Origin of the sequence: Sphingobium sp. (genome assembly GCA_035196065.1) — a bacterium.
GTDB lineage: Bacteria > Pseudomonadota > Alphaproteobacteria > Sphingomonadales > Sphingomonadaceae > Sphingorhabdus_B > Sphingorhabdus_B rara.
Genome location: CP136575.1, coordinates 1,587,090 through 1,700,331 on the forward strand (window position 1 = coordinate 1,587,090; position 113,242 = coordinate 1,700,331).

Consider the following 113,242-nt stretch of genomic DNA (forward strand, 5'->3'; position numbering starts at 1 on the left):
GACGCGCCCGCAATGCATCAATTGCATCACAATCCGGCCGCCCTCGGCGTGTACGGCGTCTGCCACCTTTGCCCAGCCATCAACCTGCTGCTGCGACCATATGCCGGGTGTGCGCCAATAGCCTTTCCCCTCAGCGGAAGGCTGGACGCCTTCGGTGACGATTAGCCCGGCACTTGCCCGTTGACGGTAATATTCGACCATCAGATCGGTGGGTACATCGTCCGGCCCGGCCCTGTCCCGGGTCATCGGCGCCATGACGATGCGGCTGGACAGTTCGAATGCGCCGAAACGAACGGGGGTGAAAAGGCTTTCATGCATATGGGTTAAACGTCCTTGACCGCGATTTGCGTAACACACTATGTCGATTATTACGCAAATCAAGGAAGGAAACGCGCAATGAACTATGGATTCGATGGAAAAGTGGCGTTGGTTACCGGTGCCGGCAGTGGTATCGGCCGTTCGGCGGCACTAGGCTTTGCCGCATCGGGTGCGCGCGTGGTCGTTTCCGACGTGAATGAAGCCAGCGGAACTGAGACGGTTGACCTGATCGCGGCGGCTGGCGGCACTGCGGTTTTCCAGAAATGCGACGTATCCGACGGCGATGAGGTAAAGGCGCTGATCGCACGCGCGGTTTCCGAATTTGGCGGGCTTGATTTCGCCCACAACAATGCGGGCATCAATTCGATGATGGCCGACGAATATCAGGACGATGTCTGGGCCAAGAGCGTGGGCGTCAACCTGACCGGCGTGATGATGTGCATGCGTGAGGAAGCGGCCGTGATGCTGAAGGCAGGGAAGGGCGCGATCGTCAACACGGCTTCGATCAACGGGCTTGTCGGCAATGGCGCGCAACCGGGTTATGTTGCGACCAAACATGGCGTCGTCGGCCTGACCCGCCATGGCGCACTTCGCTGGGCGCAGGCGGGTATCCGTGTCAATGCTGTCTGCCCGGGGGTTGTCGAAACAGGGATGACGGCGCCGCTCGCCGCCAATCCCGATATGCGCAAGGTGCTGGATGGGATGACCCCAATGGGCCGCATGGGTCGGCCAGAGGAAATTGCCAGTGCGGTTCTCTGGCTATGCTCGGATCAGGCCAGCTTCGTGACCGGCCACGCGATGGTGGTCGATGGCGGTGCAACTGCGGTTTAGGCTGATGCCGCGCCGCGCAACTCTGTCTTGAGCACTTTGCCAGAGGCGTTGCGCGGCAGGTCTTCGACAAAGACGAAACTGCGCGGAACCTTGAAATTGGCCATATTGGCCCTGCTCCATTCGACCAGTTCCGCCTCGCTTGTGGACATGCCCGAACGCAGCACGACATAAGCGCGGCCAATTTCGCCCAGCCGTTCGTCGGCAATGCCGATCACGGCGACCATGGCAATGGCGGGATGTGCGGCGAGCAGTTTCTCGACCTCTGCCGGATAGACGTTGAAGCCGCCCGAAATATAGAGGTCCTTCTTGCGATCGGTAATGCGGACATAGCCTTGTGCATCCATTGTGCCGATGTCGCCGGTGTGGAGCCAGCCTTGCGGGTCAATGGCCTCGGCAGTCGCCGCCGGATCGTCAAGATAGCCGAGCATCACCCCTTGGCCGCGCACCAATATCTCGCCGGTTTCGCCGCGCGGCACTTCGCGCCCGGCATCGTCGGCGATGATCACATCGTTTCCGGGGATCGCCGCGCCGCAACTATGGGCGATCAGTTCGACCGGGTCGCCCGGCCTGCATCCAGTGATGTTGACGCATTCGGTCATGCCATAAGCAGTGATGATATCGCCGAGGCCTAGTTCACTGCGGATTTCCTCGATCAGCACAGGCGGAACGGTTGCGGCCCCGGTGGTGCCGCCGCGCAGCGATGAACTGTCGAACGGATGTTGGCGCTTGTGTGCAATCAGCATCTGGAAAATGGTCGGCGCACCGGGCAAGAAATTGATCTTTTCGCGCTCGATACACTGCGCCGCCTCTGCGACATCGAATTGCGGCATCGGCACCATCACGGCACCGGCCATCAGGCAGGCTACCCAGCCGACCTTCATGCCGAAACTGTGGAAGAAGGGATTGACGATGAGATAGCGTTCGCCCTCATGCAGGCCGGTGTTGCCGATCCACACCTTCACCTGCGGCAATACCCGGGCATAACTCATCATCACGCCCTTGGGGCTGCCGGTGGTGCCGCTGGTAAACAAAATGTCGGAAAGGTGATCGGCGGTGAGGCCAACGAGGACGGCATCAACATCATCTGCCTTTGCCGTCCCTTCCGCGATGAAAGCCGGCCAGTTATCGGCCCCTGCCGCGATGTCGGTCAGCAATAGGGTGCGTTCCAGATCGGGCAGATCTTCACCTGCCAGCAGGGCGGGGTAATCGGTGCCAAGAAAATCATCGACGGTGAACAGGATGCGTGCCTTGGTGCGGCGCAATATGTCGCCCGCCTCGCGGCCCTTATAGCGGGTGTTGAGCGGCACGACGGCGGCACCGGCACCCATTGCGCCAATGGCGGCGAGCACCCACAAGCGGCTGTTTGGGGCCCAGATTGCCACCCGATCGCCCTCGCCAATGCCTTGCGCGAGGCAGGCGGCAATTGCGGCACGTGCCTCCGACCAAAGCTCGGCAAAGGTCCACTGCCGGCCATTTTCGATCAGCGCGGGGGAATCGGGCCATTTGAGCGCCGCAGTTTCGGCAAGATGCGGGATGGTATCGGTACGCATCAACCTGCCTTCATATTCTCCGGCCCCCAATAGGCACGCATTTCGACGATCTTGCCTTCGTCATTCAGGCGGAAGGTATCGATCACCTCGATCACTGATTTCTGGCCCTGCCATTCGAGCCGGACGGCGAAAGGAAAGGCGACATAATCGGCTGCGCAACGCGGTTCGCCCAGCAGTTCCAGTTTCGCGCCGGTGGCCGTCGAACCTTGGTAGAATGCGCGAATTTCGTCATGGCCCTGCTTAATGGGAGTGCCTATCGGGTCTTCTACGGTCGCATCCGCGTCAAAAAGCGCGACGATCGCTTCCGCATCGCCAAGGGCAAAAGCATCGATATAGCCATGGACGGCGGCGAGTTTCTGTTCGGTGGTGGGCATGGTCAATTCTCCGGGAAATAGCGGCTGATGGTATCAACAACGCAGGCGGGCTTGTCGCTGCCTTCTATCTCGACCGTGACGCGCACGACCGACTGGATCGCGCCCTTCACTTCCTCAACGCCGACAATCTCTCCCACGCCGCGGATGCGGCTGCCGACCTTTACGGGACTAAGGAAACGCAGCCGGTCTGCGCCGACATTCACTGCATGGGCAAATCCGCGCACCTCGATCAGTTGCGGCAGGAAATAGTTCACAAGGCTCATCGTAAGATAGCCATGCGCGATCGTGCCGCCAAAGGGGCCATCCTTGGCCCGTTCGACATCGACATGGATCCATTGATGGTCGCCCGTCACCTCGGCAAAGCCGTTGACGCGGTCCTGATCGATGGTGAGCCAGTCGGTCGGACCAAGCTTCGTGCCTTCGGCACCGATCAGCGCGGCTGGTGTCTCAAAAATGCGGGTCATGCAGCCACTCCTATGCCCGTTGACTGGAGACCGAAACAATCTCCCCTGTCATGTAAGAGGAAAGGTCAGACGCTAGGAACAGCATCACATTGGCCACCTCCCACACCTCGGCCGGGCGACCAAAAGCCTCTTTCGCCGACAATTCGGCAAGCAGATCGTCAGTGGTCACCTTTGCAAGAAAGGCGTGCATCGCAATTGATGGCGCGACAGCGTTAATGCGTACCCCATGCTCTGCCGCTTCGACGGCGGAACAGCGGGTAAAGGCCATCACGCCGGCCTTGGCTGCGGCATAATGTGCCTGTCCCTTTTGCGCGCGCCAGCCCAGCACCGAGGCGTTGTTGACGATCACGCCCGATTTCTGGGTATACATGGTCGGCAGGAAGGCGCGGCTCATGCGGAAGACGCTGTTCAGTGTCACGTCAAGGACGCGCGACCATTGGTCATCGGTCATGTCGACGACATCGGCCTCTCCGCCCAATCCGGCATTGTTGATCAGGACATCGATCCGGCCAAGTTCGGCCAGCGCGGCAGCATGGAGCGCGTCAACCTGATCCTGCGCGGTCACGTCGCACACAAAGGTTGCGGGCCGCGGCGTGCCGGTTTCTTCAGCGATCCGGTCTGCGGCTTCGCCGAGCCGGCGTTCGTGAAAATCGCTGATCAGTACGGTGGCACCTTCCTCTGCGGCACGTTTGGCCGCCGAAAAGCCGATGCCGGTGCCGGCGGCGGCGGTGACGACGACAGTCTTGCCCTTCAGCAGGCCGCGCGGTTCGGGATAAGCAGGTATTGTCATACGTCTCCCCTCGGTTCGCGCGGCATGGCGAGGCCCCGTTCTGCGATCAGGTTGCGCTGGATCTGGTTGGTGCCGCCATAGATGGTGTCGGCCCGGCTATAGAGGAACAGATTGGGCAGCATCGACCATTCATAGTCGGGATTGTCGGTGACTTCACCAGCCTGACCGAGAATATCCATTGCCAGCTCGCCGAGGCTGCGCCGCCAGCTTGCCCATTGGATTTTGTAGGTCAGTGCAGCACCATCGACCTTGCTATGGTCGGTGTTGGAAAGCATGCGCAGCGCGCCATAGCGCATCAGCCGCAGCCCGATTTCGGCCTTTGCAAGGCGCTGGCGGATCAGTGGATCGCTGGCCGCGCCATTGGCCTTGGCGGCAGCGATGATCTCGTCCAGTTCGTTGCGGAAGGCCATTTGCTGGCCCAGTGTTGATACGCCGCGTTCAAAAGCGAGCAAGCCCATCGCGATCTTCCAGCCATCGCCGACAGCGCCGATCAGGCTGTCTTCGGGGCAGGTGGCATCGGTGAAGAAGGTCTCGTTGAATTCGGCGTCGCCGTTGATCTGTTTGATCGGGCGGATCTCGATACCCGGTTGGTCGATCTCCATCATAAGGAAAGTCAGGCCCTTCGGTCCCTTTGATCCTTCCTCGGTACGGGTAACGACGAAGATCCAGTCGGAAATATGCGCAAGGCTGGTCCAGATTTTCTGGCCATTGACGATCCATGCGCCGTCTTCCAGCCGGCCCTTGGTGCGCACACTGGCAAGATCCGATCCTGCGCCGGGTTCTGAAAAGCCCTGGCAGAAAATCGTATTGCCCGCCGCGATATCAGGCAGAAAGCGCTTCTTCTGCTCTTCGGTACCAAAGGCGAGCAGTGTCGGCCCGGCAAGTTCGATACCGATATGATTGACGCGGCCGGGAACGCCAGCACGGGCATATTCCTCGGCAAAGATAACCTGCTGCGCAAGGCTGGCCCCACGGCCGCCCCATTCCTTGGGCCAGCCGATACAGCCCCAGCCATGCGCGCCAAGATGCTGTTCCCATTCCTTGCGCCGCTCGGCCTTTTCGGTAAGCGTGGTGATGCCTTTGATGTCGCGGAATTCACCCGCCATCTGGGCGTTGAGCCAGTCGGCGCATTCGGCGCGGAACGCTTCTTCCGCTGGCGAGAAACCGAGTTTCATGCCGCTTCTCCCAAAATCAGCTGTGCCACCTGTTCGCGGTGGAAGTCGCCTTTGCCCAGCATCGTCTGGATCGAACGGGCGCGCTTGAAGTAAAGGTGCGCGTCATGCTCCCATGTAAAGCCGATGCCGCCATGGAGCTGAATCATATTGCCTGCACACATGAAGAAGGTATCGGCGCAGAAGCTTTTCGCCGCATGCAGTGCAATCGGGGCCTCGTCTGACGCCTCATCGACCGCGCAGGCCGCCCAATAAACGGCCGAACGCGCCTGCTCGATTTCGATCATCATGTCGGCCAGCCGGTGCTTATAGGCTTGGAAAGACCCGATTGCCCGGCCGAACTGTACGCGTTCCTTTGCATAGGCAACGGTGCGGTCAAGCGCGGCCTGCGCTCCGCCCAGTGCCTCGGCAGCAAGGCACACCCAACCGCCTGCGTGAAGCGCATCAATCGCCGCCTGCGCGTTGGGAAGCGGGTCGGCATCGGCCGCAGCCAATGTCACCTTGGAAAGCGGACGGGTCTGGTCCATCGAGGTATAGGCTTGCACCGAAACCCCGGGGGCGTCAGCGCGTACGATCCATGCATGGCCCGGAGTGACGAACAGAAACATGTCGGCCGCCGCGCCATGCGGCACCAGATCGAATGTGCCGGTCAGCTTTCCGTCTGCATATTGCGCGGTTGCCGTGCCTTCGGCGGCGGCTATCGCTTCACCGCTGGCGAGTTTCGGCAGCCATTCGGCCTGTTGGGCATCGCTGCCGCCAGCGGAAATGGCACGCGCTGCGGTTGCCAGGCCGAGCAAGGGCAAGGCGGCCACTTGCGCGCCGGCGGCTTCAGCGACCAGCGCAAATTCCACAAGGCCGAGTCCCGCCCCGCCATGCGCTTCAGGCAGTGCTATTCCTGCAAGGCCCAGTTCGGTGCAAAAGGATTGCCACAATGCGCGGTCAATGCCGTCGGCCGACATCGCCCGGCGCGTGCGTTCCGACGTCGCATTTTCGGCGAAAAAGGCTTTCGCGGTCTCGCCAATCATGGCCTGTTCTTCGGTAAAGGCGAATTCCATCAGCCCGTACCCCATACCTTGCGGGGCGCGATGCGCTCCGAAAGCAGTTTGTCGACGGCACCGCCGACATCGGCCGGATCCCAGCATTGCCCCGCATCGACAAATGGCCCTTCGCGCCATCCATCTTCGAGCATGATCTTACCGCCTTCGAGTTCAAAGACGCAGCCGGTGACATGCGCGCTTTCGCCGCTGCCAAGCCACACGACCGTGGGCGCGATATTGGCGGGGTCCATCACGTCGAATGCCTGACCCTCGGTCGCCATTTTGTCGGCAAAGGCCTGTTCGGTCATGCGCGTGCGCGCCGAAGGGGCGAGCGCGTTTGCCGTGATTCCATAGCGTCCCAATTCCGCCGCCTGCACCAGCGTCAGCGAAGCAATGCCGCCCTTGGCAGTCGAATAGGCCGCCTGGGCAATGCTGCCCTGCAAACCCGCGCCCGACGAGGTGTTGATAATCCGCGCATCGGGATTGGCGCCGCCCTTTTGCTTTTCGCGCCAATAATTGACGGCATGACGCGACAGGCAGAAATGGCCGCGCAGATGGACATGCATCGTTGCATCCCATTCCTCGAGCGTCGCGGACACGAACATCCGGTCGCGGACGATGCCCGCATTGTTGACGATGACATGCAGGTCGCCAAAGGCATCCAGTGCTGCATCGACGATCCTCTTCGCGCCATCCCAATCGGTGATGTCTTCATAATTGGCGATCGCCTTGCCGCCCGCCGCCTTGATCTCTTCCACCACCGCATCTGCGGCCGATGTGTCACGGCCTTCGCCCTGAAGCGAAGTGCCGATATCATTTACGACGACATTTGCACCTTCCGCGCCAAAGGCAAGCGCATAGGCCCGGCCCAATCCGCGTGCGGCGCCGGTGATGATCACCGTTCTTCCTTCACAAATACCCATTACAGCCTCTCGATAATCGTCACATTGGCTTGCCCGCCGCCTTCGCACATTGTCTGCAGCCCATAGCGGCCACCGGTGCGTTCCAGCGCGCCCAGCATAGTTGTCATCAACCGTGCACCGGTACCGCCCAACGGATGGCCCAGTGCAATCGCACCGCCCTGCACATTGACCTTCTCATGCGGGATGCCGAGTTCCTTCATCCACGCCATTGGGACTGAAGCAAAGGCTTCGTTGCATTCAAAAAGGTCGATATCCTCGATGCGCATGCCCGCTTTCTGAAGCGCATATTGCGTCGCCGGAATGGGCGCGGTGAGCATCCAGACCGGATCGTCCGCGCGGACCGAGATATGATGAATCCGCGCGCGCGGGTTCAGCCCATGATCCTTCACCGCCTGTTCGGATGCGATCAGCAATGCTGCTGCGCCGTCGCAATTCTGGCTGGCAACACCGGCGGTAATCACGCCGCCTTCCTGAACGGTTTTCAGGCTGGCCAATCCTTCGAGCGTCGTTTGCGGACGAATGGTTTCATCGCGTTCCAGCCCGTTGAGCGGCGACACTTCGCGGTCGAACCAGCCATTGTCCCAAGCGGTCCGCGCCCGCAGGTGCGAGGCGAGGGCGAATTCTTCCATGGCTTCGCGGCTGATGCCCCATTTGCCCGCGATCATTTCCGCCGAATTGATCTGGTTCAACAGGCCGTCGCCATAGCGGGCAACCCAACCGGGCGAGGTGTTGAACGGATTGGAGAAACCATAAGGTTCAGCAGCGAGCATCGCCGCCGAAATCGGAATGGCGTTCATCGCCTGGCTGCCGCCCGCGACAACCAGATCCTGTGTACCGCTCATCACGCCTTGCGCGGCGAAATGCACTGCCTGTTGTGATGATCCGCACTGCCGGTCAATCGTGGTTCCCGGTACATGCTGCGGCAGACCTGCGACCAGCCAGACGGTGCGTCCGATATCGCCCGCCTGTGGGCCAATGGTATCGCAGCAGCCCCAGACAACATCGTCCACCGCGCCCGCATCAATACCCGTGCGCTCGACAAGCGCCTTGATCGGGGCTGCGCCCAGATCGGCTGGATGCAATTCTGCAAGGCTGCCTTTCTTGCGCCCAATAGGGGTGCGGACAGCATCAATGATATAGGCTTCGGCCATGAATTTTCCTTATGCGAAAGTGGCTTGCGGGCCAATTTGAAGAGCGCTTCCCAGCACAGCTTCATCGATCCGCTTCAGATGGAAGGCGCGTGATCCCCATGCCCCGGCCAGCGCCCAGCTGCGTTTCATCCAGAAATGCAGGTCAACTTCATAAGTGTAGCCCATGGCGCCATGTACCTGGATGGCAGTTTCGGCGGTCAGCATTGCTGCGTCGGTCGCGGCGACCTTGGCATGGCTGACATGGACCGGCGCAGAGGCCAGCCCGTCCTGCATTGCGGCGGCGGCGCGCCACACCACGGGCTTGGCAAATTCGATCGCGACGGCACAATTGGCCAATTGGTGTTTGATCGCTTGGAAAGCGCCGACCGGCTGACCGAACTGGGTGCGAATTTTCGCATAGTCGACCGCCTGTTGCAGCATCGCATCGGCAATCCCGACCAGCTGGGCGGCGGTCATCAGCGCGGCAAGATTCAAAAGCTGGGGGTCATCGTCCCCACCGCCCCTGACAAGCAAACGCAACGGATCTACGCTGGTCAGCGCCTCGCCGTCACTGCTATCCGCAACCCAAGGGTTGATCGCATGATGCAGCGGATATTTGACCACGCCTGCCGCAATGGCAGCCAGTTGGCTATATTCGCCCTTGGCCAAAAGCCAGGGCACCGCCACAAAGGCGGTATCGACCAACGGCTCTGTGAGGCAGTATCGTCCGCATTCAGCCGCTATCGGTGCAGCGTCGACAAGGTTGAGACCCAATCCGCCATGTTCTTCGGGAACAAGCAAGCCGGGCAGGCCCATTTCGACAAGCCCCCGCCAGATCGCCGGATCTCGTTTGTCTCCCTGATCGAGGCGGCGCAGCACTTCCTGTCCGTGAATGGCGGCCAGATAGTCGCGCACACTTTCGGTCAGCAGCAGTTGGTCTTCGGTGAAGCGGAAATCCATCTCTCTGTTCCCTTCAGCCATTACCGATACGTGGCAGGCCCAAAAGCCGTTCCGCGGTGATGTTGCGCTGGACTTCGTTCGATCCCGCATAAATCGGACCCGACAGCGAGAACATATAGCCTTCGAGCCACTGGTTGACCGAACCGTCTTCAAAATGCTTGAGTTCGGCATAAGCACCCAGAAGCTGCATCGCGGTGCGGTGCATCGAACGGTCAAGTTCCGACCAGAAAATCTTGTTCAGACTTGCCTCGGCACCGATTTTCCCGCCGGCCATGATTTTCGCGGCAACAGCATAAGTGTTGTAGGCATAGGCCTGTGCCGCCATCCATGCTTGCAGGACTGCTTCGCGCGCCGACGGTGCGGCATCCTCTTCATGCTTGCGATATAGTTCGACCAGCCGTTTCGCTGTTGCCTGGAACCTGCCGGGCGAGCGCAACATCAGGCCGCGTTCAAAGCCGGCCGTTGCCATCGCCACATTCCAGCCTTCGCCTTCGCCGGCGAGGCAATTTTCCACCGGCACGCGTACTTCATCGAAGAACAGTTCGGCAAAACCCGTGTCGCCATGCAGTTGTCGGATCGGGCGGCGGGTGATGCCGGGCGTGTTGAGGTCAAACAGGATGAAGGTCAGCCCTTTGTGGCGCTTGCTCTCCGGATCGGTGCGGAAAATGCCGAAGCCCCAGTCGGCAAAGGCGGCACGGCTGCTCCACGTCTTTTGTCCGGTGATGACATAATGGTCACCATCCCGCACGGCCTTGGATGAAATTGCGGCCATGTCGCTGCCCGCGCCGGGTTCCGACCAGGCCTGCGCCCAGATCACCTCACCCCGCGCCATCGGCGGCAGGAAACGTTGTTTCTGCTCTTCTGTGCCAAATTCCATGATCGTCGGGCCGAGCAGGAATATGCCATTCTGGTTTGCCCGGTTGGGGCCGCCGGCACGGAAATATTCTTCCTCGAAAATCAGCCACTGGATCAGGTCAAGCCCGCGTCCGCCATAGATTTCGGGCCAGGTGACCATGCCCCAATTGCCGCTGGCAAGGGTCCGTTCCCATTCGACATGGCTGTCAAAACCTTCGCGGCACTCCAGGGTAACCAGCGGCTCCTTGGGAACATGCGCCTCCATCCACGCGCGCACTTCGGCGCGGAAGGCTTCCTGTTCGGGGGTATAGTGCAATTGCATCAGAATTCGGCTGCCTTGCCCGTGTCGACGAAAGCGTCGCGTGATTTTTGGCTGTCTTCGTGCATGTACATTTCGAGGGTGAAGCCCTGTTCCCAGCGATAGCCGCGATCAACGTCGCGCGGTTCAAGGCCGTTCAATGCTTCTTTTGCGATGACCAATGCCTTGCGCGATTTGGACGCAATGACGGCGCAGAAGGCGCGTGCTTCGGTTTCCAGTGTTTCGCGCGGCACAATCTTTTCCACCGCGCCAAGGCGATAGGCCTCTTCGGCAGGGATATTGCCGCCGGTGAAAAAGGCAGCGCGCACCTTGTGCAAGGGCAACATGCGCGACAAATGGCTCGCCCCGCCCATTGCACCACGATCCACCTCGGGAAGGCTGAAATAGGCGTCGTCGGCAGCGATGATCGTGTCGCTTGCCCCGCAAATGCCGATACCTCCGCCGATCACGAATTTGTGCACCGCGCTGACCACGGGCACTTCAGCGTCGCGGATCGCCTTGAAGGTCAGATAATTGCCGCGGTTCAAAATGGTGATGCGTTCGGGATGCGCCTGCATCTCCTTGATATCGACGCCGCCACAAAAGCCACGGCCTTCGGCACGGATCAGGATGCAGTTCACGTCGGGATTGCGCCCGGCATTGGTGATGATGTCGGGGATCGCCATCCATGTGTCGCTGTCAAAAGCGTTTACGGGCGGCACGTCGAAGACGATTTCCGCGATTTTGTCCTTGATGGTGCAGGTTATGGGCATGGATTTCCTCTCAGGCCTTCAGGGCAGCAAGCGCCGTCAATCGGGCTTCGGCCTCGGCCATGATGCTATCAATCAATTGCTGGCAGTCGGGCAGGTCGGCGAGCCGACCGGCGACCATTCCGGTGGCCATCAAACCATTATTGGCGTCGCCTGAAACGACGGCGCGCTGGATCATCATGGGTGCTGCGGCGGCCATCATTGCCTGGGCAAGCGGCATTTCGCCATGTGCCGTCATGCTGCGGGCTGTTCGCAGGACATCGGCCCAGCCCATGCCCGTCTGGCGTTTCATTTCGAGGCCCGCCTCAACCGCGCGCAGCCACATCGCCGTCTTTCCTGACGCTTCGATCCGGCGGAGCAGAGGGTTCAATATCATCCGCTGCGGAATGCCATCGACCTTGGTCGATACGACAATGTCGGCGGTGCCGGCTTTGACATAGGCCGTCTTGGGACCGGTCGGCACCGGACTGTCGCTTGTCATCATGAAACGGGTGCCCATGGCAACGCCGACCGCGCCATAGGCCAGCGCCGCTGCCAACCCTCGGCCGTCAGCAAAGCCGCCCGCTGCGACCACCGGTATTTGCACGGCGTCGAGCACCTGCGGCAACAGCACAGTGGTCGGTACCGATCCGGTGTGCCCGCCGCCTTCGCCGCCTTGCACCGTCACCATGTCACAGCCAAGCTCTGCCATTTTCTGTGCATGTTTCACGGCGCCTACGGTCGGGATGCAAAGGATGCCTGCATCCTTGAACCGGCCGATCATTTTCGCATCAGGACCGCGGCCAAAACTGACCGCGCGGACACGATCCTTGTTGGCGATGATGATATCGACAATTTCGGCGGCGCCCGGCTGGAAACTGTGGAAATTGACCCCGAAATCATGCGGTGTCAGATCCCGTAGCCGGGCGATTTCCTCGCCAAGCTCCGCCGGTGACATCACCGCTGCGGCCAAGAAACCAAAGGCGCCGGCATTGCTGGTTGCGGCCACGAGCTGCGACGTCGCGATCCAGCCCATTGCTGTCTGGATAACAGGCACGCGGCAACCCAGCGCATCGGTAAGCGGCGTTTTCAGCAACGGCTATTATCCCGCTTTGTTGGAGGCAGCGGCCGATTTGCCGCTGACGCCGCCGATAGAATCGCCGGTGACAAGGTCATTTTGCGCATGGGCGAAATGGTGCATGTGGAACACGGCATCCATCGCGCTACGCTTTCCGCGCAGTTCCTCAACATGGTTGACCGCCTGTTTCGTCAGCCAGTTGCCCAGCCGCGAATTTTTCGCGAGTTTGGCCGCGATTGCGGCTGCGGTATCGCGCAGTTCCTCGCGCGGAACGACGCGGTTGACCATGCCGAAACGTTCGGCGCGGCTTGCCGGCATCCGTTCGCCTAGCAACAGGAATTCCTTTGCGACACGGGGCGGCAATTCATAGGCGTGCGCGAAATATTCAACGCCGGGAATGCCCATCAGCGGCACAACCGGATCCTGGAAAAAGGCATCCTCGCTGGCAACGATCAGGTCGCAGATCCATGCAAGCATCAATCCGCCGGCGATACAGGCGCCTTGGACCATTGCCACCGTCGGCTTGGGAACATCGCGCCAGCGACGGCACATGCCAAGATACTGCTCCTGTTCGCGGGTGTAGAGCAACTCGGCCGCTGGCTTGTTCGTATGCGGCGCGACCATCAGCCGCTTGTCGAATTCATGATGCAGATCGCGGCCCGGGGTGCCGATGTCATGCCCTGCCGAAAAATGCTTTCCAACGCCGCCCAGAACGATGGCTTTGACCGCATCGTCGTTGACTGCGCGCTGAAAGGCATCATCCAGTGCGTAGGTCATCTGACCGTTTTGCGCATTGTTGAAATCGGGCCGGTTCATCATGATCCACGCGACCCCGTCTGCCACTTCATACAGGATCGGGCTGTCGGTCTCGTAGGTGATGTCGACTTTCTTTGGTTCGACCAGTCTGTCCATCTCAGTCTCTCCTCGCGGGCGGATTGTCTTTTATAACCGATCCACGGAAATTATGCGGATCGAGCCCGTTGATGATATCCATCTGTTCTGCGGTCGGCATGGGCGTTTCGCCAAGATCGCCTTTCAGCAGTTCAAAACCCGTCGCTGCCTGCACCTCGTCAAAGCTGACACCCGGATGCAGCGATATGACGCGGATGGCGTGATCGGGCCCGCCAAAGTCCATCACGCACAAATTGGTGACAATCCGGCGTAATTCGACGCCTGAGAAATTGCCGCCGGCAACGCGCTTGGCCGGATTATAACCGACGCCCGAGACCATATCGACTTCGCCTTCTACGAATATGCGGGTCGAATGGGCAGGGAAGAAGAAGCTGTTCGGGTGGTAAATCCCGTTTCCGGGGAAGCCGCGCACGCCCAGCATCTGCGTCTTGGGCTGGGCATGGGTGCCGCCAAGATAAGACAGGTTGATCTGGCCGAAGCGGTCGATCTGGGTTGGTGTGACCATGGCATGGCGGCGGCCTGTCCACACCGCGCTATCGAAAAAGCGCGAGAAGGGCAGATGGCCTGCGGCCTTGCGGTCGTCATAGCCACGCGGACCAAGCGGCACCGGCTGTTCGACCAGATAGGCCTCGCCATCGGTCATCATCAGTTCTGGGGTATGGGTCAGCTTGGCAAGGCCAGCGCCCAGCCGCGGCACGGGGCCGATGCCGGTTGCGATTACCTCTCCGCTGCCGCGAAAGGCATCGGCGCAGGCGACGATGCAGAGTTCAGCCAGTGTTGCCATCAGTAAATCGCCAGCGGGATGTTCATCACCGCTTCCTTTCCGCCCAGACTATCCAGATAAGCCGCCTCGTTGTCGCCGACAAAACGGTCAGTCACCGCGCCCCAGTCACCCGGGTCGCGCGCTGCATCGGCATAGGCCTTGAACGCCTTCATGTCGGGCCCGTAGAGTGGCGGCATCGAACTGGGATGTGCGCCACATGCGATTTCGGTGACGCCGCTGACAAAACAACGTTCGAAGACATTGGCCCGCGCATCCTGCGGGTAATGGTCTTCCATTCGGTCGACCAGTTCCTCACAGCTGACATAGGTATTGGTCGCCGCCTTGGCGAACCATTCGTCATAATAGGTATCTGCGCCCAGCAGTTGCACATTGCCCCGCCAGTCGCAGCGATTGACGTGAAGCAGCGCCGCATCAAGCTTGAGTGCGGGCATCGCGATCAGCGTTTCGCCATCGGCATAGGGCGACTTTACCGTCTTCAGTCCCCCCAATTCGGCAAGATCGGTGCCCAGGCCCACCCGCGTCGGCAGAAAGGGCAGGCCGAATGCTGCGGCTTTCAGACCCCATTGGAACATGCCTTCGTCCAGTTCGAGCACGTCGATCTGCCCGGCCTCACGAGCTTTGCGAAACCATGGTTCCAACGGGATAGCGTCGAGCGAGACAAAGGCGAATACCAGTTTCTTCACCTTGCCAGCCGCGCACAGCATCCCGACATCCGCACCGCCATAAGCGACAATGGTAAGGTCTTTGAGATCAGACCGGAGGATTTCACGGATCAGCGCCATTGGCTTGCGCCGGGGCCCCCAGCCGCCGATTCCCAATGTCATGCCGTCGCGGAGTTGGCCGACAATGGCGGCCGGTGTCATGCGTTTATCAAGGGTCACTCGGCTGCCTCCGCCTGGGCGTCTTTCATTGCCTTTTGCCAGGCCCATTCATGGCCCCAGATGCTGATGCCTTCATGCCGGGTGACTTCCCACTTGGCTGGGTCGATCACCAGACTGTCACAGCCGATCTCAAGGTCAAAGCCTGATGGCGTCTGGACGTAGAAGCCTACGGTTTCGTCGTTGAAATGCTGCCCGATCGAGGCGGATTCGGCATATCCAAAGGCTTTCATGCGATCATGTGCTTTGCCGACTTCGATCAGGTTTGGATATTCGAGCATGATATGCACCGCGCCTGAGGGCGGCACCGGGCCTTCGCCAAATGCGATGCTGTGGTGGCGGCCATTTTCCGCGTGGAGAAATGCGAAATGCATGGGCGGCGCTTCCGGCCCCATCAGATGGAAGGCGGGCATATCGGTTTGGTGGAAGCCGATAACATTGCAGTGGAAATCGCGCACTTCGGCAAAATTAGGCGCGCTGAAAACCGCATGGCCCATGCCCATGTCGCCGGTGACAAAACCGGGGACGCCGACGGGTGAGGCAAAGGCTTCGTCCGTTGCGCTATCGCCATAGTAGAATTCCAGCCCGTTGCCGGCAGGGTCGGTTGTGCGGAAGCCTCCGGTGACGCAGCGCGATTGCGCTTCGGCATCCGTAAAGGTTTCGACCGGCTGGCCAGCAGCCCTTATCCGGTTAGCGAGATCAGCAAGGTCTGCGGCATCGGCCACTTCATATCCCGCAGCCTTGAACCAGTCGCGATGCGACTTTTCGAGGCGGAAACGAAACGGCCGCTGGTCGATGCGATATTGCGCTGCGCCGTCCAAGGCATTGTGCGTGCGCATCACACCCGCCACCTGAGTTAGGAAATGGTCCCACTTATCAGGCTGCGCGGTTTCAATCACTACATAGCCAAGCGCCTTAACCCCCATCGCTTAGGCTCCTTTCACAAGATCTAGAAAATATGGACGTTCGCCGCCGCCATCGACCTGAATGCGCGCGCCGCTTACCCATTGGGCAAGATCGGAAGCGAGCCACAGAACGGCGCCTGCAATATCATCGCCCGTGCCCATCCGGCCGAGCGGCATCGAGGCCCCTACCTTTGCCTGAGATTCGGCATCCCCATAGGTAGCTTCGGCATTTTCGGTGGTCATCAGGCCAGCAATGATTGCGTTCACGCGGATGCCGTCTTTGCCCCATTCCTGCGCAAGGCTTTGCGTCAGATTGAGGAGGCCGGCCTTGGATGCGCCGTAAAGGGCAGTGCCGGGCGAGGGACGTGCGCCGGAGACGCTGGCGATGTTGATGATGCTTCCTGATCCGGCGCGCGCCATGTGCGCATATGCGGCCTGTGCCATATATAGGGGGGCAAGCATGTTCAGCTTCACCAGCGCATCGACAAAGCGTGGCGATGCAGTTGCGGCATCATGCGAGGGCGATCCGCCGGCATTATTGACCAGAATGTCCAGTCTGCCCTTGCTGGATGCGACGCCGTCGACAAAAGCTTTTGCAGCATCGGGATCGCGAATGTCGCAGGGTATGAAATCGACGCCGTCAGGCAGCGAATCGGGCGCGTTGCGTCCGCAAATTGCTACGCTGCATCCGGCCTGCGCCAGTTGCGCCGCAACGTCGCGACCAAGGCCGCGGGTTCCGCCGGTAACGATAGCGACCTGACCAGAAAGGTCGATCCTCGATTTCATTACATCTGACATGTTATTTTTACTCGTATCGAAAGTGAAAGCGCTTTTCAATTGACGATTTGCGTATTGAATGGCAGAAAAATTTACGAATGTCGCTTCTCAATATGGTTTGAGTCGACAAACTGCGGGAGAAACGCAAATGGCAACGGTTGTCGCCATGCAGGACCGTTCTGTGTCCATTCCTTCGGCCGAAGAGCTTGTTGCTCGTGCAAAGGCCATGATTCCGACATTGAAGTCGCGCGCCAAACAATGTGTCGCGCAGCGCAATGTCTCTGTCGAAACGATCGCTGAAATGCAGGAGGCGGGTTTTTTCCGCATTCTTCAGCCCAAACGCTGGGGTGGTTTCGAAATGCACCCCAATGTGTTTTTCGATGTTCAAAAGGCATTGGCCGAAGGCTGCATGTCCACAGGCTGGATGTATGGCGTGCTTGGTTGCCACCCCTATGAAATGGCGCTTTTCCATGACGAGGCGCAGGTCGAGGTGTGGGGCGAGGATGCCTCCATGCTGGTGGCGTCCACTTATCAGCCGGTCGGCCAGGTAAAGACTGTCGAGGGCGGCTTCCGCCTCTCCGGCCATTGGGGTTTTTCCACCGGTTCGGTGCATTGCGGCTGGGTGTTGCTCGGCGCGCTGGTGTGGCCGGATGACGTTCCGGGTTCGGGCCCGCCCGACATGCGCACCTTCCTGTTGCCGCGCAGCGACTATGCGATTGGTGAAGATGCTTGGCACACTTTCGGGCTGCAGGGCACCGGCAGCCATGACATCATCGTCGACGACGTATTCGTTCCGGAATATCGCACCCATCGTGCGATCGACGGTTTCCTGTGTCAGAATCCCGGGCAGGCGGCCAATGACGGTCCGCTCTACACATTGCCTTGGGCGCAGGTCTTCACCCGTTCGGTCTCGACTGCGGCCTTTGGTGGCGCTCAGGCTGCGATCAATGCGGGTATGGCGATCATGCAGGATCGCGTGTCGACCAACACCGGAAAGGCATCAAAGGCCGATCCCATACTCCATGCTGCACTGGCACGCGCCATTTCAGAGAAAAGCGAAATGGAGACGACGCTGCGCCTGACGTTCGAAGAACTGATGGGCTATGCCGAGCGTGGTGAACCGATCCCAATGCAGAAGCGCGCCTTCTTCACCTATCAGTCGAGCAATGTTGTGCGTCGCCTTGCTGATCTGGTTGACGATATCGTCAAACTGCTTGGTGGCCGGGCAATCTACATGACCAGCGACATCATCCAGCCATGGCTGGATCTGCATGCTGGCCGCGCGCATGTTGCCAATGATCCTTCGAACCGCACGGCTGACGTTATCGGCACGATGCTGGGTGAAGAGCCCGCTTTCACCTTCCTCTGAAACAGGGACCGTTCATGGCCGAACTTGCGCTGAAGGATTATCGGGTTGCTGGCGATTATGACATAAGGATCGCTGAGGCAGGCGAGGGGCCTGTTATTGTCTTTATGCATGGCAGTGGCCCGGGCGCTTCTGGCGCTTCGAATTTCAGAGACAATTGGCCTGCTTTTGTGGCGGCCGGTTATCGTGTGATCCTGCCTGATCTGATTGGCTATGGTGCATCGTCCAAGCCCGAGGGCATCGACTATACGCTGCAGCTGTTCACCGACACGCTTTACGATGCGCTGCGCCAGCATGGCATCGAAAGGGCAAGTCTGGTGGGCAATTCCTTGGGTGGCGGCATCGCTATCCAGATGACGCTGGATCATCCGGAGTTTACCGATCGACTAGTGTTGATGGCGCCGGGCTGCATCGAGGAACAGGCGAGCTATTTCACCATGCCCGGCATAGCCAAGATGGTGAGCGGCTTTGGCAGCCCCGATTTCAATCTAGAGGAACAGAAACGGCTGGTGTCGAACCTGGTCCATCCCAGCTTTGCGCCAAAGATTGCGCAGGCGCTGGTCGAGGAAAGATTTGCCGTCGCCCGCACCCAGCCAAAGGATGTCCTGGCGCGGATGCGTACGCCCAATCTGGGCCCGCGTCTTGGCGAACTTAAACAGCCCATATTGGTGATGTGGGGCCTGCAGGATGAATTCTGCCCCGAAAGCGGCGCACGCCATTTCCTCGACGCCGGTTGCGATGTGCGCACATTGACCTTCAACCATGTCGGCCATTGGGTGCAGGTGGAGCGGGCCAGCGAATTCAATCGTTATTCGCTCGAGTTTTTACGTGATTGATGGCTATCCGCTGATCCCCGAAGAATTGCCCGCGCAGTTCAAGGCGGCGATGCGCCGGCTGGCGGCGTCGGTTTCGATCGTTGTTGCCAAGGGGGATGACGGCCCTGTTGGAATAGCGGCCACATCGATCACGTCATTGACGGTGGACCCGCCAGCGTTGCTGGTTTGCGTCAATCGTACAACCAGCCTGCACGCATTGCTCGTGCCCACCGCGCCCTTATCGATTAATCTGCTTGGGCGTGACCAGAAAATGATTTCTGCCGCATTTGGCGGCGGCACCCCGCGTGAGGAACGGTTTGGCATCGGCGAATGGGTGGAAGGCGATAACGGCCTGCCAAGCCTTTCGGGTGCGCAGGCCAATCTTGAATGTGTGATCGACGCAATGCTTGCTTATGGCACGCACAGCATCGTTATCGCCCGCGTGTTGCGGGCGCGAGTGAGCGACAGTGTTGACCCGCTCATCTATCAGGACGGGGGATATTTGTGAGCGTCCACAGCCAATATGGATCGGCCCTTTATGAAGCGCTGCGCGACCGTAGGACGCTGCCGCCGCTGATCGAGCAAAATGCCGCGCTGACCATGGATGATGCCTATGCGATCAGCCTCGAATTCCTAGCGCTGCGCCGCAAGGATGGCGAACGTGTCGTCGGCAAGAAAATCGGCGTCACCTCCAAGGCGGTACAGGATATGCTGGGCGTGCATCAGCCCGATTTCGGCTTCCTGACCGACTGGATGCACATAGACGGCGACATCGATGTCGACGCCAAGGCCCTGATTGCGCCGCGCGCAGAGGCAGAGATTGCCTTTGTCTTGAAAGAAGGGCTGGCGGGTCCGGGCATCACGGCAGAACAGGTGATCGCCGCTACTGACTATATCGCGCCCTGTTTTGAAATCGTCGACAGCCGGATAAGCGACTGGAAAATTTCGATCGTCGATACCGTCGCCGACAATGCAAGCTGCGGCGTTTTCATTCTGGGCGACGCCAAGGCTGATCCGCGCGATCATGATCTGCCGTCGCTGCATGTGACGGTGACCAAAAATGGTGCGCCGCTGTCTGAAGGATATGGCAATGCGGTGCAGGGCGATCCTGCGCAGGCGGTGGCTTGGTTGGCCAATACATTGGGCACTTATGGCGTCACGCTGGATGCAGGCGATATCATTCTGTCGGGTTCGCTCGTGCCACTGGAGCCGGCGGTCAAGGGCGATGTGTTTGAAATGACGTTGCACGGCGTGGGGACGTGCACCGCCAAATTTATATGAGGGAAACAGCGTGAAGCGCGTCAAGGCGGCAATCATCGGTTCGGGCAATATCGGCACTGACCTGATGATGAAGATGATCAAATATCCGCAGAATATGGAACTGGCGGCAGTGGTCGGTATCGATCCAGAGTCTGAAGGGCTTGCCATGGCACGCGAGCATGGCATTGCCACGACGCATGAAGGGATAGAGGGGCTGAAGAAGCTGCCCTGCTATGCCGAGATCGGCATCGCCTTTGACGCGACCAGCGCCTATGCGCACAAGGATCATGATGCAGCCCTGCGCGCGGACGGTATTCAGGTCGTCGACCTGACGCCCGCCGCCATCGGCCCGTTTACGGTGCCTCCGGTGAATATGGAGGCGCATCTCGACCAGCCTAATGTTAACATGGTGACCTGCGGCGGGCAGGCAACAATCCCGATGGTCGCTGCGGTGGCGCGGGTTTCCGATGCCGTCCATTATGCAGAGATTGTCGCGTCTGTATCTTCGCGCTCTGCTGGGCCGGGGACCCGTGCCAATATTGACGAATTTACCCGCACCACGGCGCGCGCGATCGAGGTTGTTGGTGGCGCGGCCAAGGGCAAGGCGATCATCATTCTCAATCCGGCCGAACCGCCGATGATCATGCGTGATACGGTGTTCACCCTATCCGAAGGCGGCGACGAAGATGCGATCCGCGCATCTGTGAAGGCGATGGTCGCCGAGGTGCAGAAATATGTGCCCGGTTACCGCCTGAAACAGGAAGTGCAGTTCGAACGTTTTGGCGACAACAACCCGTTGAAAATTCCTGGGTTGGGTGAGTTTACCGGCATCAAATCAATGATCATGCTCGAGGTTGAAGGGGCCGGCGATTATCTGCCGCCTTATTCTGGCAATCTCGATATCATGACGGCTGCGGCCAAGGCTACCGGCGAACTGCTTGCCGCGCGCCGCATGGGTCAGGAAGGGGCAGCGGCATGACGGCGCAGTTCAATGTCGAGGCGGGCGACAAGCTTTATATTCAGGACGTAACCCTGCGCGACGGGATGCACGCGATCCGTCATATGTATGGCATCGATCATGTTCGCGATATCGCCAAGGCGTTGGACGAGGCCGGCGTCGACGCGATCGAGGTGGCGCATGGCGATGGCCTGAACGGCCTCAGTTTCAATTATGGCTTTGGCGCCCATACCGACTGGGAATGGCTGGAGGCCGTCGCTGAGGTTTTGACGAAAAGCGTGCTGACCACGCTGATCCTGCCCGGCGTCGGCACGGTTGATGAATTGCGCCGTGCTTATGATCTGGGTGTACGCTCGGTGCGCGTGGCAACGCATTGCACCGAGGCGGATGTATCGAAACAGCATATCGGCATCGCCCGCGACCTTGGCATGGATGTCTCCGGCTTTCTGATGATGAGCCACATGATCGAGCCGGATTTGCTGGCAAGCCAAGCCCTGCTGATGGAAAGCTATGGCGCGCAATGCGTCTATGTGACGGACAGTGGCGGTGCGCTCGATATGGATGGCGTTCGCGCACGTTTCGAAGCCTATGACCGCGTGCTGAAGCCCGAAACACAGCGCGGCATGCACGCACACCATAATCTTTCGCTTGGTGCGGCCAACAGCATCGTGGCAGCGCAATGCGGCGCAGTGCGTATCGACGCCAGCCTTGCCGGTATGGGCGCAGGTGCAGGCAACGCCCCGCTGGAAGTCTTTATCGCCGCCGTCGACCGCAAGGGCTGGAACCATGGCTGCGATGTGATGAAACTGATGGATGCCGCCGAAGAACTGGTGCGTCCTTTGCAGGACCGTCCGGTGCGCGTCGACCGCGAGACATTGAGCCTTGGCTATGCGGGCGTCTATTCCAGCTTCCTGCGCCACGCCGAAAAGGCGGCAAATGATTATGGCCTCGATACGCGCGAAATTCTTGTCGAACTTGGCCGGCGCAAGATGGTCGGCGGGCAGGAGGATATGATCGTCGACGTCGCACTCGATATGCTGAAGGCGAAAAATGGCTGAAATATCGCTACACAAACCTTTCCCTGCAGCCGAGGTCGCAGGCTGGGACTTTGAAACCGACGTTGCGATTATCGGATTTGGCGCGACCGGAGCTTGTGCGGCGATTGAGGCAGCAGATGCCGGGGCGCAGGTGATGTTGTTCGAACGCAATTCGGGCAGCGGCGGCGCATCGGGGCTTTCGGGCGGCGAAATCTATATCGGCGGCGGTGGCGGCACCGATGCGCAGCGCGCGGCGGGTTTTGAAGACAGCACCGAAGATTTCATCGCTTATCTGAAAGCCGCCGGAGGGCCATGCGTAGACGAGGCAAAATGCGAACATTATGGGCGCGAGGCGCTCAACCATTTCGCATGGCTCAAGGCGCAGGGCGTGCCCTATCGCGGCAATTATCTGCCTGGTAAGCATATCGAACCAACCGACGATTCAACATTGATCTGGTCGGGTAGTGAGGCGGCAGCCCCCTTTTGCGACATCGCAAAGCCTGCTCCGCGCGGCCATACCATCCAGCATATGGGCTGGGGCGGCGGACGTCCGCTTGTCGACACGCTTGAAGCAACGGCGCGCGCAAAGGGCGTAGAGGTGGTGGTCGATGCCCGGGTCATGGGGTTGATCGAGGATCAGGGTCGGATCGTCGGTCTGGTGGTGCGGATCGACAACCAGAACCGCTTCGTCCGCGCACGCAAAGGCGTGGTGCTTGCGACCGGCGGCTTTGTGATGAATGAAGAGATGCGGCGCAAATATTGCCCTGAAACCTTCAAAATCACGACACCGATCGGCGACAAGGACGACGGCATGGGCATCATGCTCGGTCTTGGTGCCGGGGGTGAGGCGATCCATATGGAGCAGTTCTTCACGACCTGTCCCTGGACGATGCCTGAGCCCCATGCCTATGGCGTGTTTGTCAATGTCATGGGCCAGCGCTTCATCAATGAGGATTGCTACCATGGCCGGGTCAGCCGCTGTGCGGTCGACCAGCCGGGTGGCAAGGTCTATCTGCTTCTCGACAATGCGCATTTCATCCAGCCGATGGACTTTGCCCAGATGACCATTGCCGGCACTGGCGATAGCTGGGAAGAGGTTGAGGCCGAGCTTGAAATGCCGAAAGGCACGTTGTCGGCGACCATGGCGATCTACAACGCCCATGCGCATGAAGGGCGCGATCCGCTCTTTGACAAAAAGCCGCCAATTCTCACTGCGCTGGATCAGGGGCCGTTCATCGCGCTCGAGCTCAACTTCCAGACGAGCTATTTCAGCTTTTTCACGCTTGGTGGTCTGAAAACATCTGCCCATGCCGAGGTGCTGGATCGCACAGGCGTGCCGATTGCCGGCCTCTTTGCTGCGGGCCGTTGCACATCGGGCCTCCCCGCCTGGGGGCATGGCTATAGTTCAGGGATGAGCCTTGCCGATTGCACCTTTTTCGGGCGACAAGCGGGCATAGGGGCCGCGCGGGGATGAGCGGGGAGCTGGCTGTCAATGCGCTTCTCCAACAGGCGCGAGAGGCAACCGGGCTTTCAGATTTTGGCGACGATTGGTTTCTGCGCCCGTTGACGCGGCTGGTTGACGATGTGAACCGCGAGGCGGGGCTCGTCTCGCCGGAAAGTAGCGCCGGCGCACGTATCCAGGGTGCGCTCGCCGACCGGCTGCAATTGGAGCAATATTTCAAGGACCATCCAGAAGCCGCGCAAGAACCGATTGATCTTGCCTGCGCTATCATCGGTCTGCCGCGCACCGGGTCGACGATGGTCCACCGGCTGCTCGCCGCTTCACCGAAACTGACAGCCTTATGGTGGTGGGAAACCGCCTTTCCGTTCCCGCTGCCCGGTGAGGCGATGGATGATCCCGCGCCCCGGCAGGAGGCAGCAAAGGGCATGGTTGATTGGTTGCTTTCCGAATGGCCCGATTTCGAAAGCATCGATCCGATGGATGCAATGGCGATCAATGAAGAGGTGGTGCTGCTCGACCGCACTTTCCTGTCGACCACTTATGATTCCATGATGCCGATTCATGGCTATGGCCATTGGCAGGCGGAGCAGGACCATGAACCGGCGATCCGCGATCTTTACCGTTTCATGCAGGTGATCCAGCACCAGCGCGTGGCGCGGGGCGAGGAGCGGCGGCCGTGGGTATTCAAGACACCACATTATGTGATGGGTGCGCTGGCCGGGCTGCTGAAGGTCTGGCCTGACGTAAAGCTGGTGATGACGCACCGCGATGTCGGTGACGTGCTGCCTAGCTATTGCAGCATGTGCGCATCGCTCTCGGTCAATTCGTCGACCAGTTACCGCAAGGAAGAGCAAGGCGCGCATTGGACGCGGCGCTTCCGCGATGGCCTGAACCGGCTGGAAGCCATCCGGGCTACATTGTCAGAAGGGCAGGTGATCGATGTCGCCTATCGCGATACGGTGACCGATCCGCAGGGCACGGGCGAAAAGATCCTTGCTGCATTGGGTTATGCGCCGGATGCCGACGACCGGCAGGCGATGCGGCAGGCAATTGCGGCCAATGGGCGCGAGGCGAGACCGAAACACAAATATTCGGCCGCCGATTTTGGGTTGACGCCTGAGGGCATTGCCCAAGATTTTGCCGATTATCACAAAAAATATCTAAGCTGAGGAGAGAGCGATGATCCTGAAGGACAAGGTGGTGATTGTCACCGGGGCAGGGCCGGGAATGGGACAGGCGTTATGCCGAGGTGCGGCCGCCGAAGGTGCGAAGATGGTTGTGTCCGCCCGTTCGGTCGACGCGATCGAGGCGATTGCGGAGGATATCCGTGCAAAGGGCGGCGAGGCAATCGCAGTGCGCTGCGATGTATCTAGCAGCGATGATTGCAATGCGCTGGCCAAGGCTGCGCTCGACAAATGGGGCCGGATCGACGGCGTCGTGCATTCGGCCTATTACCATCCCGACTGGGCCAATCTTGAGGCGCACAGCATCGCGCAACTGACTCAGGTGCTGGACGTTGTCGCCGTCGGCGGATTGCGGATGGCGCAGGCGGTGATCCCGACAATGAAGGCGCAAGGATCGGGTTCCATCGTCAATATTTCTACTCTTGCGACGCGCAAGCCCATGCCGGGCGAGGGCGGCTATGCCATGGCTAAGGCAGCGCTCAACCAGCTCAGCCGGCAATTGGCGGTTGAACTGGGCGGCACGGGGATCCGCGTGAATACCGCGCTGATGGGCTGGATGGATGGCGTTCCCCTGCAGCAGTTTTTTGCCAGCATGGGTGAAGGTGGTGATGCATTCCGCAAGCAGCGCGCATCGGAAGTTCCCGTCGGCCATATTCCTGTCGATGCCGATTGTGCCAAGGCGGTCTATTTCCTGCTTTCCGATTATGCGAGCGAGGTGACCGGCGCGATGTTGGACGTCAATGGCGGGGATTGGGTGGCGGCGTGACCGACCCGGCGCAAAGCTGGCGCGATTTTTGCGCAAAGCTGGCCGAGGCGGGGGACCTGATCCTTGCGCCCGACGTGCCCGAAGATCCGCTGATCCGCGCCGAAGGATTCCGCTATCTGTCGCGGTTGACCAAGCTTGCGCTGGAACAATATGTCGAGGCTTCGGACCCGGACTTCCCTTTTTTCTACAAGCTCAGCCATGAGACTGCGAAGATCGGGGCGGACAATCCGGACAATGTCTATTGGAATGCCTCGATCCGCGGGACGAATGATTACCGGATTACCGGCAAGCGCGGATCGATGTTCTATTTCTCGATTGTCGCCAATGCGATGCGCTACCATATCGATGGCAGCGCGCATGCCACCGGCCAATTGCTCGACAGCGATATCATCTGGGGTCCGGATGGCGAAGTGGAGATCATTGCCAGCTGTAACCCGCAACCCGGCAACTGGCTGCGGCTGGAACCTGATGCCAGCGTGATTGTGCTTCGTCAGTCCGCGCTCGACCGCGCAAATGAACGCGGCGGTGAGTTTCGCATCGAACGGATTGACGGGCCCGCCGTGCCGGAGCCGCTGACGGGTGAGAGACTTGCAGCGGGGCTTGCCACTTCGGCGCAATTTGTGCGCGGGATTGCAAGCACCTTTGCCGACTGGACCCGGCTGTTCCGGCAACATCCCAACAGCTTCCCGTCGATCGATCAGTCGATGTTCCAGAAAGGCGGCGGCGCAAAGGATATCTATTACGCCCATGCCTATTGGCAGATCGCGGAGGACGAGGCGTGGGTGATCGAGGTGACGCCGCCCGAATGCTATTACTGGAATTTCCAGCTCGACAATTGGTGGATGGAAAGCCTCGACTATCGCTTCCGCCAGATCAGCGTGAACAAGCAGAGCGCGAGGCTGGAGCCTGACGGCAGTTTGCGGATCATTTGCGCAGCGCGGGATCTCGGCATCGGCAATTGGATCGACACGTGCGGACATAAAGAAGGGACCGCGCTGCTGCGCTGGGCGGGGGCGCATGAACACCCCCTGCCGCAGGCGCGCATCGTAAAACTGGAGGAATTGTAATGCTCGACTGGATGAAGCAGGCGAAAAGCCATGAGGAAGACCCTGTATTTGGCTTCAACCCCGATGCGGTGACCCGTTCGGAGACGGTCGATATCGATGCGCCGGCTAGTGTCGTTTGGGATGTGCTCACCGACCTGCCGCGCTACAATGAATGGAACCCGTTCTGCATCCGCGCTGTCTCCACGCTTGAAATGGGCGCACCCGTCGAAATGACGCTGATCAACTATGCGACCGCAGGCGGACCGACGGTGCCCAATCTCGAATATATTTGCGGCTTTGAACCGGAAAAGCTGCTTAGCTGGGAATTTCCCAATCTCGACTTCTGGCCCTATCCCGCGCGCCGCGATCAAGTGATCGAGGCGACGGGCGCATCATCGTGCCGCTATTATTCGACCGACGCCTTTCTGGGTGCGAACGGCATTCATGTATTCCGCTTTGCCGGACCTTGGGTGAAGCGGGCCTTTGATGACAGCGCAATCGCGCTGAAGGCGCGTGCCGAAGCGTTATATGCCGCCGCCAACGCTTGAGGCGCGGCTGCGGGCAGTCGAAGATCGCGAGGCCATCCGAGATCTGATTGCCAGTTATGGCCCGCTGGCGGACAGCGGCAATGCCGAAGCCGTTGCAGAGCTCTGGATCGAGGATGGCAGCTATGTCGTCGGCGGAATCGCAGAGGCAAAGGGCAGGGCGGCGATTGCCGCGTTGCTGACGAGCGAAACCCACCGTGCACTGATGGCAGACGGCTGCGCGCACTTGCTTGGCCCGGTTGTGATTGACCTTGAAGGGGACATGGCAGTGGCGCGCGGGCATAGTGCCGTTTTCCGCAATAGCGCGACGGGCTTTGAGGTCTGGCGGGTATCGGCCAACCGCTGGGAGCTGGTCCGCACCGCCGATGGCTGGCGCGTCGAGCGACGCTTCAACGCACCACTTGATGGCAGCTATGCCGCGCAGGCATTGCTTGGGATCAGTGGATAGGCACGCCGTCGATCGTAATCCGGTGCATCAGGCGCCGATGACCATGATAATCGTTGAGCGCATAATGCCATGTCGAGCGGTTGTCCCACATGGCGACTGTGCCCGGCTGCCAAATGAGGCGGCACTGGAATGCACTTTGCGAGCCGACGCTGTACAGATAGTTGAGCAGCGCGAGGCTTTCGTCGCGCGTCCAGCCTTCGATGTGGGTGGTGAAGGCCGAATTGACATAAAGCAGCTTCTGCCCGGTGACGGGGTGGCGGATCACCAGCGGATGCACTGCACGCGTCTTTAGTTCACGGCCCTTCAGGTCTGCGCCTTGGTCGGAATTGCTGAGGAAGCCTTGCGGTCCATAGATATGGTCGGCGGTGTGCACCGCGCGCAGTGTTTCCAGGGTGGCTTTCAGCCCGTCGGAGAGGGACTCATAAGCGGCGGCCATGCTGGAAAATAACGTGTCGCCCCCGACTGGCGGCAATTCGCGCGCAACGAGGATCGATCCCATTGCGGGTATCTGGTCATAGCTGTGATCGGTGTGCCAGCCGCCGCCAATATTGACCATCTGCGTTTCCGCTTTGCGGACTTCGGCGATTTCCGGGAATGCCCCGTTTTCCGGGAAGTAATTATTGACGACAATCGGCCCGATTTTCTTCGCGAACGAGATATGTGCCCGCTCATCAATCTGCTGGTCGCGGAAAACGACGAGGCCGCGAGCCGCGAGCTCAGCCTTGATCGCCGCAACGTCCCCGTCCGACAGATTATTAAGGTCCAGTCCCAGCATCTCGGTGCCGACATGCTCGGACATTTTGACCATCTGGATTGTCGTCATCTCCCTCTCCTCGTCCGATCAGACTAACCGGCGAGTTGCCCGCCGTCTATCGTGAACAGCGAGCCGGTGATCTTGCGCGCCTCATCGCTCGCCAGATAGGCAAACATCGCGGCAATGTCAGATGGCTCGCAGCTGCCGTCGACCAGCTTCGGGGCGTTGCGCATGACAAGGTCCCAGTTGACGTCGCCTGATGGCGGCGCAGCGTTGCCCATCGGCGTATTCACATGCCCGGGGCAGATCGCATTTACCCGGACACCCTTTGACGCGAATTCGATCGCCAGACCCTTGGTGATGGCGGCGACCGCATGCTTGGATGCCGAATAGGCGATTGTGTAAGCGATGCCTTGCAGCGCGGCCGTCGACGCGGTGTTGACGATATTGCCCTTGGACTCAATCAGGTGTGGCAGCGCGGCTTGGCACAGCGCGAAGACGCTGGTGGTGTTGATTTTCAATATGCGCTCGAAATCATCGATGCTGAAATCGAGGCTGAGTCCCCATTTCAAAATCCCCGAAATATTGCAGAGCACATCAAGTCCGTCGGTTGCCGCGGCATCGACCAGCGCGCGGCACGATGCCGTATCGCTCGCATCGAAAGTGCAGATGCGCGGCGTGCTCGCCATCATCTCTGCCGTTTCGGCAAGCCCTGCTTCGTTAATGTCGCCAATCGTTACCTGTGCGCCTTCGCTGGCGAGCCGGATTGCCGTTGCCCGGCCAATGCCCGACGCTGCACCGGTGACCAAAATCTTCTTGCCGTGAAAGCGCATCTAACCCTCCAATAAACCTTGATTTGCGTAATAACTGACTTCATTCTCTACGCAAAGGAGAAAGCGGGATGGGAATTGAAGAAAGATTGCAGAGATTGGAGGATGATCGCGCGATCCGCGACTTGAAGGCCCGCTATCTGCGCGCCTGCGATTCCAAGGATCCCGAAATCGTGCGTGACTGCCTGCTGCCCGATGGTGCCGTAATTGCCTATGACGGCTTTCCGGCTTTCGACAATCGTGATGATTTTGTTGCCATCTATGCGCAAATGGGCTGCGCACCGGGCATCTATGATATCCACCATGGCGCCAATGGCGTCATCGCATTTGAAAGCGCCAATCGCGCCACCGGGCAATGGTCGCTTTTCTTCCACAATATCAATCTGGCGGCGCGAACGTTGACCCAGATGGGCGTCGAATATGACGATGTCTATGTGCAGCAGGATGGCAGGTGGTGGATTGCCGAAACGCGCTCGCGGCGGCTTTCCTGTCTGGTCCATACCGTCGACGATGCCGGTCAATCCAATGTCGTCGTTATGGGCGATCCGCCAGCGCAATTTGGGGAGGCATGATCATGAAGTTCAGCATCGAACAGCTTTCTGATCTGGAAGAGATCAAGCAGCTCAAGCATCGCTATTTCCGCTGCATCGACACCGCGAATGAGGCAGAGCTGGCGACACTCTTTATCGAGGATGTGACCATCGACCTACGCGGCGGCGCCTATCGCGCGCAGCTAAAGGGACGGCAGAATATGGTCGATTTCATCGGCAGCGCCTTCAACAGCGATGTCGTCGCCCAGCATCATGGCCACTGCCCCGAAATCGCCTTCACCGGGCCGGACAGCGCAGAGGGCAGCTGGTATCTGGAAGACCGCTTCATCGATCCGGTTCGCGCCCAAGACACGATCGGCACCGCCATCTACCGCGACCGTTATGTGCGCACGTCAGAAGGCTGGAAAATCGCGCACAGCGAATATGACCGCATCTACGAAATCGTCCGCCCCATCCCGGAGGAGGAAAAGCTGACCTATCATCTGCTGGCTAAGACCGGACGGAAGCCGGAGGCGCGGGTGGATATGATGCAGTGGCTGGAATGGTATTGAGGGGGCGATTAGCCCCCTCTCTCACACGATGTCGTAAGCGTCGAAATCGGGCTTTGCCATCGCATCGGCAAAAGCATCATAATCCCATGGCCAGGTGATCGGCACACCCGTCTTGTCGAGATACCAGCTGGTGCAGCCAGAACCAAAAACCGTTGCTTTTGCAGCTTTTATGCGGCGATCTTCATAATCGTCAAAAGCAGCCTTGCTGGCGACGATGCCGCTGGCGTTGCTGTTCGATACGCGGTCCAGCAATTGTGCGACATAGTTCCATTGCCGTTCCGCAACATCGATCAATGAGAAGTTGCCAACCGGCGAACTTGGCCCGTTGAAAAGGAACAGGTTAGGGAAATCGGGGATGGAAATTGCCATATAGGCGGCGCAGCGCTCCGCCCAGGCATCCTCGATATCGCGGCCATTCAGCCCCTTGATCGATATCGGTCGGACGAAGCGGTCGGTATGGAAACCAGTTGCCAGCGCCAGCACATCCAGTTTGTGCAACACGCCCTCATTGTCGATTACGCCTTCTGGCACAATCTCGCTTATGCCGCAGACGATGGTTTCGACATTGGGCTGCTGTGCAACGCCATAATAATCATAGCTGTAGATCAGTCGCTTGCATGCCGCCCTGTAGGTCGGACGCAGTTTTTCCCGCAGAACCGGGTCGACGACCGCATTTTCGAGCCAATCCCGGCAGATATCCTCTATCGCCTGCATCTCCGGCCCGTCGATCTCGGTGATGCCAGTGGTGAAGCGGCGGATACTCGCCCAATAGTTTTCGTCATAGCGGATTGCGTCAATCGCCTCGACACTGGCGCGGAACTTCGCCTTGTCTTCCTCGCTATATTCGAAATTGGGATAGGGCATCATCCATTGCGGGCTGCGCTGGAAATGGACAATGTCATGCCCGTCCTTGCCCAGCTTGGTGACCATTTGCACACCGGTCGAGCCATTGCCGATGACCCCGATGCGTTTTCCGGTCAGGTCAACATCTACGTCCCATTGGGCGGTATGCATCGCGCGTCCGGCAAAGCTTTTCAGCCCCTTGATATCGGGAAATTTGGGAAAATGCAGAACGCCGGTCGCCATTATTGCGACATGGGCATTGTCACGTTGCCCGTCGATGGTTTCAATTTCCCACTGGTCACCCTTCCAGACCATGCTGGCAATTTCACTGTTAAAGCGGATTAGCGGCCGAACGCTGTAATCATCGACTACCTTCTCAAAATATGCCTGTATCTCTGCGCCGCCGACCAGATAGGCCGACCATTCGGGATTTGGCGCAAATTCGTAAGTATAGGCGTGGGCAGGAACGTCGCAGGTCAGGCCTGGATAGCGATTGTCGCGCCATGTGCCGCCGATGCGATCAGCCTTTTCATAGATGACGATGTTTTCATGGCCTGCCTCGCGCAGCTTTATGGCGCACAATATGCCGGACATGCCTGCGCCGATAATGGCGAAGCGTTTCTCGCTTTTACTCACAATATTCCCCTAGAACCGAACGCCAAGTGTTGCGCCCCAAGTGCGCGGATCGGGGAAATAACCAAGCGTTAGTCCGCCAAATCCTGGGCCGAAATCGATGAAGTTGCTCGGACTGTCTTCTTTGGTCAGATTGCGCACCCACAGGCTGAATTCACCCTTTGCCCCGCCAAGGTCGAAATCGGACAGCCGCAAATTCATGTTGATGATGTCGCGGCCCTTGGACTTGGTGTTGCCAGCGATCGTCTGCGCTGCAGGGTTGCCCGTCAACGCGAAGGGGAAGGTGTAGTAAGATGAGACATGGTTCCAGTCACCGGTCAGGCTCACCTTGCCCCAGTCGCCCTGCAAAAGCCGCCAGTCAAAACCGAGTGCTGCCGTGGCCTTTGGTGTATGCGGGAAGGCGCGGTTGTTCGATACATCGACGCCGCCATCGATGAAGCGCCCATAATCTGCATCGAGAATGGCCAGCGACCCGTTGATCGTGAGGCTGTCGACCGGACGGGCGACGGCTTCAAATTCGAGTCCGCGGATACGCGCTGCAGCCGCGTTGAGTACGACCGATGCAGCCGCACCCTGCGCGGTGAATACCGAAAGCTGGATATCCTTATGTTCGTCCCAGAAGCCCGCGACGTTAAAGATCAGCTTACCATCGGCGAGTCGCGTTTTTACGCCGACTTCATAGCTGTCGACCTTTTCGGGGCGATAGGGGTTGCACAATTCGCTGGTGCTGCCCGGCGCGGTCGTACAACTGAACGGGCGGCCGATCAGGCCCCCAACATCGGTTTCGCCGTTAAAGCCCCCTGATTTGTAACCCCGGGCCCATCGGCCGTAGAGATTGATGTCATCGCTTGCTGCATAACTTAGCGTAACGGTCGGGCTGAAATTGTTGAACTTGGCGTCGGGTACGCCGCCATAAGGCAGGTTGAACAGCACGGTGCGCGGAGTGCCGACGGCAAAGGAACGACGGATATCCTTTTTCTCGTTGGTGTAGCGGCCGCCAAGCGTCAACTTGAGCGCATCGGTCAGTTTGTAATCGAGCTGAGCGTAAAGCGCGAGGGCGCGGGTGTGCGATCCATAATCAGACTGCAGGTCGGCAGCGCCTGGAGCACTAATCTGATTCAGGAAACCGAAGAAACGTTGCGGTCCAAGTGTTTCGGCCTTTTCCTTATAGTAAAAGGCCCCGGTTACATATGTCAGCCGGTCGTCCATCGCCGCGCCGGTCAGTTGTACTTCCTGGCTCCAAGCGTGGAAGCTGGTATCGCGCTGCGTTTGCGCGATGTCGAGCGGCGAACCATCAAGATCGGCCGAATCCTGCCAGCGCAGATCGCGATAGGCTGTGATCGATTTCAGCGTTGCTGCACCCAGATCAAGCGATAGTGTGAGGCTGTGCCCAAAGGTGCGCGATTTTTCGTAAAGCGGATTGCCGTCGACGCTTGCTCGGTTCTGGCGATCCGGATTTGCATAGAGTCCGAGCGGGGCAATTGCGCCGAATATCGCTGGATTGGTGAAAAGGTTGTTCGGTAACACGCTGATCAGTTGCGAAAAATCGGTGCGCTGATTGTGCCGGCTATAGTCGAACTGATAGTCTGCCGTGAAATTGCCTTCGGGCTTGAAACGCACCTGCGCCATGGCGCTGTGTGTGTTCAGGTTGCCAAGATCCTTGACCGAGGTGGGCCGCGCCAGAAATGCCTGCGGAAAGGGATTGGGCTCCACTTTCACAAAACCGTCGCGCTTCTGCATTTGGCCGGACAACTTAACCGAAAACGGGCCAAAGGCGGGAAGGTCGAGTGTTGCCTTGCCGCGCCGATAGTTGAAATTGCCATAGCTGGCCTCGGCAGAGCCGCCAAACTCGCCTGACGGTTTGCGCGTCACCAGATTGATCGCGCCGGCGAGCGCATTACGGCCATAGAGCGTGCCTTGCGGGCCGCGCAGCACCTCGACACGCTCAAGGTCGGCGACGTCAAAAATCGATCCCTGCGCCTTGGCGATATAGACACCATCAAGATAGAGACCGACGGCCGGTTCCCAAGTGACTGCCGGGTTGATCGTGACTGATCCGCGAATGGCGATTTGAGAGATGGTCTTGTTCGACGGAGCACGTTCGATCTTCACATTGGGCGCGATCGTGCCGAGCGCGTCGATCGAATTGATCCCGCGCGATTCGAGAAACTCTGAGCCTACCGCCGAAATGGCGATCGGCACGTCTTGGATGTTCTCCGCGCGCTTCTGTGCCGTGACGACGATCTCGCCAATGCCATCATCGGAATTCTGTGACTCCTGTGCCATGGCGGGCGCCCATCCAGCCAATGCTGTCGACGCCATTATGCATCCGATTACCGCTTTGCGCATGTCTCTCTCCCTCATGCCATCAACCTGCAAAATGCGTAATTAATGTAGATCAAGTTTACGATAAATTGAATTTACGAGCAATGAAAATTCGATTAGCGTATTTTGATAGCTTTCAAGTTACGCATATGGAGGGGTTTGATGCGATCATTGGAGGAGCGGATTGACCGGCTGGAGTCGCTCGATGCGATCCGCCAGCTTCCGGCAAAATATGCACTCGCGCTTGATATGCGCGACATGGACGCAATGGTTTCGCTTTTTGTCGAGGATGTCCGCGTTGGCAAGGATGCCAGCGGACGGCTGGCTCTGCGTGCCTATATGGATCGCACGCTGCGGTCGCCCTTTACCGGAACGTCCCACCATATTGGCGGGCATGTGATCGAATTTGACGATGCTGATCACGCCCATGGCGTCGTTTATTCAAAAAATGAACATGAGACCCCCGTTGAAGGCGGCGCAGACGAATGGGTGATCATGCAGATGATGTATGTCGATGATTATGTGCGCCGCAACGGCAGCTGGCATTTCGCCCGTCGCTTGCCGCTATACTGGTACGCGACAGATCTCAACAAGCCGCCGGTTGGCGACAGGAAAATGCGATGGCCGGGAACCGAGTGGGTCGAGGGCAATTTCCACAAATTGTTCCCGAGCTATGACGAATATTGGGCCCGCGAAGGCGATCATGGCGGGCCGGTGGCCGAACCTGCGCCGCTCGAGAAATTTCTGGAAACGATGCGGCGCGGGCAGGCCGCACCCAAGGTGAAAGTGCGGGCGGACTGATGCGTAAACGCTCGATCGGCCTCGCGATCGCCGCAGCGCTCCTAATCGCAGGCGCTGGCTTTTGGACCAACGCCAATCGCGAAATCGGGATGGCGCGGCCGATTGTCGGGGCTGCATCGGGGGGCATAGTGCGTGACGACACTTTTGTGCCCGCACCGGTTGAGGGCCAACTTAACACCAATCCTTTTCTGGCCGCCGATGCCAATGGCACAATGCACGGCGACGGTAGCCAATCGGATACGCATCTCGCCGACGGTCCCTTTGCAGGCGCGCTTGAAGTGCGCAGCCGCCGGTCGGGCAATGGACTGCCGCGGCAATGCTCTACCTTTGTTTATCGCAGCGATGGCAAGCCGGTGGTGATGTGCGGCGGCCTTTCGGGCTTCCGCATGGTACTGCTCGATCCAGATACACTTGATGCGCTTGCCCATTTCGATCTGCCGGTCCGCCCCAGTTCGTTCGAAGCTTTTGTGAAGCGCGACATGGGTATCATGATGAACGACAGTTCGGGCGGCGCCTATATGTTCCTCGACAATCGCGACCGGCTTGTCTTTGCGAACAGCCAGTGGGTCGTGCAGCGGCTGGTCGCCGAAGAACGCGACGGGAAATGGAGCTTCCGGGTCGAACGCGAGTGGGATTTGAAACCCTATGTGCCGAACGACTGTTTCAACTGGAACAATTGGTCGACCGATAGTGAATGCGACAAGATCACGACCGTGATGCCCGATCATCAAGGGCGTTATTGGTGGACGACGCGCAACGGACGGCTGGGTACGCTCGATTCCGAAAGCGGTGCGGTCAAAGTGCACAAATTGGCAGGCGAGGAAATTCAGAACGCGCTCGCGATGGATGCGCGCGCGGTCTACGTTCTTTCCGACCATGCGCAATATGCCTTCACCGCCGATGGCGCGGGCAAGCCGGTGCAACTCTGGCGGACGCCCTATGATCGCGGGACAAAACGCAAGATAGGTTCGATCAACCAGGGAAGCGGAACCACGCCGACATTATTGGGTGACCAATGGATCACCTTTGCCGATAATGCCGATGGGCGGATCAACATCGTCGTCCTGCGGCGCAGCGATGGCAGCCGCATCTGCGCCGTTCCGGTGTTCCGTGATGGGGCGAGCGCCACGGACAACAGCATGATTGGTTGGGGGCGTTCGATAATCCTTGAAAATAATGCCGGCTTCAAAAGCGCGCATGAACAAAAGGACTGGAATGCCATTGCAGGCGGTGTGGTGCGGGTCGATGTGCGCGCCGATGAAAGTGGGTGCGACACGATCTGGAACGCGCCGCTCAAATCGCCATCGGTGGTGCCCAAGCTGTCCGCGGCCAGCGGTATCGCCTATTTTTATAGCTTTGATCTGGCACGGGATGCGGACGGCAAGCAGGTGCAGGACTGGTCGATTGTCGGCCTTGATTTCCGAACCGGCAGGCAGGTAATCAAGATACCGACCGGGCGCGGCAGGCCGTTCGACAATAATTGGGCGTCAATGTCGATCGCGCCCAATGGCGATTTCTATGCCGGCATGACCGGCGGACTGGTTCAGGTGCGGCGCAAGCGGCCCTGACCGTCAAAAGAAATAGCTGGCACCATTTGCGACCAACACCGACCCGTTGACGAAGCTCGCATCGTCGGATGCAAGATAAGCAACGGCAGCCGCGATTTCCGACGGATCGGCCATGCGGCCCAACGGAATGCTTGCCTCCATCGACTTGATCCAATCATCCGGAATGCCGGCCATGACAGGCGTGTTGGTGGGACCGGGGGCGACGGCGTTCACGCGGATCTTGCGCGGGGCAAGCTCGCGCGACAATTGCCGCGTCAAACCGATAATCGCAGCTTTTGAGGCGCAATAATGCGGTGATCCTTCGCCCGATTGGGCGCTTGTTGAACTGATGTTGATGATCGCACCGGGATTGCCATCCTTTGCCAGCACGCGGACAAATTCGCGCGCAAGGCGAAAGGCGCCGCCGACATTGACTTCCATCACCCCGGCCCAGCCGCGGTCTTCCATATAGATCAACTGGTCGACGATTATTGCCGATTGGCCATCCTTGGCGAGTTCCGCATTGCGCTCGGCCATGGCTCCATAAAATTGTTCGGACCCATCGCCCTCGGCGGCACCGATGCCGGCATTGGCGACGGCGATATCGAGCCGGCCGAAGGCCTTGCGCGCCTCGCGCACGGCGCTGGCGACCGATTCAGCATTAGTGACGTCACAACGAAGCGCCAGTGCGCCGCCGCTCTGTTGTGCGTCCGCGAGGTTGAGGTCGAGCGCGGCAACCTGGGCCCCTTCGGCAGTTAGCCGCTGGACGATGGCTCTGCCGATCCCTCTGCCTGCGCCGGTGACGACCGCGCCTTGCCCCTGGAACCGCCCGCTCATTCATTCGCTCCGGTCATGTGCCGCGCCGCTATATAGCCAAAGGTGAGTGCAGGGCCGATTGTCACGCCTGCGCCCGGATAGCTTTCGCCCATTGCCGATGCTGCATTGTTGCCCACTGCGTAAAGCCCGGGGATCGGCTTTCCATTGGTACCGATGACCTGAGCCTTGTCATTGGTTTTCAGGCCACCATTGGTGCCGATATCGCCCGGATACATCGGCATTGCGTAAAACGGGCCTTTGGCGATCGGGCGCAGACAGGGATTTGGCGTCACGGATGGGTCGCCATACATTTTGTCATAGGTGGCCTCGCCGCGTTGGAAATCGGGGTCCTCACCCTTGGCCGCATATTCATTGTAGCGCGAAACGGTTGCCGCCAGCCGCGCCGGATCGACACCCATATCGGCGGCCAGTTCTTCGATTGTATTGCCCTTTTTCATGATGGAGCGGACTTCGCCGCGTTGCAGCCAATCGGGCATCAAGGGAAGCAAGGGGCCAACCGGATATTTGTGGCGATAGACATGGTCGAACACAAACCATGTCGGGCTGGCGTCGCCATGCTCGGCCTGGCGTCGGGCCATTTTCTGCCCGACGATATGATAGGACGCCGCCTCGTTCAGATAGCGTTCGCCTTTTTGATTGACCATCATGCAGCCCGGCAACGCGCGTTCGATTGTGCACAGACGTCCGCGATCTTCGCCCGGAACATAAAAGACCGGTGCTGCCCAGGCCGAGTGCATATTCATCGTTTCGGCGCCCACCGCAGTTCCGGCGCGGATGCTGTCGCCAGTGTTGCCCGCAATGCCGCCGGAATAAATGGCATTTTTATACAGCGGCGCGCTGGCATCGCGCATTTCCTGGTTCTTGTCGAAACCGCCGGCGGCGAGCACCACGCCCTTGCGCGTGCGGATCCGCATTTCTTTGCCTGCGTGCCGGATGATCGCTCCGGTGACCTTGCCCTTTTCGCTGACCAGATCGACCAGCGGACTGTTGAGCCAGACGGGAACATTGCGTTGGTTGAGTGCAAGGCGCAGCCCACCAAGCAGGGCATTGCCTAGCGTCAACCGGCGATCCTTCCGGCTCTTGAAGCGGAAGGGCAGATCGAACCAATAACGGGCGAGACTTTTGGTCAGATGCCACCACCAGCCCGGCGCGCGAAACAGGATGATATAGGTTTCGTCAAAATGCCAATTGAGATAGCCGAAAAGGCTGGCTGCAGGTGAGGCAAACCGTAGCGTTTCGACATCCTTGCCCAACTTGCGTCCGTCAATCGGCAGCGGCATGTGCGTGCGATACCCCTGCGGCGATCCGCCCGGTTCCTCCGCATGATAATCAGGATAAGGGAACGCCTGATAATCGAGTTCGGTGTTGGAACTGACCCAGCGCAGCATTGGCGCAGCATTTTCGACATAAGATCGGATATTCGCATCCGGCACATTGTCAGCAGATAGCTTGCGCACATATTTGAAGGCATCGTCGACTTTGTCATCAAAGCCTGCCGCACGTGCCTGATCGCTGGCGGGAATCCAGATGCCGGCCCCTGATGTTGCCGACGTGCCGCCCCACAAGGCTTCTTTTTCAATGATAAGGACATCAGCCCTATTGTCAGCCGCAACCAGCGCCGCAAGCAACCCGCCTGCGCCCGAACCGACCACCAGTGTGTCGATTTCCTTATCCCATTTGTCGGTCATTTTTCTTCGCCTGTCTGGTAAAAAGAGGGTGGCTTTCGGGCCGTTATCGTTGCGTTGCGCGCCGCGAAGGCTTCGTCAAGCGCATCGGGTTGCGGGATGATCCAATAATCGCCCCGTTCAATTGCGTCGAATACAAGCGGCGCGAATGCGTCCGCTGTCATGCCATTGGCGTCGAGCATAGCCGTCATTGCGGAATGGAAATCCCGCGACGAAGCATCAGGCTGTTCCCGGAAAATTTCACTTTTCACCGGTCCCGGCGCAAGCAGCGATACCCCTATCGGGCTGCCCAGCATGGCCAGTTCGCCGGCCAGAGACTCTGTCAACGCGACAACGGCAAATTTGGTAGCGGAATAGGGTGCCATAAAGGGGGAGGGTAGAAAGCCGCCAACCGAGGCCGTATTGATGATCCGTGCAGGCCGGCCTGCTGCGATCAGGCGGGGAACAAATGCGCGCAGGCCGTTCACTATGCCGCCGATGTTGACGTCCAGCGATGCTTGCCACCGTTCAGCCGGGATTTCCCAGCTTAGCCCCGTGGAGAGCACTCCGGCATTGTTGAAGACCATGTCGACATTGCCATGGGCATCATAAGCGGCGACAGCCAGAGCCTCGACCGACGCCGCATCGGCAACGTCGGTCGGAATGGCGAGGGCGGCCTCGCCCAGTTCAGTCGCAACTGCGTTCAGCGCGGCTGCATCGCGGTCTGCTAGAACGACCTTCATCCCCCGACGCACAGCTTCGCGCGCAAGGCCTGCGCCTATGCCGCTGGCTGCACCGGTGATGACAGCAACGCTCATGGATTGGCGAAGACCATGTCAGGACGGCAGGTAAAGCTGCGCTGCTTTGCCGCCATCTACTGGAAGCGCGACGCCGGTGACATAGCTCGCCGCGTCGGACAGCAAAAAGACAATCGCCTCTGCCAATTCATGCGGTTCGCCGCCGCGCTGCATCGGGATGGCGCCTGCCGTTTTCGCGGCTGTTTCGGGGGCCTTGGTCGCCCAGTCTTCGGTTGCCGGTGTCATCACCTGGCCGGGCACGATGACGTTCACGCGCACGTTCGAGGACGCGGCCTCCATCGCGGCAACCGCACTGAACTGGATCAATGCAGCCTTGGATGCTGAATAGCTGGACATATAGGGTGCCGCGCGGATTGCCGTGGTCGAGGCGATGTTGACGATCGAGCCTGACTTTTGCGGGACCATGATGCGCATGGCGGCGCGTGTTCCAGTGAATACCGCCTCTGCATTGACGGCAAAATCTTTGCGCCAATGATCCATCGTCAAATGCTGGATGGGGGCATAATGCACTGACATCGCATTGTTGACCAACATGTCCAGTCGGCCATGGCGCTTGGCCACATCCTCGACCAGCGCGTTGAAAGCCAGTTCGTCCGACACGTCGAGTTGGTGGGCCTCGACACTGCCATGCTCGGCGATCTCGATGCGAGCCGATTCCAGCTTTTCGGGGCGGCGGGCGCAAATCACGACATGCGCGCCCCGGCTTGCAAGCAGCTTTGCCGTAGCCAAGCCGATACCGTCGCTGCCACCCGTGATGATTGCGACCTTGCCGGCCATATCCTTGCTCATGCTGCTGCTCCTGCCTTTACGAAGTTGAGTTTGGCGTCGCTGGCCTTGCCTTCGACGCAGAAAGTGCCGTTGGGGGTGTACATCATAGTCACGCAACGGTTGCATGCGGTGCAGGCCGATTTGGCGACTTCGCCTGATTGCAGCTTGTTGACGAAGCCCGGATCGAACACGAGGGCGCGGCCGAGTGCGATGCACTCAAACCCGTCAGTCATGGCCTGCTGCGCGCCGTCAAGTGACTGCACGCCGCCCAGATAGGCCAGCGGCATGTCGACTGACGCACGCACCTTCAGCGCCAGTTCGCGCAGATAATTTTCGCGGAATACGACATTTTTCGGTTCAGTCAGCGATTGCAGCCACATGCCTAGCGCGATGATCGGGTTGCCCACCGTGCCGCGATTGGATTGTGGAAAGGATGATCCGAACATCGCGGTGATTGATTCCACGTTGAGGCCGTTTGACAGCACCGCCAGATGCGCGCCGTCGGCCTCAATCGCCTTGGCGATGGCCACGCCGTCTTCGATGCTGTTACCCTTGCCGCCATCGGTCATCGAATATTTGACGATAACCGCCATATCTTTGCCAACGGCGTCGAGCACACGGCCAAGGACTTCGCGGGGGAATTTAAGGCGCTTTTCGATGGTGCCGCCATAAGCGTCCCAGCGCTTGTTATAGATTTTCGACAGGAATTGGCTGAGCAGATAGCCATGGCCCATATGCAGTTCGATGGCGTCAAAACCCGCTTCGCGGGCCTGTTTTGCGGCAGCGACAAATTCATGGGTCATCGCGTCCATGTCGTCACGGTTCATTTTCTTTTTGAACCAGCGACGCGACATCACTCCTACCTTGTTGAAGCCGCCGCTTGAGGAGAGGGGACGCGAGGTTTTCAACGTTTCATGGTCAAGGAAGGTGAAGCTGCCTGCATGGGTGATCTGTGCCGACGCTGCGCCGCCATGGCGGTGGACAGCATCGGTCAGTGCGCGAAAATCGGGAAGCGAATTCGCGTCGAGAACTGCCTGATCGACAAAGGTGCGGCCATCCATTGATGTCGCGCAATAGGCCACGGTGGACAGTGCCGCTCCGCCTTCGGAAACCCGTTCGTGGAACTGGGCGAGGCCCTTTGAAACGATGCCGCCCTTGGCCATGCCCTCATTAGTCGCCGACTTGATGAAGCGGTTACGCAACGTGATCGGGCCGATGTTCACCGGACTGAACGGTGAAGCCGCGGATGTCGATTGCACTTTTTAACTCCCCTTGGTTTAACGCATTTGACGTTTTGTGTAGCAATTTGTCAACGCCATGCGTAAAAAACAGTCGAATAAATTACGAAAATTGCGGATGAGGACGATATGGTGCAGCTTTCCGGCAAAATAGCATTGATCACGGGTGCGGGGCAGGGGGTCGGCCAGGGTATCGCGCTTGCCATGGCGGCGGCTGGCGCAACCGTCCTTGTCACCGGACGCACCTTTGAAAAGCTGGAAAAGACAGTGGCGATGATCGTCGAGCGGGGCGGTGTCGGCCATGCAATGACATGCAATGTGAAATCTGCCGACGATCTGGCGCACATCGTTGCCGAGGCACAAGAGCGGTTCGGCGGCATAGACATCTTGGTCAATAATGCGCAGGAAGTGCCCAACGGCCCGTTGCTTGACGTGACTGACGAAGCTTTTCTTGCCGGTTTTGAATCGGGGCCGCTCGCCTCTTTCCGGCTGATGAAGCTGGTGCAGCCGATTATGAAGGCGCGGGGCGGCGGGACGATTTTCAATCTCGCTTCGTCGGCGGGCATCCGCTGGGACATGTCGGGCTATGGTGCCTATGGCGCGGTGAAGCAGGCTACCCGCGTGCTGACCCGTGCTGGCGCGGCCGAATGGGGGCGTGATAATATTCGCGTGCTGACCATTGCGCCGCACGCGGAATCGCCGGGGCTGAAATGGTGGGTCGCAAATAATCCGGAAGAGGCGAAGGCCTTTTTCAAAACCATCCCGCTCGGTCGCATCGGCCGGTTGGAGGAAGATATCGGCCAGGCGGTTGTCGCGCTGTGCGCCCCGGAAATGGGCTATCTGACCGGCACGACCATTCCGCTTGACGGTGGGCAGGCGAATTTCGACTGAGGATGTCAACGGATGGAAAAGGTTATTGCTGCCCTTTGGGGTGTTGAGAATGAAGCGCTGCTGGCAAGGCTGCCGGTGGCACTGCAGGACGCCGGGGCAAGCAAAGTCCGGATCAATATCCGCGATGCGGCGGTCGACGCGGGCGCAGGTCTGATCCAGACATGGCAGGATCCCCAACAGCAGGCGGTGGTCCAATATTGGTTGCCCAGTGCCAATGCTCTGTTCCGGGCGAAGGCCGACGCAGCGATCGCGGCTCAATGTGAGCGCTTCCACGCCTGGCTCGTTGCTGAATCGACGATTATCCCCAATCGCGACCATCCGCCGGTTGCGGGAGATCGGACCTGGGGGTGGAGCCAAGCCAGTTTCATCAATTTCCGCGATGACCTGTCGCACGCCGATGCCGTCGCCGTCTGGCATTCGCATCACACAAGGGTTGCCATCGATACGCAGGCCAATTTCGAATATGTGCAAAATCTTGTCGTCAGGCCGTTGACCGAAGGTGCGCCGGAATATCATGCTTTTGTAGAGGAATGTTTCCCGATGGAAGCGCTCAGCGATCCTTTTGCCTTTTTCGATGCTGTTGGTGATCCTGCAAAGTTCGAGGCCAATCTCAATGTGATGATGGACAGTTGCGGCCGCTTCATCCAGTTCGGGAAAATCGATATCATCCCTACCAGCCAATATGATTTCGCCCAAAATGACTGAGGGCAAAGCCATCCGCATCGGCGGCGGCTCCGCCTTCTTCATCGACAGCGCGCTTGCCGTGCCCCAGCTTTTGGGAGCCGGGGTAGATTATATCCTGCTCGACTATCTGGCCGAAGGGGCCATGGGGCTGCTTGGCCGGATGAAGCAGGCGGACCCGGATAGCGGCTTTACCGGCGATTTCATGGATGTGCATATCGGGCCGTTTCTTGCCCAGATAGCTGCAAAGCGCGTGCGCATCCTTTCCAATGCCGGCGGTGTCAACCCGGCCGGGCTGGCGGCAAAGCTGCGTCATCGCATCGCCGAACTCGGCCTCGACCTGTCGGTCGCCTGTGTCGATGGTGACGATTTGATGCACCGGCTGAGCGATTTCGCCGATACGCGCGACATGTTTACCGGCGCACCTTTCCCGCAAAAGGGGGTGACCAGCGCAAATGCCTATCTGGGTGCATTTCCCATCGCACATGCATTGGGGCAGGGGGCCGATATCGTCATCACCGGGCGTGTCGTTGACAGCGCGCTGGCTTTGGGACCGTTGATCCATGAATTTGGCTGGGGACCGGGCGATCTCGATCTGCTGGCCGGTGGCACACTGGCCGGGCATCTGATCGAATGCGGGGCGCAAGTGACGGGCGGTACCTTTACCGACTGGCGCGAGGTTGAAGGCTGGGCGAATATTGGCGCGCCTATCGCCGAATGCCATGCCGATGGCAGCTGTGTGATCACAAAGCCGGAAGGCAGCGGCGGATTGGTCAGCTTCGGCACGGTCGCCGAACAATTGCTGTATGAAACGTCAGACCCGGCCGCCTATATCGTGCCTGATGTGACCTGCGATTTCACCCATGTGACAATCGAACAGGTCGGCAAGGATCGGGTGCGTGCGGCCAATGCCCGGGGTTTGCCTGCGCCCGCCACGCTGAAAGCCTGCGCCACCTGGGACGATGGTTGGCGCGCGGTTGCCTATCAGCCGGTGATCGGCCCCGCTGCGGCGGAAAAGGCAAGCAAACAGGCAGAGGCGCTGTTCGAACGTGGTCGAATGATGCTGCGCGGCCGCAACATGGCCGATTGGCGCCACACCGAATCTGTGCTGATCGGCGGCAGCGACCCGGCGTCACAAGAGGTGATTGCAAAGCTGGTCGTCGAGCATGACGAAGCGCTGGCCGTGCAGATGTTTGCACGCGAACAATTTGCTGCGATTTCCGCGATGGCTCCGGGGACGAGCGTTGCCTTCGGGCTCCAGATCGCACCCTGCATGGGGCTGATGAGCTTTCTTGTCCCGCGCGACGAAGTGGCGGCGCGGGTCGATGGTGTGGAATTGCTCTCTGGCGAAGTCGAGGACAGGAATCCCGAACCGTTGCCCGAACCGGCGCCTCCCTCCTCTGTCAGTCCTGCGGACTGTCACCTTCCCACAAGCGGGGATGAGCTTACCGTCATGGACCTCGCTTTCACGCGCAGCGGCGAAAAGGGAGAGACGATCAATATCGGCGTGATTGCGCGTGAGCCGGCATATCTCCCGATCCTGAAGGCCGCCATTACGCCAGAGGCGCTGCGTGCGCATCTGCCGGACCTTGGCGATTTCAGCGTGACGATTTACGATCTGCCCGGCATCCACGCGATCAATATCGTGCTCGACGGCGCATTGCCCGGTGGCCTCAACGCCAGCCAGCGGCTTGACCCTGCGGCCAAGTCTATCGGACAGCGGCTGGCGGGGATGCAATTGGCGGCAGTTTAGGCCGCCTGCGCCCCCCGCACCAAACGGCCCGGCCGTGCACCGGTGCTTTCATCCATGCGGCGGATGATTTGGCCCGACACGATTGTTGCGTCATAGCCTGTTGCTCGCTGATGCAGGCGTCGGCCGCCAGCGGGTAGATCGTGCACGATTTCGGGGATGTGCAGGGCGAGCCGGTCCATATCGATGATGTTGAGATCCGCCTTTGCCCCTACTTTCAATGTGCCACGATCGTTGAGGCCCACCGCCTGTGACGCCTTTTGCGTGAGCATATGGATCGCCTGTGCAAGATCGAGGCCGCCATCGCGGCGATCACGGACGAAATGTTGCAGCAGGAAGGTCGAATAGCTCGCATCGCAAATCGCACCATAATGCGCGCCACCATCGCCCAATGCCGGGATGCAATGCGGGTGGCTGAGCATTTCATGCGCGCTCGAAAGCGAGGCGCCTTCGAAATTGCCGAGCGCAACCAGAAACAGGCCTGCGCCTTCAGTCGCGAGCAGCCGTTCATAGGCGATTTCCTGAGGCGTGCATCCGCGCGCGCGCGCCTGATCGGCCATGCTCAGGGATTTGGGCGGGGCATAATCCGGCGGATTGTCGAGCGGGAATATCCATTCCCAATTGCGGGCAAGTGCGTTGAACGGATGACCCTCGCCAAATTCCTCTGCCAATAATGCGGCGCGCAATTCCGGGTCACGCATCGCAGCGACCTTTTCTACAAGCGGCAGATCGGCGATCTTCGCCCAGCTTGGGCAGAGCACGAAGGGGTGGACGGTGAGTTCAAGGCCGGCGATGAGGCCGATCGGGCGCGGCATGACTTGCGCGGTGACTTGTCCGCCACGGGCGTTGCTCGCCTCCATCATGTCGAGCACCGCGCGCCAGCGTGGCGGGCCTTCATTGCCGCTGGCGAGCGTGAAGGTTGCCGGACGCCCTGTTTCCTCAACCACCGCGTCGATGACCTTATATTCCTTGTCCCATCCGACAAAGGCATCGAGAACGATCTGGAATGTGCCGGCATTGGCATCCTTCATTCCCGAACAGATCGCCTTCAATTCCTGCACATCGGCGTCGAAAGATGGAATAGAGCCGCCATCGGCGGTGCGGTGGATCGAAAGACGCGACGTTGCGAAACCGAGTGCGCCTGCCTCGATCGCTTCCTTGGTCAACGAACGCATCCTTGCGAGATCATCGTCATTGGCCGGTTCACGCCGCGCACCGCGTTCACCCATTGCATAGACGCGTAAGGGGGAGTGAGGCAAATAGGCGGCGACATCAATGTCGCGCTTTCCGGCGTCGAGCCGGTCGAGATATTCGGGGAAGGTTTCCCAGTCCCATGGCAAGCCTTCGGCCATGACGACGCCAGGGATGTCCTCGACACCTTCCATCACGTTGATCAACATATCCTGGTCCGACTTGCGGCACGGTGCAAAGCCGACGCCGCAATTGCCCATGACCACCGTCGTCACGCCATGGGCAGAGGATGGGGCCAGTTCCTCGCCCCAAATTGCCTGCCCGTCATAATGGGTGTGCACATCGACAAAGCCCGGCGTAACAATCCGGCCACTGGCGTCAATCTCTTCGCGCCCGGCACCCAGCCCCTTGCCAATGGCGGCAACGCGACCATCCTGGATCGCGATATCGCCCTCGATTAATGCGCCGCCAGTACCATCGGCAATCGTTCCGCCACGAATGACCAGATCAAATTCGCTCATAGGCTTGTTTTCACCCCTCCCCAGAAATCGCCTTCTTTTTGCGTGTCGAGATCGACCGCGCCGCGCACACCAAGCTGGGCGCGCGCCTCCTCAAGCGGAGAGTGCCAGACGTCTTCCATCTTGGCCATCCAGAAAGGTTCGGATTCGCGACCGATACGGATGCCCTGCTGGATGCAGTCGAGCGCGCATTCCCAAATTTGCGGATAATGCAGCATCGTGCGTATGACATAGCGCGTCGTGCCCAGAATCGACAATACGCTCATCTCGCCGGCCAGTTCCTTGTTCTGGATGTGCGTATGGATAGTTGCGAGGCGGAACCAGTAAGGGATGAGTTCACCCATATAGTTGAAGCCGCCACCCGTCAGGATATGCTCATAATCATGGGTCTGGCCCGATCGCAGCGAGTAATATTCCCATTGCGTGCGCGGCTTGTAATTGGGGACAATCTGGATGTCGTAATTTCCCTCTGTCGCGGTCTTGTAATAGATGCCGCCGACCGTGCCGGGTGCGCAGTCTTTTAGGTCTTCGATGGTGTAATCGGAAACAAAACCTTCTTCGAACCAGGCGTCAAAGCGCGGGTTCACCTTGCGCTCTTCGGTGATCATATGTTCGATATGATCGAAATCGCGCAGTTCGTTCAATATCGGCAGTAACTGATACATTTCCGCCGCTGGCGGGAAATCGGGTCCGTTTTTCTTCAGCGCAATAAACGCTATCCACTCTCGCAGTCGGGGGCTGTTGAGATATTTGGAGGAAGAAACCAAAACGCTGGAGTCAGTGCCGAGTAATTGCACGCCTCGTGCCAGGTAAGGGATGTCGTCCAATGGGCTTCCTTTCGCGAAATGCGTAAAACATAGCCCTTTTAAATTCGCAAATCTAGGTTATTTGTAAGAATGAAACGCAAAACGCGTCGAATCGGGAGGGTTTGAAATGGCGAAGGACAAGGTGGTTCTGGTAACGGGTGCCAGCCGTGGGGCAGGAGCCGGGATCGCGCGTGGCTTTGGAGAACTGGGCTATACTGTTTATGTCACCGGCCGGACCGTCACCCCGGGCGATGCCAAAGGGTGGGACGGCACTGTCTTGCCCGGAACCGTGGCGCAGACTGCCGCCGATGTGACAGAGCGCGGCGGCAAGGGCATTGCCGTGATGTGCGACCATTCCGACGATGCGCAAGTTGCAGCATTGTTCGAACAGATCGAGCGCGAGCAGGGCCGTCTCGACATTCTCGTCAACAATGCCACCTATATCCACCACCAGTTGATCGAGAAAAAGCCCTTTTGGGAAAAGGAGCTCGACGCGGTGAAGATCCTCGATGTCGGCCTTCGTTCGGCCTATGTCGCCAGCTGGCACGCGGCACAGATGATGGTGAAGCAAGGGCGCGGTCTGATTGGTTTTGGATCATCCTTTGGCGGAAGCTGCTACATGCACGGGCCGGCCTATGGTGCGCAAAAGGCGGGTGTCGACAAGTTTGCCCATGACATGGAACATGACCTGCGCGGAACCGGCGTGGTCAGCGTATCGATCTGGATGGGTCCGCTGGTAACAGAACGCAGCTTGATCGCGCGGGATACCAATCCCGAACAATATGAAGGTTTCATAGAAACTGCAGAAAATCCTGAATTTACAGCGCATATCCTGAACGCGATCGATGAAGCACCCAATCGTGATGCGCTTTCGGGCAGCACACTGATCGGCGCGGAGATTGCAAAGGAACTGGGCGTTGCCGACAAAGGTAATGAGCGGCCCTCCTATCGCGAGATGCTTGGCAATCCACCGGTGAAAAATCCCGCAGCGGTGTACTGACGCAATATGGCCAGCCAGTTTCATCTTGCCGACCTGTTCGAAACCGTTGCCCGCACGGTCCCCGACCGGGTCGCTTTGATCGGCGACAGCGCGCGTTACAGCTTTGCCGAACTTAATGATCGCTGCGACCGCCTCGCGGCCGGGCTTGCGGCGCAGGGTGTCAGGCGCGGCGACGCCATCGGCCTTTATCTCTATAATGCACCCGCCTATCTCGAAGCCTTTATCGCGGCGTGCAAGCTGGGTGCCGTTCCTTATAATGTGAACTATCGCTATCGCGCCGACGAGTTGCGATATCTGTTCGCCAATGCAGACAGCGCGGCGATCATTCACGGGGCTGAATTTTCGCCCATCATTCGCGACGTGCGCGCTCACGTCCCGACGCTGAAGCTCACCATTGCGGTTGCGGACGGATCGGGCGAGGATATTTCCGGGTCGGTCGATTATGACAGTCTGCTCGCCCATGAACCGGGCGGGCCGTGGGAACGCAGCGAACAGGATTATCTGCTCTGCTATACCGGCGGCACCACGGGTATGCCGAAAGGCGTGATGTGGCCGCATCGGGCATTCTTCTTTGCCTGTGCGGGCGGTGCCGGCTTTTTCAATCCGCATGGCCCGGCGCAGACCCCTGCCGACATCGAAAGCCGTGCGCGGGATGGCTATCCGTTAAAACTGTTTCCGCTGGCCCCGCTGATGCACATGGCGGCGATGTGGGCGCTATGGGGCGCGCTGCTCAACGGCGTCACGATCATCCTCGACGAAGGCCGGGCATTTGATCCCGAACGCATGCTGGATACAGCTGAGCGCGAAGGGGCGAATATGATTCAGTTCGTGGGCGATGCGATGGCGACGCCGCTGCGCGATATGCTGCGCGCCCATCCGGGGCGCTGGAACCTTGCCCATGTCGTCAATCTCGGTTCCGGCGGAGCCGTCTTTTCGCAGCATCTGAAGGATGATTTGAAGCAGCTGGTCCCCAGCGCAGGGATCACCGACGGGCTCGGCGCGTCGGAAACCGGCATGTCGGGATTGGCCGAAAAATCGGACGAAGGCGTCATGCGGCTTCCCGCTAATGAATATCAGCAGGTGGTCGTCGATGGCCGGATCGGAATTGTTGGCGAAACGGGTTTTGTCGCGCGTACCGGAAATACGCCGATCGGCTATTATAATGATCCCGTCAAAACTGCGGAAACCTTCGTCACCATCGATGGCAAGCTATGGGCGGTATCGGGCGATGCCGGGCGACTTGATGACGACAGCAAGATCACTGTTTTCGGTCGCGGTTCGACATGCATCAACACCGGCGGCGAAAAGGTTTTCCCCGAAGAGGTTGAAGAAGCCCTGCGCACGCATCTCGCGATCTTTGATGCTGTCGTGGCAGGCCAGCCCGACGAACGTTGGGGCGAACGGGTGATTGGCATTGTCGCGGCGCGCGCCGGGGTTGCGCAGCCGGCCTATGAGGATGTGAAGGCGTTTCTGGCAGACAAGCTTGCCGGTTATAAACTGCCCAAGGCGCTGGTGTGGGTGGATGAGGTCAAGCGGTCGCCCGCCGGTAAACAGGATTATCGCTGGGCAAAGGACATAGCGGAGAAGGCATGACGAAATCCGACCCGATCTTCGATGCTGTAACCGGGCCGGGTTCGCCATTCGAAATCGGCGAGCGTGATGGCATGCGCCGTTTTGTCAACGCGCCCTCCGATCTCAACCAGATGATCGAACGTGCCCGGGCCTTTGGCGACCGCGAGATGATCGTTGAGGGTGATTTGCGTCTGACCTATGCCCAAGGCTTTGCAAGGCGCGATGCACTGGCGTTGATGTTGGACATCAACCAAGGCGATCGTGTTGGGCTGTGCATGAAAAACAGCGCCGCCTGGATGATCGGTTATCTTGCGATTTTGGCGCGCGGTGGCGTCGTGGTTGCGGTCAATAGCCGCGGCGCACCTTCCGAACTGGCGGCGATGCTGGATGATGTTGGCGCAGCGCTGGTGCTGGCCGATGGCGATCGTGCCGAGCGATTGCGTGAAGGTGGCTATGCAGGGCGGATTATCGAAGCGCAGGATTTTCCGATGGAAGCGTCTGCTCCGCTTGATCCGGTCGAACCTGTAGCGGCAGATGATGCGGCGGCCATCCTGTTCACGTCCGGCACGACCGGGCGCGTCAAGGGTGCGGTGCTCAGCCATAGCAATTTGATCCACGGCATCATGCTGATGCAATTGTCTGGCGTGATGATCCTGCACAGCATGGCGCAGAAATATGGCACCGATGTCGAGACGCTGCGTTCGCACATGCCGCAGTCGTCGGTGCTTCAGGTTTATCCGCTGTTCCATATTTCCGGAATGGGCAGCGCCTTCCTGTCGCCGCTGCTTGCCGGATCGAAGATCGTTGTGATGCACCGCTGGGATCCCGAAGAGGCGCTGCGGCTGATCGCGGCGGAACGCATCAGCATGTTCACTGGCGTTCCCACTATGCTGTGGGATGTTCTCAATCGCGCGCACCTTGAAGATGCCGACCTGTCTTCGCTGACCAATATTGGTACCGGCGGGCAGGCCTTGCCGGTCAATCTGCTCGATGCCATTCGCGCCGCGTGTCCGCAGGCATTCATGGGAACCGGCTATGGTCTTACCGAAACCTCGGGCAGCGTCGCCCAGGCGGTGGGTGAGGATTTCATCCGCAATCGCGCCGCTGCGGGAAGGGTGCTCAGCCTTGTCGACATGAAGATCGATGCGCCCGAGGGTGAGGCCGGAGAGATCATGGTCCGCGGCCCGATGGTGATGAAAGGCTATTGGAACCGGCCCGAAGATACTGCCGCCGTGCTTTCACAAGACGGCTGGTTCCGCACCGGGGACATTGGCCTGATTGACGAAGAAGGCTATGTCTTCATCGTCGATCGCAAAAAGGACATGGTGATTTCCGGCGGCGAGAATATTTATTGCGCCGAGGTCGAACGGGTGATGGGTTCGATGGACGGCGTTGCCGAATGTGCGGCTTTCGGCATAGCCGATGAACGACTGGGCGAATTGCTGGTCGCGATTGTTGTCGCCACGGATGTGACCGCAGACGCCATCAAAGCCGAGGTCGGTGAAAAACTGGCGCGGTACAAGGCGCCGGGCCATATATTGTTCATTGACGAACCTTTGCCGCGCAACGCCGTTGGCAAGGTCGATAAAATCAAATTGCGGGCAATGTGGCCCGATCTCGCTGGAGCTTAAAGACATGGGCATGCCCACTGATATCAAGATTGTCGATTGCATGCTGGGCATTCCCAATGCCGAGGACCGGTCCGACTGGTTTGCGGCATTCCGACCTTTGATCAAGGATGCCCAGACGCTTGAACAGTTTTCGATGCCCGCCCAATATATGTTCAAGGATGTCCCGACCACGGGCAATCCCGGCGATTTCGTCAAATGGACGGTTGAGCAGATGGACCGGTTCAACATCGAAAAGGCGCTGGTCGGCTGGAATGACGATGATACCTCGCGCCGGGCGAAGGAACTGTATCCCGACCGTTTCTTTTTCGATGTGCCTTGTGATCCGAACAAGGGCGTCGATGAAGTGCGCCGTATCAAGCGGCTGCACAGCGAAGTGGGAATTTCAGCAATTAGCGTGTTCCCCAGCGGAACGTTGCCGCAGGTTGCGATCAACCATAAATATATGTTCCCGCTCTATACCGCAGCGGCCGAACTGGGCATTCCGATCTGCCTCAATGTCGGCATTCCTGGCCCGCGCATCCCAATGGAAACGCAAAAGGTCGAACATCTCGACGAGGTCTGCTGGTTTTTCCCCGATCTGAAGATCGTGATGCGCCATGGCGCTGAGCCTTGGGAGGCACTGGCAGTGAAGCTGATGCTGAAATGGCCGAACCTCTATTATTCGACCAGCGCCTTTGCGCCCAAGCATTACCCGAAGGCGATCATCGACTACGCCAATACACGCGGGGCCGACAAGATCATCTATGCCGGTTATTTTCCGATGGGGTTGAGCCTCGATCGCATTTTTGCTGATATGCCGCACGTTCCGTTCAAGGATGAAGTGTGGCCAAAATTCCTGAGAGAAAACGCCATGAAGGTGTTCGGCCTGTAAGGGCATTGGGAGGAGGGGGAGCCGGGAAGTCTGCTCCCCACTATACACAGTTATCGGCCCGGTGAGACAACCCCCCGGCCCGGCCTTCTGATAAAGGGAAGGTAAAGCATGGAGACCGATGATGTCCGAAGCTGAAAACAAACCCGCAGGCGACGCGCGCACCGCCCCCGTGGCCGTGTGGCAGATCCTTGAAAAGCTCAAAGGCCAGGACTTGCTCGACTGGCGACTGGCCGACGTAAAGGGCCGCGCCTCGATCGAGGAACGCAACCTTGACATCGGCTTTCCCTTTGGCTGGTACCCGGTCGTCATGGCCAAGGACCTTGCCGTGGGTGAGGTTAAGCCGCTGCGCTATTTCTCCAAAGACCTTGCCATCTGGCGTGGCGAGGATGGTCAGGTGCGCATGGTTGATGCCTATTGCAAGCATCTGGGCGCGCATATGGGCCATGGCGGCAAAGTGCATGGCAATCTGCTTGAATGCCCGTTCCACGCCTGGCGCTATGACGGCGAAGAGGGCATCGTTAAAGAGATTCCCTATTCCAAGTCGATCCCGCCGCAGGTGAAGCGCAAATGCACGCGCACCTGGCATGTGACCGAGGCCAATCGCTGGGTATGGGCATGGTATCACCCGCAGGACATCGCACCTTTGTTTGACGTGGTGCATATCCCCGAGACGACAGACCCTGAATGGACTGACTATGATGTCCATGAATGGAACGTCTATGGTTCGATCCAGAATATGGCTGAAAATGGCGTCGACGTGGCGCATTTCAAATATATCCATGGCACGGCCAATGTGCCGCTGGGCGAATTGCGCTGGGGTGATTGGGGCCGCGGCGCCGATGTACGGGGCAAGATGGGCACGCCTTGGGGCGAGGTCGATGGCTGCATCAGCTATGATACCATGGGTCCGGGGCAGAGCTGGACGCGCTTTACCGGTATTTCGGAAACGCTGCTGGTGGCTTGCATCACACCTATCGAACTTGATCATGTCCACGCCCGCTTCTGTTTCACCCAGCCAAAGGCGCAGGCCGAAGGCGAGCGGGCAGGGGTGGCGCGCGCCATCATTCGCGACATTTGCAAGCAGTTTGATCAGGACAAGGTGATCTGGGATCGCCAGAAATATGAACCCAATGCCCTGATCTGCGAAGGCGACGGGCCGATAGCGCAATTCCGTAAATTCTACAGCCGCTATTATGCCGGGCCAGATCAGGCACCGGACAGCGGCAATGTCACGCCATTGAAAAAGGCCGGATAGCCCGACCGGAATAAGGGGAGCGAGAGATGCTCGAAACAGTCGCGCCTTGGGCCGGATTATTGGGCTTGGTTGGTATGGCCGGCTTGCTGGGCATACGTAACCCTGTGGCAAAAGGGCGCGATGGTGCGGCAATCCGCTTGCTCGGTCTGTTTGGCATTGCCGGTCTGGTCGGGATCTGGATCCCCGGGGCTGGTGCGGTTGGCGCTGCCGGTGCGCTGAGCCTTTGGAATCACCAGACACCGCGGCTCGCATTTTTGGGCAAGCTCGGCTGGTTGTCGCTGATCGGCATTCCCTTCCTTTACATGTGGGGCTTGGCATGACTGTCCCCCGTTTGCACGATGAACCGTCGGCGCTTGAACTTGCCGGGCAGATTGCTGCCGGGGAGTTGAGCGCCGCCGAGGCAGTCGACGCCGCGATTGCGCGCATCGAGCGGCTGGATGGTGACATCAACGCCATCGTCGTTCGCGATTTCGACCGGGCGCGCGAAGCCGCAAAAGCGGCTGACGCGCGGCGCGCTCAGGGCGTTGCCGGGCCGCTCAACGGCGTTCCGATGACAGTCAAGGAAAGCTTCAATATTGCGGGGCTGAAAACCACATGGGGGTTTGAACATGCCCGCGATTTCGTCGCCAGCGAAGATTCCCATGTGGCGCGCAAGCTGAAAGAGGCCGGCGCGATCATCCTTGGCAAGACCAATGTACCCGTTGCGCTGGCTGACCTTCAGTCGGTGAACCCGATCTACGGACGCACCAATAATCCGCATGATGTCACCCGCGTGCCGGGCGGATCCTCGGGCGGTGGGGCAGCGGCGTTGGCCGCCGGCATGGTGCCGTTGGAATTCGGGTCCGACATTGGCGGATCTATCCGCACGCCCTGCCATTTTTGCGGCGTCATGGGGCTGAAGCCGACCTATGGGGCTATCCCGAGCGATGGCCATTTTGCACCGGGCACCAGTGGCGCGGCGCCCGTGCTTTCGATGACCGGGCCGATGGCGCGTACCACGGAGGATCTGGCACTTGCGCTCGATCTGACCGCGGCCATGCCATTGCCGCGATCACGCCAAGCAGACTTTAACGGCATGCGTATCCTGCTGCTCGATAGCCATCCACTTGCAGAGGTGGACGCGCCCGTTGCTGCCGCATTGCGTGCCGCCGCAGACGCAGCGGCCAATGCCGGCGCAATTATATCCAGCGACAGCGCGCTGCTTCCTGATCGCGCCGCGATGCACCCCGCCTATGTCAAGTTGATGAGCAATGCCATGGCGGTGCGGATGCCGCCAAGCGAGCAATATCCCGATATCGGGATGCGCGGTTGGCTTGGTCTGCTGGACCAGCAGGCGGATTTCACCCGCCAGTGGCAACGGCTGTTCAGCAACTTTGATGCCATCTTCACGCCTGTATTCGGAACATCGGCCTTCATGCACACCGATGAACCGGACTGGCAGAAGCGCAGCCTGACGATCAACGGGCGACAAACGTCATTCGTTCCGCAAATCGCATGGATCGGACAGGCGACCTATACCGGCTTGCCCGCAGTGTCGGTGCCAGTCGGGCGCGACGGCAATCTGCCCGTCGGTATTCAGGTGATTACACCGCACTGGCAGGACCACAGCGCAATAGCGATTGCCGGCATGCTTCACGCCATGCTTGGCTGAACGAACGGGAATGAAGAGGAGAGAAGAATGACAGCGGCGACCTTACCCACCATCGAGGGCGGGAGCCCGCTGTTAGGACATTTGCTGCCATTTTTCCGGGATCCGGTTGGTGTGCTTCGTCAAGGCTACCAAAGCAAGGGCAGGCTGTTTTCGTTCAACATAATGGGCCGGCGGATGAATGTCATGCTCGGGCCAGAACATAACCGTTTCTTTTTTGAAGAGACAGACAAGCTGCTTTCGATCCGCGAATCCATGCCTTTCTTCCTCAAGATGTTCTCGCCGGATTTCTACAGCTTTGCCGAGATGGATGAGTATCTGCGCCAGCGCGCTGTCATTATGCCGCGGTTCAAAGCGGCGGCAATGAAGCAATATGTCGGGGTGATGGCTGAGGAGAGCCTCAATCTCGTCAACCGGCTGGGCGATGAAGGCGAGTTCGACCTGATCTCGACCCTCGGCCCCGTTGTCATGGATATTGCGGCGCACAGCTTCATGGGCAAGGAATTCCACGAAAAATTAGGACATGAATTTTTCGATCTTTTCCGGGATTTTTCGGGCGGGATGGAGTTTGTCCTGCCACTCTGGCTGCCCACGCCGAAAATGATCAAGAGCCAGCGTGCGAAGAAGAAATTGCACAAGATTTTGCAACGCTGGATCGACAAACGCCGCGCGACGCCGCTTGATCCGCCGGATTTCTTCCAGGGAATGGTGGAAAGCAAATATCCCGATGGTCGTCCGATACCCGACGAGCTTGTCCGCCATCTGATCTTGCTGTTGGTATGGGCAGGGCATGAAACCACCGCTGGTCAGGTCAGCTGGGCGCTGGCCGACATTTTGCAGAACCGGGATTATGAAGCCGTTTTGCGGAACGAGCTGGAAGATGTGTTGGGCAATGACGCTGGCGGCAGCCTTGGCTGGGAACAGGCGGTCGCCATGCAGAAGATGGACCTTGCCCTGCGCGAAACCGAGAGATTGCATCCCGTGGCCTTCATCCTGTCGCGCAAGGCGACCACCGATATTGAACGGGATGGTTATATGATCCGCAAAGGGGACTTCGTGCTTCTCGCGCCGTCGGTCACGCACCGGATGACCGAGACCTGGGTCGAACCCGACCGTTACAATCCTGAGCGCTTCAACCCCGAGCGTGACGATGCACAGATCGAATCCAACTCGCTTGTCGGTTTTGGCGGGGGCGTCCATCGTTGCGCCGGCGTGAATTTCGGGCGCATGGAAATGAAGGTGGTGCTCGCCGTGCTGCTGCAGAATTACGAGATGGAGTTGGTCGACGAGGTCAAGCCGATTGCCGGCGCGGGAACATATTGGCCAGCCCAGCCTTGCCGGGTCCGTTATCGCAAGCGCGATCGCGGAACTGCGTCCGGAGCTGACATGGCCGAACGCGCCAAAGCCGCTGGCTGCCCGGTGCATCAGTAATGGCCAAGATCACCTATATCCAACCTGATGGCAGTGAGCGCACCTGCGTCAATTTCGAGGGCATGACCGTGATGCATCTGGCGATCGGCAACCTTGTCGACGGCATCGATGCCAATTGCGGGGGAATGATGCAGTGCGGCACCTGTCATGTCTATATCGCACCGGAATGGGCCGACCGGGTCGGGCCGCCATCCACCGATGAAGCCACCATGCTTGAAGCGCTAGACGGTGTTGAAATCCGACCGACGAGCCGGCTGTCCTGCCAGATCCAGCTTGGTGAGGAGCTGGACGGCCTTGTCGTGGAGATACCGCCCGACCAGCCGGGAATCTGATCATGCGCAGCTTGGTCCTGTGCTTGGCCCTTCTGATCGGCGCTCCGCTTCTTGCCGACGGATTTCCGCCTTCGTCCGACGATTTGCTGGCGCAACAGGGGCGCCCGATCCTTGCGCGCGAATATCCTGAAATCATGAAGCATATGGCCCGGCAGGATGGCTTTGGCGGGCCTTCATCGCCCAAGATCGCGCGGGCGATGCTTTCCGATGCACCCGAACTGGTGGCAGAGGCAAAGGCGAAGATGACCGTTGAGGCCGTGGGCGAGGGGATGTGGCTGATCCGTTTTCCCTATGTCAATGTCGCGCTGGTCGAGACTCGTTCGGGCCTTGTCCTGTTTGATACAGGCTATGCCGCAATCGGACCGGTGCTTGCAGAGGTCATCCCAACGCTCAGTGCCAAACCGCTGACACACATTGTGATCAGCCATGTCCATGTTGATCATGCCTATGGCTGGCCGGCGCTGAAAGCCAAATGGCCCAAGGCGAAGACGATTGCGAGCGACCTTTACCCCGCGATGGCCGCGAAAGAGGTGCGGCTGGGCGGATCGATCGGGCGACTGAACAACCAGTCATTGTCGCTGCAACCCGCCGCACTAGACCGGCTTCCCAAGGCGGATATCACCTTCCGCGATCGCATGGCGATCCAAATTGGCGGGGAACGGTTCGAATTTTTCCATGCGCCCGGCGAGACCGAGGAGCAGATCTGGATGGCCATGCCGGGGCGTCGCGCGATCTTCACCGCCGACTATTATCAGGGCTTTCTGCCCAATGCCGGCAATGGAAAGCGCATATTGCGCCATGTTGACGAATGGGCGGCGGCGCTGCGCATGATGGCGGGGGTGAAGCCGGCGATCCTGATGCCGATGCATGGTGCATTGCTGACCGATGAGGCCGAGATCGACCGACGGCTGACGGTGTTGGCAGAGGCGTTTGAATATCTGTCTGATGAAACCGTGCGCCGACTGAACGCAGGTGAACGGCGCGATGCAATTGCAGCTACGATTGCTTGGCCCGAACGTTTTGCCAAGGAACCCAGCTTGGATCCGCAATATAATCGCCCCGAAGATATTTCCCGGATGGTGGCGATGCGTTGGACCGGCTGGTGGGACGGCTTGCCCGCACATTTTGCAGCCTTGCCGTTCGAAGCTGAGGCAAAAGAAGCGGTGCGACTTGCCGGCGGTGTTGAAGCGATCGACCAGCGCGCACGGGCGTTATTGCAAAGCGATCCCAAACTGGCGGCCCGGCTGGCTGACTGGGCCTATTATGGCGCACCCGATGATCCGCGCGCGCTGCGTCTGACGGTCGATGTCTATATGGCGCGGCTTGCAGAGGCCGATATGCCGGTTCAGGAAGGCACGGTCTATTTTGACCATGCGGCGAAAGCGCGCGCGCAACTGGAGATATTGGCCAAAAGCCCCGCTGCCATTCCCTAAGGCCGCAGACGATCCAGCCCCGAAAGGTCCAGTGTGCGCATCACGGCAAGGGTGGCGATCCATTGGCCGGGCAAGTGGGCCGTGTCGCGATCATGGCGGGTGATCGCCTGCACATTGCGGCGAAATTCTTCGATCAGTTCGCCCAGCGCGGCAATACCTTTTGGCGACAGTTTGACCATTTCTGACGCATAGACGGTTTCGGGCGCCGAATAGTCAATTGTAGTAAACTGCACCTTCATCCGCGCTTCGAACAAGGCGCGCATCGGGGCCTTGCGCCAGATAACTGTGCGATCAACGCGTGCGCGCACCCTTCCGCCTGGCAGACGGTCGATCAGAGCCAAGCGTTCCAGCCGGATCAGCGCTGCTTCCACCATGCGTGGTGGTAGCAGGAAATCGGTGGCGGTCTCTTCGGGCGGGCTGCCAGACAGGATCGTGAAGAACATGAGCGCCAGAAATTCGTCCGATAGCAATGCCTGCTCTTGTGCCAGCGTCAGTTCCTGCGCGAGGCCATCGCCCGGCCGCTCGCTTTCGCGTGCCAGATCGGAAAGCGTGTGGCCGCATAAATGCGCCAAGCGCTCTAGCCGGTCGAGCGTCAAGGCCTTGCCTGCAAGCCAGCGTTTGGCGGTCGGCTCGCTGATTGAAAGTTCGCGCGCGATCCGTGCACTTGTGATTCCTTGCGATTTCAGATGGCGTCGCAATGTCGCAATTAGGCGCTGTGCATCGGTATCGGATCGTTTCATGATATGATTTAGATCGAAATATGATCCAAATGCAACCGTACCATTCGGTGTTTGCAAAGCTTCTGCTTAGAATTTGCGCCGGAGATTCGCGGACGTCCAAGTCCGAAAAAAATAGAAGGAGGAGAAGATGACCGACATTCTGATCAAGAATGGCACTGTCGTGGATGGAACCGGTGCCGCCGCATTTGCAGCAGATGTGCGCATTAAAAATGGCGTGATCGCCGAAGTCGGGCAGAACCTGGCCTCGGGTGGTGAGCGCGTGTTCGACGCCGATGGCTGCATCGTCTCCCCCGGCTTCATTGAAAGCCACACCCATTATGACGCATCGATGTGGTGGCAGCCGGATCTTGATCCGCTGCCCGGCTATGGCGCGACAACGATGATCCTCGGCAATTGCGGCTTCTCCATGGCGCCGCTGCACCCTTCCAAGCAGGCGCGCGATGAGGTGATGGGCATCTTTTCCTTCTTTGAGGACATCCCCATTGGTCCGTTCCAGCAGAATGTGCCGTGGGACTGGACGACATGGTCCGAGTATCGCAAGTCCTTCGAAGCGAACGTGAAGGTTCCTTTGAACTATGCCAGCTATGTCGGGCACATCCCGCTGCGCCTCGCCGCGATGGGGATGGACGCTTGGGATCGCGCCGCGACGCCCGAAGAAATCCAGAAGATGTGCGAATTGCTGGACGATGCCCTCTCCGCAGGTGCGCTCGGCCTGTCTGACAATATGCACGACCATGACGGTGAGAACCGTCCTGTTCCGTCGATGCTTGCCGACGATGCCGAGTTCTCCGCGCTGTTCGATGTGATGAATCGTTATCCCAACACTTGCTACCAAATCATCGTCGATACCTTCATGCGGATGAACGGTCCGGCAAATCTCAAGCGGCTGGAAGGCCTGCTCGCGGGCCGCAAGATCCGCGTCCAGATTGCTGGCGGCATCCCGACGCTGTGGTTCCAAGCCGGAATCCTGCCCGAAATGCAGAAGACGATCGACGAGATGCGGGCAGCCGGCATCGATGTCTGGCCGGGCTTCGCGCACGTTTCGCCCACGTCCGTGCTCTCGATTACCAAGTCGCTGATCTTCGCCCAGTCGAACGACTATGTCTGGCATGAGGTCGTGCTCGCCGAAACCCATGCGGAAAAGGAGCGCTTGCTGCGCGATCCGGACTGGCGGGCACGGGCACGCGAAAGCTGGGACACGCAGGCCTGGGATCACTCCCCGCTGAAGAATCCGCAGGAACTGCTGATGCTCGACAGCGAAAACGGTGTGGGGCCAATTGGCGGCACACTCAAGGAATTCGCCGACAGCCGCGGCATCCACCGCTCCGACGCAATGGCCGACTGGATCCTCGAAAACGGCCTGCTCTCCACCGTGCACATGGCGCCCTTTCCCAAGGATGAAGCGCTGACGGTGGCGTTGATGAAGGACCCCAAGACGGTGGGCAATATCTCCGACGCTGGCGCGCACCTTCAGATGTTGTGCGGTGGCGGCGAGAACGCGCTCCTCCTCACCAAATATGTTCAGGAAGAAAAATCCCTGACGCTGGAAGAGGCCATCCATGTGATGACCGGCAAGTTGGCCGAACATTTCTTCTTGCCTGATCGGGGCGTGATCTCTCCGGGCAAGCGCGCCGACATTGCCGTGTTCCACATGGATGAAGTCGGTTACCGGCAGTTCGAAAAGGCTTGGGATGTGCCCGATGGCAAGGGGGGCACCACCTGGCGCTTCACCCGTCCGCCGTTACCGACACGCCTGACCTTGGTCAACGGCGTTCCGACGTTCGAGAACGGCGCCTATACTGGCGAGAAGCCAGGCACGTTCCTGTCCCCCCAAGCCGCGAATGACGACGGGCCGGTCGCCATCGCTGCCGAGTAAGTGCAAAGCCCCTTCCGCATATCACGGGAGGGGCATTTTTTCCGGGGAGAGCGATAATGACAGCCGAAGCGAAGATAAGTGCTGCAGACAATGCCTATTTCAATGCTGCGATCCAAAAGATCGAAACTGAAAGTTCGGTGCTGGTCAGTTCATCTAAATATCTGAATGACGCCAATTTGCGGCATTTGATCGCGCAGGAAATGCTGCGCCGTAATGGCAATGATCTGCCCAATACGGCCTTTATTCCCGAAGTTGCCCAAATCCTGCACATGCTGGAAGATGTACCGGCGATCATCGGCCTGTTCGAAGAGGAGAAGCTGCGGCTGCCCGAATTTCGGACATGGCTGGAACGGCGGGAACTTGCCGATTTCACGAAGGACGAACTGAAGGATTGCGCACCGGGGACGCTGGGTGCCGAGATTCACGACTTCATGGTCCGCACCGGCTATGAGCTTAACTTCTTCTTCCGCGAAGTTCAGGTGGTCAACGATTACACCTTCTACCTGCGCCAGACCGCACTCTGCCACGATATCGAACATATTGTCACCGGCTTTGGCCCCAATCATGGCGGTGAAGTCGCGTTGCTGAATGCGAATATGTATTCGAAGGCGCGCTATTTCCGGGCTGAACTGGCAGCCTTTTTCAACCGCATTCCGACGTACCTTAAGGCCAAGACGATCATGAAGGATGGGTTATACTATCCAGCGGCGGCGGCGTTGCATCTCGAAGCCGAATATCGGGGTGCGCAGCAGGCGCTGAACTGGAAATATCCGATCATGCTGGTCAATTGGCGCGACTATACCGACTGGCAAATTGCCGATATCCGCGCCGAATTGGGGATCACCCCCTTGCTCGATCCGATCGATCTATGGGACGATACAACCCCGTGGGCAGAGGATCCAAGGCATGATACATCCTCGATGTCCATTGCCGCTGAATAATCTGCCCTCACGCATTTGCGTGTTGAAATTAAGCCGGAACCGCAATATGCGTAATTATTGATAATTTACATTACGCAAACTTTGGGAGAGCGGCTTGCGCGGGTTGTCGGGAAAAGTGGTGATTGTGGCCGGTGGCGGCCGCGGTATTGGTGCTGCAACCGCACGGCGTCTCGCCGATGAAGGCGCGCATGTTGTCATCGGTGATCTTATGGGCGAATGGGCCCGTGAGGTTGCGGACAGCATCACCGCCAATGGCGGCAAGGCAGTCGGCGTCGATCTGGATGGTACCAGCGCTGAATCACAGGCAGCGATCGTGGCCAAGGCGGTGGAGCATTTTGGCGGCCTTGATGCCTATCATTCGAACCTTGCAGGCGGCACGGAAGGCGACATTGATGCGCTGAATTGCCCCATAGAGGTTCTCGATAAGAGCTTTGCGATCAACACCAAGAGCCACTTTCTTGCCACTCAGGCAGCACTGCCGAAGATTATCGAACGTGGCGGCGGCGCGATGATTTACACCTCGAGCGGCGCAGCCTCTGGCGGCGCGGCATGGCAGGTTGCCTATCCGATGACCAAAAATGCGATCCACGCGCTCGCGCGCCATGTGGCCAGCAAATATGGAAAGCAGGGCATCCGCGCCAATGTGATCTGCCCCGGCCTTGTGCTGACCGAGGCGGTGAAGCAGCATCTGACTGACGAATATGTCGAGCGTGGCCTGAAGGCGATCCCGCACACCCGATTGGGCGACCCGGATGATATTGCCGCAGCGGTGACCTTCCTTGCGTCGGATGACGGAGCATGGGTCAATGGCCAAGTCTGGCACGTCAATGGTGGAGCCCAAATGCGTGACTGATGCCACCGCCCCCCGATTGTCGAACCGCTGGCTGGTCCTATTCCTGCTGCTGCTCATTTATATTTTCAACTATGCCGACCGGTTCCTGATTTCGGGGTTGGTCGGGCCGATCAAAGCCGAGTTCGGGCTTGGCGATGGCTTTATGGGGCTGTTGATGGGGCCGGCCTTTGTCGTGCTCTATGTGCTTGCCGGCATTCCGATCGCGCGCTTGGCCGACCGGAAATCGAGGGTAGCCATCATCTGTGCCGGCTGCGTCATCTGGAGCCTTTTCACAGGGCTCACCGGATTTGCGACAGGCCCCGTTTCATTGGCATTGTGCCGCGTCGGTGTGGGCGTTGGCGAAGCTGCCTTTATTGCGCCCGCTTACTCGCTGCTGTCGGATTATTTCAAACCGGAACGGCGTGGATTGGCCTTCGCCATCCTTGGTCTTGCCACCTATTTCGGGCAGATCGCCGGATATGCTGGCGGCCCTGCCATTGCGCATGCCTATGGCTGGCGGATGGCCTTTTTTGCCATGGCAGTGCCCGGCATCGTGCTGGGAGCGATTACATGGTTGATCGTTCACGAACCGCCGCGCGTGAATGCCGCCAAGGTTCAGGAGGCCTTTGCGCCGATCATCCGCCGCCTTGTCAGGATGAAAAGCTATCTTGCCCTGATGATGGCAATGGGTCTTGGAACCCTCTCCGGGATATCCTTCGGTTTTTGGGGGCCGACGCTGTTCGTGCGCAATTTCGGCATTAGCGAAACAGTCGCGAGCACTACCTTTGCTGCCTATTTCGGCCTTGCCGGCCTCACCGGGATGCTCGCTTTCGGTGCGATCTCGGACAGGTTGGCGCGTAAGGGCCCAGAAGGTCCAGCCACATTGGCGGCACTCTCGCTGTTTGCTGCGTCAGGCTTTATCCTGATGGTCACTTGGGCCGACAGTTTCGATCATGCCAAGCTGCTTGCCATCCCCTCCGGATTGCTTGGTGGCGGATGGTCCGTCGGCGTCATGGCGGGCCTGCAATATTTATTGCCTGATCGTTACCGCGCGACCGCAACCGCATCGTTCATAGCCGTGACCACGTTGATCGGCCTTTTGGTCGGCCCTTGGCTGGCCGGGGCGATCAGCGAGGCATTTGGCGATGCTGCGGATTCATTGCGTATGGGTTTGAGTTTCACCATCCCGACAGGGTTCGTTGCCGCCATCTTCCTCTATTATGCCGGACGCAGTTTGGCATCCGAACGGGAAAAGCTGGCGGCAATCGAAAGCTGAAGCCGGGATCAGCGCTGCATTGACGGCGGCGCGCCCGGCATCATCGCATAATAGTGGCCGGCCACCAGTCCGCCATCGACCAGCAGTTCGGTGCCCATGCAATAGGCGGCATCGTCTGACGCCAGATAGGCTGCGGCTGCACCGATATCGTGCGGATCGCCCGCGCGCTGCGCCGGGTAGATTTTATAACCCTGGTCAACAATTTCGCGCGGCAAGTTGGTCGGGTTGGAAATTGCCGTAACGATACCGCCCGGATGGATCGAATTGACCCTTATGCCGCGATGCCCCAGTTCGAGCGCCAATGATTTGGTAAAGCCGCGCACCCCGAATTTTGAGGCGCAATAAGCGGTTAGCGAATTGGCGCCGACAATGCCGTCGGCGGAGCTCATATTGATGATCGAACCACCACCGGCCCTTTCCAGCGCCGGGATCGCTGCCTGTGCGCCGAAGATGGTGCCGAGCAGGTTGATATCGATGATCCGTCGGATATCGGCTTCACTCAGGTCGTCGAGCCGATTGAAAACCAGCACGCCGGCATTGTTGACCAGACAGTCCAGTCGGCCGAACCTGGATTCTGTAGCTGCGATAGCTTCGTCCCAAGCACTGCGCGATGCCACATCAAGATGCAGATAGGCTTGCTCCAGTTCATCGGCGAGCGCCTGACCCTCCATATCCAGTATGTCGGTGATCATCACCTGCGCGCCTTCCTCGACGAAACGCCGCACAATTCCTTCACCAATGCCGCGCGCGCCGCCCGTAACCAACGCCACTTTCCCGATCAGTCTCTGCATGTCTGTTTATCCTCTCCCTTGCCGATTTAACGCTGGATTTGCGGCCCACAATACGCAATTATCGGATCGGGAACAGGATTAATCGCCATATGCGAAAGAAAAGCCATGCAAGATAACGCACTTTTTCCGCCGGGGGGTGCTCTGGTTGTCGGGGCTAGCGGCGGCATCGGCGGGAAGGTCGCTGAAATTCTGGCTGCCGACGGCAGCGATCTGGCGCTGGTCTATAACCGCAAGTCCGAAGCGGCGCAGGCAATTGCCGGCAAGGTTGCGACGCAGGCCAGTGTCCATCGCTGCGATGTTACTGACCAGGCGGCGATTGCTGCTCTCGTTGAGGATGCGGTGGCGGCGCATGGCCGCATCCATACGTTGGTCTGGGCGGCAGGTCCGCTGGTTGACCAGCTTTATCTTGGCGAAACGCCGATGGACAAGTGGCGCAAAGCTTTCGAGGTTGAAGTGCATGGCTTCTTCGCGCTGACAACGGCGCTGCTGCCGCACATGCGGGAAAATGGCGGCGGATCGATTGTTCATCTCGGGTCGGCCGGGCATTTGCGCTGGCCTGACAGGGATGGGCTGTCAGTTGCGCCCAAGGCGTCGAATGAAAGCTGGCTGAAAGGCATCGCCCGCGAAGAAGGGCGGCACGGCATACGCGCCAATTCCGTTTTGGTCGGGGTGATCGATGCGGGCATGTTCCATGAATTGATGGCGCAGGGCGCTTTCCCGCCTGAATGGATTGCCGAAACGCAGAAAATGCTCGCGCTGAAGCGTTGGGGCCAGCCCGAGGAAATCGGCTATGCAGTTAGTTGGCTGGCGTCTTCGCGCGCCGCCTATGTGACCGGACAACAGATCAACGTGTCCGGCGGATTCGGAATTTAAGGAGGAACCATGCCGCTTAACCCCCATGTCGAGGCCCTGTTGCAGTTCATGGCGCAGGCCCCGCAGATCGATTTTGAAACGGCAGTTCCCGACGAAGTTCGGGCGCTGTTTGATAACCCGATGCCGCTTGCCGTCCCGCCGGCGGTTGGCCGGGTCGAAGAAATTTCGATCCCGCTCGATGGCCGGACACTGGATGGGCGGCTTTATGTGCCCGAAGGGGCAGGCGATAATCCGCCCCTGACCCTCTTTTTCCATGGCGGTGGCTGGGTGGTTGGTACGCTGGATACCCATGACGGTACCTGTCGCGCACTGGCGAGCAAAAGCGGTAGTACGATACTCTCGATCGCATACAGGCTTGCACCCGAACATCGCTATCCGGCGGCCGCTGAAGACTGCCATGATGCGTTGGTTTGGGCGGCCGCGAATGCCGCAGACTTGGGCGTCGATGGCGCTCGACTTGCCGTGGCGGGCGATAGCGCCGGCGGCAATCTGGCAGCGGCGGTTGCGATCATGCTGCGCGATCGCGGTGGCCCGGCCTTGCGGCACCAGCTTTTGATCTATCCCGTCACCGACCAGGATTATTCGTCCGCGTCTTATGCTGAAAATGGCAGCGGCGAATATTATCTGAGTGAGGCGGGTATGCGCTGGTTCTGGGGGCATTATCTCGGCGATATTGCGACGGACGCAGCCCCGCTTGCTGCCCTATTACACACCGCTGACCTTTCGGGACTTGCCGCGGCAACGGTGATCACGGCCGAATATGATCCGCTGCGTGATGAAGGCATGGCCTATGCCGAGCGGTTGCAGGCGGCCGGAGTTTCAGTGGATGCAGCGGTTGCTCCCGGTATGATCCATGGCTTTTTCAGCATGTTCGAGGCTGTGCCCGACGCATGGATATGGATTGATCGCGGCGCGGCCAATCTGAAAAAGGCATTTGCATGACCGCCTTTACTGCACCGCAGGAACTGCACGACCTTGCTTTTCGCTATGCACTGGCGGTCGATACGCTGGATCCAGCAATGCTGGCCTCTGCCTTTACGACCAACGGCGTCCTTCGCGGGCATGGCGAAAACCCCATCGAGTTTCGCGGGGCAGAGGGGCTGGCGCGCATGGTCGGCCAGTGTGAGGCGGCTTTCCAGAAAACGATGCACAATGTTTTCAACCAGACGTTTGAGCTTAGCGAGGATGGCACTGTAACCGGCCATACCACCTGCATCGCCAGCCATGTGCTCAACGGCGATGATTGGAAACTGCTCGACATGGCGATGCGCTATCATAATCTTTATGCGCAAGAGGATGGCGTTTGGAAGTTCGCAGAACGACGGCTTGAAGTCGTTTGGGTGGAAACGCGTCCGGTACAGAAATTCACTTCTGCGATGATGGATGCTGATCTGAAGGAGTTCCGGTGATGCATTCGATGGCCGGCAAGGTTGTGATGATTACCGGCGCGGCTTCGGGCATCGGCCGGGCGACGATGGATGCTGTGCATGAGGCAGGCGGCACAGTCGCTGCGGCGGATCGCGCGACCATTACCGATCTTCAACCCGGCGATAGCGCCCATATCCTTGATGTCAGCGATGCCGGTGCGACCGATGCGGCGGTGGCCGACGTGATTGCCCGCCACGGCCGGATCGACGGGCTTGTCACATGCGCTGGTCTGGCCATTGAAGGGGCTGTGACCCAATTTGACCTGGCGCAATGGGAGCGCGCATTAGCGGTCAATTTGACGGGCACGATGTTGAGTTGCAGGTCCGTCCTGCCGCACATGCAAGCGGCTGGTAAGGGCGCAATCGTCACTATCGCCAGCATTTACGGGATGACCGGCTCTCCGGGAAACACGCCCTATAATGTGACCAAGGGTGCCATCCTCCAACTGACGCGCAGCATTGCGTCTGATTATGCTGGCTATGGTGTACGTGTGAATGCCGTCAGCCCGGGCTATATTGAAACACCTATGACGGGCATGCTTGAACATGCAGGGCCGGTGCGCGATGCCTTTATCCGCATGCATTTGATGAACCGACCCGGCCAACCGTCTGAAGTGGCGCGGGTTATTCGCTTTTTACTCTCTGACGAGGCAAGCTTTGTTACCGGCGCCAACATTCCGGTTGACGGCGGCTTTTCTGCCGCGCAGGTGATCCGGGTTTGAAAGGGGCATGATGGGCGACGAATTCATTGCAGACGAAATTGACCGCACGATCGTCGAGCAGTTGCGGCTCAATGGTCGCGCGACCAATCAGCAGATCGCAGATCGGCTGGATCTGACGGCCGCCACGGTTTCGGCGCGCATCCGCCGGATGGAAGATGAAAACAAGCTGCGCGTGGTCGCTGTATCTGATTTTTCGGCGCATGGTTATAATGTGTTGATGGAGATTGCGATCGAAGTCGATGGCCGGCCCGCATCCGAAGTGGCAGCCGAACTGGCCGCCTTTCCGGAAGTGTTCGCGGCGCATCTGGTAACGGGCCGCTATGACATCGACATTCTGGTCGCCTTGCATGATTTCGACGAATTGTCGGATCTCATGCTGAACAAGCTTTCGAAGGTGCGTGGCATTCGCTCCATGAGCCCCGCAATCGCCGTTGATGTCGTGAAGTATAAATTCGATGTCGCGCCGATTGAAGCGAGGGAAACGGTATGAGCGCCCCCGTCATTGACGATCTGGATCGGCAACTGATCGCAATATTGTCGAACGATGCGCGGGTTTCTAACCGCAAGATTGCCGCTGATCTCGGCGTGACCGAAGGTACCGTGCGCGGGCGTATCAAACGGCTGCAGCAGGAAAGGCTGATTGCCTTTACCGCGATCACCAGTTTTGGCCTCGAAAATTCGACCAAGATGGCATTTATCGGTGTGTTGGCCGAAGTTGAAAAGGTGCGCGAAATTGCACAGCAGATCGCCAATCTTTCATCGGTCAATGGCGTGATGATCACCATGGGCCGGTTCAACGTGCTGGCGATCTGCCTGTTCAATGAACTCGACGCGCTGCACGCCGTCGCCTCCGACCAGATTTTGGCCTTGCCCGGCGTACACCATGTCGAAACCTCGATCGCGGTCAAGACGATCAAATATAATGCACGGGTGGTCCGCATCACCGAAGCCGACCATGTCGTCGAGGGCGATGACTGAAATCAAAATGCGTAAAATGCATTGCATGTGATTACGCATAATGCGGTAGTCTAGCTTATCTATTGCCAAGCCTACGCAGTTTAGGCTAGTTATCCTTGCGCGATTCAAGGAGAGGCATGGAGCATGGCAACAACCGCTGATTATGGTTTGGGCGAATTCACCTTCCCGCGGGGGTGGTTCATGGTGGCCACATCTGAGGAAGTGACGACGACGCCCACCGGCGTGCGCTATTTCGGTGAGGAAATGGTGCTGTATCGCGGCCAATCCGGCCGGGTTTTTCTGGTCGAGGCATATTGCCCGCACATGGGCACGCATCTGGCGAAGAACACCACATCCTATGTCGTAAAAGACAAGGAGCATGTTGAGGGCGATAATATCCGCTGCCCCTATCATGGCTGGCGTTTCGGCCCCGATGGTCGCTGCAACGACATTCCCTATTCGCCTTCGCCGCCGCCCAAGGCTGCTTGCCTGAAAAGCTGGAAAGTGGTCGAGCGGGCCGGGGTGATCTGGGCCTGGCATGATGCCGAAGGTGCCGAGCCCGATTATGACGTGCCGCCTTTCGAAGCCTATGGTGCGCCCAATTGGGTCAATTGGAATATCGAATGCCTCGGCGTGCTCAATTCGCACCCGCAGGAAGTGCTCGACAACATGACCGACAAGAGCCATCTCGAACCGGTTCACGGATCGATCGATATGGTGTCGTTCGAGAATGAATTTGATGGCATCGTTTGCCGCCAGATCCTTGCCGCAGGCCATAAGACGCTTGCGGGTTCAGGCGCTGAGCCGATGACCAATGACACTTGGTACACCGGTCCCGGCATTCTTCAGTCGGTGATGATCGGTGAATATCCCTCGCACATGCTGATCGCGCATACGCCGGTCGACGATGGTTCGATCAAGGTCTGGTACGGCCTGATGGTCAAGGTCAAGAATGCCGTTCCAACCGATGAGGATGTCGCGCTCGCCAAGGGCTATGAAGTTGCCGGCATTGAAGCCTTTGCACAGGATTTTGAGATTTGGTCAAACAAGCGGCCTTGCCTCAATCCGATGATGGTCAAGGGCGATGGCCCGTTCGACAAGCTGCGCATCTGGTACAAGCAGTTTTACAATCCGCGTGCGCGCGCCGGTGAATATCAGGCACGGGTAAACGGCCATTACACGACGCGGGGTACAATCTCCGCGCCATGGGATGCGGTTGCGTAAATAGGTTGCGAAACTCAGTTTATATTTCGCATATTCAATATCGAAAAGCAGACGAATGCCATAATGCGTAAAATGAATTGACATTCATTACGCTTTTTGGAATTCACTGATAGGCAAATGAGAGAGCCGTGCTGTCGGGGAAGGTAGTACGGACTAAAGATTAGGGGAGGGCTAAATGAAATCATTCAATCGTGTCGTGTCGGCAACTCTGCTTGCTGGCGTCAGCATGGCTGGCTTCGTTGTTCCGGCATATGCTCAGGATGCCGACGAAGGTAGCAGCGGTCTTGAAGAAATCGTGGTTACCGCGAACAAGCGCGAGGAAAATCTGCAGCAAGCGCCTCTGGCCATTTCCGCTGTCGGTTCCGAGCAGCTTGAATTGCGCGGGCTCTCCGAAGTCAAGGACCTCAGCGCCATTGCGCCAAACGTGTCAATCGTGGGTGGCACCACCAACGCGACTGCCGCCGTTGTTTCGATCCGCGGTATCCCAAGCCCGGCTGACGAAACGCAAGGGTATGATTCGCCGATCGGCCTGTACCAAGATGGCGTTTATCTCGCACGTTCATCGGCCGCGTCTTTCGAGGTTGCGGATATCGAGCGTGTGGAAGTCTTGCGCGGACCGCAGGGTACCTTGTTCGGACGCAATACCACCGGCGGTGCGATCAACTTCATCACGAAAAAGCCTGACAATGAGGCGAGCCTGAAGCTGAAATTGGGCGCTGGCAATTATGGCCAGATGCTTGGTCGCTTCGTTCTCAATTCGGGCGACCTTGGCGGTGCGCGGATGTCGCTCGGTTATTTGCGCCGGGAGCGTAATGGCATCGTCGACAATCTTCTGGAACCAAAAGACAGCCGCGATCCTGGCAGCAGCAAGGTGGATTCGGCCCGTTGGGCAGTTGAAATCGACCTGGCCGACAATATCACCGCTTATAATGTTCTCGACTGGACCCAGATCACCGGTCAGCCGCATTTCCAGCAGTTGGCAGAGGTCGGCATGGGCGTTTTCCGCCCGAATATCTCGTATCAAGGCAATACCTTCGCTCAGGTCAATCCGGCAAATGTTGGCGGATATCTGGCTCAGTCTTCCATTCTAGAGGCTGGCTGCAGCAAGACGGTAACGCGCACGCGTCTATCGCAAATCTGTAACGAATCGGACGGTTTGTCGACCGACCGGATCTGGGGCAACATGTTCCGGATCGAGGCAGAAGCCGATGGCGCTACGCTTCGCACCACCACCGCTTACCGTAGCTGGAAAAACAACATCCGCGGCAGCGACCTTGATGGCCTTGGTTCGCTTCGCGGTGCCCTGTTCAATATCGGTCCGACGAACACGCTGAACGGTTTCCCCGCTGCAATCTTGTCGGGTAACCCGCTTACAGGTTCCGGCCTGGGCTTGCCCGCAGGGACCGCCGCCTTCCTGTCCAGCCAGGCGATTCCGCAGATAACGCAGTCTTTGTTCACCGCAACCAATGCGCGCCAGCAGCATCAGTGGAGCCAGGAAATCGAACTGGTATCGAACGGCGATGGCCCGTTTCAATGGGTTGTGGGCGGGTTCTTCTTCCGTGAAAGCGGCAAGGAACGGAACGTCCAAAGCTTTGGTTTCGTTCTAGATACCAATCAGGCGGTATACAATTCGACCAATTTTGGTGGACTTGCGCCGTTGATCCAAGCCAACAACCCTGCGCGCTTCCGCATCATTCCGCAGGCGTCCATTCTGGACTATAAGGCCGATGGCACGTCGAAGGCGGTATATGGTCAGGCAAGCTATCGTCCCGGTGGAGAGGAAGGCGCCTTGGGCGTCACCTTGGGGCTTCGCTATTCGTGGGATGAGAAGGAAGTTCTCAGAAGACAAAATGGTGCGGCGCCTTACACATCCGGTACCGATAAATCGGTCAACTATGGCAAAAAGAAATTCAGCGCACCGACCGGTCACCTGACGATTGACTATCGCGCGAATGAAGACATCAATCTTTATGCGCGCGCAGCACGTGGCTATCGTTCAGGTGGCTTCAACCTGCGTCAGGCAACAACCCCGTTGCTGCCGCTGACCCCGTTTAACGAGGAAACAATGGACTCGTTCGAATTGGGTGCCAAAACCGAAATCGGTGGACGCATCCGTTTGAACGCTGCGATATTCCACAATGTCTACAAGGACCAGCTGGTTACGGTTCCGGTTCCCATCGTTGGCACGGGCAGCTTTGGTACCATCACGGTCAATGCCGGTAAGACAAATTATACCGGCCTTGAACTTGAAGGGCAGTTCAAGGTTACCGACAATTTCTCGATTGATGGAAATTTCGGTTATATTGATATCAAGGTGAAGAACTTCCCCGGTGCAGACATCACCAACACGCCGCGCAATATTGCCGGTTTGCTGCGTGGTTCAGGCTATGCGCCCAAATATACCGCTGCGATCGCAGGTAATGTTGTTGTTCCGCTATCGGGCGACAGCAAGCTTACCGGGCGTCTTGGCTATAACTACACTGCCAAATACCAGATGTTCGCCAATACGCTTACAGCGCCGTTCTCGGAAACAACCGACGGTGATGCGCGTGGGCTGGTCGATGGCCAGATCCGTATCGATGGCATCAAATTGGGCGGATCCGGTAACGGTTTTGGCCTGACTTTCTGGGGCAAGAATTTGACCAATGAGAAATATGTCACGCGATCGGTCGATTTCGGTCAGTTGGGCTTTGCCGGGGTGATCTTCGGCGATCCCCGTACCTATGGCATGACGCTTGATATCGAATTCTGATCAATAGCATCAGGGAAACAGGGAAGGGCCGGGCGCAAGCCTGGCCCTTTTCTTTTACGGTATGCGTGGCTGTGTGCCGCGCAGGCGACGTCGAGGGGCGTCGCCCTTTGCACAAGCCCAGGCAGCGCTGAGACAAGGTGAAGGAGCCGCAATCCTCGCTGCAGCGGCTTATTGTTGTGCGACGAGGCGGCTCTCTGCGCTTAGTCTTCTAGGCTGATATATTCGCGATTGACGTCGTAGAGCTTCACGCGGCCATCGCCATCATGATCTACCTGCCGAATGGCACCCAAGGCCATCAGCCTTTTCAGATCGCTATTATGCGCCGAAATTGACCTGTTCGTTTTCCGCATAATTGCGAGCGAGGATGTTGGGCCGTTTCTCAAAAGTTCATAAATAATTTTTAATTCATTATGCAGGCACTTTATCTTTTTCTTATTTTCAAGTTCAAAGAGAAATTCTATTTTATCAAGCATAACTTGAATTTCCTGCGCGGATATTATTTGAATATTACAAATTAATGTTTAATATTAAAATATCCATGTATTTTATCACTCGCAATTTAAGATAGCGATAAATATATTTATTTTCTCCCATTTGGCGACGAGACCCTTTTTTTTATTCCTTAAATATAGGGGAAAATTTCAAGGCGGATTGTATAAAATATTCAATTATATATTCAAATTGGTTGCATTTGAAACTGAATTGAATGCAAGTTCGGCATTTATTCGAAATATATTAGTTTTAATCACTTGGGATAATGATGTTAAACTAAGTCATTTTTGAATTTATGATGATCAAGTAAATATGAAGAATAATCGAGTATTTATGAAGTCTTGATCTGGATAGTGAAGATCGCAACATGAAGGCTATTTTTAGGCGAATATTCATGTGCCCCCCTGGGATGGAGCATCCGCAGCCGCTCTCGCGTTCAGATCATGGAATCCCAATCCCGCCGCTCGGTTTTTAGATACTGCGGCAAACAAATGGCCAACGACCGCAGAAGAGGCTGGATCGTACCAACGATCCGGTCAGCATAAAAGTACAGCGAACCCTACCCGACCTTGCAGCCCCTCCCTAGGGGCTGTTTGTTGTGCGGATCAGCCTTGGCGGATTCGTTCGTGGTGGCGGATGACTTCGTTGATGATGAAGCGCAGGAATTTCTCGGTGAAGTCGGGATCGAGATCAGCTTCCTTGGCCAATTGCCGCAGCCGCTCGATCTGCCGTTCTTCTCGGCCGGGATCTGCGGGGGGCAGGCTGGTGCTCGCCTTATATTCGCCCACGGCCTGCGTGATCTTGAAGCGCTCAGCGAGCATGAACACAAGGGCGGCATCGATATTGTCGATGCTTTGGCGGTAACGGTTCAGGATTTCATCAGCCATCGTAATCTATCCATGCCGCCTGCTTCAGCGTCCGACAAGCGCTTTTCAACCTTTTGCACTTGCGCGCGCGGTTGCCGCTTGGCAGGGCAAGCCGGATGACGGCTTCAATTCACCAGATCGGCGGCAATCGCGCGCCTTCGCTGCAACCGATGCTCAATCTTGTCGCGCCGGGGATGAACCGGGTGAATGCCGTGATCCTCGATCGGATGCAGTCCGAAATTCCTTTGATCCCCGAATTGGCCGGACATCTGATCGCCGGCGGCGGAAAGCGGATGCGGCCGATGCTTACGCTCGCCTGTGCGTCGTTGCTCGACTATCCGGGCGAACGCCACCACAAGCTGGCTGCTGCGGTTGAATTCATCCACACCGCAACGCTGCTGCATGATGATGTCGTTGACGGCAGCGAGATGCGTCGCGGCAAGACCGCCGCAAACCTGATTTTTGGCAATCCGGCCGCGGTACTTGTTGGCGACTTCCTGTTCAGCCGCTCTTTCGAACTGATGGTAGAGGATGGATCGCTCAAGGTATTGAAGATCCTTTCCAGCACATCGGCGATCATCGCCGAGGGCGAAGTCAACCAGTTGACCGCGCAGCGCCAGATTGCGACTGGCGAGGAAAAATATCTCGACATTATCGGCGCAAAAACTGCGGCGCTATTCGCGGCTGCTTGCCGGATTGCCGCCGTGGTTGCCGAACGGCCGGAAGCGGATGAACTGGCGCTTGATAGCTATGGCCGCAATCTGGGTATTGCATTTCAGTTGGTCGATGATGCGATCGACTATGTCTCTGACGGCGTGACAATGGGCAAGGATATTGGCGACGATTTCCGCGACGGTAAAGTAACCCTGCCGGTCATTCTCGCGCACAGTCGCGGGACAGCTGAGGAAAAGGATTTCTGGCGCAATGCTATGCTCGGCCACCGCGTCAGCGATGCCGATCTTGCCCATGCAACGGCCCTGCTGCGCCAGCATAATGCGATTGACGATACGCTGGAACGGGCGCGCCATTATGGCCAGCGTGCCATCGACGCACTCGGCCCCTTTGCTGGCGGCGCTGCCAAAGACGCGCTGGTCGAGGCTGTGGAGTTTGCCATCGCCCGCGCCTATTAGAGGCTGCGATGACGACGCCTCAATCCGAACAGGACAGGCTCTGAGGCGTGTGACCCTTCCTGTCGAAGCTGTTCTGTCGCAATTAAAGGCCGCGCTTGCCGCTGGCCCCAATGCCGTGCTGATCGCGCCGCCGGGTGCGGGTAAGACAACAATGGTGGCGTCAGCCTTGCTCGAAGAGGCTTGGTGCGACGGCCAAATCCTGCTGCTCTCACCACGCCGGCTTGCCGCAAGGGCTGCCGCAGAACGTATCGCAGAGCTTTCGGGCGAAGCGGTTGGCGGACTGGTCGGCTACGCAACGCGCATGGACAGCAAATTGTCGGCGCGTACCCGCATATTGGTGCTGACCGAAGGCATTTTCCGCAACCGCATACAGGATGATCCTGAACTGACGGGTATTTCTGCCGTGCTGTTTGACGAGGTGCATGAGCGCAGCCTTGACAGCGATTTTGGCCTTGCTTTGGCGCTGGACGTGCAGGCGGGATTGCGGTCTGACCTGCGGCTGGTGGCGATGTCGGCGACGCTTGACGGCAGCCGCTTTGCCAAATTGATGGATGCGCCGCTGATCGAAAGCAAGGGGCGTTCGCATCCGTTGACGTTGCGTCATGTTGGTCGCCGGGCCGAGGCGCGGATTGAGGATGAAATGGCGTCCGCTATTCGCCGTGCACTGGCCGAGGAAGCCGAGGGCGATCTGCTCGCTTTCCTCCCCGGTGTGGCCGAGATCGAACGCACCGCAGAGCGGCTGACAGGGATTGCAGCGGACATCCACCGCCTGCACGGCAGCCTAGATCCCGCTGAGCAGCGCGCCGCGATCCGCAAGGGTGCAGGCCGCAAGGTGATCTTGGCGACCTCAATTGCCGAAACCAGTCTGACGATCGACGGTGTGCGCATTGTTGTCGATAGCGGGCTTGCCCGTCGCGCGCGCTATGATCGTGCCGCAGGTTCGACCCGTCTTGTCACTGAACGGGCGAGCCAGGCCGCCGCCACCCAGCGTGCCGGCCGTGCCGCGCGCCAAGGACCGGGCATTGCCTATCGCCTGTGGGAAGAGGCCGCGACTGCCGGCCTGCCGCCCTTTGATCCACCCGAGATTATGGAGGCGGACCTTTCGCCATTGCTGCTCGATTGCGCGCTATGGGGCGTTACTGATCCAGCGTCGCTGCATTGGCTGGATGCCCCGCCAAAGGCCGCGCTCGCTGAGGCCCGCGAACGCCTGTCCAGTCTCGGCGCTCTTGATGAAGGCGGCCGGCCCACCGGGCATGGCCGTGCGATCGCAAAACTGCCCCTGCCGCCGCGTCTTGCCCATATGTTGGTGGCGGCAGCCCAAATGGGGCTTGGCGAACTGGCCGCGCAGGTCGCTATGCTCTTGTCCGAACGGGGGCTTGGCGGTGACGACACCGATCTGGAAAGGCGGCTGGAGCGCTGGCATCGTGATCGCGGCAAACGCGCCGATGCAGCAAAGGGCTTGGCGCGCAAATGGGCGAAACAGGTGGCCGCTGGCTCCGGGGATGGGCGGGTCGGGGCGATGGTCGCGCTCGCTTACCCAGAACGGATCGCCAAACGTCGCGATGCATCGGGCGAATATTGGCAAAGCGTCGGGGGCAGGGGCTATAGGCTCGATCCTGCACATGCGTTGGCCCGCGCAGAATGGCTGGCTGTTGCCGACATTCAGGGCGCTGCATCTGGCGCGCGCATCCTGTCTGCCGCACAGATCGATTTTGCCGAGATTGAGGCGCTTTTTGGCGACCGCATCATCAGCGGCGCGCATGTGACCTTTGATCCGGCGACAGGCGGTGTGCGTACGACAAGCGGTCGACGACTGGGCGCGATCACCTTGTCCAAGGGGCAAGATGCAAAGGCTGACCCAGCCGATATCGTCGCGGCATTGCTGGAAGGGGTGCGCGATCATGGCCTCGCACTGCTCCCCTGGACCGATGCCGCGATCCGTTTGCGCGAACGTGCCTTATGGGCGGGGGTGGATGGCCTCGGCGATGCGGATTTGCTCGACAGCCTCGAACTCTGGCTTGCGCCGTTGCTGAACGGTAAGCGCCGGTTGGCAGATGTTGATGCCGGCGCGCTTTATAACGCGTTGCTTGGGATTGTCGGATGGGACGGGCAGCAGCAGGTCGAACGGCTGGCCCCTGCGCATTTCACTTCGCCTGCGGGCACGACCCATGCCATCGATTATGCCGCAGAGGCGGGGCCGACGGTCGAATTGCGGGTGCAGGCGCTGTTCGGATTATCCGAACATCCGTTGATCGGTGCAAAGCGGACCCCGCTTGTCCTTTCGCTGACCTCGCCTGCCGGGCGGCCGATCCAAACGACGCGCGACCTGCCCGGTTTCTGGAAAGGCAGTTGGGCCGATGTCGCGAAAGACATGCGCGGCCGCTATCCTAGGCATCATTGGCCCGATGATCCTGCCGCCGCCGCCGCGAGTTTGAAGACGAAGAAGAAGCAGGGGCTGTGAAGGGGCTTGATCCACGCCTGCAAATAAGGGAAAGGCGCAGTCATGACTCAGGCACGCATCATCCAGAAATCGAAAAATGCCATGCAGTCGGGCCGTGCCGGCTCCGGCGAATGGGCGCTCGAATATAATCCGGCGGATGCACAGCGTCCCGATCCGTTGATGGGTTGGGCAGGGTCTGCGGATACGCGCCGGCAATTGAACCTCAAGTTCAAATCGCTCGATGCGGCCAAGGCCTATGCCGAGAAAAACGGAATCAGCTACACGGTGATCCCGGCAGCGCCCAAGGTGCTGAAGCTGCAGGCCTATGCTGACAATTTCAGATAAGCTGGCTGCCCAATAGCAGCAAAAGCCGCACGTCTATGCCGCAGCCATCTGCGCGTTTGTCGTCCAAAAACTGCTGTAGATCGGCGATACGCACGCGGTGGGGGGTAATGCCTTCGTCGTCTACGCCGCCGCCATCACCAACCTTTTGCAGGCCAGTGGCGCGCACCAGGGTGAAACTTTCGCTGACCATCCCAGGCGAGGAATAATATTCGCCCAAGCTTTCCAGTCGGGCGGCGCGATAGCCGGTTTCTTCTTCCAGTTCGCGGCCGGCGGCAACCAGGGGATCTTCGCCCTCGGTCTCGTCGCCGATCAACCCCGCGGGCAATTCAATGCAGTTACGGCCCAGCGGCACACGATATTGTTCGACCAGCAGCACATGATCATCTTCGACTGCGACAATCACCGCCGCCTTGATGCCGCGCGCGCGGCCGACATATTCCCACCGACCTTTGCGCTTGGCGGTGACGAATTTGCCCTGCCAGACAATTTCTTCGGGTAAGTCGCTGTCAGCCATCAGATTTCGATCAGCCTGTCGGGTAATTCATTGGGATTTTCGCTGCCCTTGGGGAAATGTTCAGCAAGCACACCGCCCATTTGGCGGACCGCCTCTGCCATGCCCTCGCCGGGTCTGCCCTCGCGGACATGATCTACCAGGGCGATCATCGCGTCGCCCCAGATTTCGGGCGCGACCTTGCCGGCAATGGCTGCGTCGGCGACGATTTCGGCCCGGTGCTCACGCATCGACAGATAGAGGAGGACGCCGGTGCGGCCGGTCGTCTTGCTTTCGGTGCCGACCCGGAACAGCTCAATGGCCCGTGCGCGTACGCGGCGCATTTTGATATGTTTGGGCGTCAGGGCGAGGCGGAGCGGCGTCCATTGCATCAAGGCCCAACTGCCAAGCCACTTGCCACCCAGAAAGAGGAAGAGCAGTGCCAGATATTCGCTGGCCGTCCAGTCATGGTCCCATCCGCCGAACAGACCATGGAGCAAGCCCAGATAGAAATCGGGCATGAAGGCGATGACCGAAAGGGCCAGAAATGTAATGACGCTGGCCCAGACTAGCGCTGCATCGTCATAATCATCGGACATGTCGGACACGATGGTGACGATCTCGCCGCTTGTATGCTGTTCGGCCTCCGCCACTGCGGCGCTTACAAGCCGGTGGTCGTCTTCGCTGACATGGCTGATCTTGCGGATTGCCATCATTTATTCCTTACCATCCGCCCGACGCGCCGCCGCCGCCGGATATGCCGCCGCCAAAGCCTCCAAAGCCGCCGCCTCCAAAACCGCCGCCGCCGCCCCATGAAGAGCGTGACGAACCGCCCCAATCCGAACCGCCGCCCCAGATGATCACAGGCCCGCCCCAATGATCGCGCCGCTTGCCGCGATATTTGCGCCCGCCGCGCGATAGGGAACCAATAAGAGGAAAGACGAAGAAGAAGAGGATGAACAACCAGAACAGCACCATGCCCCATCCGCTGGCACCGCGCCTGTCTGATCCGCCTTGCTTGGCTGCACGTTCGGCGGCTGCAGCCACGGCCAGCGCATCAGTGGGTTCGCGTTTCAGCTGAGCGATGACTGCGTCGGTCGCCTGATCGATGCCGCCGCCGAAATTGCCCTCCTTGAAGCGGGGGATCATCTGCTGGTCGATTATGCGACCAGCCAGTGCATCGGGTAAAACCGCCTCGGAACCAAGGCCAACCTCGATCCGCGTGCGTCGTTCATTGGGCGCGACAAGGATCAGCGCGCCTTCATCCTTTTCAGCATCGCCAATGCCCCATGTTTCGTAAAGTTCGACCGCATATTCCTCGATCACGCGATCATCGAGCGAGGGCACAGTCGCCACGATCAGCGTCTTGCCCGTTTCCTTGCTCAACGCACGCAATTTCGCGTCGATTCCGGCTTCCACCGTATCGGGAATGATCGCTGCCCCGTCATAGACCGGCCCTGCCGGACGGTCGGGCAGCTTTGCATGCGCCATGCTCCCCGCAAGAAGCGCAACCGCAAGCGTGAGGGCGGCCAATAGCCTGTTCATGATTGGGTTGCCTGCTGCTCCATCTGGCCTAGAACTTCACTTCAGGCGCTTTTTCTGCACCAGCCGCGGCGCGGAAGGGCGTCATGGGTTTGGCACCATGGATGACCTTTGCGCCGATGATGTCGGGAAAGGTCCGGATCGTTGTGTTATATTGCTGCACCGCCTCATTATAACGCATGCGGGCGGTGTTGATCCGGTTTTCGGTGCCGGCCAGTTCGATATTCAGATCTTTGAAACCCTGCTGGCTCTGTAACTGCGGATAGGCCTCCACGACGGTGCGGAGTTGACCCAAGGCCTGGGTCAGCTGGTTCTGCCCTTCCTCAAATTTGCGGAAGGTTTCAGGATCGGACAGATCGTCGGTCGTGATGTTAATCGATGTTGCGCGCGAACGTGCCTCGGTCACCTGCGTCAATATCTGCGTTTCGGATGCAGCAGCGGCCTTGACCGTCGCAACCAGATTGGGGACGAGATCGGCGCGACGTTGATAGGCGCTCTCAACATTAGCCCATTTGGCCTTGGCATTTTCTTCGGCAGTAGGAACGCTGTTGATTCCGCAGCCCGACAGCGAAACCGCCGCAATAGGCACCAGCAGAAACTTGGCATAATCGGAACGCATAAGCTGAACTCCTTCCCCGCAGGACAATGTGTATTGTCTACATAGGGCAGTGCGTTGGGCAATTCAATCGCTGCAAAAATTTACACGTCATTACATCGACTTGCGGTCGAATGCGCGTAACCTTCCAATTCTCGAGGTGGATTATAGGGAGAATTAGCATGTTCAAGGAATTTGGAGCCTTTGTAGCACGCGGGAATGTGCTCGATCTTGCAGTAGGTGTTTTGATTGGTGCGGCATTCGGGACAATTGTTGCCTCGTTGACCGACGATATGATTATGCCCTTCATCTCGCTGCTGACTGGCGGCGGCGTCGATTTTTCGAATATGTTTGTCGTTTTGGCCGGGACAGCCGCTGATGGAGCTTCGCTGGAAGAAGCCCGCAAGACGGCGACGGTGCTTGCCTATGGCAGTTTCATTACCAAGTTGATCAATTTCCTGATCCTTGCCTTCATCATCTTTCTGATCGTGCGCAAGGCAAATGGCTTCTTTGCGAAAATGGCACCGCCCGCCGGGCCGAGCGAAGTCGATCTGCTCACTGAAATCCGGGATGCGTTGAAGAAATAGCGCGTAGCGATTAAACCGGTGACATGACCGCACCGGAGCATGACAGAGGCCGCCATCTCGTCCGGCAGATCAATTTGCCGGGTTCGAAGGGCGGCCTTTTTGCCAGCATGCAGGTGAAGCTGTCGGCCCGCTTCATCAACGCCATCCTCGCCCGCATTGATGCGGGGTTGCAGGACGGTGCCATTGAGGGTCATCTGCCTGACGGGACGAAGCGGTTGCTCGGTAACCGCCGTCCGGGGCCCCAAGCGATCGTTCATGTCCATAGCTGGCGGGCGCTATTGCGGCTGGTCCGAGGCGGTTCGATCGGCTGGTATGAGGGTTGGGCCGCGGGCGAATGGAGCAGCCCCGATCTTGTGCCGATATTCGATCTGTTTATGCGCAACCGCGTTGCGCTGGGCGCGGTAGGTCGCGCGTCGGGGCTTGCCAAACTTGCCGGGCGCTTGGCGCAATGGCTACGCCGCAACACAAAGGCGAAGGCGCGCGATAATGTTGGCGCGCATTATGATCTGGGCAATGATTTCTACGCGGCCTGGCTCGATCCTACGATGACCTATTCTAGCGCGGTGTTTGGCGCGCCGACCCCGCAGGGCGCATCATTGGAGGCAGCACAGCGACGCAAGATCGATCTTGTCCTTGACCGGCTAGATCTCAAACCGGGTGACCGGTTGCTGGAGATTGGCTGCGGCTGGGGCGGTCTTGCAGAGGTAGCGCTGGCACGTGCCGACATTGTCTATCATGGCATCAGCCTCTCGCCCGAGCAGATTCGCTTCGCCAAGGAGCGGCTGGCGGACAAGCGGCATTGGGCGGTCAGCCTCACTGACTATCGCGATATGGGCGACCAATATGATGCCATTGCCAGCGTCGAAATGGTGGAGGCGGTGGGGCAGGAATATTGGCCCGCCTATCTGGATTGCATTGCCCGTTGCCTGAAACCGGGCGGGCGGGCGGCGCTGCAATATATCCGCATCGAGGATGATATTTTCGATCAATATGCGAGCGGACAGGATTTCATCCAGCGCTATATCTTCCCGGGCGGTATGCTGCTCTCTGAAAGCCGCTTCCGTGCGCTGGCCGAAGCGCGGGGACTCGCTTGGCATAATCAGGTCGATTATGGTCTGCATTATGCCGAAACACTGAAGCAATGGCGCATCCGTTTCGATGCTGCGGCGGCACAGCGACAATTGCCTGCCGGTTTCGATGCGAATTTCGTTGCGCTCTGGCAATTTTACCTGATGTATTGCGAAGGCGGATTTCGCGGCGGCGGCATCAATGTCGCGCAGGTAACGCTGGTGAAGAGTTAGGGAGAGGAAAATCATGAAGAAATGGATCGTCGGGCTGCTGCTCGTGATCGCGGCAGCGGGCGGGATCGGCTGGTTCAGCATGGACAAGGACATGCGCAGCCTTGCCGCAAATCTGCCCACCGATCGCAATGTCCTCTTCTGGTCAATCGCCCAGCGCGACGCGGCATTCCGCGCGATGGACCGGCTTCCGGTCTTGGCAAAGGCGAACATCATCGATGCCGGCGACAGCGTTTATCCGCTACCCAAGGGCGCGCCGCTCTCGATCGATGTCGATGCCTATATGAAGGCACAGCGCACGGCCGGCCTTGTGATCGTGCAGGATGGCAAAATCCGGCTTGAAAAATATGGCCTCGATTTTGATGGCAATGGCAAATGGACGAGCTTCTCTGTCGCCAAATCCTTCACTTCGACATTGGTCGGAGCAGCGATCAAGGACGGTTATATCAAGAGCCTGGATGACAAGGTGACGGTATATATCCCCGAAATGAAGGGGTCGGCCTATGACGATGTGACGGTCGCGCAATTGCTGACCATGACATCGGGGATCAAATGGAATGAGGATTATGAAGATCCCAAGTCCGATGTTGCGCTCTTCAACGAACATAAGCCCGAGCCCGGGATCGACACTACGGTCAGCTATATGCGCAAATTGCCGCGTGAAGCTCCGGCCGGCAGCAAATGGGTTTACAAGACCGGCGAGACAAACCTGATCGGGGTGCTGGTTAGCAAGGCGACCGGCAAGACGCTCTCCGCCTATCTGACGGAAAAGGTCTGGATACCTTTTGGCATGGAGCAGGATGCAAGCTGGTTGCTGGGTTCTACCGGAGCTGAAATCAGCGGTTGCTGCCTGCAGGCGTCGACCCGCGATTATGCCCGCTTTGGGCAGTTCATCCTCGGCGGTGGCATGGCGGGCGGCAAGGCAGTGCTGCCTGAAGGCTGGATTGCCCGGGCAACGACCAAGCAGGCCGATATCGGCAATCCGGGCAGGGGCTATGGCTTTCAGTGGTGGACCTATGATGACGGCAGCTATGCCGCGCAGGGCATTTTCGGGCAGGGCATCTTCATCGATCCAAAGCGGCGGTTGGTGATCGCTTCGAACAGCAACTGGCCGCGCGCGAGTGATCCCGTAGCGGGGCCTGCGCGCGAGGAATTCTACAAAAAGGTACGTGCGGCGATCGACGCCGAAACAGCAAAGGGTAGCAAATGAGCGGGAAGACAGCTTGGATAACCGGGGCATCGTCAGGCATTGGCGAGGCGCTGGCAAAGGAATGGCTGGCCCGTGGCGGGCATTGCGTGCTTTCAGGCCGCAATGTTGCCGCGCTGGAGGCGGTGGCATCGGTTGCACCCGATCGTTGTCTGGTGCTGCCGTTTGAGAGCACCGATTATAGCGCAATACCGGCGCTGGTTGATCAAGCAGTGGCCTTTGCTGGTGGCGTTGACGTGCTGGTCAATAATGCCGGGATTTCGCAACGCTCGCTCGCTGTCGATACCGCATTTCCTGTCTATCAGAAGATTGTTGACGTCGATTTGCTCGCGCCGATCGCGCTGACGCAGGCGCTATTGCCGCATATGGTCGCACGCGGATCGGGGCATGTCGTGATGATTTCCAGCGTTGCCGGCAAGGTTGGTTCGCCGATGCGCACGGCCTATAGTGCGGCAAAGCACGGGCTGATTGGCTATGCAGACGCGCTGCGGGCTGAAACCGACGGGCTGGGACTGCGCGTGCTGGTGGTGACGCCGGGTTCGGTGCGGACCGGCGTTTCAAAAAATGCACTCACCGCCGATGGCTCGACCCGTGGCGTCAGCGATCACGCGATCGAAAATGGCTATCCGCCGGAGGTCGCTGCGCAGCGGATCTGGGACGCGATGGACGCAGGGACGCGCGAATTGCTGATCGCAGAGGGGATGGAGGCTGCCATTGTCGACCTGCGCGCAAAGGAACCTGAAAAACTGTTCAACATGATGGCTGCTTCCGTTGCGGCCGGCTATGCGCAGAAAATGGCGGCAGAGAACAACTGATCAGTCGCGCGCCGCCCGCAAGGCGGCGCCGGCGGCGAAGGGCGACAATGCGGTGATCGCAAGGCTGGTGGCGGCGAGCAATTCCATTGCCGCGCCCGGATTGGGATCGAGCGTCCCGGCGCCGAAGATCAGGATAGGTATCGCAAGCGGAACCAGCAGCAATCCGCCAAGCGCGGACGCCCCATTCAACCCTGCGGTCAGCGCGGCAATCGTTACGCCAAGGCCGGCAAAGGCGGGAAGCGCAAGCGCAAGGCCGAGCACCAGAGTGCCTGCCTGCGCGTCTGGTACGCCGAGCAAGGCGATGGCAATCGGCGTCGTCAATAGCAAGGGCAGGCCGAAACCGGTGATATGCCCTGCGATCTTGGCGGCCGCGATCCATTCATCGGCCCATCCGCGCAGATATAGTTGGTCGAGCACACCCGCCTGACGATCAGGCAGGACAAGGCGTTCAATCGGCAACAGGCTGGCAAGCAGCGCGGCGATCCACAATATGCTGCCGCCAACGCGTGCGAGCAATGCCTTGTCCGGGCCCGCTGCAAAGGGGAAGAGTGTCGCCACGGCGAGGTAGAAGACAATCGGCAGCCAAAGGCCACCGCCCGTCCATGCAAGCCGCACGTCCCGCCATGCGATCGCCAGAAAACCGTTCATGCGATCTCCTCGCGCGCACGATCGAGCAGGATGCTGCGGCTGATATTCACGGTTGGCGCAATATGCGATGCGACAAGCGCGATCCCGCCGGCGTCGACATGTTTGCTGAGCGCGGTATCGAGCCGTGCAACATTGGCTTGGTCGAGGCCGTTATAGGGTTCGTCCAAAAGCCAGATTGGCGCCTGTGAAGCCAGCAGCCTTGCCAGCGCGCCGCGCTTTTTCTGGCCGGTGGAAAGCAGGCGCATCGGTAGGTCGCTGAGCTTTATAAGGTCGAGCGTTTCGAGTGCTGCCTCGAGACGGGCAGGGGCGATGCCATCAAGGCGCGTCCAGAACTTGATCGCATCTTCAAGGCTCTGATCGAGATCCAAGGCAAGATTGTCGTCGCACAGCGCGATCGCGCCCTCGATTACCATTGTTCCGGAAACAACTGGCAAAAGACCCGATAATGCCCGAAAGAGCGTCGATTTTCCGCTGCCATTTGCCCCGCGCACCCAGATCATTTCGCCTGCGCCGACGTCGAGGCTGAAATCGCGCAGCACCAGACGCCCGCCGCGCCACAAAGCGATGCGGGATAAAGAAAGGGCTGGTGTTACGGCTTGACCGCGCTGCATTGGCCGACATAGGCACGGCCTGCGCAAAAAGCAAAGACAGGAGAGTAGGATGAGTGTCCGCGAATTGGACGAAGGCGAACGCATAGCGGCACTGGCGGCATTGCCACTCTGGACTTATGACGCCGATGCCCGCGGTATCCGCCGCAGTTTTCGCTTTGCCGATTTTGCCGAAGCATTTGCTTTCATGTCGCGCGTGGCCATCCTCGCCGAAAAGGCCGACCATCATCCCGAATGGTTTAACGTCTACAATCGTGTCGAAATTCTGCTGACAACCCACGATGCCGGCGGCCTATCCAAACGCGACATCGCGCTGGCCAGCACAATCGAGGGGTTTGCCTGAAAAGGGCCGCTCCCCGACCGGGGGCCGGGGAGGCCAGATTCAGTTTTTGACGATCGATTCGATGCCCGCCATTGCGCCCATTTGGCGGCGCAAACGCCCGGGGAACCAGCGCGCGGCAAAGGCGAGTTGCTTTGCGGTCTTATTCACTGTGGTGTGCACCTTGTCGCCATGCACCGCTTCCCATGCCGCGGGGCCGATGATCGAAACCGGGCTAACTGGAATGCCTGCCTCTTCCAGCTTTTCCTTGCCGGTCTGGTTGGTGCCAGGCTGCACCGCACCGATGATATTGGTGTCAATAAATCCAGGCATTAGCGAGCGTGACTTGATGCCCATCGGTCGCCATTCAATGTCATGCGCCTCGGTCAGCCCGCGCACGGCAAATTTTGTCGCGCTGTAAACGCTCAGGCCGGCCGCGCCGTAAATCCCTGCAGCCGAACTGGTGTTGAGCACGCAGCTGCCCGATTTGAGATAGGGGAAGCCTGCGCGGATACCGTTGATCACCCCTGTCAGGTTGATCGCAATCATCCGGTCGATATCCGCGTCCTCCATATCCTGGATCGCGCCACCCGTGCCAACGCCCGCATTGTTGAACAACACGTCGATCGTGCCGCCGCAATGCGGCGCAAAATCGGCGAGTGCGGCTTTCCATTGCGCGCGGTCGGTCACGTCGAGTTTGTGGATCGACCATTGACCGGCGGGCAGCATGGCCGCGGTTTCCTTCAGGCCCGCCTCATTCACATCGGCCAACCCGATGAACCAGCCGCGTTCGGCAAAATAGCGTGAAATTTCACGCCCCAATCCCGATGCAGCACCGGTGACGAAGATGCTCTTGCGATTTGCAGCCATGCCGCGACTCTCCCTTTTATTTTCAATATTGTCAGCACAGCAATTCGCTCGCGTGGTCAAGCCCCTCTTGCAGCGCGGCGGGCGCGGCGATAATCGGGAACCGATCATGCCATTTGCCCGCCACCTCTCCGCCTTATTGTTTGCGCTTCTGCTTGCCTTCCTGCCTGCACATGCCCATGCACAGGTCGTTGCGACCTTTTACAGCCATGATTTTGGGGATCATTTCCCTCATGCTTTCATAAAGTTGAAGGGTAAAATTGAGTCATCAGGTGAGGTTGTTGACACCAATTATGGCTTCACTGCGGTCACGGTTTCACCGGCAATATTGATGGGTTCGGTCAAGGGGATGATCGAGACCAAGGACGCCAAATATGTCGGCAAAAGCAATGCGCATTTTTCGCTCCAGCTAAGTGATGACGAGTATCGCAAGTTGATCGATCATGTCGAAAAATGGCGCAACATGGGCGGGAAGAGCTATAATCTGAACAAGCGCAACTGCGTGCATTTCGTGATGGAAGCTGCGGCGTTGCTCGGGCTTTCAGTCAATCGCAACAGCAAGTTTTTCAAGAAGCCGAAATCCTTCCTGTTCGAAGTGATGCGGCTGAATCCAAGGTTGAAACTGTAAAGCGGAGATCTTGGCGATCGGTTCAGAGCGCCTCAAATCCCGTCGCATAATAGTGCCAGGTAAAGATCGCTGCCGCGCCGCGATGGGGTCGCCAGCCCTCAGCCAGCGCGCGCGTGGGCTTTTCCGTCGGCCGCGTTTCCATGGCAAGGATGCGTTTGACCCCTTCCTGCACGGCAAGGTCGCCTGCGGGCCAGATATCGGGACGGCCTTCTGCAAAGAGTAAGTAGATCTCTGCTGACCAGCGCCCGATCCCCTTTACCTGTGTCAGATAGGCAATCGCCTCCTCATCATCTTGGGGGAGAGAATCGAGCGGCAATGCGCCCGTCACCACCAGTTCGGCCAGACTGCGCGCATAGCCTTGTTTCTGCCGACTGAGGCCACAGGCACGCAACGCATCATAATCCTGTTCAAGCAGGGTTTCCGGGGCGCATTCCGGGCCAAGTTGTGCCTGCAGCTTTGCCCACATCGATGCTGCTGCGGCAACACTGACCTGCTGGCCGACAATCGTCCGCAGCAGCGTTGTGTAGCCCCGTTCGCGTATACGCGGTTCGGGATAGCCTGTCTGCTCCAGCGCCCGGGCAAAGCCCTTTTCCCGGGCTGCCAGGGCGTCGAGGGACTCCTTGATCTGTGCTGCTGTAAGCCCCATCAGTCCATTTTCAGCAACGCCATTGGCGGACCATAGGTTTTGGGGCCAATATCCCAGCGCAGCACCTGAAGGCCGCCTTCATTTGCCGGACCTTCATCAGTATTATTGGCAAGGATGCGGGCGTTGGTGCGGATGGTGAAGCTGCCCTTCACCTCGACCGGCTCGAACTTGTTGTTTGAACCGCCCATGCCGGGGATTATCCCGCCGCCTGCGCCCATCAACGACATCAAAGAAACATCGGCGTCATTGTGAAAGGTCGGCGCCTCGATGCGAACGCGGCCATTATCCCAGCGGGTGATGTGGATCATCGGGTTGCCCAGCGCATAACGCGGGATCACCGGAAAAGCGAAATCATCGGCAAGCCTGCCCTTGGTCGCGTAATCGATCAGGAACACGCCATTGCCCTGATGCTCGACCTTGTTCCACGCTGCCAGACGCTCGACTTCCTTGGTGAAACGCTCGATTGTCTTCGGGTCGCTTGGATCGATCCCGCCCAGCATGGCGGCGAACATTTTTTTGGCCGCTTCTTTATCTTTCTTGTTCTTGGCCTGCTGTTCGTCCCATTCCTTCTTCTGCTGCTCGACCTCTGCCGGCGTGCAATCGCGTTCCTCAAAATCCTCGCTCGCGGCCTCGACTGTAGCAATTGCGGCATCTTCGGACACGCTTTCGGAGCCGTCGGTCGTTCCGCTATCTGTTTGAGACGATTTTGAAGCTGCCGTGCCGCTATCATCGCCGCCAATCTCGGCGATCCCGGCCGCAGCGGTGGCAGTATCGGCCTCTGCCTTCTGCTTGGCCTTTGCCTTGCGGTCGTCCTTCGCCTTTTTGGTTTCGTCGGGCAGTTCGCCGTAACAGGATGCTGTAAACTCGGTCTGGGTGGCGTCAGCCTCCAGCGTGTCGTTGATCAGATTGGCAAGCCCGACCAGCTGAATCTGGCCCTTATAGGTAAAGGCAAATTGCCCATCGGCCATGACGTTCAATTCGGAATCGAACTGGCCGGGCAGCAAAAGGCAGCCCGACAGACTCATCGGTGCGATGATCGCAAGACCCAGTGCGGCGAATTTCTTTGCTTGCATGTCAGCCTCCTTTGGGTTGGCGCAGCGTCGCGGCGGCATAAAGTGCCACAGCTGCTGCGTTGGAAACATTCAGGCTCTCCATCCGGTCACTGATGGGCAGCTTTGCCAGTGCGTCGCAATGCTCGGCGACATTATGCCGCATACCTTCGCCTTCCGCACCCAGCACCAGCGCGTTGCGGCGCGGAGATAGCGCCTTGTCGAGGGTCATGTCGGCATGGCCGGTTAGTCCGATCCGCCAATAGCCATGGTCGGCAATTTCTTCCAATGCGCGCGACAGGTTGACGACGCGGATCCACGGCATGGTTTCCAACGCGCCGGAGGCCGCCTTGGCGAGTACGCCCGATTCCGGCGGTGCATGACGATCCTGCGTGACCACCGCGATCGCATCAAAGGCCGCGGCCGAACGGAAAATCGCGCCGACATTATGTGGATCGGTGACCTGGTCGAGGATCAACAAGGGGCGGTCATCATCCTCATGCCCTTCGAGCACGTCAGAAAGCCATACATCTTCAAGCGGCGCGACCTCGGCGACGATGCCCTGATGGGGCGCATCGCGCGGAACGAAGCGTGCCAGATCGGTAACGTCGCAATATTGGATCGGCATTGCCGACGGGACATCCATCTGCGCAAGAGCCTCCCGCGTGCCCCAAATTTTGATGACCCGCCTTTCAGGATTGGCAATGGCGGCAAGCACGGCGTGGCGTCCCCAGAATTTTGGATTGCCGTTCAATTGGGCCGCTCCGCGGCGGCGATGACTTTTATGTGAGCTCATCAAGCCGCTATTCCATCTCGGCCATTGACAGGCAAGCGGCGTTTCGCCAATAGGCCGCTTCTTCTTGGGGAATGGCCCTTTGTTTTACAACAAAGTCCCTTGGAAATGTGGACAGGTGGCCGAGTGGTTAAAGGCAGCAGACTGTAAATCTGCCCGGTTTTCCGTACGCTGGTTCGAATCCAGCCCTGTCCACCATCTACCCCTTCAGTTTCCGGCATGGCTATCTGTGTAGATCGTTCGATCGATGCGGGAATTTGGCGTTTGGTGATGCAGCCCTAGTCGTTTTTGGTGCGTGATGGTAACATAGCTTATGAAGAAGAAGCGGCGCTATCTCACGGCCACCATGGCGGATGGTTATGTCAAAACCATCGGACCAACCGCCGATAGCTTCACCCATTATTGGCGGATCGTGGCCGAACTTGAAAGCGGCCAGACCGAGGTTTTCTGGGGACATTGCCGGTCGCTTGCGGAAGCCAAGCGCAAGCGCGTACCGGCCGAAGAAGCTGCAAGGATGCGGAAATGGAAGAGTTTCGCGTTCGAAATTGCGGAGCTTGTTGAAACCCCGGCCTGAAATTGCCCGGTAGGCTTATCGAGCGGTTTTCTGTCGGATTTTTTCGACGAAAAGCGTCAGGAGCAGATGCGGGGCAGCCAGTACGGAAAGGGTGCGAAAAGCCTCCGCTGTCATCAGCGATGATTGCCCTGTAAAGAAGGCCGGCGCGAAGACAGCCATTCCCAAAGCGCAGATGATGCAGATGGCGCTGCCATAGACCCAGAAACGCTGCACGGGCCAATTGGGTAAGTCGCGTACCAAGCTTCGCATGTGCAAAGGGGAATGCAGAAATACGAAAAACAACAGGAATCCGAACTGGGGCGGCAGAGTTGCAAGGGCGGCAAAAGCGGTAAGTTGCGCCAGTGCCCAGCCGATATTTCCGGATCGGGCGGCTTGGCCCATGCCCACCAGGGTCACCAAAATGGCGACAGGCGTGATGGCAACCAAGATGCGGCGCAGCCATTCCGCTCCATCGCCGGCCAGCACGTTGAAAATGAAGCTCACCTCTTGCGGATGGGCAATTGCAGGTATGCACAGGATGGACGCACCCGCCATGATCCGCAGCAAGCCCGATTCGATCATTCGCCAATCTTCACCGAAGTGCGCAGCGGAAAGAGCGAGGAATAGCCCCAAGGCCAAAAGTGGTTCGAAAAACCAAGTTGCGGCCATTGCAGCGGCGACGCCCAGATAGGCGGCAACCAGAATAGCTGCAGACGACCATTTCAATTGGAGCGCCTGCTTGGCCAACGCGATATCGAACGCGCCATGCGGCAAACCGCCGATAAGAATGAGTGCCGCAGCAGCGGCCAAGGCGATGTTGCTGGACAGAGAAACGTCCAACATTGCCAGCGCGATGATGACAATCAAGGCGGGCCAGAAAAACATGGGGACCGGCACATTCTTTGGAAATGCGCCGGTCCCTTCAGCGGAAGGCGACCAGTTTTCTGTGACTGATCGGCTGAGTTCCATTTGTTATGCCGAGGCGGCTTCTGCTTCCGACTTGCGGACAGCGATCACCCAGATCAGCACGCCAACGGCGGCCTTGGCGACCAGGTCAGCAATTGTGTAGCCGATCTGGATTGCGGTTTCGGCCGTTCCGCCCGAGATATTTGCATAGGGTGCCATATAGACAATCGGGTAGAAACCCCACGATGCGAACGTCAGCAAACGGGCTTTCTTGACCAGTTCGCGCACGCTTTCGGGTTGGCGTTCGATCGATGCGCTCAGGCCGCTGAACAATTCCCAGATGATGTAGAGGAACGGAATAGCAGAGAGCGTGCCCCACAGAGCGCGGGTCGGGATGTCGGTGGCGATTTCGCCGGGATAACCCAATACGATCATCAGCGCCGCAGCAAAGCCGAGCTTGGTTGCCTTGCTGACAGTTTCTTCACGGCTCAAACGCATGACCAGCACGAGTTCGATCAGCAGCAGCGGCACAGTTAACAGCCAGTCAACGTAGCGATAGGCATCGTTAAAGGCGTAACCGGTTGCGGTAAGGACGCCATTTTCGAACATATATGCTGCTTCCCAGCTTTCGAAAATGCGCCAATAATGGTAGGCTGCAATGGCGCAAACCAGACCGGAAATGGTTACGGCTGTCTTATAATTGTCTGAAACTTGCGACCGACCAAGCCAAAGAAACAGCGTTGCCGCCGCCATGGTCGCAAAGGTGAATGAAAAAGCGTTATAAACCAGTAGATACTGGAATGGACTAATCAACTCCATGTTTTCCTCCTTAAGTAGCGGAACATAGGTTTCGCTGCATTTCGGAGAGGTCCCTGTTGAGCATACCCCTCTCCCCTATTTGCTGAACCTCAAATGTAAAAAGGGGTATCAGCGGGTAACATTTTTCACGTGTGGCCGATATTAACTATACGGCTTTTTCTTGGGCGGGCTTTGCCCCTACGGGATTCCAGAGGGGGCCGCTTTTCAAACGCAAAGCAGCGGATTGGCTTTTGCTGGATTGAGGCCTGTCAGATTTCCCAATTTTCTGCGACGCCACGATATCCCGCAGGCGCTCTCTCACATGAAACTATAGGGATCCACATCAACGCCGATGCGCACGCCGCGCGGGAAATTTAGGCTGCCGAGCCATTCGCGCAGTATCGCCTGCAGTTCGACCGTACGTTGGGCATGGACGAGGAGCCGCTGTCGGTGGCGGCCGCGCAGCATGGCAAGCGGTGCGGGTGCAGGGCCATAGACATACATGCCATCGGTCTTGGGGGCGCTGCCGCCAATGGCGCGGGCTGCTTGAATGGCCTCGCCTTCATCTTCGGATGACACGATAATTGCGGCATAGCGGCCGAAGGGCGGGGCCCCGGCGCGTTGGCGTTGCGCCGTTTCGGCGTCATAAAATCCGTCGCGGTCGCCATTGACCAGCGCTGCGATAACCGGGTGCGAAGGGTTGCGCGTCTGGATGAAAACCTCTCCCGGCTTTTCCGCACGCCCGGCGCGGCCGGCGACCTGTGCGATTTGCTGGAAGGTTCGCTCTGCGGCGCGCAGATCGCCGCCTTCCAATCCCAGATCGGCGTCAATCACGCCAACAAGCGTCAGGTCCGGGAAATGATAGCCCTTGGTAACAAGCTGCGTCCCGATGATGATATCAATCGCCTTTTCTTCGACCATGGCGACAAATTCGGCAGCCTTTTCGGGCGACCATAATGTGTCAGAGGTGGCGACGATGGTGCGCGCATCGGGCAACAGCCTTTTCACCTCTTCGCAAATCCGCTCCACACCCGGGCCGCACGGCACCAGCGCGTCTTCAGTGCTGCATTCGGGGCAGGCGTCGGGCGGTGGCATCACATGGCCGCAATGGTGGCAGGCAAGGCGGCGCACCAGCCGGTGCTCGACCATCCATGCGGTGCAATTGGGGCATTGGAAACGGTGGCCGCAACTGCGGCACAGCGTTAGCGGCGCATAGCCGCGACGGTTGAGGAACAACAGGCTTTGTTCGCCGCGTTCCAGCCTGTCTTCGAGTGCGCGCAGCAAGGTGGGAGCAATCCAGTGTCCGCGTTCGGGCGCATCCTGCGTCAGATCTATAGCGGCGACCGTGGGAAGTTGTGCTGCGCCAAAGCGGGAGGGTATTGCAAGACCGGTATATCGGCCGATGGATACCATATGCCGACTCTCAATAGCGGGCGTCGCACTTGCCAGCACTACCGGAAAGCCCTCGAACTTGCCGCGCATAACGGCAACATCGCGTGCATGATACCGCACGCCGTCTTCCTGCTTGAAACTGATTTCATGGGCTTCGTCGACGATGATCAGGCCCGGCTTCGCAAAGGGCAGGAACAGCGCGGATCGCGCGCCGGCAACAACTTGCACGCGCCCCTCTGCCACGCCGCGCCAGACGCGCCGGCGCTGCGTCTGCCGCATGCCGCTGTGCCATGTGGCAGGCTCTACACCAAAGCGCGTCTCGAAGCGCTGGAGAAATGGTTGCGTCAGGGCAATTTCTGGTAATAAAACAAGTACCTGTTTGCCATATTTCAAAGCTTCTGCGACAGCTTCGAAATAGGTTTCGGTCTTTCCAGAACCCGTGACGCCATCAAGCACAATCGGTTCAAATTGCCCGGTGCGCACCGATGCGCGCATCGCTTCTGCGGCTGTTTCTTGTGCGGCGTTCAGTTCAGGCTGGTGATGGCCCGGATCGGGATTGGTGAAAGGGCTATCGACGGCGACGCTGACCGGTTCGAGCGCGCCGGCTTTGACCAGCCCACGGATCACCGCTTCGCTCACACCGGCTTGCTCTGCCAGTTCGCGCACCAGCCCCTGGGCATCGACCAGTGCATCCAGTGCCGCCGCACGTTGCGGCGTCAATCGTGCGGGCTCCACCCCGGACGGACGATATTCGGTGATTGTGCCGCCTGACGAGAAGGCTGCTGATGATGACAAAACCATGCGCAGCACCGCGGCATGGTTGGCGAGATAATAATCGGCCACCCAATCGACCAAGCGGCGCAGCCCTGGCGCAATGGGCGGTACGTCGACCAGTTCGATGATGTTACGCAAACGGGTTTCGTCAATCGGCTCGTCGGCGAAAAAGCCCTCGTCCCAGATCACGCCGATCAGTTTGCGCGGGCCCAGCGGAACCACCACGACTGAACCGGGTCCTGCATCCATCCAGTCAGGCAGGCGATAGTCCAGCGGCCCGATCGCCTGTGTCAGGAGGATAACGCGGACGCGCGTTCCAGTCGGGCGGGGGCGATTCATCGCTGCGATATAGAACGCAAGGCCAGTGTCGTCATCCTCCACCTGCAGCAATCGTTCATCGTGCGGCCATCAAATGAATGATAACAGAAAGATAAGGACCAGAGGAGCTTTGCCATGACCATGAATTTCGACCGTCGCCAATTGATGCTGGCAGGGCTTGCCGGCACGACATTGCTGTTGCCGGGTTGCCAGTCGGCGCCACGCATCAGCCTGACCGAGATCATCCGCAGATTGTTGACCTATTCGTCACAAAATGCCTTTGCAATGCTGCTCCAGCCGGGCGGTTTTTACGATAATTCTGTTGCGCGCATCGCCTTGCCCGACGAATTTGGCGGCGGTCGGGGCACGACCCTGTTGTCCGCGATCTTGCAGAGCCAGACGTTCCGCGACCGCTTGCAGCGCCAACTTAACCGTGCAGCAGAACGAGGCGCAGAACGGGCGGCGCCGCTTGTTGCGGACGCGATTCGCACAGTCAGTATCGACGCCGCTCAGGAAATCGTGCGCGGGAACCCGCAAGCCGCAACAGCCTTCCTGCGCGGACGAATGGGGCCCGCGCTGCTTGATGCGATGCTGCCCGGGGTTAGCGACGGCCTGCGGGTTTTTGACGATCAGGTCATCAATCGCGCCGTGCAGTCGGTGACCGGTTTTGACATGGCAAAGCTTGGGCGCGACATTACGCGCCGCGCCGAAGATTCAATATGGGCCGCAATCGGTGCCGAAGAGGCTGCGATCCGCGCCGATCCGCGCCGGACCAATGATCCGTTGCTGATGGGTGTGTTTGGGGTGACGAACCGGCTTTAGCGCTGCGGCGGGGAGGTTGCGTCGCCACCCGCATCGCCCAGTTCAGATCCGCCATCGACATTGATGATAGCGCCCGTCACATAGCGTGCGGCATCGCTGGCCAGCCATAGGCAGGCATCGGCGATGTCGTCCTTCGTACCCCAATCGCGGAGCGCGATGCGGCCTTTGCTGGCTTTGACATAATCCTCATTGGGCGCCAGCCGCGCCATGCCTTCAGTATCGCCAATCGGGCCAGGCGAGACGGCGTTGACGCGCACGCCTGCAGGGCCCCATTCCATGGCAAGACATTTGGTAACCTGGTTGACGCCGGCCTTTGCCGCACAGGCGTGAATTTGGTTCATCATCGGCCGCACGGCCTGGCCTGCGGTAATGGCCACCAGTGAAGCGCCCGGTTTGCGCAGATGCTGATAGCTGGCGTGGAAGACGTTGAAGGTACCGAGCAGGTCGATATCGATCACCGTCTTGAAGGCATTGGCGCTCATTCCGAGCGCTGGCGCAAGGAAATTGCCCGCTGCACCTGACAGCACGATGTCGATCTCGCCAAATGTGTCGCGGCAATGGGCGAATGCCTCGGCGACCTTGGCATAATCGCGCACATCGCAGGCCATGCCGATTGCGTCGCCGGAAATGGTTGCGGCGGCGGCGGCGATCTTTTCTTCGCTGCGACTGATCACCATCACTTTCGCGCCAGCTTGGGCATAACGTTGTGCGATCCGCAGGTTGATCCCCGATGATGCACCTGCGACAAAAGCCACCTTGCCGGCCAGTAATTCAGGGTTGAAAGTGTCGGTCATCGCTTGATCCTCTCTCCGTCGATTATGCGCTGTGCATTAGGCGCAAGTTTTGCCAATAGGCAATGCAGTGATTCCACCCGCAAAAGAAAGAGCCGCTGGCCCATGAAATTCTTCGCCGATACCGCCGAAATCGCCGACATCCAGGAACTGGCTGCTACTGGTCTTCTTGACGGGGTGACGACCAACCCGTCGCTGATAGCTAAGTCGGGCCGCGATTTTATCGAGGTGACGCGCGAGATTTGCGGTATCGTTGATGGGCCGGTGTCGGCTGAAGTCGTCGCGCTTGACCATGTAACGATGATGAAAGAAGCCGAAGTGCTGCGTAAGATCGCAGACAATGTCTGCATCAAGGTGCCGTTGACGATCGACGGCCTCAAGACTTGCAAGGCGCTGACCAGCGACGGCACGATGGTCAATGTCACGCTCTGTTTCTCTGCCAACCAAGCGCTGTTGGCAGCCAAAGCCGGCGCGACCTTCATCTCGCCCTTTGTCGGCCGGCATGATGACAATGGTTTTGACGGTATGCAGCTGATCAGCGACATTCGCCTGATCTATGACAATTATGATTTCGCGACTGAGATCCTTGTCGCCAGCGTGCGTCATGGCATCCATGTGCTTGAAGCCGCCAAAATAGGCGCTGATGTGATGACCGCGCCGCCATCGGTGATCAAGGGGCTGTTCAAGCATATCTTGACCGACAAGGGCATCGAAGGCTTCCTCGCCGACTGGGCAAAGACCGGACAGGCGATCGGTTGATTTTGATCTAAATGCATGACCTAATGCCCTATCGGCAGGAGGCGGAGCATGCAAAAGATCGACAAGCGGTTTCTCGGAGTGGGTGTTGCTATAGGCGCGGGTTTGGGCGTTGCCACTGGCAACTTGGCTATCTGCCTTGCACTCGGCGTGGTTTTTGGGCTGGTAGTGGGCAGGTTTAAGGCGCGAAAACCCTGAATTTGCATCGGGCCTACTAGAAAAGGTTGGAAAACAGATATGGTGTTGACCGCGCGCATCGCCCGACAGGGTGGCCCTGAAGTCATAGAATGGGTGGATGTCGAACTGCCGCCGCCCGGCCCGGGCGAAGTTCGGATGCGCAACCATGCAATCGGCCTCAATTTCATCGATACCTATCATCGCAGCGGCCTGTATCCGGTAAAGTTGCCGAGCGGCCTCGGCGTTGAGGCTGCCGGAGTGATCGAGGCGGTGGGCGAAGGCGTGACCGGCTTTGTCCCGGGCCAGCGTGTCTGCACCTTTGGGCCGATGCTGGGCGCCTATAGTGAAGCGCGCAATATTCCCGCCGCCGCCCTTTTTGCAACGCCCGACGGGATTAGCGATGAGGTGGCCGCCGCCGCCTTGCTCAAGGCCTGTACGACAGAGTTTCTCGTCGAACGGTGCGCACGGGTCGAGGCAGGCTGGCCGGTTCTTGTCCATGCTGCGGCGGGCGGAGTGGGCCTGCTGCTCGTACAATGGCTCAAACATGTCGGTGCGCGGGTGCTTGGCACGGTCAGTACGACGGAAAAGGCGGAACTTGCCCTGCGGGCCGGTGCAGACGAAGTGCTGGTTACATCGGCTGGCGTCGATGTGGCCGCTGCTGCGCGGGCATTTTCCGGCGGTAAGGGCGTGCGGGTCGTCTTTGACGGGATCGGCCATGATACATGGGAGATTTCGCTCAACAGTCTCGCGCCACGCGGCCTGATGGTCAGCTATGGCAATGCCAGCGGCGGCGTGACCGGCGTGGAACTCGCGCAATTGTCGAACAAGGGCTCATTGTTCGTCACGCGTCCGGGGCTGTTCCATTATTATGCCGATCGGGACGAGCGCAAGGCAGGCGCGGAGCGCGTGTTCGACATGCTTGCAAGCGGTGCAATCAGCGTGAGCATCCACCAGCGTTATGCTTTGCAGGATGCGGCGCAGGCGCATGTCGACTTGCAGGCGCGTAAAACTTCTGGTTCGACGCTTCTGTTACCCTGATCGGCTATTGACGGCAGCAGAAAGTCTTGCGCACAAAACCCTAAAGGCTATTGGCCGTATAGCAAGGAAAGGCGGGTTGGGCCTAGCATCGGGGAAATAAAATTTCCCGAGGACAGGTCAATGAACAAGCCCGAAATGGTGTTTCCCATCGCACATATCCATTATGATGACGAGATTGACGACAGCGGCAAGGTTGTCGTTCCTGACGATGTGCTGGATGCAATCAAGACGCTGATCCGCTGGACCGGCGACGATCCGGCGCGCGAAGGCCTTATCGATACACCGCGCCGCGTCGGCCGTGCTTGGCGCGAATATTGCGCCGGTTATGCCGAAAATCCGGCGGAGCATCTGTCGCGGACTTTTCAGGAAGTCGGCGGTTATCACGAACTGGTGCTGCTGAAGGACATACCGTTCCAGTCGCATTGCGAACATCATATGGCGCCAATCATCGGCAAGGCGTCGATCGCCTATATGCCGACGGATAAGGTTGTAGGCATTTCCAAGCTGGCCCGCGTGCTCCACGGCTTTGCCCGCCGGTTGCAGGTGCAGGAACGGCTGACCGCCGAAGTAGCCAATTGCATCTGGGAACATCTGAAACCCGAAGGCGTTGCTGTCGTGGTTGAGGCGCAGCATGGCTGCATGACCGGGCGCGGCGTAAAGGTGCATGGCGTCAACATGGTCACATCGAAACTGCATGGCTGTTTCCTTGAAAATGAAAGCAGCCGCAGGGAAGTGATGAGCCTGATGGGTTATTGAAGGCTTCCCCTCCTGATGCAGAGCGGTTAAAGACCGCGCATCAGAGGGGGCTGCCTTGAACGACCAGAATTTGCATCCCGAACAATTGGTTGGACGCCTCGCGGTCGGTACGCTCGATCGTCTCGTAAACCTGCTCTTTGCCCGGCCGGTGCAGATCGTGCCGTTGCTTTTCTTCATCGTGTCGCTTCTCGGCGCCTTTGCCCTTTCGCGAACCGCCGCGACGGAATCCGGCGAGGCAACCCGCTTTGTCGATGCCTGGTTTACAGCAATTTCCGCGCTCTGCGTGACCGGCCTATCGACGCTCGACGTGCCAAATCACTGGTCGTGGATGGGCGAACTAACGATCATGCTGCTGATCCAGCTGGGCGGGCTGGGGCTAATGAGCGCATCGGTCCTGATCGTCGCCCTGTTCAGCAGGACCATAGGTTTTGGGATCCGCCGTGGGGTGGCGGCCGAAAATAGCGGTATCACACCGGGCAATGTAAGGCCGCTGCTCAAGCTGATTATCATATTCACCTTCACTTTCGAGGCAATCATCGCCCTGTGGCTCGCCGGCTGGCTTTGGCTCGGCCATGGCCTGCCGCTGGGCGAAGCGGCGTGGAAAGGGCTGTTTCACGCCGTCTCTGCCTTCAACAATGCCGGCTTTGCCTTGTGGAGCGACAGTTTGATGGGCTTCCAGTCGGACTGGATCTTCCTTTCGCCGATCATGCTGGCGATCATCGCTGGCGGCATCGGCTATCCTGTTTATCGCGACCTGTGGACGCAGCGCGGCTGGAAACGGATCAACTTGCACGGAAAGCTGACGCTTTACGGCTATGCCTTCCTGCTGGTGGTCGGCGCGTTGCTCTTCATCATTCTTGAATGGAACAATGGTCGGACGATGGCACCGATGGGTGCATCAGGCCATATTCTCAACAGCCTGTTCATGTCGGTTACGTCGCGCACCGCAGGTTTCAATACCGTCGACATTGGCGCGTTGAGCGACCAGTCGCTAATGCTCACATCGATGCTGATGTTTATCGGCGGCGGCAGTGCGGGGACGGCAGGCGGCGTCAAGGTGGCGACGGTGGTCGTCATCCTGTTGATCGTCTGGTCGGAAATTCGCGGCAAGCCTGATGTTGAGGCGTTTGGCCGCCGTATCGGTGACCATAATCAGCGCCGTGCGATTTCAGTGGTCGCTTTTGCCGCTGTGCTGGTGTTGGGGCTTGGCTATCTGCTTGTTGCTCTATCGCCACATCTGAAGCCGCGCGACGCGATGTTTGAAGCGGTATCGGCTTTTGCCACGGTTGGGCTGTCCACCGGAGTGACCGCCAAATTCACAGATTCCGGCAAATATCTGCTGATTGCACTGATGTTTATCGGCCGGGTCGGGCCGATCACGCTCTTTGCGGCGCTCGCTTCCCGGCGAAAGCCGGTCCGTTACCATTATCCGAAGGAGGATGTGCTCGTTGGCTAGAAAAGCAAAGGCAGAGAAAAAGAATGTCGCGGTGATCGGTCTTGGCCGTTTCGGCGAGGCTGTGGCGCTGCGGCTCAACGATCTGGGGCATGAGGTCGTCTGCATCGATGAGAGCCTCGATATCGTCCAGCATCTGGCCGACGATCTGCCGCATGTTGTGCAGGCGGATTCGACCGATGCGGAGGCGCTACGTGCGCTCGGCGTCAATGAGGTGGATTATGCCGTGGTCGCCATTGGCGCCAGCCTGGAGGGTAGCGTGCTATCGGTGCTCGCGCTGCAGGAACTGGGCATAGCCGAAATCTGGGCGAAGGCCTCAACGCGCCAACATGGCCTGATCCTCGAACGGCTGGGGGTGTCGAAAGTCGTCTACCCCGAAGCGGACATGGGCAAGGCGCTGGCGGAGCAATTGTGCGGGGCGTGAGGGGAATGGAGCGGGGAACCGAGCCCAGCGATCGATTAGAAGTCGATGGTTGCTGCCAGAAGGCTTGCCGCAGATATTGGCACCACGGTTGCCAGACTAGCTATCATTGTGGCGCGATAAAGGTAGCGCGCGGGTAGCCGCTTTCCTTTTCGCCAACAAAAAGGCCGCCCGGTCTTGCGACGGGGCGGCCCTTTGGTGCGTTTGGAAGCGATCAGGCTTCGTCGGCGTCGGCCGAAAGACCTTCGGCAGCCTTGGCGGCAGCCTGTTCTTCCTTCAGCTTTTCGATACGAGCAGCGTCGGCAGCATCGGCTTCGTCAGCAGCAGCTTCGCGAGCTTCAGCCATTTCGATTGCCTGTGCAGCCAGTTCAGCCTGTTCGTCTTCGAACATCTGGTCGATGACGTTGACGCCGTCCTTCTGCAGTTCGGCTTCATCGTCCGAACGGGCGACGTTGACGGTGACATTGACCGAAACTTCCGGGTGCAGAACAACTTTGACGTCGAAAACGCCAAGGGTCTTGATCGGGCGTTCGAGCACGATCATTGCCTTTGCGACCTTCGCGTCCTGTGCATTCAGGCCGTCGACAATGTCCTTCACCGAAACCGAGCCGTAAAGCTGGCCGGTGTTCGAAGCAGCGCGGATCAGGACGATCTGCTTGCCTTCGACATTGGCTGCATGCTTTTCGGCATCGCCGCGACGGTTGGCATTGTCGGCTTCAATCTTCGCACGGTTGGCTTCGAAGACCTTACGGTTGGCTTCGTTGGCGCGAAGTGCCTTCTTGTTGGGAAGCAGGAAGTTACGTGCATAGCCGTCCTTGACGTTCACGACGTCGCCGATGTGGCCCAGCTTTTCCACGCGTTCAAGCAGGATGATTTCCATGGGTTCTACTCCTTACTTGACGACATAGGGCATGAGGCCGAGGTGCCGGGCGCGCTTGATCGCCTGGCTCAGCTCACGCTGCTTTTTGGCCGAAACGGCAGTGATACGCGACGGGACGATCTTGCCACGTTCAGAGATATAACCCTGAAGCAGACGGACATCCTTATAATCGATGCGCGGGGCTTCCTTGCCCGAAAAGGGGCAGGATTTGCGACGGCGGAAAAACGGACGTGCCATGGATCAAATCTCCTCTTCGCGGCGGGGACGGGGCGCGCGATCGCCACGGTCAGGGCGGTCGCCACGATCACCACGATCACTACGTTCTTGCTTGCGCATCATCACCGACGGGCCATTTTCATGCTCTTCGACGCGGACAGTCATGTACCGGATCACGTCTTCGTTCATGCGAGTCTGGCGCTCCAGTTCGGCAATTGCCGGGCCTGATGCTTCGACGTCAAGCATGACGAAATGCGCTTTGCGGTTCTTCTGGATCTTGTAGGCAAGGCTACGAAGGCCCCAAGTTTCGGTCTTTACGACCTTGCCCTGATTCTCTTCGATGATCTTGGTGGCATTTTCAGCCAGCGCGTCTACTTGGGCCTGTGACAGGTCCTGGCGCGCCAAAAAAACATGCTCGTACAACGGCATGGGCGTTTCCTTACATTGGCCGATCGCTGACGCCGCCCCATGCGGTCGCCCCTCCGGCTTTCTTTACTTCGGCCGGGAAAGCCCGGTCGAAGGCGCGCAGATAGGCGGATTAGCGTTGGAATGCAAGGCAATTCCGGCTTCAGTTGCCGTTGATCCGTTCCACCCGGCCGATCGCCGGCAACGCCCTTCCGGCAACAAGCCAGGCGGTGAGGGCTTCGATATCGGTTGGCCCGACCATGGCTTCACTGCCATCCTTGAACAGAGTGAAGGCATCGCCGCCATTAGACAGGAAGTCGCTGACCGTGACGCGGTAGCTTGTGGCATCGGCCAGCGGCTGGCCGTTCAACGTCGCGAAAACTACGCGCTGACCTACCGGTTTTGACAAGTCATAGCCAAAGCGGAACCCGTTGGAGGGCGACAGGATGCGTAGCCAATTGGCGTCGTTGAACTGCTGTTCCAATAGTGCACGGATCTGCTGTCCGGTCATCGTCTTGGTGACCAATATGTTGCCGAAAGGTTGGGCAGCGAAGATCGAACCAAATGTTACCTTGCCGTCAGCCCCCGGCACCACATCGGCGCGCAGGCCGCCGGGGTTCATGAAGGCGATTTGCGCGCCGCCATTTTCCGGCGCTGCGGTTGCCGCAAGCTGGGCATCGGCAATCAGATTGCCGAGCAGGCTTTCGCCATTCTTGCCGCCATCGCGCGTTGCCGGGCCAGAAAGACTGCCGATTACCCGGCTTTCGTCGGCCTTGGCTGCATCGCGGTAGCGCGCAACGAGCGCCGCAACGTCAGCACGAGGGGCGAATTTGGGATAGGCGTCTACCAGCGGAACGGCGCCGCGCGCACCCGTAAAGGCTTCGCTTTGCACGACAATATTGCGCGCGCTCTTCGACAATACCCGGCCGCTCGCCGCGTCGACCTTGAGATCGATGCCCGTCACCAATCGGCCGAAGGAACCGGCGCTGGTCAGCAATATGGGTTTTGCAGGATTGATCAGGCCATAGTCGCAGACATAGGCTTGGTGCGTATGGCCGGAAACCACGACATCGATTGCCGGATCGAGCCGATCGAGAATGGGGATCAGTGCGCCGGTCAGGCCTTCGCAACGCGGATTGTTGAAATCGCCCGGATTGGTGACACCTTCATGGATAAGCACAACGATCACGTCTGCCCCGGCGGCTTTCAGCTTGGGAACGAGCGCATTGGCGGTATCTGCCTCATCAGCAAATTGCACGCCCTTGATCCGACTGGCTGAAACCAGATTGGCTGTACCTTCAAGCGTCATGCCGATGAAGCCGACAGTGACCTTTGCCTTACCGCTGCCGAAATCCTTGAGGCCATAAGCCGGGAGGAGCGTTTTGCCCTCTTTGAACGTGTTCGCTGTAAGGATCCGGAATTGCGCGCCGGGAAAGGGGGTGTCGACACGGCATGGCTCGGCTGTCGTATGTTTTTCGCAGCCGCCATTTTGCATGCGCAGCAATTCGTCGGTGCCGCGATCGAATTCATGGTTGCCAGCAGCGTTAAATTCCACCCCGATCATGTTCATCGCAAGGATCGCGGGCTCATCGAGAAACAGCGAGGATGAAAGCGGAGTTCCGCCAATAAGATCGCCTGCCGCCACGACGACATGGTTGGGGGCATCGCTTTTCAGCGCGTCAACTGCAGATGCCAGATAGGCCGCACCGCCGGCGGGAATGCGCAGTTTGCTGCCATCGGCTTGGGTCTTTTCAACCACCTGTTTCGGTGGATCGAGATGGCCGTGGAAATCATTGATGCCGATGATCCGGATGTCGACCGGCGCGGATGCGCCCGTATCGCCCATAGTGGTGCATCCGGAAAAGCCGAGGGCGGTCAGCGCAAGGAGGGTTTTTCTCATCGCGCTTCATTGGCAAAGCCGCAACGTCGGCGCAAGCGCGCCGTCAAGATGCAGTGATGACCTTGTTTCGGCCGCTTTCCTTTGCCCGGTAAAGTGCATGGTCTGCGCGCATCAGCAGGGCGGAGATATTCTCGCCTGACCGCAGTTCGGCAACGCCGCCCGAAAAGCTGACACAGCCGATTTCGGCTTGTGTATCACGGGCGAGCAGATGCCGTTCGACCAACGCCTCGCGCGTCCTGTCCAGCATGCGCGCCGCCTGTTCTGCGCCGATATTGGGAAAAATCAGCGCGAATTCCTCGCCGCCATGGCGGGCGACATGGATTTTTGGCCCGGTCACCTTGCGCAATGCGTCGGCGACAAAACGGATCACCCTGTCGCCGGTCGCGTGGCCATGCGTGTCGTTGATCGCTTTGAAATGATCGATGTCGCAAAAACCCACGCACAGCGGATGGTGTTTACTGCGCGCGAGTTCGACGGCCTCCTTCAGGTTGATATCAAAGGCGCGCCGGTTGGGAAGTTCCGTCAAAGGGTCGCTCATCGCCATTTTCTGCGTCTGCACCAGCCGACTGCGCAAATGGCCCATGACTTTTGAACGTTCCTTCAACTCGGCCTCGGCCCGTGCCGCGCGCTCCATCATCTCAGCGGTCAGCTTTTGCAGGCGAACCACGGCCGCCTTGCTGCGTGCCGGATCTTCAAGATCGACAATCGAGACACCCAGATTCGCCCCGAAACTGGCCGCGTCGCGGCTGGATTGTTCAGTTGTGGCGCGTGCTTCGCCGATCCGGTCCTTCGCCTCTTCGACCATTTTTGAAAATTCGCGCTCGCTTATCGATGTACGGATTTCATCGAGCAACCGGATGGCATCGACCGGATCGATACGCCCGAATTCCAGAAGGTGGGTATCAATATGCAGCCGCTGAATGGCTGAACTGCCCGCTATGTAAAGCCACGCCAATTCATAATGATCAGGGATCGGATCAAGCCCGGCATCAGCCAGGAAGTCGGCGATCTGTTCAATCATCGCGCCGTGGCGCATCCGGAACCGTTCAGTTGCCGATAGCGCCGTCCGGTCGCGATCGGGTTCATCGGTCCGCGCCAGTCGAAGCAACCATTCCATGAATTTGGGAGCGGTTGCAGACGGCGTACGAGCAAGATTGGCAGGTTGGATCGTCATGCCTGTATTAACGACCGACGGAGGCAGCGATTAACCCTTATCCCTCGATTCGGTCCAAAGTATCAGACGCTCGCCTTGACCAGCCGCGACAGCAGATCGGCTGCAAAAGCGCTCAGCGTGTCGTCACGCGCGCCCATAACAACGATGCGGTCGCCGGGTTGGGCCAGTTCGACAATCCGGTTGCCGCAATCTTCACGGCTGGGGATATATTCGGCCTGCTTGCCCGCAGCGACCACAGCATCAGTGATCGACTGGCTGCCCAGTGTCTTGTCCACCGTGCCGCCAAAATAGACCGGATCGCACAGGATCAGATGATCGTCGCGGTTTAGGTGCCGGGCAAAGACGGAGGCCAGTTCACTGCCCATCACGCGGATCGGGCCATAGCCATGGGGTTGGAAAAATGCGATCACGCGCCCCGGAAACGCCTTAAGCGTTGCCAGTGTTGCTGCTGTCTTGTCGGGATTATGACCGAAATCATCAATCACGGTAATGCCGCCAGCGATGCCGACAATGTCGAAGCGGCGTGCAAGCCCGGTAAAGCGTTCAACGCCGTGTACGGCCTGTGCCACCGGTACATCGAGCGCAAGTGCGGCAGCAATTGCGGCCAGCGCGTTCGAGATATTGTGCCGTCCCGGCACTTGCAGCGTTACCGGCCAGCTTTGCCCATTGGCTTTCAGCGTAAAGCGGCTGCCGATCGGCATTTCGACGACGTCGACCGCGCGCACATCCGCGCGATCGGTAAAACCGAAACTGATGGAATTGGATAGTGTCATTGGTGCGATCAGCGCGACACTTTCAATATCGTCAGCGTTCCAGATCGCCCGCTTTGCGCTGCCTGCAAAATCGCCGAACAATTGGCGCAATTCGGTCAGCGACTTGTGGTCAAGGCTGATATTGTTGAGCACGGCAACCTCTGGCCGGAATAGCGCGATCGACCCGTCGCTTTCGTCAACTTCGGAAATGAAAACCGCGCCATGACCGACGCGTGCGCTGGCAAAAGGTGCGTCGGCGGACACGAAATTCTTCATCACCCCGCCATTCATGATCGTCGGATCAAGCCCCGCATCGGTCAAAATCCAGCCAATCATGCCGGTTACCGTCGATTTGCCGCTGGTCCCGCCAACTGCGACCGAGCGGCGGCTGGCGTTGAACAATTCAGCCAGCAGTTCGGCGCGGGTCATCCGCGCGCAGCCTAATTCCTTTGCCTTGGCGACGTCGGGCACGCTGTCTTCAACCGCAGCGGATGCGACAAGGATCTGGTCGCCGCTGACGAGGCCGCTGCCGTCCTGCGGGAAGATGTCGATGCCAAGACTTTTGAGCCATTCGAATTTGGGGGCAAGCCGACCTTGGTCGAGCGCCCGGTCCGACCCGGCAACGCTGGCACCACCATCGCGGACGATATTGGCCAGCGGCAACATGCCCGATCCGCCAATGCCGCAAAAGAAATAGGATTTGTTTTTTGCCATATCGCCCCGCTATTGCGCAGGGGCAGTTTTGGCAATCGGATATCAAGGGAGGGGAGATGCGAATAGGAATTTGTGCGCCGTCGACGCCCTTTACCCGCCAGGATGCCGACCGGGTCATCGCCCTTGCAGCGGAACATCATCCAGCGGTCGAACTCGTCTTTGATGACCAATGCTTCATCGAACAGGGCCATTTTGCAGGGAGCGATGCGCAACGGCTGGAGGCGCTTGTAAGGCTCGCCAACGATCCGGGCTTTGATGCGATCTGGTTCGTACGAGGTGGCTATGGTGCTTGCCGCATCGCGGCGGACGCCGTTGCCGCAATGAAGGCCCCCGCGCGAAAAAAGACCTATCTCGGCTATAGTGACCAAGGCAATCTGCTTGCCGCGCTTTACAAGGCAGGCGTGGGCTGGCCGGCGCATGGCCCCATGCCTGCCGATATTCGCAGGGCAGGGGGGGAGGCTGCAGTACTGCGGGCACTTGGTTGGCTTGCCAAAGGCGATACCGCTGCGCTCGAACCCAATCTGGTCAAGGGCCGGCGCTATGCGGCGTTTAATCTTATGACGCTCGCGATGCTCGCTCCGACGCCATTGATGCCCGATTTGTCGGGGCATGTGCTGATGGTCGAAGAGGTTAGCGAATATCTCTACGCTTTTGACCGGGCGATGTTTAGCGTTACAACTGGGTTGAAGGGCGCGGCGCTTTCCGGACTGATGCTCGGTCGCGTGTCCGATATTCCCGAAAACGACCGGCCATTTGGCAGTGATGAAGAAGCCATCGCGCAGCATTGGTGCGCCAAAAATGGCATTGCATATCTCGGCCGCGCCGATATCGGCCATGACAGCGGCAACCGGATCGTGCCTTTTGGCATGATCGGTTGAGGGCGGGACAAAAAGCAAAGGGATTTCATTGATGCGGGCATTTGTTTTTCCGGGCCAGGGCAGCCAGTCGGTTGGCATGGGCAAGTCACTGGCCGAGGCGAGCCCGGTGGCGCGCGAGGTTTTCCAGGAAGTGGACGATGCGCTTGGCCAGCATCTGTTCCGTCTGATGTGCGAAGGTCCGGAGGGCGACCTGACGCTTACCGAAAATGCCCAGCCGGCGATCATGGCCAATGCGATTGCAACGCTGCGCGTGTTTGAAAAGGAAGGCGGCGTTGTGCTGGCGGAAAAGGCGCATTTCGTCGCTGGGCATAGCCTTGGCGAATATAGCGCGCTCTGTGCGGCTGGTGCGCTCGACCTTTCGACCACGGCAAAGCTGCTGAAACTGCGCGGGCAGGCGATGCAGGCCGCAGTGCCAGTGGGCGAAGGCGCAATGGCGGCGCTGCTGGGTGCCGATATCGAAAAGGCAGAAGCGCTGGCTGCTGCAGCTGCCCAGGGCGAAACCTGCACCGTTGCTAATGACAATGATCCGACTCAGGTGGTCATCTCCGGCCATAAAGGCGCGATCGAAAGGGCGATCGAGTTGGTAAAGGAACATGGGATCAAGCGCGGCATTTCTTTGCCGGTATCCGCGCCCTTCCACTGCCCGTTGATGCAGCCGGCAGCTGACCGGATGGCAGAGGCGCTAGCGCAAACAAGCATCAGCGCGCCTTTTGTGCCGGTTTTTGCCAATGTTGTTGCCGCGCCGGTTTCTCAGCCCGATGATATTCGTCGCCTGCTGGTCGAGCAGGTAACCGGCCGCGTTCGCTGGCGCGAATCAGCGATCGCGATGCGTGATGCGGGCGTTACCCATTTTCACGAATTTGGCGGAAAGGTGCTGTCTCCGATGATCAAGCGCAGCGCAGGTGATGAGGTGATTGCGACGAGCATTTTGTCGATGGATGATATCGAAGCCATTTTGAAGGAGATTTAAGTCATGCTGCTGCAGGAACGCGATGGCTCAATTCTGACCATCACCCTTAATATGCCCGAAAAGCGCAACCCGATTTCGGACGTCGCGGTGGTCGATGCGCTATGCGACGCCTTTGATGCCGCTGATCGCGATATCTCGGTCCGCTGCGTCATTCTGACCGGTGCCGGTACTGCCTTTTCGGCGGGTGGCGATCTGAAGCAGATGCGCCCCGACAGCGGGGGCTTGCGTTCCGGCAATCCGGTCGAAACCCGGCGCAATTACAAATATGGAATCCAGCGCTTGCCGCTGATGTTTCAGGCATTGGAAGTGCCCGTCGTGGCGGCCGTAAACGGTCATGCGATCGGCGCAGGGCTTGACCTTGCGACCATGTGCGACGTGCGCGTCGCCGCCGAAAGCGCGAAATTTGCAGAAAGCTTCGTGAAGCTTGGCATCATACCCGGCGATGGCGGGGCATGGTTGCTGCCACGCATTGTCGGCTTTAGCCGCGCGACCGAACTGGCGCTGACCGGGGAAACGATTGACGCGGCCGAGGCGCTGAAAATTGGCCTTGTCAGCCATGTCGTTGCCGATGGCGATCTAATGGCCAAGGCGCGGGAAATCGCAGCGAAGATCGCGGCCAACCCGCCGCACGCGGTCCGCATGACGAAGCGGTTGCTGCGCGAAGGCCAGATGGCAGACCTCAAAAATGTCCTCGAAATGTCTGCCGCGATGCAAAGCCTAGCGCACAACACACGCGACAATGATGAAGCGATCAACGCTTTTATTGAAAAGCGCGCACCCAAGTTCACGGGAGAGTAAGATGTTTGATCTCACAGGGATGACCGCCCTTGTCACCGGCGCATCCGGCGGCATTGGCAGCGCGATCTGCCATGCATTGGCCGGTCAGGGCGCGCGACTGGCCGTTTCAGGTTCCAATGTCGAAAAGCTCGAAGCGTTTCGCGCCTCGCTTGCCAAAGAACACCCAAATGCCGATCATGTCGCGGTGCCGTGCAATCTGGGCGACAAGGAAAGCGTTGAGGCACTGGTGCCTGCCGCACTTGATAAGCTGGGGCAGATTGACATTCTCGTCAACAATGCCGGCGTCACACGCGACAATCTGGCGATGCGTATGAAGGATGAGGAATGGGAGGAAGTGATCCGCATCAACCTCGAAGCCGCCTTCCGGCTCATGCGTGCGGCAACCAAACCCATGATGAAGGCGCGTTTTGGGCGGATCATCACCATCACTAGCGTCGTCGGGGCCACCGGCAATCCGGGACAGATCAATTATGCTGCGTCAAAAGCAGGGCTGGTTGGCATGTCCAAGGCATTGGCGGCAGAGCTTGCCAGCCGCAATGTCACCGTCAACTGCGTCGCGCCCGGTTTCATCCGCACGGCGATGACGGACGTGCTGCCCGATGCGCAGAAAGATGCGCTCAACGCCCGTATCCCGATGGGCCGTATGGGCGAGGGCAGCGACATCGGTGCGGCTGTGGCCTATCTCGCGTCGCGCGAGGCCGGATATGTCACCGGTCAGACGCTGCACATCAACGGCGGCATGGCGATGCTTTAGGCCATTTGGCCACTCCCCCCTTGCCAGCCGCGAAGCAGGGCATTAGGGGCGGTCTTCGAAATCTCGAATCCCAAAGAAGAAGGGGCAAAAAATGAGCGATACTGCGGACCGCGTTAAGAAAATTGTCGTCGAACATCTCGGCGTCGAAGCTGACAAGGTGACCGAAGGCGCAAGCTTCATTGACGATCTGGGCGCTGACTCGCTCGACATCGTTGAGCTGGTCATGGCCTTCGAAGAAGAATTCAACGTCGAAATTCCCGACGATGCGGCTGAAAAGATCTCGACCGTCAAGGACGCGATCGATTTCATCACTGCCAACAGCTGATTTCGCGCTGCTTCGTGCAGCCGTTACGGTTCTGAATTAAAACGGCTTTCCGGTTCGCTGGAAAGCCGTTTGCATTTCCGCCTGCTATCCCCATAAAGGGGAAAATCGACACGATGGAGAAGAGTGCATGCGTCGCGTTGTTGTAACCGGACTTGGCCTTGTCACGCCGCTTGGCGGCGATGTGGAAACCACATGGGCCAATATCCTCGCGTCCAAATCGGGAGCAGGGCGTATCACCCGCTTCGATTCGGTGGCGGGCGGCCAGAAATGTCATATTGCCTGCGAAGTGAAGCCCAAGGACCATCCTTGGGGTTTTGATCCTGACCAGCGAGTCGATCATAAGGTTCAGCGCCAGGTTGATCCTTTCATCATATACGGGATTGATGCAGCCGGGCAGGCACTTGAAGATGCAGGCCTGACCGAAATGAGCGAGGCTGACAAGCTGCGCACCGGTTGCTCGATTGGTTCGGGTATTGGCGGCCTTCCGGGTATTGAGGAAGAATCGATCAACCTGCACGAGCGCGGCCCGGGCCGCGTTTCCCCCCATTTCGTGCATGGCCGCCTGATCAACCTGATCACGGGTCAGGTGCAGATCAAATATGGTCTGAAGGGCCCTAACCATGCGGTTGTAACTGCCTGCTCGACCGGTGCACATTCGATTGGCGATGCGGCTCGAATGATCCGCGATGATGATGCCGATATCATGCTCGCTGGCGGCGCAGAATCGACGGTCAACCCGTTGGGAATCGCCGGCTTTGCCCAGGCTCGCGCGCTCAATATGACCTATAATGATCGCCCCGAAGCAGCCAGCCGCCCTTATGACAAGGATCGCGACGGCTTTGTAATGGGCGAGGGTGCTGGCGTTGTCGTGCTGGAAGAATATGAGCATGCCAAGGCGCGCGGCGCGAAAATTTACGCTGAAGTGGTCGGCTATGGCCTGTCGGGTGATGCCTATCATGTCACGGCACCCCATCCCGATGGCGACGGCGCTTATCGGTCGATGGAAATGGCGCTCAAAAAAGCCGGAATGACCCCGGCCGATATCGATTATATCAACGCCCATGGCACATCGACCATGGCGGACACCATCGAACTGGGAGCAGTGAAGCGGCTGTTTGGCGATGCGATGGCCAATGTTTCGATGAGCTCGACCAAATCGGCGATCGGCCACCTTCTCGGCGGCGCTGGCGCGGTCGAGAGCATTTTCTGCATTCTTGCGCTGCGCGACCAGATCGTTCCGCCGACGCTCAACCTCGATAATCCTGATGAGGGCACCGAGGGTGTGGATCTTGTACCGCATGTCGCGCGTAAGCGCCCCGTGCGAGCGGTGCTGAACAATAGCTTCGGCTTTGGCGGCACCAATGCCAGTCTGATCATGAAGGCGATCTGACGCGATGGGGCGGCCTCTGAAATGGCTGCTCATCGCGGGCGGCCTGCTATTTCTAATCGTTGTCGGCAATTTCGTCCATGGCTGGACGGCGGACGGCCCGTCAGAACGCGAAGTCACCGTCATCATCAAACCTGGATCAAGCATCCGGCTAGCGGCAGGGCAGCTTGAAAAAGGCGGCGTGATCCGGTCAGCTGACGCATTCGTCAATCGCGCACGCATTTTCGGCGCCACGAGCACGATCAAGGCAGGTGAATTCCTGATTCCGGCTCATGCCTCTAATTCAGAAGTGCTGTCGATCCTGACCGGCGGTAAGACGGTCCAGCGCATGGTGACCGTTCCCGAGGGTATGCCATCGATCATGGTCTATGAACGGCTGATGGCGAATGAACGTCTGACGGGTGACATTCCGATCCCTGCCGAAGGGTCGATTTTGCCGGATAGCTATGCCTTCCAGAAGGGAGAAGCGCGCGCCGCAGTTGTAATGCGGATGCAAAAGGCGATGGAGAAAACGAT

Annotated in this window: 119 protein-coding genes and 1 tRNA gene (2 of these 120 only partly in view); 67 read left to right on the forward strand and 53 right to left on the reverse strand. The window is 58.8% G+C overall.

Features of this window, described 5'->3' with window-relative positions; genetic code table 11:
- A protein-coding gene (locus RSE16_07600) for an alkene reductase (GenBank protein WRH74601.1) crosses the window boundary here: on the reverse strand, window positions 1-318 show its 5' end (the start). Its footprint begins 765 nt before the window's first position; only the first 318 of its 1,083 coding nucleotides appear in the window; its start codon is at window positions 316-318; the stop codon falls past the left edge of the window.
- 78 nt (window positions 319-396) lie between these two features.
- On the opposite strand from RSE16_07600, the gene RSE16_07605 reads away from it, so the two are divergent.
- The gene (locus tag RSE16_07605; protein WRH74602.1) at window positions 397-1,149 is read left to right on the forward strand and encodes an SDR family oxidoreductase; all 753 of its coding nucleotides are present in this window, start codon (window positions 397-399) and stop codon (window positions 1,147-1,149) included.
- On the opposite strand, the gene RSE16_07610 is transcribed toward RSE16_07605, so the two are convergent.
- Genes RSE16_07610 through RSE16_07690 form a run of 17 tightly spaced genes read right to left on the reverse strand, consistent with a single transcriptional unit; the run spans window position 1,146 to window position 16,806 of the window.
- Window positions 1,146-2,699 (reverse strand): AMP-binding protein, encoded by a 1,554-nt coding sequence (locus RSE16_07610; GenBank protein ID WRH74603.1) that lies wholly within the window; start codon window positions 2,697-2,699, stop codon window positions 1,146-1,148. The genes RSE16_07605 and RSE16_07610 overlap by 4 nt on opposite strands.
- Window positions 2,699-3,073 carry a nuclear transport factor 2 family protein gene (locus RSE16_07615; protein WRH74604.1) on the reverse strand — a complete coding sequence of 125 codons (375 nt, stop codon included), beginning with the start codon at window positions 3,071-3,073 and terminating at the stop codon, window positions 2,699-2,701. Before RSE16_07615 ends, RSE16_07610 begins: the two co-directional genes overlap by 1 nt.
- A 2-nt stretch (window positions 3,074-3,075) precedes the next feature.
- On the reverse strand, window positions 3,076-3,537 hold the full coding sequence (locus RSE16_07620; GenBank protein ID WRH74605.1) for a MaoC family dehydratase: 462 nt from the start codon (window positions 3,535-3,537) through the stop codon (window positions 3,076-3,078).
- A gap of 10 nt (window positions 3,538-3,547) precedes the next feature.
- Entirely contained in the window at window positions 3,548-4,327 is a 780-nt protein-coding gene (locus RSE16_07625) for an SDR family oxidoreductase (GenBank protein ID WRH74606.1), read from the reverse strand.
- Window positions 4,324-5,502 (reverse strand): acyl-CoA dehydrogenase family protein, encoded by a 1,179-nt coding sequence (locus RSE16_07630; protein WRH74607.1) that lies wholly within the window; start codon window positions 5,500-5,502, stop codon window positions 4,324-4,326. Before RSE16_07630 ends, RSE16_07625 begins: the two co-directional genes overlap by 4 nt.
- A complete protein-coding gene (locus RSE16_07635) occupies window positions 5,499-6,554 on the reverse strand; it encodes an acyl-CoA dehydrogenase family protein (GenBank protein ID WRH74608.1) in 1,056 nt (351 codons plus the stop codon). Before RSE16_07635 ends, RSE16_07630 begins: the two co-directional genes overlap by 4 nt.
- Complete coding sequence (locus RSE16_07640; protein WRH74609.1) at window positions 6,554-7,459, reverse strand: SDR family oxidoreductase; 906 nt, start codon at window positions 7,457-7,459, stop codon at window positions 6,554-6,556. Before RSE16_07640 ends, RSE16_07635 begins: the two co-directional genes overlap by 1 nt.
- Window positions 7,459-8,610, reverse strand: coding sequence for an acetyl-CoA C-acetyltransferase (locus tag RSE16_07645; protein ID WRH74610.1), 1,152 nt, complete (start codon window positions 8,608-8,610; stop codon window positions 7,459-7,461). The genes RSE16_07640 and RSE16_07645 overlap by 1 nt, the downstream gene beginning before the upstream one ends.
- A 9-nt stretch (window positions 8,611-8,619) precedes the next feature.
- Window positions 8,620-9,549: an acyl-CoA dehydrogenase family protein gene (locus tag RSE16_07650; protein ID WRH74611.1), complete on the reverse strand. Its 930-nt coding sequence runs from the start codon at window positions 9,547-9,549 to the stop codon at window positions 8,620-8,622.
- Between the two features lie 13 nt (window positions 9,550-9,562).
- Window positions 9,563-10,726 carry an acyl-CoA dehydrogenase family protein gene (locus RSE16_07655; protein ID WRH74612.1) on the reverse strand — a complete coding sequence of 388 codons (1,164 nt, stop codon included), beginning with the start codon at window positions 10,724-10,726 and terminating at the stop codon, window positions 9,563-9,565.
- On the reverse strand, window positions 10,726-11,475 hold the full coding sequence (locus RSE16_07660; GenBank protein WRH74613.1) for an enoyl-CoA hydratase family protein: 750 nt from the start codon (window positions 11,473-11,475) through the stop codon (window positions 10,726-10,728). The genes RSE16_07655 and RSE16_07660 overlap by 1 nt, the downstream gene beginning before the upstream one ends.
- A gap of 10 nt (window positions 11,476-11,485) precedes the next feature.
- Window positions 11,486-12,547, reverse strand: coding sequence for a nitronate monooxygenase (locus RSE16_07665; GenBank protein ID WRH74614.1), 1,062 nt, complete (start codon window positions 12,545-12,547; stop codon window positions 11,486-11,488).
- Between the two features lie 6 nt (window positions 12,548-12,553).
- Complete coding sequence (locus RSE16_07670; protein ID WRH74615.1) at window positions 12,554-13,441, reverse strand: enoyl-CoA hydratase; 888 nt, start codon at window positions 13,439-13,441, stop codon at window positions 12,554-12,556.
- 1 nt (window position 13,442) lies between these two features.
- Window positions 13,443-14,225, reverse strand: a complete 783-nt coding sequence (locus RSE16_07675; GenBank protein WRH74616.1) for a ketoacid CoA transferase — start codon at window positions 14,223-14,225, stop codon at window positions 13,443-13,445.
- Window positions 14,225-15,154: a CoA-transferase gene (locus tag RSE16_07680; protein ID WRH74617.1), complete on the reverse strand. Its 930-nt coding sequence runs from the start codon at window positions 15,152-15,154 to the stop codon at window positions 14,225-14,227. The genes RSE16_07675 and RSE16_07680 overlap by 1 nt, the downstream gene beginning before the upstream one ends.
- Window positions 15,103-16,029, reverse strand: a complete 927-nt coding sequence (locus RSE16_07685; protein WRH74618.1) for a VOC family protein — start codon at window positions 16,027-16,029, stop codon at window positions 15,103-15,105. The genes RSE16_07680 and RSE16_07685 overlap by 52 nt, the downstream gene beginning before the upstream one ends.
- 3 nt (window positions 16,030-16,032) lie before the next feature.
- Window positions 16,033-16,806: an SDR family oxidoreductase gene (locus RSE16_07690; protein ID WRH74619.1), complete on the reverse strand. Its 774-nt coding sequence runs from the start codon at window positions 16,804-16,806 to the stop codon at window positions 16,033-16,035.
- Between the two features lie 127 nt (window positions 16,807-16,933).
- Here RSE16_07690 and RSE16_07695 point away from each other — a divergent pair, with 127 nt between their 5' ends.
- Genes RSE16_07695 through RSE16_07750 form a run of 12 tightly spaced genes read left to right on the forward strand, consistent with a single transcriptional unit; the run spans window position 16,934 to window position 27,672 of the window.
- Window positions 16,934-18,154 (forward strand): flavin-dependent monooxygenase, encoded by a 1,221-nt coding sequence (locus RSE16_07695; protein ID WRH74620.1) that lies wholly within the window; start codon window positions 16,934-16,936, stop codon window positions 18,152-18,154.
- A gap of 14 nt (window positions 18,155-18,168) precedes the next feature.
- On the forward strand, window positions 18,169-18,987 hold the full coding sequence (locus RSE16_07700) for an alpha/beta hydrolase (GenBank protein ID WRH74621.1): 819 nt from the start codon (window positions 18,169-18,171) through the stop codon (window positions 18,985-18,987).
- Window positions 18,980-19,474, forward strand: a complete 495-nt coding sequence (locus RSE16_07705) for a flavin reductase family protein (GenBank protein WRH74622.1) — start codon at window positions 18,980-18,982, stop codon at window positions 19,472-19,474. The genes RSE16_07700 and RSE16_07705 overlap by 8 nt, the downstream gene beginning before the upstream one ends.
- Complete coding sequence (locus RSE16_07710; protein WRH74623.1) at window positions 19,471-20,247, forward strand: fumarylacetoacetate hydrolase family protein; 777 nt, start codon at window positions 19,471-19,473, stop codon at window positions 20,245-20,247. Before RSE16_07705 ends, RSE16_07710 begins: the two co-directional genes overlap by 4 nt.
- Window positions 20,248-20,257: 10 nt before the next feature.
- Complete coding sequence (locus RSE16_07715) at window positions 20,258-21,205, forward strand: acetaldehyde dehydrogenase (acetylating) (GenBank protein ID WRH74624.1); 948 nt, start codon at window positions 20,258-20,260, stop codon at window positions 21,203-21,205.
- Window positions 21,202-22,242 carry a 4-hydroxy-2-oxovalerate aldolase gene (dmpG, locus tag RSE16_07720; protein ID WRH74625.1) on the forward strand — a complete coding sequence of 347 codons (1,041 nt, stop codon included), beginning with the start codon at window positions 21,202-21,204 and terminating at the stop codon, window positions 22,240-22,242. The genes RSE16_07715 and dmpG overlap by 4 nt, the downstream gene beginning before the upstream one ends.
- Window positions 22,235-23,695: an FAD-dependent oxidoreductase gene (locus RSE16_07725; GenBank protein WRH74626.1), complete on the forward strand. Its 1,461-nt coding sequence runs from the start codon at window positions 22,235-22,237 to the stop codon at window positions 23,693-23,695. Before dmpG ends, RSE16_07725 begins: the two co-directional genes overlap by 8 nt.
- Entirely contained in the window at window positions 23,692-24,852 is a 1,161-nt protein-coding gene (locus RSE16_07730; GenBank protein WRH74627.1) for a sulfotransferase, read from the forward strand. Before RSE16_07725 ends, RSE16_07730 begins: the two co-directional genes overlap by 4 nt.
- A 10-nt stretch (window positions 24,853-24,862) precedes the next feature.
- Window positions 24,863-25,633, forward strand: a complete 771-nt coding sequence (locus RSE16_07735) for an SDR family oxidoreductase (protein ID WRH74628.1) — start codon at window positions 24,863-24,865, stop codon at window positions 25,631-25,633.
- The gene (locus tag RSE16_07740; protein WRH74629.1) at window positions 25,630-26,700 is read left to right on the forward strand and encodes a hypothetical protein; all 1,071 of its coding nucleotides are present in this window, start codon (window positions 25,630-25,632) and stop codon (window positions 26,698-26,700) included. Before RSE16_07735 ends, RSE16_07740 begins: the two co-directional genes overlap by 4 nt.
- The gene (locus tag RSE16_07745; GenBank protein WRH74630.1) at window positions 26,700-27,227 is read left to right on the forward strand and encodes an SRPBCC domain-containing protein; all 528 of its coding nucleotides are present in this window, start codon (window positions 26,700-26,702) and stop codon (window positions 27,225-27,227) included. Before RSE16_07740 ends, RSE16_07745 begins: the two co-directional genes overlap by 1 nt.
- Complete coding sequence (locus RSE16_07750; protein ID WRH74631.1) at window positions 27,193-27,672, forward strand: nuclear transport factor 2 family protein; 480 nt, start codon at window positions 27,193-27,195, stop codon at window positions 27,670-27,672. Before RSE16_07745 ends, RSE16_07750 begins: the two co-directional genes overlap by 35 nt.
- Here RSE16_07750 and RSE16_07755 read toward each other — a convergent pair.
- On the reverse strand, window positions 27,662-28,495 hold the full coding sequence (locus RSE16_07755) for a TauD/TfdA family dioxygenase (protein ID WRH74632.1): 834 nt from the start codon (window positions 28,493-28,495) through the stop codon (window positions 27,662-27,664). The two genes, RSE16_07750 and RSE16_07755, sit on opposite strands and share 11 nt — an antisense overlap.
- A gap of 23 nt (window positions 28,496-28,518) precedes the next feature.
- Window positions 28,519-29,259 carry an SDR family oxidoreductase gene (locus tag RSE16_07760; protein WRH74633.1) on the reverse strand — a complete coding sequence of 247 codons (741 nt, stop codon included), beginning with the start codon at window positions 29,257-29,259 and terminating at the stop codon, window positions 28,519-28,521.
- Between the two features lie 68 nt (window positions 29,260-29,327).
- Here RSE16_07760 and RSE16_07765 point away from each other — a divergent pair, with 68 nt between their 5' ends.
- Window positions 29,328-29,828 (forward strand): nuclear transport factor 2 family protein, encoded by a 501-nt coding sequence (locus RSE16_07765; protein ID WRH74634.1) that lies wholly within the window; start codon window positions 29,328-29,330, stop codon window positions 29,826-29,828.
- Window positions 29,829-29,830: 2 nt separating this feature from the next.
- Window positions 29,831-30,358 (forward strand): nuclear transport factor 2 family protein, encoded by a 528-nt coding sequence (locus RSE16_07770; GenBank protein WRH74635.1) that lies wholly within the window; start codon window positions 29,831-29,833, stop codon window positions 30,356-30,358.
- A gap of 21 nt (window positions 30,359-30,379) precedes the next feature.
- Here the strand turns inward: RSE16_07770 and RSE16_07775 are convergent, their stop codons facing one another.
- A complete protein-coding gene (locus tag RSE16_07775) occupies window positions 30,380-31,837 on the reverse strand; it encodes an NAD(P)/FAD-dependent oxidoreductase (GenBank protein ID WRH74636.1) in 1,458 nt (485 codons plus the stop codon).
- Between the two features lie 9 nt (window positions 31,838-31,846).
- Window positions 31,847-34,120: a TonB-dependent receptor gene (locus RSE16_07780; GenBank protein ID WRH74637.1), complete on the reverse strand. Its 2,274-nt coding sequence runs from the start codon at window positions 34,118-34,120 to the stop codon at window positions 31,847-31,849.
- A 201-nt stretch (window positions 34,121-34,321) separates the two neighbouring features.
- Between RSE16_07780 and RSE16_07785 the strand changes: the two genes are divergently transcribed.
- Window positions 34,322-34,960, forward strand: a complete 639-nt coding sequence (locus RSE16_07785; protein ID WRH74638.1) for a nuclear transport factor 2 family protein — start codon at window positions 34,322-34,324, stop codon at window positions 34,958-34,960.
- A complete protein-coding gene (locus tag RSE16_07790) occupies window positions 34,960-36,528 on the forward strand; it encodes a hypothetical protein (GenBank protein ID WRH74639.1) in 1,569 nt (522 codons plus the stop codon). The genes RSE16_07785 and RSE16_07790 overlap by 1 nt, the downstream gene beginning before the upstream one ends.
- A gap of 3 nt (window positions 36,529-36,531) precedes the next feature.
- Here RSE16_07790 and RSE16_07795 read toward each other — a convergent pair whose 3' ends face one another.
- The 5 genes from RSE16_07795 to RSE16_07815 are packed head-to-tail and all read right to left on the reverse strand — an operon-like array spanning window position 36,532 to window position 41,853.
- Window positions 36,532-37,344, reverse strand: coding sequence for an SDR family oxidoreductase (locus RSE16_07795; GenBank protein WRH74640.1), 813 nt, complete (start codon window positions 37,342-37,344; stop codon window positions 36,532-36,534).
- Entirely contained in the window at window positions 37,341-39,032 is a 1,692-nt protein-coding gene (locus RSE16_07800; GenBank protein WRH74641.1) for an FAD-binding protein, read from the reverse strand. Before RSE16_07800 ends, RSE16_07795 begins: the two co-directional genes overlap by 4 nt.
- Window positions 39,029-39,826 (reverse strand): SDR family NAD(P)-dependent oxidoreductase, encoded by a 798-nt coding sequence (locus RSE16_07805; protein ID WRH74642.1) that lies wholly within the window; start codon window positions 39,824-39,826, stop codon window positions 39,029-39,031. The genes RSE16_07800 and RSE16_07805 overlap by 4 nt, the downstream gene beginning before the upstream one ends.
- 18 nt (window positions 39,827-39,844) lie before the next feature.
- Entirely contained in the window at window positions 39,845-40,615 is a 771-nt protein-coding gene (locus RSE16_07810) for an SDR family oxidoreductase (GenBank protein WRH74643.1), read from the reverse strand.
- A complete protein-coding gene (locus tag RSE16_07815) occupies window positions 40,612-41,853 on the reverse strand; it encodes an NADH:flavin oxidoreductase (GenBank protein WRH74644.1) in 1,242 nt (413 codons plus the stop codon). The genes RSE16_07810 and RSE16_07815 overlap by 4 nt, the downstream gene beginning before the upstream one ends.
- A 108-nt stretch (window positions 41,854-41,961) precedes the next feature.
- Here RSE16_07815 and RSE16_07820 point away from each other — a divergent pair, with 108 nt between their 5' ends.
- From RSE16_07820 to RSE16_07830, 3 genes are read left to right on the forward strand one after another with little or no spacing between them, the layout of a single operon-like run.
- Complete coding sequence (locus RSE16_07820) at window positions 41,962-42,723, forward strand: SDR family oxidoreductase (GenBank protein ID WRH74645.1); 762 nt, start codon at window positions 41,962-41,964, stop codon at window positions 42,721-42,723.
- Between the two features lie 12 nt (window positions 42,724-42,735).
- Window positions 42,736-43,428, forward strand: coding sequence for an EthD domain-containing protein (locus tag RSE16_07825; protein WRH74646.1), 693 nt, complete (start codon window positions 42,736-42,738; stop codon window positions 43,426-43,428).
- Complete coding sequence (locus RSE16_07830; protein ID WRH74647.1) at window positions 43,421-45,157, forward strand: acyclic terpene utilization AtuA family protein; 1,737 nt, start codon at window positions 43,421-43,423, stop codon at window positions 45,155-45,157. The genes RSE16_07825 and RSE16_07830 overlap by 8 nt, the downstream gene beginning before the upstream one ends.
- Here RSE16_07830 and RSE16_07835 read toward each other — a convergent pair.
- Entirely contained in the window at window positions 45,154-46,866 is a 1,713-nt protein-coding gene (locus RSE16_07835; GenBank protein WRH74648.1) for an amidohydrolase family protein, read from the reverse strand. The two genes, RSE16_07830 and RSE16_07835, sit on opposite strands and share 4 nt — an antisense overlap.
- Window positions 46,863-47,690 (reverse strand): Coq4 family protein, encoded by an 828-nt coding sequence (locus RSE16_07840; protein WRH74649.1) that lies wholly within the window; start codon window positions 47,688-47,690, stop codon window positions 46,863-46,865. Before RSE16_07840 ends, RSE16_07835 begins: the two co-directional genes overlap by 4 nt.
- A gap of 106 nt (window positions 47,691-47,796) precedes the next feature.
- On the opposite strand from RSE16_07840, the gene RSE16_07845 reads away from it, so the two are divergent.
- The 10 genes from RSE16_07845 to RSE16_07890 all read left to right on the forward strand — a co-directional run bounded on the left by RSE16_07845 (window position 47,797) and on the right by RSE16_07890 (window position 58,842).
- A complete protein-coding gene (locus RSE16_07845) occupies window positions 47,797-48,669 on the forward strand; it encodes an SDR family NAD(P)-dependent oxidoreductase (GenBank protein ID WRH74650.1) in 873 nt (290 codons plus the stop codon).
- A gap of 6 nt (window positions 48,670-48,675) precedes the next feature.
- Window positions 48,676-50,262: an AMP-binding protein gene (locus RSE16_07850; protein WRH74651.1), complete on the forward strand. Its 1,587-nt coding sequence runs from the start codon at window positions 48,676-48,678 to the stop codon at window positions 50,260-50,262.
- Window positions 50,259-51,872, forward strand: a complete 1,614-nt coding sequence (locus RSE16_07855; protein ID WRH74652.1) for a class I adenylate-forming enzyme family protein — start codon at window positions 50,259-50,261, stop codon at window positions 51,870-51,872. The genes RSE16_07850 and RSE16_07855 overlap by 4 nt, the downstream gene beginning before the upstream one ends.
- A gap of 10 nt (window positions 51,873-51,882) precedes the next feature.
- A complete protein-coding gene (locus tag RSE16_07860) occupies window positions 51,883-52,743 on the forward strand; it encodes an amidohydrolase family protein (protein ID WRH74653.1) in 861 nt (286 codons plus the stop codon).
- 118 nt (window positions 52,744-52,861) lie between these two features.
- Entirely contained in the window at window positions 52,862-53,998 is a 1,137-nt protein-coding gene (locus RSE16_07865; protein WRH74654.1) for a Rieske 2Fe-2S domain-containing protein, read from the forward strand.
- Window positions 53,999-54,024: 26 nt separating this feature from the next.
- Window positions 54,025-54,318 (forward strand): hypothetical protein, encoded by a 294-nt coding sequence (locus tag RSE16_07870; protein WRH74655.1) that lies wholly within the window; start codon window positions 54,025-54,027, stop codon window positions 54,316-54,318.
- Window positions 54,315-55,649 carry an amidase family protein gene (locus RSE16_07875; GenBank protein ID WRH74656.1) on the forward strand — a complete coding sequence of 445 codons (1,335 nt, stop codon included), beginning with the start codon at window positions 54,315-54,317 and terminating at the stop codon, window positions 55,647-55,649. Before RSE16_07870 ends, RSE16_07875 begins: the two co-directional genes overlap by 4 nt.
- 27 nt (window positions 55,650-55,676) lie before the next feature.
- Window positions 55,677-57,077 (forward strand): cytochrome P450, encoded by a 1,401-nt coding sequence (locus RSE16_07880; protein WRH74657.1) that lies wholly within the window; start codon window positions 55,677-55,679, stop codon window positions 57,075-57,077.
- Complete coding sequence (locus RSE16_07885) at window positions 57,077-57,409, forward strand: 2Fe-2S iron-sulfur cluster-binding protein (protein WRH74658.1); 333 nt, start codon at window positions 57,077-57,079, stop codon at window positions 57,407-57,409. Before RSE16_07880 ends, RSE16_07885 begins: the two co-directional genes overlap by 1 nt.
- Before the next feature lie 2 nt (window positions 57,410-57,411).
- A complete protein-coding gene (locus tag RSE16_07890; protein ID WRH74659.1) occupies window positions 57,412-58,842 on the forward strand; it encodes an MBL fold metallo-hydrolase in 1,431 nt (476 codons plus the stop codon).
- Here RSE16_07890 and RSE16_07895 read toward each other — a convergent pair.
- Window positions 58,839-59,582: a helix-turn-helix transcriptional regulator gene (locus RSE16_07895; GenBank protein WRH74660.1), complete on the reverse strand. Its 744-nt coding sequence runs from the start codon at window positions 59,580-59,582 to the stop codon at window positions 58,839-58,841. The two genes, RSE16_07890 and RSE16_07895, sit on opposite strands and share 4 nt — an antisense overlap.
- Window positions 59,583-59,709: 127 nt before the next feature.
- Here RSE16_07895 and RSE16_07900 point away from each other — a divergent pair, with 127 nt between their 5' ends.
- From RSE16_07900 to RSE16_07915, 4 genes are all read left to right on the forward strand, one after another.
- Window positions 59,710-61,458: a D-aminoacylase gene (locus RSE16_07900; protein ID WRH74661.1), complete on the forward strand. Its 1,749-nt coding sequence runs from the start codon at window positions 59,710-59,712 to the stop codon at window positions 61,456-61,458.
- Window positions 61,459-61,514: 56 nt separating this feature from the next.
- Complete coding sequence (locus RSE16_07905; GenBank protein ID WRH74662.1) at window positions 61,515-62,399, forward strand: Coq4 family protein; 885 nt, start codon at window positions 61,515-61,517, stop codon at window positions 62,397-62,399.
- A gap of 94 nt (window positions 62,400-62,493) precedes the next feature.
- Entirely contained in the window at window positions 62,494-63,252 is a 759-nt protein-coding gene (locus RSE16_07910) for an SDR family oxidoreductase (GenBank protein ID WRH74663.1), read from the forward strand.
- The gene (locus RSE16_07915) at window positions 63,245-64,507 is read left to right on the forward strand and encodes an MFS transporter (protein WRH74664.1); all 1,263 of its coding nucleotides are present in this window, start codon (window positions 63,245-63,247) and stop codon (window positions 64,505-64,507) included. Before RSE16_07910 ends, RSE16_07915 begins: the two co-directional genes overlap by 8 nt.
- 8 nt (window positions 64,508-64,515) lie before the next feature.
- Here RSE16_07915 and RSE16_07920 read toward each other — a convergent pair whose 3' ends face one another.
- Entirely contained in the window at window positions 64,516-65,298 is a 783-nt protein-coding gene (locus tag RSE16_07920) for a glucose 1-dehydrogenase (protein WRH74665.1), read from the reverse strand.
- Window positions 65,299-65,403: 105 nt separating this feature from the next.
- Between RSE16_07920 and RSE16_07925 the strand changes: the two genes are divergently transcribed.
- The 8 genes from RSE16_07925 to RSE16_07960 all read left to right on the forward strand — a co-directional run bounded on the left by RSE16_07925 (window position 65,404) and on the right by RSE16_07960 (window position 73,253).
- A complete protein-coding gene (locus RSE16_07925; protein ID WRH74666.1) occupies window positions 65,404-66,171 on the forward strand; it encodes an SDR family oxidoreductase in 768 nt (255 codons plus the stop codon).
- 9 nt (window positions 66,172-66,180) lie between these two features.
- Entirely contained in the window at window positions 66,181-67,113 is a 933-nt protein-coding gene (locus RSE16_07930; GenBank protein WRH74667.1) for an alpha/beta hydrolase, read from the forward strand.
- Complete coding sequence (locus RSE16_07935) at window positions 67,110-67,580, forward strand: nuclear transport factor 2 family protein (GenBank protein WRH74668.1); 471 nt, start codon at window positions 67,110-67,112, stop codon at window positions 67,578-67,580. The genes RSE16_07930 and RSE16_07935 overlap by 4 nt, the downstream gene beginning before the upstream one ends.
- Window positions 67,580-68,320, forward strand: coding sequence for an SDR family NAD(P)-dependent oxidoreductase (locus RSE16_07940; GenBank protein WRH77320.1), 741 nt, complete (start codon window positions 67,580-67,582; stop codon window positions 68,318-68,320). The genes RSE16_07935 and RSE16_07940 overlap by 1 nt, the downstream gene beginning before the upstream one ends.
- Before the next feature lie 7 nt (window positions 68,321-68,327).
- Complete coding sequence (locus RSE16_07945; protein WRH74669.1) at window positions 68,328-68,810, forward strand: Lrp/AsnC family transcriptional regulator; 483 nt, start codon at window positions 68,328-68,330, stop codon at window positions 68,808-68,810.
- A complete protein-coding gene (locus tag RSE16_07950) occupies window positions 68,807-69,298 on the forward strand; it encodes an Lrp/AsnC family transcriptional regulator (protein WRH74670.1) in 492 nt (163 codons plus the stop codon). The genes RSE16_07945 and RSE16_07950 overlap by 4 nt, the downstream gene beginning before the upstream one ends.
- 123 nt (window positions 69,299-69,421) lie before the next feature.
- Complete coding sequence (locus RSE16_07955) at window positions 69,422-70,501, forward strand: Rieske 2Fe-2S domain-containing protein (GenBank protein WRH74671.1); 1,080 nt, start codon at window positions 69,422-69,424, stop codon at window positions 70,499-70,501.
- A 175-nt stretch (window positions 70,502-70,676) separates the two neighbouring features.
- Entirely contained in the window at window positions 70,677-73,253 is a 2,577-nt protein-coding gene (locus RSE16_07960; GenBank protein ID WRH74672.1) for a TonB-dependent receptor, read from the forward strand.
- 200 nt (window positions 73,254-73,453) lie between these two features.
- Here the strand turns inward: RSE16_07960 and RSE16_07965 are convergent, their stop codons facing one another.
- Window positions 73,454-73,726, reverse strand: coding sequence for a hypothetical protein (locus tag RSE16_07965; GenBank protein ID WRH74673.1), 273 nt, complete (start codon window positions 73,724-73,726; stop codon window positions 73,454-73,456).
- A gap of 624 nt (window positions 73,727-74,350) precedes the next feature.
- Window positions 74,351-74,632 carry a chorismate mutase gene (locus RSE16_07970; protein WRH74674.1) on the reverse strand — a complete coding sequence of 94 codons (282 nt, stop codon included), beginning with the start codon at window positions 74,630-74,632 and terminating at the stop codon, window positions 74,351-74,353.
- 95 nt (window positions 74,633-74,727) lie between these two features.
- Here RSE16_07970 and RSE16_07975 point away from each other — a divergent pair, with 95 nt between their 5' ends.
- Genes RSE16_07975 through RSE16_07985 form a run of 3 tightly spaced genes read left to right on the forward strand, consistent with a single transcriptional unit; the run spans window position 74,728 to window position 78,526 of the window.
- Complete coding sequence (locus tag RSE16_07975) at window positions 74,728-75,741, forward strand: polyprenyl synthetase family protein (protein WRH74675.1); 1,014 nt, start codon at window positions 74,728-74,730, stop codon at window positions 75,739-75,741.
- Window positions 75,742-75,790: 49 nt separating this feature from the next.
- On the forward strand, window positions 75,791-78,202 hold the full coding sequence (gene hrpB / locus RSE16_07980; GenBank protein ID WRH74676.1) for an ATP-dependent helicase HrpB: 2,412 nt from the start codon (window positions 75,791-75,793) through the stop codon (window positions 78,200-78,202).
- Window positions 78,203-78,244: 42 nt separating this feature from the next.
- On the forward strand, window positions 78,245-78,526 hold the full coding sequence (locus tag RSE16_07985; protein ID WRH74677.1) for an ETC complex I subunit: 282 nt from the start codon (window positions 78,245-78,247) through the stop codon (window positions 78,524-78,526).
- Here the strand turns inward: RSE16_07985 and RSE16_07990 are convergent.
- The 4 genes from RSE16_07990 to RSE16_08005 are packed head-to-tail and all read right to left on the reverse strand — an operon-like array spanning window position 78,519 to window position 81,177.
- A complete protein-coding gene (locus tag RSE16_07990; GenBank protein ID WRH74678.1) occupies window positions 78,519-79,040 on the reverse strand; it encodes an NUDIX hydrolase in 522 nt (173 codons plus the stop codon). The genes RSE16_07985 and RSE16_07990 overlap by 8 nt on opposite strands.
- The gene (locus RSE16_07995) at window positions 79,040-79,723 is read right to left on the reverse strand and encodes a hypothetical protein (GenBank protein WRH77321.1); all 684 of its coding nucleotides are present in this window, start codon (window positions 79,721-79,723) and stop codon (window positions 79,040-79,042) included. Before RSE16_07995 ends, RSE16_07990 begins: the two co-directional genes overlap by 1 nt.
- A 16-nt stretch (window positions 79,724-79,739) precedes the next feature.
- Window positions 79,740-80,561, reverse strand: coding sequence for a TPM domain-containing protein (locus RSE16_08000; GenBank protein WRH74679.1), 822 nt, complete (start codon window positions 80,559-80,561; stop codon window positions 79,740-79,742).
- Between the two features lie 28 nt (window positions 80,562-80,589).
- Window positions 80,590-81,177: a LemA family protein gene (locus RSE16_08005; protein WRH74680.1), complete on the reverse strand. Its 588-nt coding sequence runs from the start codon at window positions 81,175-81,177 to the stop codon at window positions 80,590-80,592.
- A 158-nt stretch (window positions 81,178-81,335) separates the two neighbouring features.
- Between RSE16_08005 and mscL the strand changes: the two genes are divergently transcribed.
- From mscL to RSE16_08025, 4 genes are all read left to right on the forward strand, one after another.
- Window positions 81,336-81,740: a large conductance mechanosensitive channel protein MscL gene (gene mscL, locus RSE16_08010; protein WRH74681.1), complete on the forward strand. Its 405-nt coding sequence runs from the start codon at window positions 81,336-81,338 to the stop codon at window positions 81,738-81,740.
- Between the two features lie 107 nt (window positions 81,741-81,847).
- The gene (locus tag RSE16_08015; protein ID WRH77322.1) at window positions 81,848-83,041 is read left to right on the forward strand and encodes a cyclopropane-fatty-acyl-phospholipid synthase family protein; all 1,194 of its coding nucleotides are present in this window, start codon (window positions 81,848-81,850) and stop codon (window positions 83,039-83,041) included.
- A gap of 13 nt (window positions 83,042-83,054) precedes the next feature.
- The gene (locus RSE16_08020) at window positions 83,055-84,248 is read left to right on the forward strand and encodes a serine hydrolase (protein WRH74682.1); all 1,194 of its coding nucleotides are present in this window, start codon (window positions 83,055-83,057) and stop codon (window positions 84,246-84,248) included.
- Window positions 84,245-85,060: an SDR family NAD(P)-dependent oxidoreductase gene (locus RSE16_08025; GenBank protein ID WRH74683.1), complete on the forward strand. Its 816-nt coding sequence runs from the start codon at window positions 84,245-84,247 to the stop codon at window positions 85,058-85,060. The genes RSE16_08020 and RSE16_08025 overlap by 4 nt, the downstream gene beginning before the upstream one ends.
- Here RSE16_08025 and RSE16_08030 read toward each other — a convergent pair whose 3' ends face one another.
- Together RSE16_08030 and ccmA are read right to left on the reverse strand one after the other, a co-directional pair.
- Window positions 85,061-85,708: a heme exporter protein CcmB gene (locus RSE16_08030; GenBank protein ID WRH74684.1), complete on the reverse strand. Its 648-nt coding sequence runs from the start codon at window positions 85,706-85,708 to the stop codon at window positions 85,061-85,063.
- Entirely contained in the window at window positions 85,705-86,319 is a 615-nt protein-coding gene (gene ccmA, locus RSE16_08035) for a heme ABC exporter ATP-binding protein CcmA (GenBank protein WRH74685.1), read from the reverse strand. Before ccmA ends, RSE16_08030 begins: the two co-directional genes overlap by 4 nt.
- 49 nt (window positions 86,320-86,368) lie before the next feature.
- Here ccmA and RSE16_08040 point away from each other — a divergent pair, with 49 nt between their 5' ends.
- On the forward strand, window positions 86,369-86,659 hold the full coding sequence (locus tag RSE16_08040; GenBank protein ID WRH74686.1) for a 4a-hydroxytetrahydrobiopterin dehydratase: 291 nt from the start codon (window positions 86,369-86,371) through the stop codon (window positions 86,657-86,659).
- A 39-nt stretch (window positions 86,660-86,698) separates the two neighbouring features.
- Here the strand turns inward: RSE16_08040 and RSE16_08045 are convergent, their stop codons facing one another.
- Complete coding sequence (locus RSE16_08045) at window positions 86,699-87,505, reverse strand: SDR family oxidoreductase (protein WRH74687.1); 807 nt, start codon at window positions 87,503-87,505, stop codon at window positions 86,699-86,701.
- Between the two features lie 52 nt (window positions 87,506-87,557).
- On the opposite strand from RSE16_08045, the gene RSE16_08050 reads away from it, so the two are divergent.
- A complete protein-coding gene (locus RSE16_08050; protein WRH74688.1) occupies window positions 87,558-88,130 on the forward strand; it encodes a hypothetical protein in 573 nt (190 codons plus the stop codon).
- Between the two features lie 22 nt (window positions 88,131-88,152).
- Here the strand turns inward: RSE16_08050 and RSE16_08055 are convergent, their stop codons facing one another.
- From RSE16_08055 to rlmB, 3 genes are read right to left on the reverse strand one after another with little or no spacing between them, the layout of a single operon-like run.
- Window positions 88,153-88,776, reverse strand: coding sequence for a DNA-3-methyladenine glycosylase 2 family protein (locus RSE16_08055; protein ID WRH74689.1), 624 nt, complete (start codon window positions 88,774-88,776; stop codon window positions 88,153-88,155).
- Window positions 88,776-89,849, reverse strand: a complete 1,074-nt coding sequence (locus tag RSE16_08060) for a hypothetical protein (GenBank protein ID WRH74690.1) — start codon at window positions 89,847-89,849, stop codon at window positions 88,776-88,778. The genes RSE16_08055 and RSE16_08060 overlap by 1 nt, the downstream gene beginning before the upstream one ends.
- A gap of 1 nt (window position 89,850) precedes the next feature.
- Window positions 89,851-90,621 carry a 23S rRNA (guanosine(2251)-2'-O)-methyltransferase RlmB gene (gene rlmB / locus RSE16_08065; protein WRH74691.1) on the reverse strand — a complete coding sequence of 257 codons (771 nt, stop codon included), beginning with the start codon at window positions 90,619-90,621 and terminating at the stop codon, window positions 89,851-89,853.
- Between the two features lie 109 nt (window positions 90,622-90,730).
- Between rlmB and RSE16_08070 the strand changes: the two genes are divergently transcribed.
- Window positions 90,731-90,816 (forward strand) — tRNA-Tyr (locus tag RSE16_08070).
- 115 nt (window positions 90,817-90,931) lie between these two features.
- On the forward strand, window positions 90,932-91,192 hold the full coding sequence (locus tag RSE16_08075; GenBank protein WRH74692.1) for a hypothetical protein: 261 nt from the start codon (window positions 90,932-90,934) through the stop codon (window positions 91,190-91,192).
- Window positions 91,193-91,207: 15 nt separating this feature from the next.
- On the opposite strand, the gene RSE16_08080 is transcribed toward RSE16_08075, so the two are convergent.
- From RSE16_08080 to RSE16_08090, 3 genes are all read right to left on the reverse strand, one after another.
- Complete coding sequence (locus tag RSE16_08080) at window positions 91,208-92,140, reverse strand: Brp/Blh family beta-carotene 15,15'-dioxygenase (GenBank protein WRH74693.1); 933 nt, start codon at window positions 92,138-92,140, stop codon at window positions 91,208-91,210.
- A gap of 3 nt (window positions 92,141-92,143) precedes the next feature.
- Window positions 92,144-92,896, reverse strand: a complete 753-nt coding sequence (locus RSE16_08085; GenBank protein ID WRH74694.1) for a bacteriorhodopsin-like — start codon at window positions 92,894-92,896, stop codon at window positions 92,144-92,146.
- A gap of 297 nt (window positions 92,897-93,193) precedes the next feature.
- A complete protein-coding gene (locus RSE16_08090; protein WRH74695.1) occupies window positions 93,194-95,380 on the reverse strand; it encodes a primosomal protein N' in 2,187 nt (728 codons plus the stop codon).
- A gap of 114 nt (window positions 95,381-95,494) precedes the next feature.
- Here RSE16_08090 and RSE16_08095 point away from each other — a divergent pair, with 114 nt between their 5' ends.
- Complete coding sequence (locus tag RSE16_08095; protein WRH74696.1) at window positions 95,495-96,181, forward strand: DUF4197 domain-containing protein; 687 nt, start codon at window positions 95,495-95,497, stop codon at window positions 96,179-96,181.
- On the opposite strand, the gene RSE16_08100 is transcribed toward RSE16_08095, so the two are convergent.
- Window positions 96,178-96,975 carry an SDR family oxidoreductase gene (locus RSE16_08100; protein ID WRH74697.1) on the reverse strand — a complete coding sequence of 266 codons (798 nt, stop codon included), beginning with the start codon at window positions 96,973-96,975 and terminating at the stop codon, window positions 96,178-96,180. The genes RSE16_08095 and RSE16_08100 overlap by 4 nt on opposite strands.
- A gap of 102 nt (window positions 96,976-97,077) precedes the next feature.
- Here RSE16_08100 and fsa point away from each other — a divergent pair, with 102 nt between their 5' ends.
- From fsa to RSE16_08130, 6 genes are all read left to right on the forward strand, one after another.
- Window positions 97,078-97,731 carry a fructose-6-phosphate aldolase gene (fsa, locus tag RSE16_08105; protein WRH74698.1) on the forward strand — a complete coding sequence of 218 codons (654 nt, stop codon included), beginning with the start codon at window positions 97,078-97,080 and terminating at the stop codon, window positions 97,729-97,731.
- A 48-nt stretch (window positions 97,732-97,779) separates the two neighbouring features.
- On the forward strand, window positions 97,780-97,926 hold the full coding sequence (locus RSE16_08110) for a hypothetical protein (protein ID WRH74699.1): 147 nt from the start codon (window positions 97,780-97,782) through the stop codon (window positions 97,924-97,926).
- A gap of 39 nt (window positions 97,927-97,965) precedes the next feature.
- On the forward strand, window positions 97,966-98,943 hold the full coding sequence (locus RSE16_08115; protein ID WRH74700.1) for a quinone oxidoreductase: 978 nt from the start codon (window positions 97,966-97,968) through the stop codon (window positions 98,941-98,943).
- A gap of 135 nt (window positions 98,944-99,078) precedes the next feature.
- A complete protein-coding gene (gene folE / locus RSE16_08120; GenBank protein ID WRH77323.1) occupies window positions 99,079-99,699 on the forward strand; it encodes a GTP cyclohydrolase I FolE in 621 nt (206 codons plus the stop codon).
- Between the two features lie 55 nt (window positions 99,700-99,754).
- The gene (locus RSE16_08125; GenBank protein WRH74701.1) at window positions 99,755-101,155 is read left to right on the forward strand and encodes a potassium transporter TrkG; all 1,401 of its coding nucleotides are present in this window, start codon (window positions 99,755-99,757) and stop codon (window positions 101,153-101,155) included.
- Window positions 101,148-101,576, forward strand: coding sequence for a TrkA family potassium uptake protein (locus tag RSE16_08130; protein WRH74702.1), 429 nt, complete (start codon window positions 101,148-101,150; stop codon window positions 101,574-101,576). Before RSE16_08125 ends, RSE16_08130 begins: the two co-directional genes overlap by 8 nt.
- A gap of 211 nt (window positions 101,577-101,787) precedes the next feature.
- Here RSE16_08130 and rplI read toward each other — a convergent pair whose 3' ends face one another.
- From rplI to RSE16_08160, 6 genes are all read right to left on the reverse strand, one after another.
- On the reverse strand, window positions 101,788-102,453 hold the full coding sequence (rplI, locus tag RSE16_08135) for a 50S ribosomal protein L9 (protein ID WRH74703.1): 666 nt from the start codon (window positions 102,451-102,453) through the stop codon (window positions 101,788-101,790).
- A gap of 12 nt (window positions 102,454-102,465) precedes the next feature.
- Entirely contained in the window at window positions 102,466-102,690 is a 225-nt protein-coding gene (gene rpsR / locus RSE16_08140; GenBank protein ID WRH74704.1) for a 30S ribosomal protein S18, read from the reverse strand.
- 3 nt (window positions 102,691-102,693) lie between these two features.
- Window positions 102,694-103,098 carry a 30S ribosomal protein S6 gene (rpsF, locus tag RSE16_08145; protein ID WRH74705.1) on the reverse strand — a complete coding sequence of 135 codons (405 nt, stop codon included), beginning with the start codon at window positions 103,096-103,098 and terminating at the stop codon, window positions 102,694-102,696.
- A 139-nt stretch (window positions 103,099-103,237) separates the two neighbouring features.
- On the reverse strand, window positions 103,238-104,974 hold the full coding sequence (locus RSE16_08150) for a bifunctional metallophosphatase/5'-nucleotidase (protein WRH74706.1): 1,737 nt from the start codon (window positions 104,972-104,974) through the stop codon (window positions 103,238-103,240).
- A gap of 43 nt (window positions 104,975-105,017) precedes the next feature.
- Entirely contained in the window at window positions 105,018-106,148 is a 1,131-nt protein-coding gene (locus tag RSE16_08155; protein WRH74707.1) for a GGDEF domain-containing protein, read from the reverse strand.
- Window positions 106,149-106,210: 62 nt separating this feature from the next.
- A complete protein-coding gene (locus RSE16_08160; GenBank protein WRH74708.1) occupies window positions 106,211-107,614 on the reverse strand; it encodes a Mur ligase family protein in 1,404 nt (467 codons plus the stop codon).
- Window positions 107,615-107,670: 56 nt separating this feature from the next.
- Between RSE16_08160 and RSE16_08165 the strand changes: the two genes are divergently transcribed.
- From RSE16_08165 to mltG, 7 genes are all read left to right on the forward strand, one after another.
- Complete coding sequence (locus tag RSE16_08165) at window positions 107,671-108,492, forward strand: LD-carboxypeptidase (GenBank protein ID WRH74709.1); 822 nt, start codon at window positions 107,671-107,673, stop codon at window positions 108,490-108,492.
- A gap of 31 nt (window positions 108,493-108,523) precedes the next feature.
- Window positions 108,524-109,462 carry an ACP S-malonyltransferase gene (fabD, locus tag RSE16_08170; protein WRH74710.1) on the forward strand — a complete coding sequence of 313 codons (939 nt, stop codon included), beginning with the start codon at window positions 108,524-108,526 and terminating at the stop codon, window positions 109,460-109,462.
- A gap of 3 nt (window positions 109,463-109,465) precedes the next feature.
- On the forward strand, window positions 109,466-110,260 hold the full coding sequence (locus RSE16_08175) for a crotonase/enoyl-CoA hydratase family protein (GenBank protein ID WRH74711.1): 795 nt from the start codon (window positions 109,466-109,468) through the stop codon (window positions 110,258-110,260).
- 1 nt (window position 110,261) lies between these two features.
- The gene (gene fabG, locus RSE16_08180) at window positions 110,262-111,014 is read left to right on the forward strand and encodes a 3-oxoacyl-[acyl-carrier-protein] reductase (protein WRH74712.1); all 753 of its coding nucleotides are present in this window, start codon (window positions 110,262-110,264) and stop codon (window positions 111,012-111,014) included.
- A gap of 91 nt (window positions 111,015-111,105) precedes the next feature.
- Window positions 111,106-111,339: an acyl carrier protein gene (locus RSE16_08185; protein ID WRH74713.1), complete on the forward strand. Its 234-nt coding sequence runs from the start codon at window positions 111,106-111,108 to the stop codon at window positions 111,337-111,339.
- Between the two features lie 127 nt (window positions 111,340-111,466).
- A complete protein-coding gene (gene fabF / locus RSE16_08190) occupies window positions 111,467-112,729 on the forward strand; it encodes a beta-ketoacyl-ACP synthase II (protein WRH74714.1) in 1,263 nt (420 codons plus the stop codon).
- A gap of 4 nt (window positions 112,730-112,733) precedes the next feature.
- A protein-coding gene (gene mltG / locus RSE16_08195) for an endolytic transglycosylase MltG (protein WRH74715.1) crosses the window boundary here: on the forward strand, window positions 112,734-113,242 show its 5' portion. 463 nt of this gene lie beyond the right edge of the window; the window shows 509 of its 972 coding nt (coding positions 1-509); it begins with the start codon at window positions 112,734-112,736; the stop codon falls past the right edge of the window.

Coding starts and splice junctions, on each gene's coding strand:
- RSE16_07605 (WRH74602.1), top strand. CDS start 397: ATGAACTATGGATTCGATGGAAAAGTGGCGTTGGTTACCGGTGCCGGC.
- RSE16_07610 (WRH74603.1), bottom strand. CDS start 2,699: ATGCGTACCGATACCATCCCGCATCTTGCCGAAACTGCGGCGCTCAAA.
- RSE16_07615 (WRH74604.1), bottom strand. CDS start 3,073: ATGCCCACCACCGAACAGAAACTCGCCGCCGTCCATGGCTATATCGAT.
- RSE16_07620 (WRH74605.1), bottom strand. CDS start 3,537: ATGACCCGCATTTTTGAGACACCAGCCGCGCTGATCGGTGCCGAAGGC.
- RSE16_07625 (WRH74606.1), bottom strand. CDS start 4,327: ATGACAATACCTGCTTATCCCGAACCGCGCGGCCTGCTGAAGGGCAAG.
- RSE16_07630 (WRH74607.1), bottom strand. CDS start 5,502: ATGAAACTCGGTTTCTCGCCAGCGGAAGAAGCGTTCCGCGCCGAATGC.
- RSE16_07635 (WRH74608.1), bottom strand. CDS start 6,554: ATGGAATTCGCCTTTACCGAAGAACAGGCCATGATTGGCGAGACCGCG.
- RSE16_07640 (WRH74609.1), bottom strand. CDS start 7,459: ATGGGTATTTGTGAAGGAAGAACGGTGATCATCACCGGCGCCGCACGC.
- RSE16_07645 (WRH74610.1), bottom strand. CDS start 8,610: ATGGCCGAAGCCTATATCATTGATGCTGTCCGCACCCCTATTGGGCGC.
- RSE16_07650 (WRH74611.1), bottom strand. CDS start 9,549: ATGGATTTCCGCTTCACCGAAGACCAACTGCTGCTGACCGAAAGTGTG.
- RSE16_07655 (WRH74612.1), bottom strand. CDS start 10,726: ATGCAATTGCACTATACCCCCGAACAGGAAGCCTTCCGCGCCGAAGTG.
- RSE16_07660 (WRH74613.1), bottom strand. CDS start 11,475: ATGCCCATAACCTGCACCATCAAGGACAAAATCGCGGAAATCGTCTTC.
- RSE16_07670 (WRH74615.1), bottom strand. CDS start 13,441: ATGGACAGACTGGTCGAACCAAAGAAAGTCGACATCACCTACGAGACC.
- RSE16_07675 (WRH74616.1), bottom strand. CDS start 14,225: ATGGCAACACTGGCTGAACTCTGCATCGTCGCCTGCGCCGATGCCTTT.
- RSE16_07680 (WRH74617.1), bottom strand. CDS start 15,154: ATGGGCCTGGCAAAAGGCAATGAAAGACGCCCAGGCGGAGGCAGCCGA.
- RSE16_07685 (WRH74618.1), bottom strand. CDS start 16,029: ATGGGGGTTAAGGCGCTTGGCTATGTAGTGATTGAAACCGCGCAGCCT.
- RSE16_07690 (WRH74619.1), bottom strand. CDS start 16,806: ATGTCAGATGTAATGAAATCGAGGATCGACCTTTCTGGTCAGGTCGCT.
- RSE16_07695 (WRH74620.1), top strand. CDS start 16,934: ATGGCAACGGTTGTCGCCATGCAGGACCGTTCTGTGTCCATTCCTTCG.
- RSE16_07700 (WRH74621.1), top strand. CDS start 18,169: ATGGCCGAACTTGCGCTGAAGGATTATCGGGTTGCTGGCGATTATGAC.
- dmpG (WRH74625.1), top strand. CDS start 21,202: ATGACGGCGCAGTTCAATGTCGAGGCGGGCGACAAGCTTTATATTCAG.
- RSE16_07725 (WRH74626.1), top strand. CDS start 22,235: ATGGCTGAAATATCGCTACACAAACCTTTCCCTGCAGCCGAGGTCGCA.
- RSE16_07730 (WRH74627.1), top strand. CDS start 23,692: ATGAGCGGGGAGCTGGCTGTCAATGCGCTTCTCCAACAGGCGCGAGAG.
- RSE16_07735 (WRH74628.1), top strand. CDS start 24,863: ATGATCCTGAAGGACAAGGTGGTGATTGTCACCGGGGCAGGGCCGGGA.
- RSE16_07745 (WRH74630.1), top strand. CDS start 26,700: ATGCTCGACTGGATGAAGCAGGCGAAAAGCCATGAGGAAGACCCTGTA.
- RSE16_07755 (WRH74632.1), bottom strand. CDS start 28,495: ATGACGACAATCCAGATGGTCAAAATGTCCGAGCATGTCGGCACCGAG.
- RSE16_07760 (WRH74633.1), bottom strand. CDS start 29,259: ATGCGCTTTCACGGCAAGAAGATTTTGGTCACCGGTGCAGCGTCGGGC.
- RSE16_07765 (WRH74634.1), top strand. CDS start 29,328: ATGGGAATTGAAGAAAGATTGCAGAGATTGGAGGATGATCGCGCGATC.
- RSE16_07770 (WRH74635.1), top strand. CDS start 29,831: ATGAAGTTCAGCATCGAACAGCTTTCTGATCTGGAAGAGATCAAGCAG.
- RSE16_07780 (WRH74637.1), bottom strand. CDS start 34,120: ATGGCACAGGAGTCACAGAATTCCGATGATGGCATTGGCGAGATCGTC.
- RSE16_07785 (WRH74638.1), top strand. CDS start 34,322: ATGCGATCATTGGAGGAGCGGATTGACCGGCTGGAGTCGCTCGATGCG.
- RSE16_07790 (WRH74639.1), top strand. CDS start 34,960: ATGCGTAAACGCTCGATCGGCCTCGCGATCGCCGCAGCGCTCCTAATC.
- RSE16_07795 (WRH74640.1), bottom strand. CDS start 37,344: ATGAGCGGGCGGTTCCAGGGGCAAGGCGCGGTCGTCACCGGCGCAGGC.
- RSE16_07800 (WRH74641.1), bottom strand. CDS start 39,032: ATGACCGACAAATGGGATAAGGAAATCGACACACTGGTGGTCGGTTCG.
- RSE16_07805 (WRH74642.1), bottom strand. CDS start 39,826: ATGAGCGTTGCTGTCATCACCGGTGCAGCCAGCGGCATAGGCGCAGGC.
- RSE16_07810 (WRH74643.1), bottom strand. CDS start 40,615: ATGAGCAAGGATATGGCCGGCAAGGTCGCAATCATCACGGGTGGCAGC.
- RSE16_07820 (WRH74645.1), top strand. CDS start 41,962: ATGGTGCAGCTTTCCGGCAAAATAGCATTGATCACGGGTGCGGGGCAG.
- RSE16_07825 (WRH74646.1), top strand. CDS start 42,736: ATGGAAAAGGTTATTGCTGCCCTTTGGGGTGTTGAGAATGAAGCGCTG.
- RSE16_07830 (WRH74647.1), top strand. CDS start 43,421: ATGACTGAGGGCAAAGCCATCCGCATCGGCGGCGGCTCCGCCTTCTTC.
- RSE16_07835 (WRH74648.1), bottom strand. CDS start 46,866: ATGAGCGAATTTGATCTGGTCATTCGTGGCGGAACGATTGCCGATGGT.
- RSE16_07845 (WRH74650.1), top strand. CDS start 47,797: ATGGCGAAGGACAAGGTGGTTCTGGTAACGGGTGCCAGCCGTGGGGCA.
- RSE16_07850 (WRH74651.1), top strand. CDS start 48,676: ATGGCCAGCCAGTTTCATCTTGCCGACCTGTTCGAAACCGTTGCCCGC.
- RSE16_07855 (WRH74652.1), top strand. CDS start 50,259: ATGACGAAATCCGACCCGATCTTCGATGCTGTAACCGGGCCGGGTTCG.
- RSE16_07860 (WRH74653.1), top strand. CDS start 51,883: ATGCCCACTGATATCAAGATTGTCGATTGCATGCTGGGCATTCCCAAT.
- RSE16_07865 (WRH74654.1), top strand. CDS start 52,862: ATGATGTCCGAAGCTGAAAACAAACCCGCAGGCGACGCGCGCACCGCC.
- RSE16_07870 (WRH74655.1), top strand. CDS start 54,025: ATGCTCGAAACAGTCGCGCCTTGGGCCGGATTATTGGGCTTGGTTGGT.
- RSE16_07875 (WRH74656.1), top strand. CDS start 54,315: ATGACTGTCCCCCGTTTGCACGATGAACCGTCGGCGCTTGAACTTGCC.
- RSE16_07880 (WRH74657.1), top strand. CDS start 55,677: ATGACAGCGGCGACCTTACCCACCATCGAGGGCGGGAGCCCGCTGTTA.
- RSE16_07885 (WRH74658.1), top strand. CDS start 57,077: ATGGCCAAGATCACCTATATCCAACCTGATGGCAGTGAGCGCACCTGC.
- RSE16_07890 (WRH74659.1), top strand. CDS start 57,412: ATGCGCAGCTTGGTCCTGTGCTTGGCCCTTCTGATCGGCGCTCCGCTT.
- RSE16_07895 (WRH74660.1), bottom strand. CDS start 59,582: ATGAAACGATCCGATACCGATGCACAGCGCCTAATTGCGACATTGCGA.
- RSE16_07900 (WRH74661.1), top strand. CDS start 59,710: ATGACCGACATTCTGATCAAGAATGGCACTGTCGTGGATGGAACCGGT.
- RSE16_07905 (WRH74662.1), top strand. CDS start 61,515: ATGACAGCCGAAGCGAAGATAAGTGCTGCAGACAATGCCTATTTCAAT.
- RSE16_07920 (WRH74665.1), bottom strand. CDS start 65,298: ATGCAGAGACTGATCGGGAAAGTGGCGTTGGTTACGGGCGGCGCGCGC.
- RSE16_07925 (WRH74666.1), top strand. CDS start 65,404: ATGCAAGATAACGCACTTTTTCCGCCGGGGGGTGCTCTGGTTGTCGGG.
- RSE16_07930 (WRH74667.1), top strand. CDS start 66,181: ATGCCGCTTAACCCCCATGTCGAGGCCCTGTTGCAGTTCATGGCGCAG.
- RSE16_07935 (WRH74668.1), top strand. CDS start 67,110: ATGACCGCCTTTACTGCACCGCAGGAACTGCACGACCTTGCTTTTCGC.
- RSE16_07940 (WRH77320.1), top strand. CDS start 67,580: ATGCATTCGATGGCCGGCAAGGTTGTGATGATTACCGGCGCGGCTTCG.
- RSE16_07945 (WRH74669.1), top strand. CDS start 68,328: ATGATGGGCGACGAATTCATTGCAGACGAAATTGACCGCACGATCGTC.
- RSE16_07950 (WRH74670.1), top strand. CDS start 68,807: ATGAGCGCCCCCGTCATTGACGATCTGGATCGGCAACTGATCGCAATA.
- RSE16_07955 (WRH74671.1), top strand. CDS start 69,422: ATGGCAACAACCGCTGATTATGGTTTGGGCGAATTCACCTTCCCGCGG.
- RSE16_07960 (WRH74672.1), top strand. CDS start 70,677: ATGAAATCATTCAATCGTGTCGTGTCGGCAACTCTGCTTGCTGGCGTC.
- RSE16_07965 (WRH74673.1), bottom strand. CDS start 73,726: ATGCTTGATAAAATAGAATTTCTCTTTGAACTTGAAAATAAGAAAAAG.
- RSE16_07970 (WRH74674.1), bottom strand. CDS start 74,632: ATGGCTGATGAAATCCTGAACCGTTACCGCCAAAGCATCGACAATATC.
- RSE16_07975 (WRH74675.1), top strand. CDS start 74,728: ATGACGGCTTCAATTCACCAGATCGGCGGCAATCGCGCGCCTTCGCTG.
- RSE16_07985 (WRH74677.1), top strand. CDS start 78,245: ATGACTCAGGCACGCATCATCCAGAAATCGAAAAATGCCATGCAGTCG.
- RSE16_07990 (WRH74678.1), bottom strand. CDS start 79,040: ATGGCTGACAGCGACTTACCCGAAGAAATTGTCTGGCAGGGCAAATTC.
- RSE16_08000 (WRH74679.1), bottom strand. CDS start 80,561: ATGAACAGGCTATTGGCCGCCCTCACGCTTGCGGTTGCGCTTCTTGCG.
- RSE16_08005 (WRH74680.1), bottom strand. CDS start 81,177: ATGCGTTCCGATTATGCCAAGTTTCTGCTGGTGCCTATTGCGGCGGTT.
- mscL (WRH74681.1), top strand. CDS start 81,336: ATGTTCAAGGAATTTGGAGCCTTTGTAGCACGCGGGAATGTGCTCGAT.
- RSE16_08015 (WRH77322.1), top strand. CDS start 81,848: ATGCAGGTGAAGCTGTCGGCCCGCTTCATCAACGCCATCCTCGCCCGC.
- RSE16_08020 (WRH74682.1), top strand. CDS start 83,055: ATGAAGAAATGGATCGTCGGGCTGCTGCTCGTGATCGCGGCAGCGGGC.
- RSE16_08025 (WRH74683.1), top strand. CDS start 84,245: ATGAGCGGGAAGACAGCTTGGATAACCGGGGCATCGTCAGGCATTGGC.
- RSE16_08030 (WRH74684.1), bottom strand. CDS start 85,708: ATGAACGGTTTTCTGGCGATCGCATGGCGGGACGTGCGGCTTGCATGG.
- ccmA (WRH74685.1), bottom strand. CDS start 86,319: ATGCAGCGCGGTCAAGCCGTAACACCAGCCCTTTCTTTATCCCGCATC.
- RSE16_08040 (WRH74686.1), top strand. CDS start 86,369: ATGAGTGTCCGCGAATTGGACGAAGGCGAACGCATAGCGGCACTGGCG.
- RSE16_08045 (WRH74687.1), bottom strand. CDS start 87,505: ATGGCTGCAAATCGCAAGAGCATCTTCGTCACCGGTGCTGCATCGGGA.
- RSE16_08055 (WRH74689.1), bottom strand. CDS start 88,776: ATGGGGCTTACAGCAGCACAGATCAAGGAGTCCCTCGACGCCCTGGCA.
- RSE16_08060 (WRH74690.1), bottom strand. CDS start 89,849: ATGCAAGCAAAGAAATTCGCCGCACTGGGTCTTGCGATCATCGCACCG.
- rlmB (WRH74691.1), bottom strand. CDS start 90,621: ATGAGCTCACATAAAAGTCATCGCCGCCGCGGAGCGGCCCAATTGAAC.
- RSE16_08075 (WRH74692.1), top strand. CDS start 90,932: ATGAAGAAGAAGCGGCGCTATCTCACGGCCACCATGGCGGATGGTTAT.
- RSE16_08080 (WRH74693.1), bottom strand. CDS start 92,140: ATGGAACTCAGCCGATCAGTCACAGAAAACTGGTCGCCTTCCGCTGAA.
- RSE16_08085 (WRH74694.1), bottom strand. CDS start 92,896: ATGGAGTTGATTAGTCCATTCCAGTATCTACTGGTTTATAACGCTTTT.
- RSE16_08090 (WRH74695.1), bottom strand. CDS start 95,380: ATGAATCGCCCCCGCCCGACTGGAACGCGCGTCCGCGTTATCCTCCTG.
- RSE16_08095 (WRH74696.1), top strand. CDS start 95,495: ATGACCATGAATTTCGACCGTCGCCAATTGATGCTGGCAGGGCTTGCC.
- RSE16_08100 (WRH74697.1), bottom strand. CDS start 96,975: ATGACCGACACTTTCAACCCTGAATTACTGGCCGGCAAGGTGGCTTTT.
- fsa (WRH74698.1), top strand. CDS start 97,078: ATGAAATTCTTCGCCGATACCGCCGAAATCGCCGACATCCAGGAACTG.
- RSE16_08110 (WRH74699.1), top strand. CDS start 97,780: ATGCAAAAGATCGACAAGCGGTTTCTCGGAGTGGGTGTTGCTATAGGC.
- RSE16_08115 (WRH74700.1), top strand. CDS start 97,966: ATGGTGTTGACCGCGCGCATCGCCCGACAGGGTGGCCCTGAAGTCATA.
- folE (WRH77323.1), top strand. CDS start 99,079: ATGGTGTTTCCCATCGCACATATCCATTATGATGACGAGATTGACGAC.
- rplI (WRH74703.1), bottom strand. CDS start 102,453: ATGGAAATCATCCTGCTTGAACGCGTGGAAAAGCTGGGCCACATCGGC.
- rpsR (WRH74704.1), bottom strand. CDS start 102,690: ATGGCACGTCCGTTTTTCCGCCGTCGCAAATCCTGCCCCTTTTCGGGC.
- rpsF (WRH74705.1), bottom strand. CDS start 103,098: ATGCCGTTGTACGAGCATGTTTTTTTGGCGCGCCAGGACCTGTCACAG.
- RSE16_08150 (WRH74706.1), bottom strand. CDS start 104,974: ATGAGAAAAACCCTCCTTGCGCTGACCGCCCTCGGCTTTTCCGGATGC.
- RSE16_08155 (WRH74707.1), bottom strand. CDS start 106,148: ATGACGATCCAACCTGCCAATCTTGCTCGTACGCCGTCTGCAACCGCT.
- RSE16_08160 (WRH74708.1), bottom strand. CDS start 107,614: ATGGCAAAAAACAAATCCTATTTCTTTTGCGGCATTGGCGGATCGGGC.
- RSE16_08165 (WRH74709.1), top strand. CDS start 107,671: ATGCGAATAGGAATTTGTGCGCCGTCGACGCCCTTTACCCGCCAGGAT.
- fabD (WRH74710.1), top strand. CDS start 108,524: ATGCGGGCATTTGTTTTTCCGGGCCAGGGCAGCCAGTCGGTTGGCATG.
- RSE16_08175 (WRH74711.1), top strand. CDS start 109,466: ATGCTGCTGCAGGAACGCGATGGCTCAATTCTGACCATCACCCTTAAT.
- fabG (WRH74712.1), top strand. CDS start 110,262: ATGTTTGATCTCACAGGGATGACCGCCCTTGTCACCGGCGCATCCGGC.
- RSE16_08185 (WRH74713.1), top strand. CDS start 111,106: ATGAGCGATACTGCGGACCGCGTTAAGAAAATTGTCGTCGAACATCTC.
- fabF (WRH74714.1), top strand. CDS start 111,467: ATGCGTCGCGTTGTTGTAACCGGACTTGGCCTTGTCACGCCGCTTGGC.